101 protein-coding genes, 2 tRNA genes and 2 pseudogenes (1 of these 105 cut by a window edge) are annotated in these 115343 nt (G+C 64.2%); 47 read left to right on the top strand and 58 right to left on the bottom strand.

Translation table 11 applies throughout. The features are described from left to right. The 4 genes from C3Y92_RS00770 to C3Y92_RS00755 form a co-directional block, all read right to left on the bottom strand. Positions 1-884 carry the 5' portion of an EAL and HDOD domain-containing protein gene (locus tag C3Y92_RS00770; RefSeq protein WP_129348562.1) on the bottom strand. 364 nt of this gene lie to the left of the window's left edge, so only the first 884 of its 1248 coding nucleotides appear in the window; its start codon is at positions 882-884; the stop codon falls past the left edge of the window. A gap of 173 nt (positions 885-1057) precedes the next feature. Beyond that, a complete protein-coding gene (locus C3Y92_RS00765) occupies positions 1058-2212 on the bottom strand; it encodes an amidohydrolase family protein (protein WP_235669565.1) in 1155 nt (384 codons plus the stop codon). 2 nt (positions 2213-2214) lie between these two features. Further along, positions 2215-2724: a hypothetical protein gene (locus tag C3Y92_RS00760; RefSeq protein ID WP_012749810.1), complete on the bottom strand. Its 510-nt coding sequence runs from the start codon at positions 2722-2724 to the stop codon at positions 2215-2217. Between the two features lie 75 nt (positions 2725-2799). Beyond that, positions 2800-3894: a radical SAM protein gene (locus C3Y92_RS00755; RefSeq protein WP_129348560.1), complete on the bottom strand. Its 1095-nt coding sequence runs from the start codon at positions 3892-3894 to the stop codon at positions 2800-2802. Between the two features lie 113 nt (positions 3895-4007). On the opposite strand from C3Y92_RS00755, the gene C3Y92_RS00750 reads away from it, so the two are divergent. Then, entirely contained in the window at positions 4008-4430 is a 423-nt protein-coding gene (locus C3Y92_RS00750; RefSeq protein ID WP_129348558.1) for an HIT family protein, read from the top strand. Between the two features lie 80 nt (positions 4431-4510). Next, on the top strand, positions 4511-4813 hold the full coding sequence (locus C3Y92_RS00745) for an integration host factor subunit alpha (RefSeq protein ID WP_006920179.1): 303 nt from the start codon (positions 4511-4513) through the stop codon (positions 4811-4813). Between the two features lie 390 nt (positions 4814-5203). On the opposite strand, the gene C3Y92_RS00740 is transcribed toward C3Y92_RS00745, so the two are convergent. After that, on the bottom strand, positions 5204-5947 hold the full coding sequence (locus C3Y92_RS00740; RefSeq protein WP_129348556.1) for a septal ring lytic transglycosylase RlpA family protein: 744 nt from the start codon (positions 5945-5947) through the stop codon (positions 5204-5206). Between the two features lie 277 nt (positions 5948-6224). Here C3Y92_RS00740 and C3Y92_RS00735 point away from each other — a divergent pair, with 277 nt between their 5' ends. Next, positions 6225-8270, top strand: a complete 2046-nt coding sequence (locus tag C3Y92_RS00735) for a SpoIIE family protein phosphatase (RefSeq protein ID WP_129348554.1) — start codon at positions 6225-6227, stop codon at positions 8268-8270. Between the two features lie 61 nt (positions 8271-8331). On the opposite strand, the gene C3Y92_RS00730 is transcribed toward C3Y92_RS00735, so the two are convergent. Further along, positions 8332-8757 carry a 3D domain-containing protein gene (locus tag C3Y92_RS00730; protein ID WP_129348552.1) on the bottom strand — a complete coding sequence of 142 codons (426 nt, stop codon included), beginning with the start codon at positions 8755-8757 and terminating at the stop codon, positions 8332-8334. Between the two features lie 494 nt (positions 8758-9251). On the opposite strand from C3Y92_RS00730, the gene C3Y92_RS00725 reads away from it, so the two are divergent. From C3Y92_RS00725 to C3Y92_RS00715, 3 genes are all read left to right on the top strand, one after another. Further along, the gene (locus tag C3Y92_RS00725; RefSeq protein ID WP_129348550.1) at positions 9252-9704 is read left to right on the top strand and encodes a VOC family protein; all 453 of its coding nucleotides are present in this window, start codon (positions 9252-9254) and stop codon (positions 9702-9704) included. After that, the gene (gene hemL / locus C3Y92_RS00720; protein WP_129348548.1) at positions 9701-10966 is read left to right on the top strand and encodes a glutamate-1-semialdehyde 2,1-aminomutase; all 1266 of its coding nucleotides are present in this window, start codon (positions 9701-9703) and stop codon (positions 10964-10966) included. The genes C3Y92_RS00725 and hemL overlap by 4 nt, the downstream gene beginning before the upstream one ends. 142 nt (positions 10967-11108) lie before the next feature. Continuing rightward, entirely contained in the window at positions 11109-12476 is a 1368-nt protein-coding gene (locus C3Y92_RS00715) for an HlyD family type I secretion periplasmic adaptor subunit (protein WP_129348546.1), read from the top strand. Positions 12477-12486: 10 nt separating this feature from the next. On the opposite strand, the gene C3Y92_RS00710 is transcribed toward C3Y92_RS00715, so the two are convergent. Then, positions 12487-13176 (bottom strand): aspartate/glutamate racemase family protein, encoded by a 690-nt coding sequence (locus tag C3Y92_RS00710; RefSeq protein WP_129348544.1) that lies wholly within the window; start codon positions 13174-13176, stop codon positions 12487-12489. A 170-nt stretch (positions 13177-13346) separates the two neighbouring features. Here C3Y92_RS00710 and C3Y92_RS00705 point away from each other — a divergent pair, with 170 nt between their 5' ends. From C3Y92_RS00705 to murB, 4 genes are all read left to right on the top strand, one after another. Beyond that, entirely contained in the window at positions 13347-13652 is a 306-nt protein-coding gene (locus C3Y92_RS00705) for a hypothetical protein (RefSeq protein ID WP_006920870.1), read from the top strand. Positions 13653-13810: 158 nt separating this feature from the next. Continuing rightward, entirely contained in the window at positions 13811-14428 is a 618-nt protein-coding gene (locus C3Y92_RS00700) for a hypothetical protein (RefSeq protein WP_129348541.1), read from the top strand. Positions 14429-14505: 77 nt separating this feature from the next. After that, positions 14506-15096, top strand: a complete 591-nt coding sequence (locus C3Y92_RS00695; protein WP_129348539.1) for a cyclic nucleotide-binding domain-containing protein — start codon at positions 14506-14508, stop codon at positions 15094-15096. Between the two features lie 117 nt (positions 15097-15213). After that, positions 15214-16083, top strand: a complete 870-nt coding sequence (gene murB, locus C3Y92_RS00690) for a UDP-N-acetylmuramate dehydrogenase (protein WP_129348537.1) — start codon at positions 15214-15216, stop codon at positions 16081-16083. A 78-nt stretch (positions 16084-16161) separates the two neighbouring features. Here the strand turns inward: murB and gmhB are convergent, their stop codons facing one another. The 4 genes from gmhB to C3Y92_RS00670 all read right to left on the bottom strand — a co-directional run bounded on the left by gmhB (position 16162) and on the right by C3Y92_RS00670 (position 21962). Continuing rightward, positions 16162-16698 (bottom strand): HAD family hydrolase, encoded by a 537-nt coding sequence (gene gmhB, locus C3Y92_RS00685; protein WP_129348535.1) that lies wholly within the window; start codon positions 16696-16698, stop codon positions 16162-16164. Positions 16699-16786: 88 nt separating this feature from the next. Continuing rightward, entirely contained in the window at positions 16787-17989 is a 1203-nt protein-coding gene (lhgO, locus tag C3Y92_RS00680; protein ID WP_129348533.1) for an L-2-hydroxyglutarate oxidase, read from the bottom strand. Between the two features lie 27 nt (positions 17990-18016). Next, positions 18017-19333 carry a methylenetetrahydrofolate--tRNA-(uracil(54)-C(5))-methyltransferase (FADH(2)-oxidizing) TrmFO gene (gene trmFO / locus C3Y92_RS00675; RefSeq protein WP_129348531.1) on the bottom strand — a complete coding sequence of 439 codons (1317 nt, stop codon included), beginning with the start codon at positions 19331-19333 and terminating at the stop codon, positions 18017-18019. Between the two features lie 79 nt (positions 19334-19412). Beyond that, positions 19413-21962, bottom strand: coding sequence for an ABC transporter transmembrane domain-containing protein (locus C3Y92_RS00670; protein WP_129348529.1), 2550 nt, complete (start codon positions 21960-21962; stop codon positions 19413-19415). A gap of 160 nt (positions 21963-22122) precedes the next feature. Between C3Y92_RS00670 and wrbA the strand changes: the two genes are divergently transcribed. The 5 genes from wrbA (at position 22123) to C3Y92_RS00645 (ending at position 28643) form a co-directional block, all read left to right on the top strand. After that, positions 22123-22734, top strand: coding sequence for an NAD(P)H:quinone oxidoreductase (wrbA, locus tag C3Y92_RS00665; protein ID WP_129348527.1), 612 nt, complete (start codon positions 22123-22125; stop codon positions 22732-22734). Between the two features lie 148 nt (positions 22735-22882). After that, positions 22883-25024 carry a GGDEF domain-containing response regulator gene (locus C3Y92_RS00660; protein WP_129348525.1) on the top strand — a complete coding sequence of 714 codons (2142 nt, stop codon included), beginning with the start codon at positions 22883-22885 and terminating at the stop codon, positions 25022-25024. Positions 25025-25084: 60 nt separating this feature from the next. After that, positions 25085-25474, top strand: a complete 390-nt coding sequence (locus C3Y92_RS00655) for a CBS domain-containing protein (RefSeq protein ID WP_129348523.1) — start codon at positions 25085-25087, stop codon at positions 25472-25474. Between the two features lie 21 nt (positions 25475-25495). Next, positions 25496-25999, top strand: a complete 504-nt coding sequence (locus C3Y92_RS00650; RefSeq protein ID WP_129348521.1) for a hypothetical protein — start codon at positions 25496-25498, stop codon at positions 25997-25999. 229 nt (positions 26000-26228) lie between these two features. After that, positions 26229-28643, top strand: a complete 2415-nt coding sequence (locus C3Y92_RS00645; RefSeq protein WP_129348519.1) for an EAL domain-containing protein — start codon at positions 26229-26231, stop codon at positions 28641-28643. An 89-nt stretch (positions 28644-28732) separates the two neighbouring features. On the opposite strand, the gene C3Y92_RS00640 is transcribed toward C3Y92_RS00645, so the two are convergent. After that, positions 28733-31399: a valine--tRNA ligase gene (locus tag C3Y92_RS00640; protein WP_129348517.1), complete on the bottom strand. Its 2667-nt coding sequence runs from the start codon at positions 31397-31399 to the stop codon at positions 28733-28735. 233 nt (positions 31400-31632) lie between these two features. On the opposite strand from C3Y92_RS00640, the gene C3Y92_RS00635 reads away from it, so the two are divergent. Next, the gene (locus C3Y92_RS00635; RefSeq protein ID WP_129348515.1) at positions 31633-32886 is read left to right on the top strand and encodes a type 1 glutamine amidotransferase family protein; all 1254 of its coding nucleotides are present in this window, start codon (positions 31633-31635) and stop codon (positions 32884-32886) included. Between the two features lie 86 nt (positions 32887-32972). Here C3Y92_RS00635 and C3Y92_RS00630 read toward each other — a convergent pair whose 3' ends face one another. The 16 genes from C3Y92_RS00630 to C3Y92_RS00555 form a co-directional block, all read right to left on the bottom strand. Beyond that, positions 32973-33647, bottom strand: coding sequence for a Fic family protein (locus tag C3Y92_RS00630; RefSeq protein ID WP_129348513.1), 675 nt, complete (start codon positions 33645-33647; stop codon positions 32973-32975). A 99-nt stretch (positions 33648-33746) separates the two neighbouring features. Further along, positions 33747-34274, bottom strand: coding sequence for a cyclic nucleotide-binding domain-containing protein (locus tag C3Y92_RS00625; protein ID WP_129348510.1), 528 nt, complete (start codon positions 34272-34274; stop codon positions 33747-33749). Then, positions 34271-35467 (bottom strand): potassium channel protein, encoded by a 1197-nt coding sequence (locus C3Y92_RS00620; protein ID WP_129348508.1) that lies wholly within the window; start codon positions 35465-35467, stop codon positions 34271-34273. Before C3Y92_RS00620 ends, C3Y92_RS00625 begins: the two co-directional genes overlap by 4 nt. 63 nt (positions 35468-35530) lie before the next feature. After that, positions 35531-35857: an HdeA/HdeB family chaperone gene (locus C3Y92_RS00615; protein WP_129348506.1), complete on the bottom strand. Its 327-nt coding sequence runs from the start codon at positions 35855-35857 to the stop codon at positions 35531-35533. 240 nt (positions 35858-36097) lie between these two features. Further along, positions 36098-37429, bottom strand: a complete 1332-nt coding sequence (locus C3Y92_RS00610) for a sigma-54-dependent transcriptional regulator (protein WP_129348504.1) — start codon at positions 37427-37429, stop codon at positions 36098-36100. Then, a complete protein-coding gene (locus C3Y92_RS00605; protein WP_235669564.1) occupies positions 37422-38858 on the bottom strand; it encodes a two-component system sensor histidine kinase NtrB in 1437 nt (478 codons plus the stop codon). The genes C3Y92_RS00610 and C3Y92_RS00605 overlap by 8 nt, the downstream gene beginning before the upstream one ends. A gap of 21 nt (positions 38859-38879) precedes the next feature. Next, positions 38880-39722 carry a hypothetical protein gene (locus C3Y92_RS00600; RefSeq protein WP_129348502.1) on the bottom strand — a complete coding sequence of 281 codons (843 nt, stop codon included), beginning with the start codon at positions 39720-39722 and terminating at the stop codon, positions 38880-38882. 115 nt (positions 39723-39837) lie between these two features. Then, on the bottom strand, positions 39838-40329 hold the full coding sequence (locus C3Y92_RS00595; RefSeq protein ID WP_012749778.1) for a ferritin-like domain-containing protein: 492 nt from the start codon (positions 40327-40329) through the stop codon (positions 39838-39840). Positions 40330-40439: 110 nt separating this feature from the next. After that, positions 40440-41276, bottom strand: coding sequence for an FAD/NAD(P)-binding protein (locus tag C3Y92_RS00590; protein ID WP_012749777.1), 837 nt, complete (start codon positions 41274-41276; stop codon positions 40440-40442). 10 nt (positions 41277-41286) lie between these two features. Continuing rightward, entirely contained in the window at positions 41287-42333 is a 1047-nt protein-coding gene (locus C3Y92_RS00585) for a 4Fe-4S dicluster domain-containing protein (RefSeq protein ID WP_129348500.1), read from the bottom strand. Next, positions 42333-43304, bottom strand: coding sequence for a 4Fe-4S dicluster domain-containing protein (locus C3Y92_RS00580; RefSeq protein WP_012749775.1), 972 nt, complete (start codon positions 43302-43304; stop codon positions 42333-42335). The genes C3Y92_RS00585 and C3Y92_RS00580 overlap by 1 nt, the downstream gene beginning before the upstream one ends. Next, positions 43291-43776 (bottom strand): hydrogenase iron-sulfur subunit, encoded by a 486-nt coding sequence (locus tag C3Y92_RS00575; protein ID WP_006921948.1) that lies wholly within the window; start codon positions 43774-43776, stop codon positions 43291-43293. Before C3Y92_RS00575 ends, C3Y92_RS00580 begins: the two co-directional genes overlap by 14 nt. Then, positions 43764-45722, bottom strand: coding sequence for a CoB--CoM heterodisulfide reductase iron-sulfur subunit A family protein (locus tag C3Y92_RS00570; protein WP_129348498.1), 1959 nt, complete (start codon positions 45720-45722; stop codon positions 43764-43766). Before C3Y92_RS00570 ends, C3Y92_RS00575 begins: the two co-directional genes overlap by 13 nt. A 19-nt stretch (positions 45723-45741) precedes the next feature. Beyond that, on the bottom strand, positions 45742-46623 hold the full coding sequence (locus tag C3Y92_RS00565; RefSeq protein WP_129348496.1) for a CoB--CoM heterodisulfide reductase iron-sulfur subunit B family protein: 882 nt from the start codon (positions 46621-46623) through the stop codon (positions 45742-45744). Beyond that, a complete protein-coding gene (locus tag C3Y92_RS00560; RefSeq protein WP_129348494.1) occupies positions 46620-47180 on the bottom strand; it encodes a 4Fe-4S dicluster domain-containing protein in 561 nt (186 codons plus the stop codon). The genes C3Y92_RS00565 and C3Y92_RS00560 overlap by 4 nt, the downstream gene beginning before the upstream one ends. 466 nt (positions 47181-47646) lie before the next feature. Next, positions 47647-48828, bottom strand: coding sequence for an iron-containing alcohol dehydrogenase (locus C3Y92_RS00555; protein WP_129348492.1), 1182 nt, complete (start codon positions 48826-48828; stop codon positions 47647-47649). A 617-nt stretch (positions 48829-49445) separates the two neighbouring features. Here C3Y92_RS00555 and C3Y92_RS00550 point away from each other — a divergent pair. The 7 genes from C3Y92_RS00550 (at position 49446) to C3Y92_RS00520 (ending at position 55487) form a co-directional block, all read left to right on the top strand. Further along, positions 49446-49832, top strand: a complete 387-nt coding sequence (locus C3Y92_RS00550) for a putative zinc-binding protein (protein ID WP_129348490.1) — start codon at positions 49446-49448, stop codon at positions 49830-49832. Further along, complete coding sequence (locus C3Y92_RS00545) at positions 49829-50197, top strand: thioredoxin family protein (protein ID WP_129348488.1); 369 nt, start codon at positions 49829-49831, stop codon at positions 50195-50197. Before C3Y92_RS00550 ends, C3Y92_RS00545 begins: the two co-directional genes overlap by 4 nt. Positions 50198-50206: 9 nt before the next feature. Continuing rightward, positions 50207-50917: a cytochrome c biogenesis CcdA family protein gene (locus C3Y92_RS00540; RefSeq protein WP_129348486.1), complete on the top strand. Its 711-nt coding sequence runs from the start codon at positions 50207-50209 to the stop codon at positions 50915-50917. A 53-nt stretch (positions 50918-50970) separates the two neighbouring features. Next, positions 50971-52074, top strand: coding sequence for an ACR3 family arsenite efflux transporter (gene arsB / locus C3Y92_RS00535; protein WP_129348484.1), 1104 nt, complete (start codon positions 50971-50973; stop codon positions 52072-52074). 56 nt (positions 52075-52130) lie between these two features. After that, positions 52131-52583, top strand: a complete 453-nt coding sequence (locus tag C3Y92_RS00530) for an arsenate reductase ArsC (protein WP_129348482.1) — start codon at positions 52131-52133, stop codon at positions 52581-52583. A 114-nt stretch (positions 52584-52697) separates the two neighbouring features. Next, the gene (locus C3Y92_RS00525; RefSeq protein WP_129348480.1) at positions 52698-53123 is read left to right on the top strand and encodes an arsenate reductase ArsC; all 426 of its coding nucleotides are present in this window, start codon (positions 52698-52700) and stop codon (positions 53121-53123) included. Between the two features lie 324 nt (positions 53124-53447). Beyond that, positions 53448-55487 carry a methyl-accepting chemotaxis protein gene (locus C3Y92_RS00520; RefSeq protein ID WP_129348478.1) on the top strand — a complete coding sequence of 680 codons (2040 nt, stop codon included), beginning with the start codon at positions 53448-53450 and terminating at the stop codon, positions 55485-55487. Positions 55488-55581: 94 nt separating this feature from the next. On the opposite strand, the gene C3Y92_RS00515 is transcribed toward C3Y92_RS00520, so the two are convergent. Beyond that, the gene (locus C3Y92_RS00515) at positions 55582-56433 is read right to left on the bottom strand and encodes an XRE family transcriptional regulator (RefSeq protein WP_235669563.1); all 852 of its coding nucleotides are present in this window, start codon (positions 56431-56433) and stop codon (positions 55582-55584) included. A 107-nt stretch (positions 56434-56540) separates the two neighbouring features. On the opposite strand from C3Y92_RS00515, the gene C3Y92_RS00510 reads away from it, so the two are divergent. Beyond that, a complete protein-coding gene (locus tag C3Y92_RS00510; RefSeq protein WP_129348476.1) occupies positions 56541-56834 on the top strand; it encodes a Mor transcription activator family protein in 294 nt (97 codons plus the stop codon). 245 nt (positions 56835-57079) lie between these two features. On the opposite strand, the gene cls is transcribed toward C3Y92_RS00510, so the two are convergent. Next, positions 57080-58492, bottom strand: coding sequence for a cardiolipin synthase (gene cls / locus C3Y92_RS00505; RefSeq protein WP_129355734.1), 1413 nt, complete (start codon positions 58490-58492; stop codon positions 57080-57082). A 135-nt stretch (positions 58493-58627) separates the two neighbouring features. Here cls and C3Y92_RS00500 point away from each other — a divergent pair, with 135 nt between their 5' ends. The 4 genes from C3Y92_RS00500 (at position 58628) to hydF (ending at position 62368) form a co-directional block, all read left to right on the top strand. After that, positions 58628-59224 carry a PRC-barrel domain-containing protein gene (locus C3Y92_RS00500; RefSeq protein ID WP_129348474.1) on the top strand — a complete coding sequence of 199 codons (597 nt, stop codon included), beginning with the start codon at positions 58628-58630 and terminating at the stop codon, positions 59222-59224. A gap of 196 nt (positions 59225-59420) precedes the next feature. After that, positions 59421-60011, top strand: coding sequence for a hypothetical protein (locus tag C3Y92_RS00495; RefSeq protein WP_129355732.1), 591 nt, complete (start codon positions 59421-59423; stop codon positions 60009-60011). 151 nt (positions 60012-60162) lie between these two features. Beyond that, the gene (gene hydE, locus C3Y92_RS00490; protein WP_129348472.1) at positions 60163-61158 is read left to right on the top strand and encodes a [FeFe] hydrogenase H-cluster radical SAM maturase HydE; all 996 of its coding nucleotides are present in this window, start codon (positions 60163-60165) and stop codon (positions 61156-61158) included. Further along, on the top strand, positions 61151-62368 hold the full coding sequence (hydF, locus tag C3Y92_RS00485; protein WP_129348470.1) for a [FeFe] hydrogenase H-cluster maturation GTPase HydF: 1218 nt from the start codon (positions 61151-61153) through the stop codon (positions 62366-62368). The genes hydE and hydF overlap by 8 nt, the downstream gene beginning before the upstream one ends. A gap of 10 nt (positions 62369-62378) precedes the next feature. On the opposite strand, the gene C3Y92_RS00480 is transcribed toward hydF, so the two are convergent. Together C3Y92_RS00480 and C3Y92_RS00475 are read right to left on the bottom strand one after the other, a co-directional pair. After that, entirely contained in the window at positions 62379-64367 is a 1989-nt protein-coding gene (locus C3Y92_RS00480; RefSeq protein WP_129348468.1) for a sensor histidine kinase, read from the bottom strand. Positions 64368-64370: 3 nt separating this feature from the next. After that, positions 64371-65480, bottom strand: coding sequence for an ABC transporter substrate-binding protein (locus C3Y92_RS00475; RefSeq protein ID WP_129348466.1), 1110 nt, complete (start codon positions 65478-65480; stop codon positions 64371-64373). Positions 65481-65623: 143 nt separating this feature from the next. Here C3Y92_RS00475 and C3Y92_RS00470 point away from each other — a divergent pair, with 143 nt between their 5' ends. Both C3Y92_RS00470 and C3Y92_RS00465 read left to right on the top strand, forming a co-directional pair. After that, the gene (locus tag C3Y92_RS00470) at positions 65624-66817 is read left to right on the top strand and encodes a class I SAM-dependent rRNA methyltransferase (RefSeq protein ID WP_129348464.1); all 1194 of its coding nucleotides are present in this window, start codon (positions 65624-65626) and stop codon (positions 66815-66817) included. A 238-nt stretch (positions 66818-67055) separates the two neighbouring features. Further along, complete coding sequence (locus tag C3Y92_RS00465) at positions 67056-67976, top strand: IS1595 family transposase (protein WP_129348462.1); 921 nt, start codon at positions 67056-67058, stop codon at positions 67974-67976. Positions 67977-68049: 73 nt separating this feature from the next. Here C3Y92_RS00465 and cgtA read toward each other — a convergent pair whose 3' ends face one another. From cgtA to C3Y92_RS00450, 3 genes are all read right to left on the bottom strand, one after another. Next, complete coding sequence (gene cgtA, locus C3Y92_RS00460; RefSeq protein WP_129348460.1) at positions 68050-69246, bottom strand: Obg family GTPase CgtA; 1197 nt, start codon at positions 69244-69246, stop codon at positions 68050-68052. 157 nt (positions 69247-69403) lie between these two features. Then, positions 69404-70057, bottom strand: a complete 654-nt coding sequence (locus C3Y92_RS00455; RefSeq protein ID WP_129348458.1) for a potassium channel family protein — start codon at positions 70055-70057, stop codon at positions 69404-69406. Positions 70058-70104: 47 nt separating this feature from the next. After that, the gene (locus C3Y92_RS00450) at positions 70105-71478 is read right to left on the bottom strand and encodes a TrkH family potassium uptake protein (RefSeq protein ID WP_129348456.1); all 1374 of its coding nucleotides are present in this window, start codon (positions 71476-71478) and stop codon (positions 70105-70107) included. Positions 71479-71967: 489 nt separating this feature from the next. Here C3Y92_RS00450 and C3Y92_RS00445 point away from each other — a divergent pair. The 3 genes and pseudogenes from C3Y92_RS00445 (at position 71968) to C3Y92_RS00435 (ending at position 76340) form a co-directional block, all read left to right on the top strand. Beyond that, a pseudogene (locus C3Y92_RS00445) lies at positions 71968-72439 on the top strand (hypothetical protein). Between the two features lie 41 nt (positions 72440-72480). Continuing rightward, positions 72481-73446 (top strand): hypothetical protein, encoded by a 966-nt coding sequence (locus C3Y92_RS00440; protein WP_129348454.1) that lies wholly within the window; start codon positions 72481-72483, stop codon positions 73444-73446. Positions 73447-73523: 77 nt separating this feature from the next. Then, entirely contained in the window at positions 73524-76340 is a 2817-nt protein-coding gene (locus C3Y92_RS00435; protein ID WP_129348452.1) for a glycosyltransferase, read from the top strand. 297 nt (positions 76341-76637) lie between these two features. On the opposite strand, the gene C3Y92_RS00430 is transcribed toward C3Y92_RS00435, so the two are convergent. From C3Y92_RS00430 to C3Y92_RS00415, 4 genes and pseudogenes are all read right to left on the bottom strand, one after another. Continuing rightward, entirely contained in the window at positions 76638-77675 is a 1038-nt protein-coding gene (locus C3Y92_RS00430) for an agmatine deiminase family protein (RefSeq protein WP_129348450.1), read from the bottom strand. 277 nt (positions 77676-77952) lie between these two features. After that, positions 77953-79148 (bottom strand): annotated as a pseudogene (locus C3Y92_RS00425) (MFS transporter). Beyond that, positions 79145-81055, bottom strand: a complete 1911-nt coding sequence (asnB, locus tag C3Y92_RS00420; RefSeq protein WP_129348448.1) for an asparagine synthase (glutamine-hydrolyzing) — start codon at positions 81053-81055, stop codon at positions 79145-79147. Before asnB ends, C3Y92_RS00425 begins: the two are co-directional and overlap by 4 nt. Continuing rightward, complete coding sequence (locus C3Y92_RS00415; RefSeq protein ID WP_129348446.1) at positions 81056-82291, bottom strand: glycosyltransferase family 4 protein; 1236 nt, start codon at positions 82289-82291, stop codon at positions 81056-81058. Between the two features lie 225 nt (positions 82292-82516). On the opposite strand from C3Y92_RS00415, the gene C3Y92_RS00410 reads away from it, so the two are divergent. The 3 genes from C3Y92_RS00410 (at position 82517) to C3Y92_RS00400 (ending at position 84367) form a co-directional block, all read left to right on the top strand. Then, positions 82517-83479 (top strand): chemotaxis protein, encoded by a 963-nt coding sequence (locus C3Y92_RS00410; RefSeq protein WP_129348444.1) that lies wholly within the window; start codon positions 82517-82519, stop codon positions 83477-83479. A gap of 80 nt (positions 83480-83559) precedes the next feature. Then, entirely contained in the window at positions 83560-84264 is a 705-nt protein-coding gene (locus C3Y92_RS00405) for a PilZ domain-containing protein (RefSeq protein ID WP_129348442.1), read from the top strand. Positions 84265-84277: 13 nt separating this feature from the next. Beyond that, positions 84278-84367 (top strand) — tRNA-Ser (locus C3Y92_RS00400). Between the two features lie 25 nt (positions 84368-84392). Here the strand turns inward: C3Y92_RS00400 and C3Y92_RS00395 are convergent. Beyond that, positions 84393-84815, bottom strand: a complete 423-nt coding sequence (locus C3Y92_RS00395) for a type II toxin-antitoxin system death-on-curing family toxin (protein WP_129348440.1) — start codon at positions 84813-84815, stop codon at positions 84393-84395. Beyond that, positions 84812-85039: an AbrB/MazE/SpoVT family DNA-binding domain-containing protein gene (locus tag C3Y92_RS00390; protein WP_129348438.1), complete on the bottom strand. Its 228-nt coding sequence runs from the start codon at positions 85037-85039 to the stop codon at positions 84812-84814. Before C3Y92_RS00390 ends, C3Y92_RS00395 begins: the two co-directional genes overlap by 4 nt. 528 nt (positions 85040-85567) lie before the next feature. Between C3Y92_RS00390 and C3Y92_RS00385 the strand changes: the two genes are divergently transcribed. The 4 genes from C3Y92_RS00385 (at position 85568) to C3Y92_RS00370 (ending at position 90207) form a co-directional block, all read left to right on the top strand. Then, entirely contained in the window at positions 85568-86224 is a 657-nt protein-coding gene (locus tag C3Y92_RS00385) for a carbonic anhydrase (RefSeq protein WP_129348436.1), read from the top strand. A gap of 213 nt (positions 86225-86437) precedes the next feature. Next, a complete protein-coding gene (locus tag C3Y92_RS00380) occupies positions 86438-88669 on the top strand; it encodes a glycosyltransferase family 39 protein (protein WP_165352037.1) in 2232 nt (743 codons plus the stop codon). 52 nt (positions 88670-88721) lie between these two features. Beyond that, positions 88722-89546 carry a hypothetical protein gene (locus C3Y92_RS00375; protein WP_129348432.1) on the top strand — a complete coding sequence of 275 codons (825 nt, stop codon included), beginning with the start codon at positions 88722-88724 and terminating at the stop codon, positions 89544-89546. A gap of 127 nt (positions 89547-89673) precedes the next feature. Further along, positions 89674-90207, top strand: coding sequence for a hypothetical protein (locus C3Y92_RS00370; RefSeq protein ID WP_129348430.1), 534 nt, complete (start codon positions 89674-89676; stop codon positions 90205-90207). A 111-nt stretch (positions 90208-90318) separates the two neighbouring features. Here C3Y92_RS00370 and hisG read toward each other — a convergent pair whose 3' ends face one another. The 14 genes from hisG to C3Y92_RS00300 form a co-directional block, all read right to left on the bottom strand. Beyond that, complete coding sequence (hisG, locus tag C3Y92_RS00365; RefSeq protein ID WP_012749648.1) at positions 90319-91200, bottom strand: ATP phosphoribosyltransferase; 882 nt, start codon at positions 91198-91200, stop codon at positions 90319-90321. After that, positions 91200-91574, bottom strand: coding sequence for a phosphoribosyl-AMP cyclohydrolase (gene hisI, locus C3Y92_RS00360; RefSeq protein ID WP_012749649.1), 375 nt, complete (start codon positions 91572-91574; stop codon positions 91200-91202). The genes hisG and hisI overlap by 1 nt, the downstream gene beginning before the upstream one ends. Before the next feature lie 81 nt (positions 91575-91655). Next, positions 91656-92087, bottom strand: a complete 432-nt coding sequence (locus tag C3Y92_RS00355) for a PIN domain-containing protein (protein ID WP_129348428.1) — start codon at positions 92085-92087, stop codon at positions 91656-91658. Continuing rightward, complete coding sequence (locus tag C3Y92_RS00350) at positions 92084-92347, bottom strand: AbrB/MazE/SpoVT family DNA-binding domain-containing protein (protein ID WP_129348426.1); 264 nt, start codon at positions 92345-92347, stop codon at positions 92084-92086. Before C3Y92_RS00350 ends, C3Y92_RS00355 begins: the two co-directional genes overlap by 4 nt. Positions 92348-92507: 160 nt before the next feature. Next, entirely contained in the window at positions 92508-93563 is a 1056-nt protein-coding gene (gene rlmN, locus C3Y92_RS00345) for a 23S rRNA (adenine(2503)-C(2))-methyltransferase RlmN (RefSeq protein ID WP_129348424.1), read from the bottom strand. Between the two features lie 520 nt (positions 93564-94083). Beyond that, positions 94084-95406, bottom strand: coding sequence for an HD domain-containing protein (locus tag C3Y92_RS00340; protein WP_129348422.1), 1323 nt, complete (start codon positions 95404-95406; stop codon positions 94084-94086). A gap of 35 nt (positions 95407-95441) precedes the next feature. Then, complete coding sequence (gene pyrC / locus C3Y92_RS00335; protein ID WP_129348420.1) at positions 95442-96737, bottom strand: dihydroorotase; 1296 nt, start codon at positions 96735-96737, stop codon at positions 95442-95444. After that, entirely contained in the window at positions 96734-97675 is a 942-nt protein-coding gene (locus tag C3Y92_RS00330; protein WP_129348418.1) for an aspartate carbamoyltransferase catalytic subunit, read from the bottom strand. Before C3Y92_RS00330 ends, pyrC begins: the two co-directional genes overlap by 4 nt. 104 nt (positions 97676-97779) lie before the next feature. Continuing rightward, positions 97780-98586, bottom strand: coding sequence for a sirohydrochlorin cobaltochelatase (locus C3Y92_RS00325; protein ID WP_129348416.1), 807 nt, complete (start codon positions 98584-98586; stop codon positions 97780-97782). Beyond that, positions 98583-99455 (bottom strand): cell division protein FtsX, encoded by an 873-nt coding sequence (locus C3Y92_RS00320; RefSeq protein WP_129348414.1) that lies wholly within the window; start codon positions 99453-99455, stop codon positions 98583-98585. Before C3Y92_RS00320 ends, C3Y92_RS00325 begins: the two co-directional genes overlap by 4 nt. Beyond that, complete coding sequence (locus tag C3Y92_RS00315; RefSeq protein WP_129348412.1) at positions 99452-100147, bottom strand: cell division ATP-binding protein FtsE; 696 nt, start codon at positions 100145-100147, stop codon at positions 99452-99454. The genes C3Y92_RS00320 and C3Y92_RS00315 overlap by 4 nt, the downstream gene beginning before the upstream one ends. Then, complete coding sequence (locus C3Y92_RS00310; RefSeq protein ID WP_129348410.1) at positions 100144-101772, bottom strand: DNA repair protein RecN; 1629 nt, start codon at positions 101770-101772, stop codon at positions 100144-100146. The genes C3Y92_RS00315 and C3Y92_RS00310 overlap by 4 nt, the downstream gene beginning before the upstream one ends. Positions 101773-101783: 11 nt before the next feature. Next, positions 101784-102626: an ABC transporter permease gene (locus C3Y92_RS00305; RefSeq protein ID WP_129348408.1), complete on the bottom strand. Its 843-nt coding sequence runs from the start codon at positions 102624-102626 to the stop codon at positions 101784-101786. Beyond that, positions 102619-103617: an ABC transporter permease gene (locus C3Y92_RS00300; protein WP_012749662.1), complete on the bottom strand. Its 999-nt coding sequence runs from the start codon at positions 103615-103617 to the stop codon at positions 102619-102621. The genes C3Y92_RS00305 and C3Y92_RS00300 overlap by 8 nt, the downstream gene beginning before the upstream one ends. 157 nt (positions 103618-103774) lie before the next feature. Between C3Y92_RS00300 and C3Y92_RS00295 the strand changes: the two genes are divergently transcribed. The 3 genes from C3Y92_RS00295 to C3Y92_RS00285 all read left to right on the top strand — a co-directional run bounded on the left by C3Y92_RS00295 (position 103775) and on the right by C3Y92_RS00285 (position 108613). After that, positions 103775-103850 (top strand) — tRNA-Ala (locus tag C3Y92_RS00295). Positions 103851-104837: 987 nt separating this feature from the next. Further along, positions 104838-108002 (top strand): ATP-binding protein, encoded by a 3165-nt coding sequence (locus tag C3Y92_RS00290; protein ID WP_235669560.1) that lies wholly within the window; start codon positions 104838-104840, stop codon positions 108000-108002. 185 nt (positions 108003-108187) lie between these two features. Beyond that, positions 108188-108613, top strand: coding sequence for a hypothetical protein (locus C3Y92_RS00285; protein ID WP_129348406.1), 426 nt, complete (start codon positions 108188-108190; stop codon positions 108611-108613). A gap of 189 nt (positions 108614-108802) precedes the next feature. Here C3Y92_RS00285 and C3Y92_RS00280 read toward each other — a convergent pair whose 3' ends face one another. After that, positions 108803-109093, bottom strand: a complete 291-nt coding sequence (locus C3Y92_RS00280; protein WP_129348404.1) for an EF-hand domain-containing protein — start codon at positions 109091-109093, stop codon at positions 108803-108805. 442 nt (positions 109094-109535) lie between these two features. Between C3Y92_RS00280 and C3Y92_RS00275 the strand changes: the two genes are divergently transcribed. Further along, the gene (locus C3Y92_RS00275; RefSeq protein ID WP_165352036.1) at positions 109536-111056 is read left to right on the top strand and encodes an ATP-binding protein; all 1521 of its coding nucleotides are present in this window, start codon (positions 109536-109538) and stop codon (positions 111054-111056) included. A gap of 936 nt (positions 111057-111992) precedes the next feature. Next, positions 111993-112277, top strand: coding sequence for an RNA recognition motif domain-containing protein (locus C3Y92_RS00270; RefSeq protein WP_012749752.1), 285 nt, complete (start codon positions 111993-111995; stop codon positions 112275-112277). Positions 112278-112584: 307 nt separating this feature from the next. On the opposite strand, the gene C3Y92_RS00265 is transcribed toward C3Y92_RS00270, so the two are convergent. Beyond that, complete coding sequence (locus tag C3Y92_RS00265) at positions 112585-113079, bottom strand: hypothetical protein (RefSeq protein WP_129348400.1); 495 nt, start codon at positions 113077-113079, stop codon at positions 112585-112587. A 157-nt stretch (positions 113080-113236) separates the two neighbouring features. Further along, positions 113237-114022, bottom strand: a complete 786-nt coding sequence (gene cysQ, locus C3Y92_RS00260) for a 3'(2'),5'-bisphosphate nucleotidase CysQ (protein WP_129348398.1) — start codon at positions 114020-114022, stop codon at positions 113237-113239. Between the two features lie 123 nt (positions 114023-114145). Between cysQ and C3Y92_RS00255 the strand changes: the two genes are divergently transcribed. Next, complete coding sequence (locus C3Y92_RS00255) at positions 114146-114535, top strand: response regulator (RefSeq protein WP_043601371.1); 390 nt, start codon at positions 114146-114148, stop codon at positions 114533-114535. A 63-nt stretch (positions 114536-114598) separates the two neighbouring features. Further along, positions 114599-115243: a response regulator gene (locus C3Y92_RS00250; protein ID WP_129348396.1), complete on the top strand. Its 645-nt coding sequence runs from the start codon at positions 114599-114601 to the stop codon at positions 115241-115243. Positions 115244-115343: the final 100 nt, after the last annotated feature.

The raw sequence follows: 115343 nt of genomic DNA, 5'->3' as shown, positions 1-115343 counted from the left end.
AGCTCCCGGTCGCGGGCCGAGGCCCCAAGCGTGGCCAGCATGTTGACGGCCACCCAGCTGGACAGGGCGTTACGGCCCAGGCGCGTGACCGCGAAATCCACCGACTCGATGGGCTGGCCCCGGTAGAAACTGGCCGTGTTGACGTAGCGCAAAAGCTTGTAGGTCAGCGACACGTCCGAACCGATGATCTCGCGCACCCGGCGCACGTCGAGTTCGGGCTGGCTCACCTCGGCCAGCAGATTGAGCTTCACCGCCTGGTTGGGTTCGAGAATCTTGGCTGTGACGATCATGGGCCGGCTGTAGAAATAGCCCTGGGCCAGGGGCACGCCCCGGTTACGGCACCAGGCCACGTCGGCCTCGGTCTCCACCTTTTCGGCCAGCACGGTCTTGCCCAGGGCCAGACAGCGGTCCACCACGGCCCCAAGCCGGGCCGGATCGCCGGCCAGGGCCAGGAAATCCACCTTGATGTAGGTCGCGTAGGGCAAGAGCGGATCAAAGGCCGGGTCGCCCACGTAGTCGTCCAGGGCCAGCACGAAGCCGGCCTCATGGATGCCGCGCACCAGCTCCACAAAAGCCGCGTCGCAAGCCACATGCTCCAGGATCTCGATGACGAAGCGTCCCGGGTCCAGGAATTTATGGTGGCCGGATTCCAGGATTTCCTTGGAAAAGTTGATGAAGATCTTCTTTTGGGGGTCGATGTCCTGGGAGATGGCGTGGACGCCGTTGGCCAGCACGGCCAGGGTCGCCTCGGCGTCCGAGGGAAAGGCGGCCGCGTTGGAGCCGCCCACGGTGCGATAGAGCAGCTCATAGCCGAACACGTCGCCGTCGATGCGATAGATGGGGTGTCTGGCTACGGCGTAATTGGCGTCTGTATTGGAAGACATGCTGTTTGGAACGCGTCTGGCGTACTGCTGAAAAGTTGCTGATCAGGCGTTGTCCTGGCGGGGCAAAGCCTGGGCCTGAAAAAAATCCCTGCCTGCTGCCAAGGCAACAAGAAAAGGATCAGGCATCTTTTCTATACCTCGCCGGGGCAGGGCCTTCAAGCACGAAGGCGAAATCAGGCCAGTAGCGCGGCCAGATCGGCCGGCAGCTCGGCCCAGCCGCCGCTGCTTCCCGGGACCAGCCGGCCGAGATCGGCCCGGCCCAGCAGCCTGGCCGGGTTAATGGTCATGGCCTCAAGCACGGTCCGGCCCGGGAGGCCCGGATGGGCGGCCAAAAGCGCCCGGGCTTCGTTCCACAGGTCGAGGTCGTCGTTGGAAGCCAGGCTGTCCGTGCCAAGCGCGAGTCGCACGCCGGCCGCCGCCAGGGCCGGAGCGTCGGCGACGCCGACGCCGATGCGGGCGTTGCTGCGCGGACACAGGCAGGCCGTGGCCCCGGACCGGGCCAGGATGTCCGCATCGCCCGGGGCGAGGTGGACCACATGGACAGCCAGGGCGTCAGGCCCCAGCAGCCCCAGGGCCGCCGCCTCGGCCACGGGCGACCGGCCCGGGGCCTGCCAGTCCTTTGGCAGCAGCCGGCCGGCCAGCATGGCCGCGAATTCGCCCCGGCCGGTGGTGAAAAGCTCCATTTCGCCGGCATGTTCGGCCAGATGCAGGCCAAAGGGCGCGCCGTGCGCCCGGCAGGCGGCCCGCACCCGGCGCAGCAGCTCCGGGGCGGTGGAATACAGGGCATGGCCGCAGACGGTTGCCGTCACGCCGTCGCCGGCCGCTTCGACCAGCTGCGGCGGCAGGTCCAGGGAGAGGCCGGCCCGGCGGCCCAGGATCTCGCGGCACACGAGCCCGGACAGGCCGGCTTCCCGCAGGGCCCGGGCCACGGCCGGCCCGGCCCGGCCGGCCACGTCGATGACGGCGGCCGTGCCCGTCGCGGCCGCCTCGGCCACGGCGGCGGCCAGCACGTCCGGCGGCGCGGTGTCCCGGGCGGCGGCGAAAAGCCAGCCCGCCCAGGCGCAAAAGCCGGCCGGCGGCGGAGCCTGGCCGCGCAGATGGGAAAGTTCCAGATGGGCGTGAGCGTTGACGAGTCCCGGCACGAGAACGACGTCGCCGAGATCGTCCACGGGGCCGTGAAACCCGGCCAGCACCCGGCGGGCCGGGCCGACGTCCAGGATGCGCCGGCCGGCCAGGACCAGGGCGGGGTCATCCAGAGGCGCGGCCCCGGGAACCATGGTCAAGGCCCGGGCGGCCCGCACGGCGCGCAGAGTCGGAGGCGGGCGCAATATTAGCGTTGAAACACGACCAGGGAGGACTTGACGAAGGCCCGCAGCTTGTCCACCCGTTCGTTGAAGGCGGCCAGTTGCCGGGCGGCTGCGCCGGACTTGTTCTCCAGCGCGACATCGCCGCCGACGTAGGGCGTGTCCTTGATTTTCTGCAAGGCGTCCATGATGTTGTCCAGACGGTCGAAAAGGTAGTTCTTTTCGTCCTTGGTGAAACAGTAGGTCGTCTTATTGTAGATGTAGTAGAGGTCGCAGAGGTTGAGCGCCAGTCCCAGCGATTTCTCGATCCGGGCCTTGAGATCCTGATAGAAGACGAATTCGTCGGTATACGGACGTTTTTCGGTCAGCCCGTCCCGGTCTTCCTGTTCTTTGATCTGGATGGCCTGGACCACCGCCTCGTTGAAGTAGTTCATGAAGTAGTTGATGCTTTGGCGCATGTTGGGCGTTTCCGCCGCGGCCGGCGCGGCCAGGGCCAGACAGACGAGGCAGGCCAGGGGCGCAAAAAATCGCTTCATGGTTGTTCACCAGACGGTTTGAAGGTTGTCGGGGGGCGTGTCCCTTGTCCGGTTTGGCACGAGGGCGCGGCCAAGTCAAACAGCTTTCGCGGCAAGAAAAAAATCCTCGTCCCGGGTAAAGCGCACCAGCTCCCGGGGCAGCCCCAGTGCGGCGTAGGCCGGGGCCAGCTCGCCGGCGTGGCCAAAGAGCTGCCCGGCGAACCGGCGCGGCGCGCAAAGGCCGGCTGGCGCGCCGCCCAGGGCGGCCACTTCCTCCCGCACCAGGGCCAAAAGCGCCCTCCCCCTGGCCCGATCCCCCAGGGCCGGATGGCGCGGTCCGGCGATGATCGCCGCTTCCAGCTCCGGCTGCGGGGCCAGCCCCAGGCGGGCCACGGTCGCGCCGGCCCGCCACAAGGGAGGCAACGCCCGGGCCAGGGCATCGATGGTTTCTTCCAAGGCCCAGGGCGCGTACCGCCCCCCCTGGTAGAGGGCGGCCAGTTCCGTGCCCGCAACCACCAGACAGGGGTGGATGCGGACCAGGGACGGAGCCAGGGCGCAGGTTTCGGCCACGTCCCGGGCCAGGGCTGCCGGATCGTGGCCGGGCAGGCCGGGCAGGAGCTGCAGGCCCAGATCCAGGCCGGCTTGGCGAACGGCCCGGGCGGCCTGGCGCGAGGCCTTCGCGTCATGGCCCCGGCCCGAGGCGATAAGCACGGCGTCCTCAAAGGTCTGGGCCCCGATTTCGACCAGATCAAGCCCCAGGGAAGCCAGTTCGGCCAGAAGCCCGGGCGGGCAGGCGTCGGGCCGGGTGGAGCAGCGGATGCGCCCAATGAGTCCGGCCCGGCGAAACCGTAAGGCCGCTTCCAGAAAGCGCCTGGGCCAGGGTTCGGGCAGGGCCGTGAACACGCCACCGTAAAAAGCCAACTCATAGGGCCCGCGTCCGTCCCGGGCGGCCTGGGCAAGCCCCCCCTCCATGGCGGCCAGGGTTTCACCCAGGGAAACAGGCGGCGCGCCGGCCTGCACGGCCTGGGCGCAAAACACGCAACGTCCCGGACATCCTTGAAAACTGATGTAGACCGGCCACACCCGCGCATGCGCCCTTGGCGGCTCGGGATGCCGAAAAAACCGCCCCTGGGAGCTGGCCTCGGAAATGACATTTTGGCGAAGATGGCGAACGATATGCGTGGAGGCCATTATTTTTCTCCTAAGCCACTTGAAAAAATGCCTTTCCTTTTTTATAGATTGAACCAAGGCGATGGGCCGGCCCGTGGCCGGGCTGTTTCGCCTGGGCAGAGAGGGGATCATTCATGGATGCCGCCGACTGTATTTTTTGCAAAATCGTCAAGGGAGAGATCCCCTGCGCCAAGCTCTACGAAGACGAGCTGACGCTGGCTTTTCTCGACATCGCCCCGGTGGCCCCCGGCCATGCCCTGGTCATTCCCAAGGCCCATCACCCCGACCTGTTCGCGCTGCCGGCCGAACTGGGCGCGGCCCTGCTGGCCGCCCAGCAACGGGTGGGCCGGGCCGTCATGGCGGCCATGGGCGCAACCGGCCTCAATGTCCAGCAAAACAACGCCAAAAGCGCCGGCCAGATGGTGTTTCACGCCCACTATCATCTGATTCCGCGCCGGGAAGGCGACGGTCTGGCCTTATGGCCGGGCACGCCCTACCCCGACGCCGCCGCCGTGGCCGCCGTGGCCGAGGCGGTGCGCGCCGCCCTGGCCAAGTAGCGCCCGATTTCTCAACTTGTGCAATCCGCCGGCCGGGCCTGCCCGCCCGGCTCACCAAACGCAACGCGCCGGAGAACGTCATGAACGGGAAAACCCTCACCAAGGCCGACATCGTCGACTACATCTACGAAAAGACCGAGCGCAACCGGGCCGAGGTCAAGGTCCTGGTGGACCATCTCCTCGAACTCATGAAACAGTCCATCAAGCGGGACAACTCCCTGCTCGTCAGCGGCTTCGGCAAGTTCGAGTCCTACGACAAGAAGGCCCGCAAGGGACGCAATCCCCAGACCAACGCTTCCATCATGCTGCCGCCGCGCAAGGTGGTGGTGTTCCGCCTGTCCCGCAAGTTCCGGGCCGAGCTCAACCCCGACGAAGTGCTGTAGCCCCGGCCGGGGCCGGGCTGGCGACCGCTCCAGGCAGCCCGGAAATTTCGGTTGTCGGCCCGGGCGGCGGCCGCCCGGCCGGCGACCGACAATCCGTGGTCGACTTGGCGTCCGCCCCAGCGGTCCGTCATGGTCCGGCCTGAAGGCTTGCCCAATCCGCCCGACCTTTCTGCCTGGGCTTTTCCTCCATGGCGGCCAGCGACACATGCCGGCATGCGTCCGGCCCGAGCCGCGCCCATGCCGGAGATGCGGCGCGGCGACGCGCCTCCCATCGCACGAGGCATGGGCCACCGCGCAGGTGCCCGCAGCGGCACTGTCAACGCGCCGCCCGGCCGCGCTTCCGCACGGGGACTCCCGACGATACCGCCCGTCGTCGCCGCGACAACGGCGTTACTGCGCGATGATAAAAGCCCCGGCAAACCGCTCGCCCAGGCGCAGCCGCGCCTCGTCCGCCACCGCCGACGTCGGGAACGTCCCGGCGTGGACCAGATTGAGCGTCGCCCCATCGATCTCCCGGGTCTGGATGCGCGACCCGGCGTACCCGGCCGCCTGCAGCCGGGCATAGAGCCGTTCCGCGTTGCCCCGCAGGGCAAAAGCCCCCACTTGCACGTAAAACGGTCCCGGCAGCTCGCCGGCGGGGCCCGCCCCCGGCGCTTCGCCCTCCACCTCCACCCGCACCCTGGCCGTGCCCCGGGCATGGACCCCGAGTTCCCGCGCCCCGGCCTGGGACAAATCAATGATGCGCCCGGCCACGAACGGCCCCCGGTCGTTGACCCGAAGCGTCATGGAGCGGCCGTTCTCCAGATTGGTCACCCGCACCTTGGTGTGCATGGGCAACAGCTTGTGGGCGCAGGTGAGCTGGTATTGGTCGTAGACTTCGCCGTTGGAGGTGCGCTTGCCGTGAAAGCCCGGGCCGTACCACGAAGCAATGCCTTCCTCGCGGTAGCCCTTGGCCGAACGTAGCGGCACATAGGTGACGCCTTTTATGGTATACGGCCGCAGGGTGGCCGGTTCGCGGCCGGTGGGGCCGGGAACCGGAGCCTTGGACGCGCAGCCGGCCAGGAAAAGCGCCGCGGCCAGGGCGGCCAGAAGCCGAAAAGCCGCAGGCCCGGCACGTCGGAAGAGGCGCAACATGCCCCCAAGGTAGCCGGCGCGCCCGCCCCTGGCAACCATGGAGGAAGCGGAGGAGGCCTCCGGCGGCTGGGGGCCTGAGGCCCCCAGCCCCCCCTCCTGGAGAACGGGTTTAGGGGGTTGGGGCTGCTTCCGGTGAACTGGTCGGTCGTGCATAAGCGGAGGCAGGACAAGGCGGCAGCGCGCAGGGCTTTGAAGGATGTCGCCGGGGGCGCGTCCCCGGCGACTAGCCCTTGCGGCCTGGCCGCCGGTTTCGTAGGGTGGCCTAACGGGAGAGCGTATGCGCCTTCGCTGGAAATTCTTCTTGGTTCTGCTCGGGTTCGCCCTGGTCCCCATGCTGGTGCTCACCCACGCCAATCGGCGACATGTGGAGCGCCTGGGCCGGGCCATTGCCGCCGAGGGCAACGCCGTCATCAGCGAGGTGGTCAAAAATGAGCTGCGCCAGACCGCCGAAGACTTCTCCCTGGTCATCCGCCGCTCCAAAAGCGCCCTGGACTTCAGCCTGTCCATGACCGTCGCCGAGACCGAACGGCTGCTTTTCGCCCCGCCGTTGCCCCGTCAGGACCAGGGCGGGCACGAGACGCCGTCCGTGGGCTTCCATGTCCCCATGGGCGTACGCCCGGACACCGTTGCCCTGTCCCGGTTGGCCGGCCTGGCCCCCACGGCCGGCCTGCTGCGCCATGAACTCGACAACACCGTGCTTTTTGTAGCCGTCTCACTGGAAGACGGAAGCTCCGTCACCTTTCCCGCCCGGGAAGGCCTGCCACCCGACTACGACCCGCGCCAGCGCCCCTGGTACAAGGCGGCCAAGGCCGCCTTCGACCCCAAACGCCCAACCGCCCGCGAGGTGGTCTGGAACGATCCGGCCGTGGACCCGGCCACCGGCCGCCTGACGCTGACGCTGTCTCGGGCGGTCGTGGGGCCGGGCGGGCGATTTGTCGGCGTGGCCAGCCTGGACGTGCCTCTGGAGCGGGTGCTCCAGGAACAGGAGATCGCCTCCCAGTGGTCCCAGGCCATGCACGCCTATCTGGCCGCGCCGGTCCGCGATCCGGCCACGGGCAGGCGCGTCCTGTACGTCTGGGCCCGCCGGGATGACGGCGCCACGGCCCGGGACTGGAAAAGCGCCGTCAATTTCGAGCCCCTGACCTCGTCCGACGCCGCCGGCTTTGACGCCCTGCTGGCCGCCATGGAGCGTAACGCCTCGGGCACGGCCGAACTGCCCCTTGACGGCGTGCCGTCCTTTTGGGCCTACGCCCGCCTCATGCGCGGGGCTTCCCTGGTCATCGTGGTGCCAACCTCCATGCTTGATCCCATGGCCGAACAGAGCCGCCAGGAGATCCTCGCGGCCACGGACCAGATCGTGCGCCTGTCCGGCGCGGTCATGGCCGCCGCGCTTTTGGCCGTGGCCCTGGCCGCCTTTTTCAGCACCAAAGCCTTTGTCCGGCCCATGGTGCGCATGATCGAGGCCTGGAAGCGCCTGGGCGTGGGCGATTTTACCGTGCGCCTGGACGAGCGATTGAGTGACGAGCGCCAAGCCCTTGTTGACGCCTTCAACGAGACCGTGCCGGTCCTGGCCGACCATGTGCGGCTCCAGCGCTCCCTGGAGCTGGCCCAGGAGGTGCAACAAAACCTTCTGCCGGCCGCACCGCCGGACATTGACGGGCTGGACGTGGCCGGGGTGTCGATTTCCTGCGACGAGACCGGCGGGGATTACTTCGACTACCGTGTGGTGTCGCGCGGCGGCGCGGTCTGCCTGGACACGGCCGTGGGCGACGTCACCGGCCATGGGGTGCCCTCGGCCCTGCTCATGGCCACGGCCCGGGCGCTTTTGCTGGCCACCGAAGACTCCGAAACGCCGGCCGGCCGGGTGCGCCGGGCCAACAGGCTCCTGTGCCGCGACGTGGCCGATTCCGGCCGGTTCATGACGCTACTCGCCATGGAAATCCGGCCCGGGGAAGGCATCGCCCGCTACGTGCGGGCCGGCCACGACCCGGCCCTGTGCTACGATCCGGCCCGGGGCGTCTTCGAGGAATGGCCGGGCACGGGCATCCCTCTGGGCATCGACCCGGACTACGCCTACGCCGAATACGTCATGCCCTTTGCCGCGCCCGGGGCGGTGCTGGTCCTTGGCACCGACGGCATCTGGGAAGCGCGAAACGAGGCCGGCGACATGTACGGCAAGGCCCGGTTCCGGGAGGTGGTGGCTGGCGCTTCGAGGCTGTCCGCCGCCGGTATCGTGGCCGCCGTGCTGGATGATCTGGTGGAATTTCGCGGCTCCCGCCGCCAGGAAGACGACGTGACGCTGGTGGTGGTCAAGCGGCTGTAGCGTCGCGCGGCGGCGGGAAATCCGCTGTCTTTGGCGGGGCCGGCTACAGCCCCCGTTCCCTTCAGGCCTCGGCCTCGGGCCGGCCTTCCAGCAGGGTTACCACAATGGCCCGGCGCTTGCCGATCTTTTCCGCTGCCTTCCTGTCCGGCACGGCCACGTCAATGGTGCGGCGGTGGCGCTGGTGCATGGTGTCTTCGATGGTAAAAACGCCCAGGCCCTCGATGTGGACCTTGTCGCCGAAATTCCAACCGGATTTGAGCAGATCCCGGGACACGGCCACGATGCCGGGCCGGATGCGGGTGCCGATGGCGGTGCCGGATTTTTTGCCTTTGCCGCCGTTTTCCCGAGGATCGGGGGTGTAGGCGGTGACCGTGGCGGCGATGCGCTGTTTGTTGGAAAGGTTGCTGATGGAAATGTTTTTGTGGGTTGAGGCCTGCGCCGCTACGACGCTGACAAGCAAAGCAAAAACGACTGCAAAAACTCTCATGGATGCACGTCCTCCATGTAGTGTTTCGCGCTGCTTCCGGTGTGGGCAAAGACACCGGGCAGGCGTCCCGGGTGCATGATCCAGATGGCGGCGGACATGGATCAGGGGGAAGTTGGCGCTGTGAAGAATCCTCTCGGAGATGAAGCGAGCCGCGAGGATGATGCGGAGTGATTCTTTGGCCGTTGTGAGGGGCGCTTCCTAGTGAAGCCCGGGCGGGATGTCAACCCGAAACCGGCGGTTTCGGCCTGTCTGAAATTTATTTTATACTTTGATTTTTATCGTGATATATCAGTATCTTATCGCTTCATTTTAGCGTTTCCAATCCCTCTTCTGCTGGTTTTTTTTCATACCGCGCCAGTCGGCGATTGTTCAAAAAAATCAATGATTACAGCCTGTGGACAAAGACGGCCTGCCCTCTTGCGTCCGGGGCGGCGCAAGGCTACCTTGCGGGACGCGCCGAAGGTCGTTTCGAGCGGCGCGGCCAAGGAAAATCCATGACCATCACCCGCCTCGCCCCCGTGCTCATGGTCGACGACGTCGCCCGCACCGTCGCCTTTTACCGCGACGTCCTGGGCTTTGCCTTCCTGGCCGGCGTCATCGAGGCCGGCCGGGAGACCGTCGTCGATTGGCCGCCCCCCGGACCGCTGGTCTTCGCTATGATCGAAAGCGGCCAGGCCCGGCTCATGTTCGAGACGCGATCCTCCATGGCCGCCGATCTGCCGCGCTTCGCCGAAGCCAAACGCGGCGGCTCGCTGATCCTCTATCTCGAATGCGACGACCTCGACGCGCTTTACGAGCGCTTAAGCGAACACGCTCCATTTCTTAAAGCGCCCCATGCCACCTTTTACGGAACCCGCGAGTGCAGCATCGAGGACCCCAACGGTTACGTCCTCACCTTTGCCCAGCGCCTCGAAAAACCATCGCCAACCCCGGAGACTGCCCCATGACCCTGTCCGCCGACCTGTTCGCCAAGGCCCAGACGCTCATCCCCGGCGGCGTCAACAGCCCCGTGCGCGCCTGCCGCAGCGTGGGCTGCGATCCGCTGTTCATCGCTTCCGCCGCCGGCTCCAAGATGACCACCGTCGAAGGCCGGGAGATGCTCGACTACGTCATGTCCTGGGGTCCCATGCTCCTTGGCCATAAAGACCCCGACGTCACCGCCGCCATCCGAGCCGCCGTGGAAGCCGGCGTCAGCTACGGCGCGCCCTGCCCCGGCGAGGTCGCCCTGGCCGAGGCCGTGGTGGACGCCGTGCCCGGCATCGACATGGTGCGCATGGTCAACTCCGGCACCGAAGCCACCATGAGCGCCGTGCGCCTGGCCCGGGGCTACACCGGCAAATCCATGATCGTGAAGTTCGAGGGCTGCTACCACGGCCACTCCGACGCCTTCCTGGCCGCCGCCGGTTCGGGACTGGCCACCTTTTGCATCCCCGGCACCCCGGGCGTGCCCGCCGACACCGTGCGCCACACCCTGCTCGCCCCCTACAACGATCTGGACGCGGTCAAGGCCCTCTTCGAGACCCGGCCCGACATCGCCGCCGTCATCGTCGAACCCGTGGCCGGCAACATGGGGCTGGTGCTGCCCAAGCCCGGCTTCCTGGAAGGCCTGCGCGAACTGACCGCCGCCCACGGCGCGCTGCTCATTTTCGACGAAGTCATCACCGGCTTCCGCCTGGCCTACGGCGGCGCCCAGAGCGTGTTCGGCATCGACCCGGACCTCACCTGCCTGGGCAAGATCATCGGCGGCGGCCTGCCTGTTGGGGCTTACGGCGGCAAGCGCCACATCATGGAGCGCATCGCCCCCTGCGGCGACGTCTACCAGGCCGGCACCCTGTCCGGTAATCCCCTGGCCATGGCCGCCGGTCTGGCTACGCTCACCAAGCTCAAGGCATCCGATTACGACGCCCTGGCCCAGCGCACCAAGGCCCTGGCCGAGGAAATGGCCGCCATCCTGCGGGACAAGGGCGCGCCCGTGACGCTCACCCGCGTCGCGTCGCTTTTTACGCTCTTTTTCTGCGACGGCCCGGTCACCAACTTCGACGAGGCCAAAAAAGGCGACGCCGCGCGCTACGCCAGCTTCTATAACCAGATGCGCGAAGCCGGCGTCATCCTGGCCCCCTCGGCCTATGAATGCGCCTTCACCTCCTTCGCCCACTCCGAGGACGACTACGCCCGCACCCTCGACGCCGTGCGCGGCGTGAAGTTTTAAAAGCGGGGCGCTGCCCCGCGCCCCGCCAGGAGAGGCGCTGCCTCTCCTGGACCTCTCCGCCGGGGGGCTTAGCCCCCCGGACCCCCAAGTTGGGGGGCCGGTATGGGATTGAGCGCCCGAATGGGCGGCAGGCAGGTGCGCGGTGTTTCCCAAAAAACGAGACGAAAACGCGACGCCGGCCGGCCCGCCGCCGGCCCGGTTCGCCGCTTTTCAGCCCGACGCCCTGGAGATCGCGGCCACGCCCACGCCCGTGCGCTATCGGCTGACCCTCTATCTGCTCCTGGCCTTCTGTCTGGCCGCCCTGGCCTTTGCCTGCCTGGCCGAGGTGGACCGCATCGTCGTGGCTCCAGGCAAGCTCGTCTCGGCCCGCAAGAATCTCACTGTCGCGCCGCTGGAAACCGCCACCGTGCGCGAGGTCTACGTCTCGGCCGGCCAGCCGGTCACGCGCGGCGACGCGCTCATTGCCCTGGACCCGGCCTTTGCCGAGGCCGGGCTGGCCGAGCGCGACAAGGACCGGGCGGCGCTGGCCGCCAAGGTCTGGCGGCTGCGCTGCGAGGTTTCGGACCAGTGCGCCCAGCCGGCCGACGCGCCGTTGGTCGCGCCGCCGGCCGAGCTGGCCCTGGAGCGCGATGTCCTTACTGCCCGCCGTCGGGAATTCGCGGCCAAGGTCGATGCCCTGACCCAGCGCCAGCGGGAGCTGTCCGCCAAGCTCGCCACCAATGCCGCCGAAGCCGCCAAGCACAAGAAGCAGATCGCCCTGGCCAAGGACCTGGAGCGCATGTACGGCGACATCTACAACCAGGGGGCCAGCTCCAAGGTCGAGTACATGAAGGCCCAAAGCAGCCGCATCGAGGCCGAGGGGCAGCTGGCCAGGCTGCAAAACGAAGCCGGCGAACTGCGCGAGTCCCTGGCCCGGGCCGAGGCCGAAAAACGCGATTTCGTGGAGAACTGGAAAGCCGGCGCGGCCAAGGAGCTGGCCGACGCCTCGCGCGAGCTGTCCGGAGCCGAGGAGCGCCAAAAAAAGGCCGAGCGGCTGCGCGATCTGGTCGTGTTGCGCGCCCCGGAGTCCGGCACGGTGCTGGACGTGGCCGCCAAGTCGGCCGGGGCCGTGGCCCAGGCCGGGGAGACGCTGCTCACCATCGTGCCGGCCGGCGAGGAGCTGGTGGTGGAGGCCGAGGCGGCGGCCCAGGACATTGGACTCTTGCGCCCCGGCGACCCGGTGCGCGTCAAGTTAGAGGCCTTCCCCTACCAGCGCCACGGCGTGGCCGAGGCCATGCTCGCCACCATCAGCCCCGACGCCCTGGAGAAAACCACGCCCGAAGGCCAGCGTCTGTTCTACCGGGTGCGCGCGACGCTCGGCGCGGTGCGCCTGACCGCCGTCCCCCCGGACTTCCGCCTCATCCCCGGCCTGAGCCTCACCGCCGAAATCCGGGTGGGCAGCCGCCGCGTCATCACCTACCTGCTCTATCCGTTGCTCAAGACCTTTGACGAAAGCCTGCGCGAACCCTGACGCGCGGCCGTCAGGCCGAAAGCGCCCAGTCCGTGCCGTAGCGGCTATGCACCAGGGTGCTGCTTAAAAGCGGCAACGGCCCCGTCGGCAGCAGGATGGGCAGCTCGGTGCAGCACAACAGCGCGCACTGCGCGCCCCGGGCCTTGAGGCCATCCAGAATGGCGCTGAACTTCGTCCGGTCCTCGTCGGTGTAGACGTTGCGGCACATGCGCTCGAAAATGGCGGCGTTGATGTACTCCCGGTCGGGCTGGTCCGGGGTCAGCACCGTGACGCCGCCTTTCTCCCGGATGCGGTCGCGGTAAAAGGCCTCTTCCATGAGCGGCCGCGCCCCGAGCAGGGCCACGGCGGCGTAGCCGGCATCCTTGACCGCCGCGGCCACGGCGTCGCCGATGTGCAGGATGGGCACGCCAATCGCCTGGGCCACGGCGTCGTGGTAGCGATGGATGAGGTTGGAGCACAGCATGACGCCGTCCGCCCCGGCCCGTTCCAATTGCCGGGCCGCGCCGGCCAGGATGGCCTCGGCCCCGGGCCGGTCGTCGGCGCGCATGGCCTGTTCGAGTTCGGCGAAGTCGATGCTGGCCAGCACCAGCCTGGCCGAGTGCAGCCCGCCCAGGCGCGCGGCGACCTCCTCGTTGAGATAGCGGTAATATTCCACCGTCGAGGTCCAGCTCGTGCCGCCCAGCAGTCCAAGGGTCTTCATGGGGATTCCTCCGGAGACAAGGTTGCCCATGGTTTCGGGAAATCCGTGGCCCGGGTCAATGGACAGATTTTTGAACTGTGTCGGCGCGAAAACAGCACAGATGGTTCTTCCGCTTGGCGGCCGATGGCGGTAGGATGGCCGCAACCATACCGGATCACGGAGCAAATCCCATGAGCGAGGAAGTGTTCGCCGACGGCATATTAGGCGTCGGCTTTGGCAAAGGGGCCGTGCGCATCGATTTCTTCGCCCTGTCCGCTGAGACCACGGACGCCAAGGGCCAGCCGGCCAAGGAGCGCCGCCAGCGCATCGTCATGACCACCGAGGGCTTCGTTGAAGCCTACGCCATGCTGTCGGGCGTCATGGAAAAGTTGCAGGCCCAAGGCCTGGTGCGACGCCAAGGCCCGGGCGCGGCCGCCCCGGACAAAGCCGGCAAGGACCAGACGCCGGCCTCCGGCAGTCCCAGCCCGAATTTCTGAAATCGCTTCTGGCGACGCAACAGCGGCCGCCGGCCTGCCGATCAGACGTTGCATCCCTGCGCCTGGAGTTTGCGTCTGTTGAACGGGAACGTCTCGGGAGACGCGGCGCGTCTTGCCTGACGCGGCCTTGTGCGGTAGGCCAATGCGACAGGTGATATATGACCCACGAAACACCGTTGGATGATCTCATCGCCCGGGCCAAGGCTCGTGGCGCGGCCGCCCGGGGGATTTTGGACGAGCTTGGGCTTGTCGCGGCCTGGAGCCGCTACGGCCGTCCGGTACTGGTCGGGGCCGTGGCCAACAACCTGGGCCTGGACCCGGACATCGACCTGGAAGTGTATTGTCCGACGCTGTCGCCGGACCATGGTTTCGCGGTGCTGGCCCAGGCCGCCAGCAACCCGGCCGTCAAGGAAACCCTGTTCCAGAACCATCTGGACGGCCCGGACGGAGCCTATTACTGGCGTATCCGCTACGCCGCTTCCGACGGCGAAATCTGGAAAATCGACATGTGGTCCGCCGCCGTCGACTACGCCCTGCCTCGCGGCGAACATTTGGTTGGCCCGCTGGGTCGGGCGCTGACCCCGGAAATCCGCCGGGCCATCCTGGAACTCAAGGCTTGGCGCGCCCAGGCCGGCTTCGACTGCCTGTCCATCGACCTGTACCGGGCGGTGGTTTCAGGCGGCGTACGCGACGCCCAGGGGCTTATGGACTGGAAAGCGGCCAACGAAACCGGGCAGCTCAGCGATTGGCGGCCGCAACCAGGGTCTGCCGGCTAGGATTTTTCTGGACCACCGCCCGCGCCGCGCCTTATGCAGGACGGCAGGGACACGAAGCGCGGAGGGCAAACGGCGGCATGGAAGAACGCGAAATCACCATCTCCGAACGGGTGCTGGGTCTGGTGCGCCGGATGCCCGCCTTCGCCGACCTGTCCGACGGCCAGATCATTGCCCTTTTCGCCGATAAGGGGCTGCGCTACCGCGAGTACCGTCCCGGCGAGACCATCATTCGCGAGGGCGACCACGACAGCTGGGTCTACTACCTCATCTCGGGCCAGGCCCGGGTGCTGGCCCAGGAGGCGCAGGTTGCCCGGTTGGCCGATTACGGCGACATCTTCGGCGAGATGGGGCCGCTGCGGGGCCGTCCGCGCAACGCCTCGGTGGTGGCCGACTCGCCCGTGTCCTGCCTGGCCATTGATCTGTCCATCCTCGACCGACTGCCCCCGGACGAACGCCGGGCGGCCAGCCGGCTTTTCGAGGAGCTCATCACCGACGTGGTCCACGACCGTCTGTCCCGGGCCAACCTCGACGCCGCCGCCCTGCGCCGCGATCTGGCCATGGCCGCCTCGGCCCTGGCCGGCGTCAACGCCAGGGTGCGCGACCTGGAACGCCGCATCCTGGAACTGACCCGGGAAAACCAGGAACTGCGCCGCCAGTGCGGCCAGTAGCGGCCTGCTCCATGGTCCGGCCAGCCGGTCGCCAGTCCGCGCCCGGCCAGGGACGGAAAGCGCCTTGGCCCCGGTGCGGCGCAGTCCGTCAGACGGCAGCAGGAGAATGAGCCGGCCATGAGCGTTGTCCGCTTCAGCCCGGCCTGGCTCACCGAAGACAATTCCTACCGTGTGGCGGCCTGGGCCGAAGCCTGCTGTTTTCCCGAAACAGCAGACGATCTGGTTGCGGCTTTGCGGCAGTCCGTTGGAGTCCGGGTCGTGCTCCTCGGCCATGGCTGCAACGTCATACTCTCCCGGAATCATTACGACAGTTCCTTGCATTTTATCGCCACGTCGCGCCTGGAGCCGGCCCTTGCGGTTGCCGGAGAGCGCTTGCGGGCCGGGGCCGGGGCGCGGCTTCGCGACGTTTGTCGGCTGGCGGCCCGCTGCGGCCTGTCCGGGCTGGAGCGGCTGTGGGACATCCCCGGCAGCGTCGGCGGCGCGGCCCACATGAACGCCGGCGCCTATGGCGCGTCCTTCTATGACGTGGTGGAGTCGGTGGACGTCTATGCCCCGGGCACGGGGCAACGCGCGGTCCTGTCCCGGGAGCAGTGCCGGCCGGCCTACCGGATGACGGCCTTTCAGGGCACGGACACGGTGATCCTGGGCGTGGGCCTCAAACTGACGCCGGCCGATCCGGCCGCCGTTCTGGCCGAGATGGGGCGCATCGGGAAGCTGCGCCGCTCCAGGCTGCCCTACGACTTTCCCAGCGCCGGCAGCGTGTTTCGCCGCCCCGACGGCGGGCCGCCGGTGGGGCAGATCATGGAAGAGGCGGGACTCAAGGGCTTTCGGATCGGCGGCGCGCAAATATCCCCGCGCCACGCCGGCATCATCGTCAACGCCGGCGGCGCGACCGGAGCCGACATCCTGGCCGTCATCGAGGTCATGCGGCGCGCGGCCTGGCAGCGCTACGGCGTGGAGCTGGTTTTGGAGCAGGTGGTGGTGTGACACGGCGGCCGGCGCGCCCGCACAGTCGCTACTGATGGCCTTTGGCCAGCCGGGCTGGGGCTTTCTCCCCAGGCGGCGTCAACTCTCGCCGGCCGGCGGCCCGGCTGCCGCCATGGCTTCCCGGACCAGACGCAGCAGGCTGCCGCCCTGGTACAGACAGCCCCGAATGCCGGCCCGCCGGGCGGCTTCGAGGTCGGACGGCTTGTCGCCAATAAGCAGGCTGCGCCCCCGGTCCACGCTCCAGTCGTCCATGGCCGCCAGGAGCATCCCCGGCTGGGGCTTGCGGCAGGAGCACTCCACCGCCAGTTCGGCTTTGCAGCCGTCCACATGGTGCGGGCAGTAGTAATAGGCGTCGATATGCGCCCCGTGGCGGCCCAGCTCGCCCTGCATCCACCGGTGCAGGCGGGCGACGTCCTCGGGGCCGTAATAGCCCCGGGCGATGCCGGACTGGTTGGTGACGACAAAGGCCAGCCAGCCGGCGTCGTTGACGTGGCGGACGGCTTCCACGGCCTCGTCGGTCCAGACAAAGGCCTCGGGCGTGTGCACGTAGCCGGCGTCGTGATTGAGCACGCCGTCACGGTCAAAAAAGACAGCCGGCCGGATTATTATCGTCATGGTGATCCGTCCTGCCGCCTGTGCGGCCGTTTGGCCCGCCCGGCTCGTGTCGTGGAGGCGACGCGTGGAGGCGGCCGGCAAATAACTGCTACAGCGCGCCGCTGCGGTCAATGATCATCCGGGCAAAGGCGAAGCTGCCGGTGAAGGCCGGGGAAATGGCGTTGAGCACGTGCAGGGAGTTCCTGTCGCCTTCCAGGATGTAGTCCATTTCCAGGCGCTTGGCGGCGACGCTTACGAGCTGGGGCCGGATGCCCGCCTTGGCTGTGGGCACGAGATCGTCCAGTTCCAGCCCGGGAAAGAGGCGCTTGGCGCACTGGTGAAAAAAGCGTTTGGAATACTTGCGTATCTCCGTGTGGGCCAGGAGCCGGAAGTTGTTCTGACCGGCCAAATAGAGCCGGGCCAGGCGGCCGAGAATGGTCGTGGCCTCGCCCCATTTCGCGCCGGAGACCAACCCGTAGTTCTCACGGCCCAGGGCCGGGATGGCCGTTGGCCCCACATAGACCTCGCCGCTTAAGCCCCGCGTGAAATGCACGCCCAGAAACGGCATGGCCGGGTCGGGCACGGGGTAGATGTTGCCGCGCACCAAATGGTTTTTTTGGGGCGAGAGCTTCCAGTAAATGCCCTTGAAGGGGACGAGCGCGTATTGCCGGCCAAAGTTGCAAGCCTTGGCCAGCACGTCGGCGTAGGCCCCGCAGCAGTTGAAAAGAAACCCGCCCCGGATGGGGCCGCTGGTGGTTTGCAGCGCCCCGTCGGCGGCCGGGCCGAGGACGCGGCGCTGGAAGAAAAACCGCGCCCCGCGCTCGGCCAGCAAGCGGCGCAGGGTCTCCAGCACGGCCTTGGCGTCGATGACCGAGGTGTCCGGGCAGTGGATGGCGGCCACGGCGTGGGGCGGCGCGGCCGGCTCCAGTTCGAGCAAGGTTTGGTTGTCGATGCGCTCGGCCCGTATGGCGTTGTCGGCGGCGTTTTGGAGCAGCCGGTCCACGGCCGGCAGCTGGTCCGGCTCGGTGGCCACCAGCACCTTGCCGGTATTTCGCCAGGGGATGCCGTGGGCATCGGCAAAGTCCTTCATGGCCCTGCCGCCGACGGCGCAGACCTGGGCCTTTAAGGTGTCGCTGCCGTAGTACAGGCCGCAGTGCAGCACACCGCTGTTGCGGCCGCTGGCATGGCGTCCCGGGGCGTCTTCCTTTTCCACCACGGCCACCCGGGCGGAAGGCGCGCGGTTCAGGATTTCGTAGGCCGTGGTCAGGCCGACGATGCCGGCCCCGGCGATGATGAAGTCGAAGTGTTGCATAGCGGATTCCCGCGTTGCTGGGGCCGGTTACGGGCGTGAGGCCGTCCACTCCCCCCAGGCTTTGCGGGCCCGCTCGGGGTAGGCCATCTTGCGGTTGGCCTTTTTCATTTTCTCTTCCAGGGGCGGGGTCAGCCCGAAATTGACGTTGCTGGGCTGGAATTTCTTGGCTGGGGTGCGCAGGTGGCCCAGCAGCGCCCCCAGGGACGTGACCACCGGCGGCGGCGGCAGTTCCTCCCCGCGCGCCAGCCTCGCCCCGAGCTGAGTGCCCAGCCACAGGCCGCAGGCCGCCGACTCCACATAGCCCTCCACCCCGGTGATCTGGCCGGCCAAGTAGACGCCCGGCCGGGCGACAAGCTCCAGCCGCTCGCTTAACACCTTGGGCGCGTTGACAAAGGTGTTGCGGTGGATGCTGCCCAGGCGCGTGAACTCGGCGGCGTGCAGGGCCGGGATCATGCGAAACACCCGCTCCTGTTCGCCGTAGACCAGCTTGGTCTGGAACCCCACCAGATTCATGGTGGAGCGGGCCACGTTTTCCGGGCGCAGCTGCACCACGGCATAGGGCCAGCGGCCGGTGCGCGGATCGGTGAGGCCCACGGGCTTCATGGGGCCAAAGGTCAGGGTGCGCTCGCCGCGCTCGGCCATGGCCTCGATGGGCAGGCAGCCCTCGAAATGGATTTCCTTCTCGAATTCGCGGCTGGGGACCTTGCGGGCGGTCAAAAGGGCGTTCCAGAAAGCCAGGTATTCGTCTTTATCCATGGGGCAGTTGAGGTAGTCACCTTCGCCATCCTGCCAGCGCGAGGCCCAGAAGGCCTTGTCCATGTCCACGGATTCGGTGGTCACGATGGGGGCAATGGCGTCGTAGAAATAGAGCCCCTCGCCGCCGATGGTCTCAAGCAGGCTGGCAGCCATCCGGTCCGAGGCCAGGGGGCCGGCCGCCACCACGATGGCCTCGAAACCGGCCAGGGCCGGGTCGGAAAGGCCCATGATCTCGCGGCGCACAAGCGTCACCAGCGGCTCGGCCTCGATGCGGGCGGTCATGTTTTCGCTGAAGCGGTCGCGGTCCACGGCCAGGGCCTTGCCGGCCGGCACGGCGGTTTCCCGGGCGGCGGCGATGACCGCGCTGCCCAGCTCGGCCATCTCGACCTTGAGCAGGCCCACGGCCGTCACCGGCTCGTCGGAGCGCAGGGAGTTGGAGCACACGAGTTCGGCCAGCCCGGGGATCAGGTGGGCCGGAGAATACAGCGCCGGCTTGCACTCGAAAATCGTCGAAGCGACGCCGGCCCGGGCCAGGGCCAAGGCGCATTCGCACCCGGCCAACCCCCCGCCAATAATACCAATAGCCATGACTATATTACTCCCTTCTTAACATATGGGGGGTCCGGGGGCCTCAGGCCCCCGGCCGCCGGAGGCATCTTCCTCCCCGTCAACGTACCTGCGGCGTCCCGCCGCCCGCCGCCACATGCCGATTCTGGCTGTTCCAGAGGTCGCGGTAGACGGCGCAGCGTTTGAGCAGTTCGGCGTGGGGCGCGAAATCCACGGCCCGGCCGGCGTCGAGGACGAGGATGGCGTCGGCACCGGCCAGCATGGACAGGCGGTGGCTGATGACGATGGTGGTGCGCTGCCGGCCGATGCGGGCCATGTTGTCCTGGACGATGGCTTCGGACTCGGCGTCCAGGGCGCTGGTGGCCTCGTCGAGGATGAGGATGCGCGGATTGGCCAGAAGCGCCCGGGCGATGGCCAGACGCTGGCGCTGGCCGCCGGACAGGTTGGAGCCGTTTTCCTCAAGGGGCGTGTCGTAGCCGCGCGGCAGCCGCCGGATGAATTCCTCGGCACCGGCCAGTCTGGCCGCCCAGACGACTTCCTCCAGGGCGGCCGTGGGCCGGGCCATGGCGATGTTGTCGCGCACCGTGCCGGTAAAAAGGAAGCTTTCCTGCAGGACCACGCCGATCTGGCGGCGCACGTGGGCGAGGTCCAGTTCGCGCAGGTCGTGGCCGTCCAGGCGCAGGCTTCCGTCCGTGGGCAGGTACAGTCCCTGGAGCAGCCGGGCCAGGGTCGATTTGCCCGAGCCGCTGCGCCCGGCCACGCCGATCATGGCTCCGGCGGCGAACCGGGCCGACACGCCGGACAGGGCGGCCGGCGCCTCGGCGGCTTGGCCGTAGCGGAAGGTGACGTGATCCAGGACCACCTCGCCAACCAGCGTCGGGCGCAGGCCTTCGCCCGAGCCGGCCCGCTCGGGCGGCTCGTTCATGATGGCGGCCAGCATGTCCACGGCCAAGGCCTTTTCCTGATATTCCTGGAGCAGCGAAACGAACTGCACAAGCGGCTGGGTGACGCGGCCGGCCAGCATCTGGAAGGCAATAAGCGCCCCCACGGACAGGCTGCCGTCGAAGACCAGCGACACGCCGATCCAGGGGATGCACAGGATCATGACCTTTTCCAGGAACCCGACCCCGGCCGTGGCCGCGTTGCCGATCTTGCCCACGCCAAAGCGCATGGCCACGGCCCGGGCGGCGGCGTCTTCCCAGCCGCGCCGCCGGGCCGGCTCCAGGGACAGGGCCTTGACCGTCTCCATGCCCCGGATGGTCTCGACCAGATAGGACTGGCGCTCGCCCTCGGCGGCGTAGAGGGCGGCCAGACGTTTGCGGAAAAAGGGTATGATGACGGCCAAAAGCAGCCCGAGGGCGAGGCTCAGGGCCAGCACCAGGAAGGTGAGCGGCACGCTGTAGAGGAAAAGGACCGGGATGAAGACCACCAGGGCCGCGCCGTCCAACAGCGTGAAAAAGAGCTTGCCGCTGAGAAATTCGCGAATCTTGTCGGCCTGCTGCATGTGCTGGATGAGCACGCCCACCCGGCTGTGGCCGAAAAACCGCAGGGGCAGGGCGGTCAGGCGGGCAAAGGTGCGGGCGGCCACCCGCACGTCGATGCGGGCGGCGGCGTGGAGCAGCACGATGCCGCGCAGATAGGAAAAGCCGGCCTCGAAGGCCAGGGCGGCCAGCATCCCGAAGCTTAAGACCTGCAGGGTGGCCAGCCCCTTGTGGGTGAGCACCTTGTCGATGACGATCTGGAAATAGATCGGCATGGCCAGGGCCAGGGCGTAGAGCATGAAGGCGGCAATGGCCGCGTCGGTGAATTCCTTGCGGCAGCGCAGGATTTCCGGGACGAACCAGGCCAGGCCAAAGGGCTGGTTTTCATCGGTGAGGCGGCGCTGGCGTTTGAGCAGCAGCGTTTGCCCGTCCCAACGCTGGGCCAGATCGGCCACGGGCAGGGGGTCGCGGCTGGGCGGCAACCTAGTCGGGTCCACCACGTCCAGGACATCCCGGCCGTCTACCTGGCGGCAGCCGGCGGCGACCAGGGCCGCGCCGCCCTGCAGAAAAAGGATCACCGGGTAGGCCCCGGCCAGAAGCGGCAGCTCGGCCGGGGCCAGGCGGCGCAGCTCGGCTTTCAGGCCCGAGGCGGCGGCCAGGGCGCAAAGCTCGGTTGGCGTGGGTTCGGCGGCGGCGAAACCGTGCTGGGCGGCCAGGGTTTCATGGGCCAGGGGCAGGCCGTGGTGGCGGCCTACAAGGGCCAGGGCGCGCAGCCCGGCCCGGGCCAGGGTCGGGATGGCGACGACGGTGACGCCGCCGTGGCTTTTCTCGAAACTTTCGCAGTCAACTTCGAAGGAGCCTGGGGTCTGGGCCAAGGGGTCGGCCACGCGCGCGACGAGGCCCTCTGGCGTGTCGCGCACGCCCAGCACCACCACGCTGTTGCCGTTGGAAAGCACGCACAGGAGCGGAAACCGGCCCAGGGCGGCCATGGCCGGGACGTCCAAGTGCTCGACGCGGGCGGTAAGCCCAGCGCCGGAAGCCAGGGCGAGCAAGGCGTCGAGGTCCGGTTCGGCCTGGCCGAGACCGAGGCGGTCGGCGGCGGCGGCCGGGTCGAAGGGCAGGCCGTAGGCGTCGGCCACGGCCTTGAGGCAGGTCAGCGCTGTCTGCATGGACTCTCGTTGCCCTGAGGCGGCTGGCGATCGGTTTGAATCGGCATCCGGTTTAGGGCAAATGCCGACTGGCGGCAACAAGGCCGCCGCGCCCTTGCCCTTTCCCCTTGGCGAGCGTAGACAATGGCTATCATCAACCCTTCCAGGGAGCACAAGTCGTATGAACGTGCTGATTGTCTACTACTCGCTCTATGGGCATGTGGCGGCCATGGCCCAGGCCGTGGCCGAAGGCGTGCATCAGGTTCCGGGCATGACCGCGACCCTGCGCCGGGTTCCCGAGACCCTTTCCGAGGAGGTCATCGGGAAAATGGGCGCGACCGAGGCCCAAAAGGCCCTGTCCCATGTGCCGGCCTGTACGCTGGAGGAGCTGGAGGACGCCGACGCCATCGTCTTTGGCACGCCCACCCGCTTTGGCAACATGTGCGGCCAGATGCGCCAGTTCCTGGACGCCACCGGCCAGATCTGGATGCGCGGGGGCCTGGTCGGCAAGCCTGGCGGCGTTTTTTGCTCCACGGCCACCCAGCACGGCGGCCAGGAGACGACGCTGATGTCGTTTATCCAGACCCTGCTCCACCAGGGCATGATCGTGGTCGGCCTGCCGTATTCCTTCGCTGGCCAGATGCGCCTGGACGAGGTGACGGGCGGTTCGCCGTACGGCGCGACCACCATCGCCGGCGGCGACGGCTCGCGCATGCCCAGCGAAAACGAACTTGACGCGGCCCGTTTCCAGGGGCGGCACATCGCCGACGTGACTCGCCGGCTGCGCGCTTAGGGCCACGCCCGAACAAGCCGCGCCCCCGTCGTGTCGTGAAAAAAGGCACGAGCTTCTTTTTTGACGCCTTCGCAGACCTTTACACGGCCGATAAAAAGCGTCACAGAGGGTTATGGCCTCTGCAAACTCGTGCCTTTCCGGAGACGACGTGAGCGCCTCGCACCAAAAAATCGCCTGCCGCGGCGAGGCCCCGGTGGAAAACGGCCTGAACGGCCGTCCGCCCCGCCTGCTCATCGTCGAAGACGAGCGCGTGGTGGCCCTGGACCTCAAAAACATCCTGCGCCGCCTGGGCTACACCCTGGCCGGGGTCACGGCTTCCGGGGTCGAGGCTGTGGAACTGTGCGAGTCGCTTGGCCCGGATCTCGTGCTCATGGACATCTTTCTCAGCGGGGAAATGGACGGCGTCCAGGCCGCCTGCGTCATCCAGACCGAGTGCGGCATCCCCGTCATTTATCTCACTTCCCATACCGACCAGGTGACTTTGCAACGGGCCAAGCGCACCGCGCCTTACGGCTACGTGCTCAAGCCCGTGGACGAAAACTGGCTGCGCACGGCCGTGGAAGTGGCGCTTTTCAAGCACCACACCGAGCAGGAACTGCGGCGCAGCGAAAAGCGCTACCGTGAGCTTTTCAGCGCCATGTTAAATGCCTTTTTGCTGCTGCGCCATTGTCCCGGGAGCAGCCAGGGCCAGGACGATTTCGAGATCCTCGGGGCCAACCCGGCCTTTGAGCGGGCCACCTCGCTTGTCTGCGACGAGATCGTCGGCCAGACCCTGCGCCAGACCCTGCCCGGCATCGAACCCTTCTGGATCGACACCCTGGCCGCCGTGGCCGCCACCGGCCGGCCGGTGCGCTTCGAGAACTACCTGTCCGACCTCAACATGTATTTCCTGGCCCAGGCCTACAGCCCCCAACCCGGACAGGTGGCCGTGGCCCTGGAAGACGTCACCGAACACAAGCGTGGCGAGGAACGGCTGCGCTACCGCACCTTCCACGATGCCTTAACCGGCCTGCCCAACCGGGCGCTGTGCCTGGACCGCATCGCCCGGGCCATTGAACGGGCCAAGCGCCGCTCCAACTATATTTACGCCCTGCTCTTTCTGGACCTCGACCGGTTCAAGCTCGTCAACGACAGCCTGGGCCATCTGGCCGGCGACGGGCTGCTGCGCCGGGTGGCCGACCGGCTGCGCCGGGAAGTGCGCCAGCTCGACACCGTGGCCCGGGTGGGCGGGGACGAGTTTGTGGTCTTGCTCGAGGAAATCGCCTCGCCGGGCGACGCCCTGCGCATCGTCAAGGCCGTGCGTGAACGTTTGCGCGTGCCCTTTGTGGTGGAAGGCCGGCAGATCTACGTCACGGCCAGCCTGGGCGTGGTGCTCGGGCCGGCCGACTACGAACGTCCCGAGGAGCTGCTGCAAAACGCGGCCATTGCCATGAACGCGGCCCGGTCGGCCGGCTGCGGCCGGGTGCGGGTGTTCGAGTGGTCCATGCGCGAGCGGGCCGAGCGGGTCATGGATCTGGAGACCAACCTGCGCGAAGGCTTGGCGCGCGACGAATTCGTGCTGCACTACCAGCCCATCCTGGACCTGGCCACCAAACGTCTTCGCGGGGTGGAGGCCCTGGTGCGCTGGCGTCGGCCGGACGGGGAGCTTGTCGCGCCTGGGGAGTTCATTCCGGCCGCCGAGCAAAGCGGGCTGATTATTCCCCTGGGCGCGGCGGTCCTGACCGAGGCCTGCCGGGCGTTGGCCCGCTGGCGGGCCGGCAGCCTGGGAGACCAGCCGTTTTTCATGGCCGTCAACCTCTCGGCCCGGCAGTTCACCCAGCCCGATCTGGTCAAGCAGGTGGTCACGGCGTTGCGCCGGGAGGGCATGGACCCGGCCGACCTCAAGCTCGAAATCACCGAAAGCGTGCTCATGGAGCACCCGGAATCGGCCATGCTCAAACTCCGGGGGCTGCGGGAACTGGGCGTGTCCATCGGCATCGACGACTTCGGCACCGGTTATTCGTCCCTGTCCTACCTCCAGCGCTTTCCCATCGACACCCTCAAGGTGGACCGGGCCTTTGTCTCGGGCATGGAAGAGCAGGGCAACCGGGTCATTGTGCGCTCGGTGGTGAGCCTGGCCCACAACCTGGGCTACGACGTGGTGGCCGAGGGCATTGAGACGGCGGCCCAGCTGGACGACCTGTCGCAACTTAGCTGCGACATGGGCCAGGGGTTTCTTTTTGCCCGGCCCATGGAGGAGCCGGGCCTCGTGGCGCTGCTTGGCCGGCAGGCCCCGCCCGCCTTGACTTGACGGGACGATTGGGCAAGGATTTGACAATGGCGCGGCTTTCGCGCCGACAGGAGACACGGCATGTTCGTAGCCGACCTCATGACCAGCCAGTTGCGCTGCCTCAAGGAAACCGACAGCCTGGCCGACGCCGTGGCGGCCATGCAGGAACTGTTTGTCCGCCATATCCCGGTGCTGGACGCCGACGGCCGTCTGGCCGGGCTGGTCACCCAGCGCGACGTGCTGGCCCTGGAGCATAGGAAAGATCCGGGCGCGCCGCTGCGCGACATCATGCGCACCGACGTCGCCACCGTGACCCCGGACACGCCGCTGCGCACGGCGGCCGAGACCATGATTTTCCATAAGTACGGCTGCCTGCCCGTGGTCGCCGCGGGCAATCTCGTCGGCATCATCACGGAAACCGATTTTTTGAAGCTCGCCATTTTTCCCATCGCGCCCCGGCGCGAGGAATAGGCGACCACAAGGACACCGCCCATGTTCCTGCCCCGCGCCCTGGTCCTGTGTCTGGCCCTGACCGTTTTCGCCGCCGCTCCGGCCCGGGGGGCCGGCCAGTCCCTCAGCCTTGGGGCGTACAAGGAGTTGCGCAACGACTACGTCAAGGTCACGGACATCAAGGAACGGGAGCGCACCGAGGAACGCTACATGGACGCCGGCGGCAAGGTGACCCTGCAAAAGGTTCCCTACAAGGAAGTGCTGGTCACGGCCGAACTGTCCCAGAAGCCGCCCAGCAACATGGACACCATGTTCGGCGGCGAGTCCAACCAGCCGTTTTTGCGCATCTGCATGACTCCCTTCGACAGCGCCGGCAAGGCCCTGGACGATACCTGCCAGGCCTTTAAGTTTCAAAGCTTTGTGCGCGGCAATATCGGCACCACCACGTTCCGTCTGGAGCCGGGAACCGCCCGCTACGAATTTCGCATGGTCCAGCCCCAGGGCGACAAGGGCTCGGCCATCAAGCTCTGGGTACCCACGAAGTAGTCCTTCTTCGTTGTATTCCGCCAGTTGCGTTCCGTGGAAAGACGATGGTATTTTCCACGAAAACCGTATTGATTTTATTCCGAAAAGAAATTCGCGGCGCAACGCCCGTTGCGTCACATGACTGCAACGGCAATGGTTGCGTATCGTAACCGCCTTGCGTATCGTCCAACCACTGGAAATAGCGGTGGACGAAGTCGGTCGCGCCCGCGCGTCCGGCCAAGGGGGCCTCATGACGCAACCCCGCATCCTCATCGTTGACAAGGACCAGGCCTCGGCCAACGCCCTGGCCCGCCTGCTTGGCGAGCACGGCTACGAGGCCGTTGGCCCGGCGGCTTCCTGCCGCGAGGCCCTGGAGACCGTGGACCGGCTTCGGCCGGACATCGCCGTGCTGGAGCTGCTGTTGACCGGCGCTTGCGACGGCCTGGACGCGGCCGAGCTGTTGCGCGAAGGCCATGGCATCCCGGTCATCCTGCTGGCTCCGGGCGGTGAACCCGGCCTCGCCGCGCGCCTCAAGAAGTCCCCGCCGTGCTGCTGCCTGCCCCTGCCCATCGACAGCCAGGCGCTCATCGTGGCCATTGAGAGCAGTCTGGCCCGAAAGCGGGCCGAAGAGGCGCTGCACCAAAGCGAAGCGCGCTCCCGGGTAATTTTCGCCGCCTCCCCTACGCCCCTTTGCCTGGTGGACGGCCGCAATCTCATCGCCGACGTCAATCCGGCCGCCACCCGCCTGTTCGGTCACTGCGCCGAGGCCTTGCGGGGCCAGCCGGCCCAGGATTTTTTCGCCGCCCGCGACGCGGCCGCGCTGCTTTCCGTCATCGACGCCGCGGCCAACGGCGAGGCCGGCCATGTGCGCTTAAGCGGCCTGCGGCCTGAAGGCGGAGTGTTCCCGGCGGCCGTGGCCGCCTCGCCCCTGCCCGAGGCGGCCGGGGTCGGCCAGGTGCTCCTTGAAGTGCGGCCCTGCCAGATCCAGGGGGCGCGGCCCGACGTGCCGGAAATCGATCTGGGCCTTTCGGCCGAGGGCTTTTGCGTCATCGACGCCGAGGACCGGCTGCGGTTTTTAAACGCCAGCGCCGCCCGCATGTTCGGGTTGCCGGGGCTGCCCGAACCGGGCACGCCGCTGTCGGACGCGCTGCCTCAGGAGCTGGCCGCCTCCTTGGTCCGGGACGCCTCCCGGGTCATCGCCTGGAACGAGCCGGTGAAAAAGGAAACCACCTTCACCATCGGCGGTCAGGACAAGACCCTGCTCGTGTCGCTTTTTCCCATGGGCCTGGACGAATCCCGGCGGCTGGCCGGCGGCATCGTCACGGACATCACCGACCGCAAGCAGCTCGAAAGCCAGCTGGCCCACATGGCCTTCCACGATCCCCTGACGGGCCTGCCCAACCGCAGCCTGTGCCTGGACCGCATCCGCCAGGCCCTGGAGCGCTCGAAACGGCGCGACAACTACCAGTACGCCGTCATTTTCCTCGACCTCGACCGCTTCAAGATCGTCAACGACAGTCTGGGCCACCATGTGGGCGACCGGCTGCTGGAAAGCGTGGCCCGGCGGCTTCGCGACTGCGTGCGCAGCCTGGACACCGTGGCCCGGCTTGGCGGCGACGAGTTCGTGGTGGTCCTGGAAGAGACCGGCTCGTACCGGGAGGTGGTGCGCATCGTCAAACGCATCCGCGACGCCATGAGCGAGGTGTTCCCGCTGTCCGACCACGACGTCCACGTCTCGGCCTCCATGGGCATCGTGGTCAGCCCGGCCATCTACGAAAAGCCCGAGGAGCTGCTGCGAAACGCCAACATCGCCCTGCACCGGGCCAAGGACGAGGGGCGAAACCGCTTCAAGGTCTTCAACACCCGGATGCTCGAAGACGCCATCCGGCTCATGGACCTGGAAAGCGATCTGCGCACGGCGCTTAAGCGCGGCGAGTTCTATCTCGACTACCAGCCCATCCTGGCCCTGCGCGACCGGCGGGTGACGGGGTTCGAGGCCTTGGTACGCTGGCGGCGGCCGGGCAAGGGCATCGCGCCGCCTGGGGAATTTATCCCGGTATGCGAGGACACGGGGCTCATCGTGCCCCTTGGGCTGTGGGTCTTGACCGAAGCCTGCCGCACCATGGCCTCCTGGCAGGACCGTTTTCCCGAGACGGCCGGCATGTCCATGAGCGTGAACCTCTCGGCCAAGCAGCTGTCCCAGCCGAGCCTGGTCGAGGATGTGGAGCGCATCCTGCGCGACACGGGCATGGACCCCAGGGCGCTCAAGCTCGAAATCACCGAAACGGTGATCATGGACAACCCGGAAGTGTCCATCCTGCGCCTAAAGCGCCTCAAGGCCCTGGGCGTACGCCTCTCCGTCGACGATTTCGGCACGGGCTATTCGTCCCTGTCCTATTTGCAGCGCTTCCCCATCGACACCCTGAAGGTGGACCGGGCCTTTGTCAGCGACCTGGACACCAGCGAAAACCGCAAGATCGTGGGCGCGGTGGTGGCCTTGGCCCACAGCCTGGGCCTGGACGTGGTGGCCGAGGGCGTGGAGCTGGAGACCCAGTCCGATGTGCTGACGGGCTTTGCCTGCGAGGCCGGCCAGGGGTTTTTGTTTTCGCGGCCGGTGTGCCGGGAAGACGTGGAACGGATGTTCGGCAAGGGGGAGGGGGGGTAGGCGGCGCGACAGCGCCAACACAACAATCAGGCGGGCGGCCCCTCTCGGAGCCGCCCGCCTTTGTCTTTCAACGCTAGTCCGCCGCCGGCCTATTCGGCCATGAGCTTGCGGATGCGGTCCTTGAGTTCCCGCAGCCGGGCCAGCTTTTCGCTCAGCGCGTCCTGCTTCTCCCGCTCCTTGGCCACCACCTCGGCCGGGGCGCGGGACACGAAGTCCTCGTTGCCGAGCTTTTTTTCCACCACGGTCAGTTCCTTGACCGTCTTCACTTCTTCCTTGGACAGGCGCAGGAACTCCACGTCGAAGTCCACCGCGCCAGAGAGCGGCACGAAAAGGGCGCACGAGCCGCAGGCGGCCGAAGCCGAGGCCTTGGGCGCGGCCACGTCCGGGCCGGCCTCGAAGCGTTCGAGCTTAGCCAAAAAGCTGATCATGGCCGCGTTGGCCGTCAGCGAGGCGGCCTGGGCGGCGTCCTCGGCATGGACCAGGGCGGTCAGTTTCACACCCGGGTTGATGTTGAGCTCGGCCCGGATGTTGCGCACCCCGACGACCACGGCCCGCAGCAGCTCCATGGACGCCTCGGCCTCGTCGCTGATGAGTTCGGTGCGCAGCGGCGGATAGGGAACCTTGGCCAGGTTGGGTTCGGCCATGCCCGGCAGCTTGCTCCAGATCTCCTGGGTGACGAATGGCACGATGGGATGCATAAGGGTGAGCGTCTCGGACAACACGGTTAAAAGCACGCGCTTGGCCGCGCCCTTCTTGAACTCGTCCTCGCCGCCCAGGTCCACCTTGGCCATTTCCAGGTACCAGTCGCAGAATTCGCGCCAGAAAAAGCCGTACAGCTCCTGGGCCGCCTCGTTGAACTGGTAGCCCTCGATAGCCCGGGACACCGTGCCCTTGAGGCGCTCCAGGCGCGAGAGGATCATGGCGTGGCACAACCCGGCCTTGGCCGCCTGGGACAGCTCCATCTCCGGCGCGCCGTCGGCCACGTGCATGAGCGCAAACCGGGCCGCGTTCCACAGCTTGTTGATGAAGTGGCGGTAGCCTTCGATGCGCTCCTCGGCCAGCTTGATGTCGCGGCCCATGGCGGCGAAGGCGGCCAGGGTGAAGCGCAGGGCGTCGGTGCCGTAGCGTTCCATCATGGCCAGGGGATCGATGCCGTTGCCCAGCGACTTGCTCATCTTGCGGCCCTCGGCGTCGCGCACCAGGGCGTGGATGTAGACGTGCCTGAACGGCACCTCGTCCATGAAGTGCAGGCCCATCATCATCATGCGGGCCACCCAGAAAAAGAGGATGTCGAAAGCGGTGCTGAGCACCGAGGTGGGATAGAACGTGGCCAGTTCTTTGGTCTGGTCCGGCCAGCCCATGGTGGTAAACGGCCACAGGGCCGAGGAAAACCAGGTGTCCAGGACGTCGGGGTCTTGGGTGAGGCGCGAGCCGCCGCAGGCCGGGCAGGACGTCGGCGTCTCGCGGGAAACAATAAGTTCGCCGCAGGAATCGCAGGTCCAGGCCGGGATGCGATGTCCCCACCAGATCTGGCGCGACACGCACCAGTCGCGGATGTTGTCGAGCCAGTCGTAATAGGTCTTGGTCCACTGGTCGGGCAGGATGACGGTGCGGCCGTCTTCCACGGCCTTGCGGGCCACCTTGGCCAGGGGGGCGGTTTTGACGAACCACTGCTTGGACACGAAGGGCTCGATGACCGTGCGGCAACGGTAGCATTCGCCCACGTTGTGCTCGTAGTCGCGGATGTCGTCGAGCAGCGTCAGTTCCTTCAAATCCTCGACCACGGCCTTGCGGGCGGCCAGCCGGTCCAGGCCCCGGTACTTCTCGGGGGCGTTTTCGTTGATGCGCCCGGCCGCGTCCTGGACGGCGATGACCTCCAGGTCGTGTTTGCGGCCAAGCTCAAAGTCGTTCATGTCGTGGGCCGGGGTGACCTTGAGGCAGCCCGTGCCGAATTCGCGCTCGACGTAGGCGTCGGCGATGATCGGGATACGCCGGCCCACCAGGGGCAGGATGGCGAACTTGCCGACCACGTCCTTGTAGCGCTCGTCCTCGGGATGCACGGCCACGGCGGTGTCGCCAAGGAGCGTCTCGGGGCGGGTGGTGGCCACGGTGACGAACGTATCCGTGCCTTCCACGGGATAGCGGATGTGGTAGAGCTTGCCGATGTGCGGGGCGTACTCCACTTCCAGATCGGCCAGGGCGGTGTGGCAGCGTGGGCACCAGTTGATGATGTAATCGCCCTGGTAAATGAGCCCGTCTTCGTAAAGGCGCACGAAGACTTCGCGCACGGCCTTGGACAGGCCCTCGTCCATGGTGAAGCGTTCCCGGCTCCAGTCCACGGACGCGCCCAGACGGCTTATCTGGTTGAGGATCTTGCCGCCGTACTCCTCGCGCCATTTCCAGACGCGCTCAATGAACGCCTCGCGGCCGAGCTCCTCGCGAGAGGTTCCGGCGGCGGCGAGCGACCGTTCCACCACGTTTTGCGTGGCGATGCCGGCATGGTCCGTGCCCGGCACCCACAGCACCTTGCGGCCGAGCTGGCGGTGATAGCGGCACAGAATGTCCTGGATGGTGATGTTGAGGGCATGGCCCATGTGCAGGGCGCCGGTGACGTTGGGCGGCGGGATGACGATGGAATAGGGTTCGCCCGGGCCGTCGGGGTCCGGGGTGAAGGTCTTTTCGTCCTGCCAGTAGGCGATCCATTTCGCCTCGACGTCGGCCGGCTCATATCCCTTGGAAAGGGCCTCGCTGGTCATATGCGCTCCTTGAAATAGCTGCGGCGCAATGCGCCGCCAAGCGGCCCTGGATACAAAAGTTCGGCCGCAATGTCACGAGCCGGCGGCAGGGCCGGCCGGCCGGAGCGCGCACCGCTCCCGGCCAAGCCGTCGCACCTTGGCGGCATGGCTGACGATAGGCCCCAATACTGCGCCCCCCCTTGAAATACAAGGCGCTTCTTGCCGGCGGCCGGTCGAGGTTGTAGGACAGGGCCATGACCGCGCCATTCGCTGTGTTGTGGGACCATGCCCATGTGTGGGGGCTGCTTTTGTGCCGGGGGCTGGCCGCCCTGGGCGCGCCGTGCCGCCCCGTGACCTGCGCCGCGGTGGCCGGCGGCGCACTGGCCGCCCATCCGCCCAAGGCGCTACTGGTGCCGGGCGGATTCTCCCGGCCCAAGTTCGCGGCCCTGGGGCCGGCCGGACAGCGGGCCGTGCGCGACTATGTGGCCGGCGGGGGCAATTATTTCGGCGTGTGCGGCGGCTGCGGCCTGGCCCTTTCCCATGACGCCGGCCTGGGCCTTTGCGATTGGACGCGCCGGCCCTTCGCCGACCGGCTGGAGCATCTGGCCAGCGGCCATGTGCGCCTTCGCGGCGACGCCGCCTCGCCCTATCTGCCGGCGGAGCTGCCCGAGGATTTCCAGGCCCCGGTCTGGTGGCCGGCCGGCTTCGTGCCGCCGCCGGGCGCGGGCGGCGGGGACGGCACGGCGGTGGTGGCCGCCTATGCCGGTCCGGGCGAGGATTTCATGCTGGCCGACATCGCCCTGGGGGCCATGCCCGGGGCGTTGCTCGGGGCCTGTCAGGCGCGTTTCGGCCTGACGCTTGCCCCGGCCTTTCTGGACGGCGGGGCCTGCGTCATCGCCGGGGCCTATGGCCGGGGGCGCTACGTGCTGTCCCATGCCCATCTGGAGACGCCGGATTCGCCCCAGGCCAACGCCTGGCTGGCTCATCTGCTGGGGCTTTTCGATCCGGGCGGGGAAATCGCCGGGCGGCTGGTGCCGGCCTGGCATCCGGCTAAGGAGACGCGGCGCTTTGACGACGCCCATCTGGAGGCGGCCCGGCGCGACATCGAATCGGTGATCGCGGCCGGTATCGAGGCGCGGCTGCTCATGCGCCGCAGCGACTGGCTGCTGGGCTGGCGGCCGGGGATGCCGGGGTTTTCGCTGTCCAACCTCTCGGCCCTGCTGGCCGGGGCCTCGGCCCTGCCGCCGACGGAGGCGGCCGTGGCCTACTGGCGGCAGGCCGGGCCGGATTTCGCCCAGCGGGCGGCGGCCTTTGCCCGGCGCTTGGAGGTCTTTTTTCCGGCCCAGCGGCTGGAGATCACCTTGTCCCTGGTGGAGCGCCAGGCCGGGGCCGATCCGGGTCTGGCGGCCGAGCGGCGGGAGCTGTTCGGGGCCTCGCCCGGCGGCGGCGGCTTGTGCGGCGAGCTGGCCGCGACCCTCGACGCCCTGCTGCTGCGCCTACTCTCCTGATCCGCCGCTCCCCCTTTGCTCCTTCCCCCATTTCGGGGGTCCGGGGGGCGGTCGGCCGCCGGAGACCCTCTTTCTCTCCTCAACGCTCACCTATGGAAACCAGGATACTGGGCCGCGTACTGTTCTTCGAAAAAACGGCGCATGGGCCTTTCGTTACCCGTAGCATAATACTCCAACACCATGATATTGTAGTCCAGGACGTGCTTAGACGGGACGCTGAAAGGCAAAAGGCCGTTTGTCAGGAACAAGCCGTTCATCATGAGAAAACCGGTTCGCTTGTTGCCGTCGTAAAAGTACTGATTACGCGCCATGTCCAGGGCCGCGACGCCGCCTTGTTCGAAGGGATCTTCCAGGGCGCTGATTCTTTCGCACAAGGCCTGGAAACGGGCGTCAAGGGTTTCGTGGTCCGGGGGCAGGTAGTCAGCCCCTTTGATCCATACTTGCCCTTGGCGAAACCTCCCGATTTCCAGGGCCTCGTCCTTGGCGACGATGGCCTGGAGCGCGCAGGCCGTGGCCTTGGAAAACACAAAGCTGTTTGTTTCCACCAAGACAATGAGCTGCTTCCAGGCCAGGGCCTGTTGCTTGAGCTTGTCTTCGTCTTCGATCTTATGGCCGCCGACCGTAATGCCCTGCAGGTAGGTCTGCACTTCCGGCAGGGTGAACGGCATGCCTTCCAGGGTTTGGAAGTCATAGACCAGCCCGGCCAGATTTTTCTTGGCGATGAAGAGGGCTTTTTCGATTTTTGTGCGATCCGTAGGCATGGTTCCTCACTGCTGCGCCGCCCCCCTTGGACCTTCCCCCCTTTTGGGTGTCCGGGGCCTCAGGCCCCGGCCGCCGGAGGCTTCTTGCTCTTCCCTGCTCTATCTTCTCTCCGCCCCCCGCCGGCTTAAGACCAGGGCCAGGGCGGTGGTGAGCTTGACCACTTCGACGTTGTTTTTGCGCACAAGCCCGGCCAGGCGTTTGGCCAGGGCGGCGAGCACCTTGACGCCCAGGGCCGGATGGGCCTGGAGGCATGCAAAAAAGGCGTCGCGGTCGATGCGCAAAAAGCGGCAGTCGGTGAGGCAGGTGACGGTGGCCGAACGGATGTCGCGATCCAGCAGCGCCATTTCCCCGAAAAAGGGGCTTTGGGCGTCGGAGAGCTCCACCAGGGTTTTCTCGGCGGCAGCGCCGTCCAGGCCCGGGGCGACGATGCCCTTAAGCAGCATGGCCTTGGTGACGCGCACCCGGCCGGAGGTGAGCAAAAACATCTCGTCTCCGGGCTGTCCTTCGACGATGACCGCCTGGCCGGCGGCCAGGGACAAGGGCGTGAACGCGGGCACGAGCCGGTCGCGTTCGTCGTCGGCGAGGTCGGCGAACAGGGCGGCTTTTTTCAGGGCCTCGCCGTTCACGGCTGTTCTCCGTCGCCGGCCGGAGCATGGGCCTTGGCCGGCGGGGCCTGGGTTTCCAGGAGTATCAGGCCGTCGAAATCGGCCAGATCCAGGCCGTCGCCGGGATTGACGGCCACGGCCGGCCCCTGGCGGCCCAGGCGGCCTTCCTGGCCGTAGGCGGCAAACATTTCCAGGATGAACTGGTCCAGGGCCGAGTCGGCGTCCAGGAGTTCCTTGATGGTGATGTCGCGGCGCAGGCGGAAGACGGCCACGGGCAGGCCGTCGCCGGCGGCCAGGGCCTGGCCGACCAGGGCCGACCAGCGCAGGGCTTTTTCGTCGTGGCTCATGGCCCGGGCGCGCATGGCCCGATGGCCGGACGTGCCGAGCAGGCGTTCGAGAAAATGCCACAGAGCCGGGTGCTCGCCCATGGTTTCCAGGGCGCGTTCGGTGAGGTCGCCGCGCACCAGGGTCACGTCCACGCCGGCCCGGGCCAGATGCTTGCGGTTGGTTTCGAGCAGGGCCTCGGCGTAGAGCTGGACCTTGGGGGCCAGGCTCCGAAAGGTCAGCGCGGTGAGCAGCGTTTGCTGGTCGGCCTCTTCCGGCGACAGCCCGTCCTGGGACAGGATGTAGGCGGCCCGGGCGGCGGCCGGGGCGGCCCGGGCCACGACGCTCTCCTGGGCCGGGTTGCCCCGGCAAAAAGTCAGGCGTTCCTCCAGGCCCAGGTCGGCGGCCAGTTCGGCAAAAGCTTCGGGGGTGAGCTGGGCGACCAGAGCCACGGCCGGGCCGCGCGTGGGCGGCGCAGCGGCGGCCAGGGCTTTGATCAGCCCCGGAGCATGGGCGTTGCAGCCCAGCACGATGCTGTGTCCGGCGGTTTTCACGGGCAGTAACCCCAGGCGTTTGCGGTTGCGGCGCTCAATAAGGGCCGAGGCCAGGTTGCCGGTCAGGGCGGCCATGATGCCGATGCCCGCGCCCATGATGCCCATGCCGATGAGCCGGCCCGGCACGGTGGCGGGCACGATGTCGCCGTAACCCACGGTGGACAGGGTGGTCATGGCCCACCACAGGGCATCGAACAGGGTCCGGCCGGGGATGTCGCGCAGTTCGACGAAATAAAACCCCAGACTGGCCAACAGCAGAATAGCGGCCACCAGGGCCGTGGCCGTGGCCAGGGTGGAGGCGAACAGATGGCGCAGGAAGGCGGTGGGGGCGTTCACGGGCGGTGGGCCGTCACGGCGAGGGGCCTTGGCCCCCGCGCCGTGTTTGCGAGCCGTTGCGGATCAGTTAATGCCGATGTCCTTGGCCACATCCAGAACCTTCTTGCCGGGTTTTTTGGCGCAGGCTTCCATGAGAGAACCGGAGAACGCTTCGAGATTCTTCCAATTGAGCACGGCGTCTCCGGACACGCCGCTCAAGTAGCCGTCGATCCACATGAGGATGATGCCGGCCGATTCCTCGTCGCCGGCGGCGATCTCGGCGATGAATTCCTTGCAGGTGACGGCCCCGAAGTCGATATTCTGGGGTTGTTGCTGTTTCTTGGCCAAGGCCGGGGTCGCGGCCGCCAGACACAGGGCCAAGGCAAGGACGCAGGCGGGAATGGTGCGCATGGAGCCTCCGATGGTTGGGATAACAGCATGGGCGCGCCAAACGGGCCGGGCCGATGCCGCCTGGACGGCGACCAGCCTAGCGCAAGTGCCGCCGCCCCGCCAGAGGCAACGGCGTTTGCGCCCATGCGCCATTGCCGACCGCCTGGGCGCGCCGACCGACAGAGAACCCCCTTAACCCTTTTCCCCATGTGGGGGGTCCGGGGGCCTCAGGCCCCCGGCCGCCGGAGGCAAAAAAACGACCTAGAAGAGATTATACTGCCGAATCTTGCGATAGAGGGTCTTGCGGCAGATGCCCAGGGCCTCGGCTGCCAGGGACCGGTTGTTGTCGTAGAAGTTGAGCACCTTGGCGATGTGCTCCTTCTCTTTGGCCTCAAGGGTGAGGATCTCTTCCTCGGCCCGGGCCGGCTCCAGGAACTCGCGCGGCAGGGCGTGTTCGGTGATGAGGCTGTTTTCCGACAGGATGATGGAGCGCTCCATGACGTTGCGCAGTTCGCGCACGTTGCCCGGCCAGTCGTAGCTGGTCAGACACTTCATGGCCCGGTCGGAGATGCGGAACGGGGCCTGGCCGGCGGTGAGGCGGGAGAGGAAAAATTCCACCAGAAGCGGGATGTCCTCGCGGCGCTCGCGCAGGGACGGCATCTCGATGTTGAAGACGTTGATGCGGTGAAACAGCGCTTCGTGGAAGCGGCCCTCGGCCACTTCCTTGACCAGCTCCCGGTTGGTGGCGAACACCAGCCGGATGTCCACCCGGCGTTCTTCCTTTTCGCCCACCCGGCGGTAAGTCTTGTTTTCCAGCACGCGCAGCAGCGCCGCCTGGACCTCAATGGGCAGCTCGCCGATCTCGTCGAGAAACAGCGTCCCCTTGTTGGCAAAGGCCATGAAGCCTTCGCTGTTCTCCACCGCGCCGGTAAACGAGCCGCGCAGGTGTCCAAAGAGTTCGCTTCGGGCCAACTCCTTTTGCAGTGTGGCGCAGTTCTTGATGAAAAAGGGCTTGTCGGGGCGCTTGGACAGGGTCTGGATGAGGTGGGCGGCCACCTCCTTGCCGGCCCCGGATTCGCCGGTAATCAGCACCGGCACTTCGGTGGGGGCGACTTTCTCGATGAGGTAGCGCACCTGCTTGATGGCCGGAGAATTGCCGACCAGCTGCACCGGCGGGGTCTGGCCCTGGAAGTGGCGCAGCCGGCGGTTTTCGCGGCGCAGATAGGTGCGCTGGTAGGCGCGTTCGATGAGCAGTTCCAGCTCGGCTAGGTTGAAGGGCTTGGTGACGTAGTCAAAGGCCCCGAGCTTCATGGCCTCCACGGCGGTGTCGATGGCCCCGTGGCCGGTGATGAGGATGGTTTCGAGATCCTCCTGGCGCTGGCGCAGCTCGACCATGAGGTCGAGGCCGTTGGCGTCGGGCAGGCGGATGTCGAGGACGGCCACCTCGTATTCGTTCTTGGCCAGGAGTTCCCGGGCTTCCCGGGCCGAGGCGGCCACATGGACGGCCCGGGCCGGGGTGGTCAGTTCCTTGAGCAGGAGCTTGCCGATGGAAGGTTCGTCGTCGACCACAAGGACGCTGTAGGCGCTATTCACTGGGATGCCCGCTGTCGAGGGGAAGTTTCACGGTAAAGTGCGTGCCGATGCCCACTTCGCTGGCCACCTCGATGACCCCGTGGTGTTCGCGCACGATGCTGTAGCAAGTGGAAAGTCCGATGCCCAGGCCTTGGCCCACGGGCTTGGTGGTGAAAAATGGATTGAAAAGCTTGTCCATGTTGTCCGGCGGGATGCCCCGACCGGTGTCCTCCACCGAGAGGTTCACGGTGTTGTCGTTCTCGGGATGGGTGGTGACGGTGATCTCGCCTTCGCCCTCGATGGCGTCCATGGAATTGACCAGGATGTTGAGAAGCACCTGCTTGAGCTGGGCCTCGTCGCCGGCCACCGTGGGCAAACCCTGGTGCAGGTTGACGGTGAGGCGCAGGCCGGCGGCGGCCCGGTCCTCCAGCCGGCTGCGCAGGATGCTCAACGTGTCGGTGACGACTTCGTTTAAGCACACCGGCGAGAAGGCCAGGGTGTGGGGCCGGGAAAAGGACAGCATGGAGCGCACGATGTCGCGGCAGCGGCGGCATTCCATGAGGATGGTTTCGGTGTATTCGGCCACGTCGACGTAGAGGTCGTCGTCCACGGCCGCGCGGATGGCCGGCAGCCGGCGGCGGATGCCCTCGGCCAGGCCGTAGACGGCGGTGAGGGGATTGTTGATCTCATGGGCCACGCCGGCGGCCAACATGCCGATGGTGGCCATTTTTTCGGCCTGATAATACTTGGCCTGGTATTCGTTTTCCAGGGTGACGTCGCGCTTGAAGATGAGGATGCGCGATTCCGGGCTGTCGGGATTGTGGATGGGCGAGGCCACCATCTCAAAGCGGCGGCTGAGGCCGTGGATCTTGAACGTGCCCATGCACCGGCACACGGCGTTGGAGCGAAAGGAGCGATGGGCCGGGCATTCCGGGCAGGGCGAGGCCGAGGCCCGGAACAGCTTGTAGCAGTGCTGGCCCTCGGGGCGCGGCACGTCGAAAAGTTCGTGGAAGACGTGGTTGACGGAGATGATGCGCAGGTCCTTGGTGAGCACCATCATGACGTCGGTGATGCCGTCGAGGATGGCGGCGATCTCCTGGCGGCGCAGCTCCGATTCCTGGTGGGCGTCCTGGAGTTCTTCGACCTTCTGGCGCAGCTCCTGATAGAACCCGAGCTTGCTGTGCTCAATGCCGATGAGGTCTTCCAGGCTTGGCGGATGGGGCAGGACGTCGGCGGCCAGGGGTTCCATGGAGCGTCTGGGCAGGGGGGTGCGCAAGCGCGATGGCGTCATGAAGGATTCCCGCCCGTCGCGGAGCACGTCCAGGGTCAGCCGCCGCAGCGGCAAGGTGCGCGCCGGACCGGGCACAAGCCGGTCCAATCGTAGACGCTGGGGAGCCTTTTGCGATGCGTCCCAGGATTTTTCATCCTCACCGGCGGCCGCGGACATCATGCCGTTCCATGGGGTCTGGCGTTACGACAGCAGCAGACAGGCCGGCTCCTCGCCCCTGGCGGCGGGCCGGGAGACGATGAGCCGGTCGGGACCGGCGGACTCTATGGCGGCAATGGCCCCAAGGCCCAGAAAATCCTGCAGCGCGGCCACGGCCCGGACCCGGAAGGCGGCCATGGGCTGGCGCGACAACCCGGACAAGCGGCGAAGGGCGGTGAAATCCAGCCGCAGGGCGGCCGGGCCGTAGGACAGGAAACCGGCCAGCCAGCGGGCAAAGCCGTCAGCCAGGGGGGCACGGGCGGCGAGGAGGCGCTCCATGCGTTCCGGGTCGCCGCAGGCGGCCAGCATGCGCGGGCCGACGTCCACGGCGCACAGCCCGGCCCGGCGGTCGCACAGGACGGCGTCGAGCAGGCGCAGCTGCAGGGCGTAGCCGCCGCCGGCTTCTTCCACGTTGAGGCGGCAGGCGGCCAGACGCCACAGCGAGCGTTCCAGGCGGCGGACGTCGAAACGCCGGGCCTTGGGCCGGATCAGCCGGGCCAGATCGCGCAGGGGAAAACGGGCCGAACCGCGCATGGGGCTGCGCAGGGCCAGCAGCAGGCAGCCGAGAAAGGCGTCGAGGTCGTCCTGGTCCAGGGCCTCGCCGGAGACAACGATGGCCGCGCCGGGCCAGCAGGCGGCCACCGGGACGTTATGCCGGGACTGGCGGGGCGAACCCGTGCGGGCGGCGAACAGATCGGAAGCGAGCACAAGGCCAAGCAATCGGGCGGACAGTCCCTGCTCCAGGGCTTCGGCGGCCCGGGTGCCAGGGGCGCTGTCCAGGGGGCTGGCCAGAGGCATGGCGTCAAAGCCGAACACATCGTGGTACATGATCGTCCTCCCCCCGGCTGGCGTTTGGGCCGGCGACGCGGCAATCACCTGCCGCCGGCCCCAAACGCGCGGTTTCGGGACGCCCGGCCCAAGCCGGCCGTCCCGTCTCGGACGGTTAGGCGCTGCGGCGAAGGGTGGCCAGCATCTTGGTCAACTGGCGCAGGTGGCCGCGCTCTTCGTCCAGACACTGCTTGACGATGCCGGACTCAGCCGGCGGCAGCAGGTCCATCATCTCGCGGAAGTAGAGGATGGTGTCTTTTTCGAAGCGGGCGGCCAGCTCAATGGCGGCAATGGCGTCGGAAGCGTTGGCCAGATCCTTTTCGGGGGCTCCGCCGCAGAAAAGCGCGTGGGAGTCGAGCAGGGCCTGGACATAGTCCATGTACTCTTCCTCATCGCTGCCGGCCGGCACCTCGATCTTGGCGATGCGCCCGGCCATGGCCTCGAAAATGGCCTGATGGCGGGCTTCCTCGCCGGCAAAGAACTCCAGGAAGCTTTTGACGTCGGGATTCGTGGCGGCAGCCGCCGCCTTGCTGTAAACGTTGCGGCCCCGGCGCTCGATCTCGATGGCCGTGCCGACAATGTCGCTGGCGCTGAAAAAACGAGCCATGTCGCGTCTCCTTTTGAAGAGGCCTCCGGCGGCCGGGGGGGGATCATCCCCCCCGGTCCCCCCGGAATGGGAGCGTGTCGGCTCCCGTCTTTGTCTTCGTGCGTGGACTCTTACAGTTCGTTGGGGAGCTGTTTGAGCTGGGCGTAGGTGTACACCGGGCCGTCCACGCAGACGTAGCTGGTGCCGATGTTGCAACGGCCGCAGATGCCGATGCCGCACTTCATGCGCTTTTCCAGCGTGGTCACGATCTGTTCATCGGCAAAGCCCAGCTTTTTGAGAGCTTCCAGGGTGAACTTGATCATGATGGGCGGGCCGCAGGTGATGGCCACGCAGTTGTCGGCCGCCGGGGCCATTTCCAGCAGTACGTTGGGGATAAGGCCCACCTTGTGCTGCCAGCCCTCGGCCTCGCGGTCGATGGTCAGCGTGGTTTCGATGTCGCTGCGTCCGGTCCACTCGGGCAGTTCGGCGGAAAAGGCCATGTCCAGGGGCGAACGCGCGCCGTAGAGCAGGCGGATCTTGCCGAAGTCGGCCCGGTTGTCGAGCATGTAGAGGAACAGCGTGCGCAGCGGGGCCATGCCGATGCCGCCGCCGACGAACACGATGTCCTTGCCCTTCATGTCGGCCACGGGGAAGGAATTCCCCAGGGGCGCGCGCACGCCGATCTTGTCGCCGGCCGTGAGCGTATGCAGCTTGGCCGTCACTTCGCCGGCCCGCATGACCGAGAACTGGAGGTAGTCCATGCGGGTGGGGGGCGAGTTGATGACGAAGGTCGATTCGCCGATGCCCGGGGCGGACAGCTGGCCCACCTGCCCCGGCTCGAAGGTGAAGGCCTTCATCTTGGCTTCGTCGTCGAAACGCACCCGGAAGGTCATGATGTTGTGGGTCTCCTGGACGGTCTCCAGGATGGTGGCCACTTCCGGCAGATAGGGATTGAATGGATCGGTCATGGGTAAACCTCTAGCCCTTGGCCTTGGCCACGGCGTTTTGCACGATCTCGCGGATGTCCACCGAGACCGGGCAGCTTTTCACGCAGCGCCCGCAGCCGCAGCAGGCGATAAGCCCGTCGTGCAGGGTCGGGTAGTAGCTGAACTTGTGGCCGACGCGGTTTTTGAGGCGATGGGCCTTGGTCGGACGCGGGTTGTGGCCCGAGGCTTCCAGGGTGAACTGGAAGTGCATGCAGGCGTCCCAGGAGCGCATCCGCCGGCCGGCCGTGCCCGTGCCTTCGTCGGTGATGGAGAAGCAGTAGCAGGTGGGGCACAGGTAGGTGCAGGCCCCGCAGCTCACGCACTTGTCGGACTGGTCGCGCCAGAACTCCATGTCGTCGAAGAGCGCCAAAAGCGCCGCCGGCGAGGAGGCGATGTCCGGGGCTTCGCCCAGGGCGTCGCGGCTGGCCTTTTTCACGGCCTCGGCCTCGGCGGCCTTGGCCGCGCCGTCGGCCAGGGCCGGGTTGTCCAGGAACTTCGCGCCCTTCTCGCTTACGGCCTCGACGGTGTAGCCGCCTTCGACCGGGGTTAAGAGCACATCCGAGCCGGCCGCGTCGGCCGGGCCGGAGCCGACCCAGTGGCAAAAGCAGGTGTTCTCCACCGTGGCGCAGGCCATGGTCACGAACACCGTGGCTTCACGGGCGGCGATGTAATACGGGTCCGGGAACTTCTTGCCCATGTAGACGCGGTCGAAGATGAGAAATCCGCGCGCGCCGCAGGGCTTGGAGCCGAAGACCACCGTGGGCTGGGCTTCGGTCTTGGGATCAAGTTTGAGGGTCGGGGCGTGGTCCTCGCCTTCCTTGCCGTAGGCGTAGCTGAAAAGCTCCTGGCTGGCCGGGAAGACCGCGCCCTTGGGCGGGGCCGTGGCGTCGGAACCGAAGACCGGAGCGCGGGCCGGGTCGTATTGCCGGAACACCACGCTGCCGCCTTCCTCGACGGGGACGAGCACCCGGCTTTGGGCGGCCAGGGCCTTGAGCCACTCGGGGAGTTTCTCCCGGGGGATGTATTTGACGGCGGCCATTACCAGCTTCGCTCCTTGATGTTGTCTTCCTCGAGCTTAAACTGCAAAAGCGGCGGGATCGCGGCAACGTCAACACCGGCCTGGTAGTTGAACAGGTCGTGGATGGTGCGGTTGAGGTGCTTCTTGAGCGCCAGAACCGGGATATCCATGGGGCAGGCCCGCTGGCATTCGCCGCATTCCGTGCACCGGCCGGCCAGGTGCATGGCGTGGACCACCTGGAACATCAGCTTTTCCGTCACCGAGTCTTCCTGGCTCAGCCAGTGAGGCTCGCGGCTCTGGGCGATGCAGTGGTCGCGGCACACGCACATGGGGCAGGCGTTGCGGCAGGCGTAGCAGCGGATGCAGCGGTCCATGTGGTAGCGCCAGAAAGCCATGCGCTCGGGCACGCTCATGGCGTCCAGGGCGGCCAGGTCGGCGTCGGCGGCCGGCGCGGCCTGGACCTGGGGAGCCGGGTCGCCCACAAAGGCGTCGGCCAGCACGGCGTTGGGGAACTGGCAGCGCAGGCACTTGTCGGCGGCCACCTCGGCCATGGGCATGGACACGGCCTTGCCGGCGGCGGTGACGGTGACGGTCTTGCCGTCCACGGCCACCTTTTCGGCGTTGCCGGCGTTTAATCCGGCGGCAGCCAGCTTGGCCCGCACCTTGGCGATGTCCACCACGCCGTCGCAGCCGGCGGAGAAGATCACGACGTTGTCGCGGTCAATGAGTTTTTCCTGGAGCAGTTCGACCACCGAGCGGGAGTCGCAGCCCTTGACCACCACGCCGACCTTCTTGCCGGCAAAGCTCGGCAGGTAGACGGCCGGATTGTGGACGTTGAGCGCCCCCCACTCCAGCTTGTCCACGTCGGCCTCGCCGCGGATGAACAGCGGCGTGTTGTGCAGGGCGTCGTAGCCTTTCTGCCAACCGATGACGCATTCAAGGCCGGGCAAAGCCTCCTTGATGCGGGTTTTAAGAGCGTCAAGCCGCGACACGGTTGCCTCCTTGGATGGCCGAAGCGACCTTGGCCAACAGTTCCGGGGACACGTTCTCGTGGCGCGTCGCCGGTCCCAGGGCGTGAATCTGTTCGGTAAAGACCGTCACCACCTTCTGCCAGCGCTGGCCTTCCGAGGCCGAGACCCAGGTGTAGTCGAACCGGGCCGGGTCGATGCCCAGGATAGGCAGGAAGCGCTTGAGGACTTCCAGACGCCGGCGGGCGTAGAAGTTGCCCTCGGCGTAGTGGCAGTCGCGCGGGTGGCAGCCGGAGACGAGGACGCCGTCGGCGCCGTTAATGAGCGTTTTGGCGATGAACAGGGGATCAATGCGCCCGGAGCAGGGCACGCGGATGATCCGCAGGTCCGTGGGCTGATTGAACCGCCCAACGCCTGCCGTGTCCGCGCCGCCGTAGGAGCACCAGTTGCACAGGAATCCGACGATCCGCAGTTCCTTGCCGGTCAGGACTGGCATAAGGCGTTGACCTCCGCGAGGATTTGGTTGTCCGTGAAGTGCGACAGCTGGATGGCCCCCTGGGGGCAGGTGGAGGTGCAGATGCCGCAGCCCTGGCAGACGGTCTCGATGACCTCGGCCTTTTTCTGGCCCCGGAATTCGACTTCCTTGATGGCCTTGAACGGGCAGGTCATGATGCACTTGCCGCAGCCCACGCAGCGCTTGATGTCCACGCGGCTGATCTGCGGATCGCTTTCCAGCATGTCCTTGGAGAACAGGGCCAAAACCTTGGCGGCGGCGGCGCTGCCCTGGCCCACGGACTGGGGAATGTCCTTGGGACCCTGGCAGGAACCGGCCAGATAGACGCCGGCGGTGTTGGTCTCCACGGGCTTGAGCTTGGGATGGCTTTCCATGAAAAAGCCGTACTTGTCGTAGGAGATGCGCAGCTTCTCGGCCAGCTGGGGCGCGCCCTTGGCGGCTTCGGCGCCGGCGGCCAGGACGACCAGGTCGGCTTCGATCTCGACCTGGGTGCCGGCCAGGGTGTCGGCCCCGCGCACGATCATCTTGTCGCCCTTGGGGTAGACCATGGCCACGCGGCCCCGGATGTAGCGCGCGCCATACTCTTCCATGGCCCGGCGGGTGAACTCGTCGTACATTTTGCCGGGAGAGCGGATGTCCATGTAGAAGACGTAGGACTGGGAATCCGGGATATGGTCCTTGGTCAGGATGGTCTGCTTGGCCGTGTACATGCAGCAGAAGCCCGAGCAGTACGGCCGGTCCAGGGACTTGTCGCGCGAACCCACGCACTGGATGAAGACGACGTTTTTGGGTTCCTTGCCGTCCGAGGGCCGCTTGATGTGGCCGCCGGTGGGGCCGGAGGCCGACAGCAGGCGTTCGTACTGCAGGCCGGTGATGACGTCGGGGTAGCGCCCGCCGCCGTACTCGGTCACCTTGGAGATGTCGAAGAGGTCGTAGCCGGTGGCGGCCACGATGGCGCCGACGTCCTCGGTGACGATCTCATCGGTCATGTCGTAGCGGATGGCCTTGGTCGGGCAGACCTTGGCGCACACGCCGCACTTGCCCTTGACGAACTGGCGGCAGGTGGTGGGGTCGATGACCGCTTTTTTCGGGATGGCCTGGGGAAAGGGAATGTTGATGGAGGTGCAGGGACCGATCTTTTCGTTGAAGGCGTCCGGGTTTTTCTTGCTCGGACACTTCTCCATGCAGGCCCCGCAGCCGGTGCACAGTTCCCAATCGACGTAGGTGGCGCGTTTTTTGACCTGCACCTGGAAGTTGCCCACGTAGCCGCCGATGGAATCGACTTCGGCGTAGGCGTGGAGCGTGATGTTGGGGTGCTGGGCCACGTCGACCATCTTGGGGCCCAGGATGCAGCTCGAACAGTCGACCGTGGGGAAGGTCTTGTCGAGCTTGGCCATCTTGCCGCCGATGGAGGATTCGCGCTCGACCAGCACGACCTCAAGGCCGCCGTCGGCGCAGTCCAGGGCCGCCTGGATGCCGGCCACGCCGCCGCCGATGACCATGACGCGCTTGTTGACCGAGAACTTGCTGGGGATCAGCGGCGCGTCGCGGCGCAGCTTTTCCACGGCGATGCGCACCAGATCCACGGACTTGTTGGTATTGGCCTCGCGGTCCCGGCCGATCCAGGAGACGTGCTCGCGGATGTTGGCCATTTCGAACATGAAGCGGTTAAGCCCCGCCCGTTCGACGGCCTTGCGGAAGGTGGGCTCGTGCATGCGCGGGGTGCAGGAAGCCACCACCACGCCGGTAAGGTTTTTGTCTTTGATGGCCTGGATGATGCCGTCCTGGCCGGGTTCCGAGCAGGCGTACATGGTGTCCGTGGCGTAGACGACCTCGGGAAAATCCAGGGACGCCTTGGCCACGGTCGCGGTGTCCACCGTGCCTTCGATGTTGCTGCCGCAGTGGCAGACGAAAACGCCGATTCGCATTGCCTATGCTCCCTCGCTGTTAGTCCGCGACCGCAAGGGCCTTGGAAAGGACGGGCCTGGGGTCCACGCAGAGCTTGCCAAACCCGATGTCCTCGTCCGCGATGTTCAGGGCCACGGCCATGAGCTGGGTGAAGTAAGGGACCGGCATCCGGTAGTTGGTGCCGCCGGCGCGGTTGATCTGGCCCTGGCGCAGATCCAGGTTCATCTGGCACAAGGGGCAGGCCACGGCGACCATGTCCGCGCCGACGCTTTGGGCGACGTCCAGGAGCTTGCCGGAGAGTTTGGCCACCACGTCGGGCCGGGGGATGCCGTAGGAGGCCCCGCAGCACTCGACCTTGAGCGGAAAGGGCACGACCTCGGCCCCCATGGCCGCCAGGATGTTGTCCATGGCCATGGGGTTTTCGCAGTCGTCAAAGGCCATGAGCTCGGGCGGCCGGTTCATGATGCAGCCGTAGTAGCAGGCCACCTTGAGGCCTTTAAGCGGCGTGCGGACGGCCGATTTCACGGCGTCCAGCCCGACCATCTCGGTGAGGGCCTGGAGCACGGACACGGCATTGACGCCGCCGGCGTAGGGGTCGTCCAGGAGCTTGTCGACCTTGGCCTTAAAGGGCGCGGCCTCGCAGCGGTGGTTGGCCGTGCGCAGGTTGGTCAGGCAGCTCGGGCAGGGCGTGGCCGCGGCCTTAAGCCCCATGTCGGACACGAGCTGCAGGTTGCGGGCGGCCAGGGCGGCGGAGAGCACATGGTCCTTGGTGTGGGCCGGAGACGAGCCGCAACAGCTCCAGTCCGGGATGTCCACCAGGGACAGTCCCAGGGCGGCGCACACCGCCCGGGTGGAGGTGTCGTACTCTTTGGACGTGCCCAGGCCCGAACAGCCCGGGTAGTAGGCGATGGCTTCGCTCATGAGTTGGACTCCCTCTCGAAACGCTCGAAAATCCGGGCCACGTGCTCCTTGCCCTGAATGTCGTGGGGCGTGAAGCCGAGCTTGCCCTTGGGCAGGATCTTGGGGCCGAGGTCCATGTCGGTCCAGAACCGGCCGGTCTTGGCGACGTAGTTGATGAGCAGCCCGAGTTCGAAAACCCGGCCGTGGGCGCGCACGGAATCCAGGAAGCTGTCCCAGAACGTCTTGACCTGCGGCACGGCGGCCAGGCCCTCGCGGCGGGCCATGTGGCGCAGCACGTCCATGACGCAGGCGACGTCGATCATGTTGGGGCAGCGGGTGGTGCAGGATTCGCAGGTGGCGCACAGCCAGATGGACTTGCTGGAAAGCACGGTCTTTTTCTGGCCGGCCTGGACGAGGCGCATGATCTGGCTGACGGGGATGTCGTAGGCAAAGGTGTACGGACAGCCGGCCGTGCAGTTCCCGCACTGGTAGCACAGGCTGACGTTCTGACCGGACTCCTCCTCCACCCTGTGAACGAAATCCTCGTCATAATCGCGGGTGAGATTGATGATGTTCATTCGATCCTATCCGGTTGACGTGAAAGGTGACGACACTATCGCTAGCGGAGCGCCCAGACGCCCAGACCCCCCCGGCGGGCACGACGACCGCAGTCCGGGGTGGATAGCACGGCGGTCAGGTGTTTGCCACCCCGGACCGGGCGTCGAGCCTGGAGGAAAAAACCGATTGTAGTCGCGTGGTTATGCCAAAGCTCCAGATTTTTGGCATAGTGACCTTGTGCCGTTTTGGTACAAAGTCGGAAAATTTCGGCCGTCATGGGCCGCATTTTCGGTCCGTTCGGACGCATTTTCGGCCTGAGAATGCGTCCGCAAGAAGGCATGGCCGGGTCGCTGCCACGGCCGTGGGCCATGCCGGATTGCCGTTATCATCGTTTGCCGCGTGACGTGCCGCCCGGGAAAATCCCCGGGGCCGCTCGTCAAGAGGGGGGCCCGAAGGCCCCCCTTTCGCATCCCGCGTTCCTGATTGTTACAGGGCGGCGGTGTAGATGTCGGTCACGTCCTTGTCGGTCGGGCAGCGGGGGTTGGTGAACCCGCAGGCGTCCTTCTGGGCGTTGCCGGTCATGGTCGGGATGTCGGAGGCCTTGACGTCCTTGCCGTACTTCTTGCCAAGCTCGATGAGGCCGGCCGGGATGCCGACGTCGGCGGACAGCTGACGGATGGCCTTGAGCGCCAGTTCGGCGGCGTCGCGGGTGGACAGGCCGGCGGTGTTTTCGCCCATGATCTCGGCCATGGCGGCGAACTTCTCGGCCTTGGCGATCAGGTTGAACTTCTCGACGTGGGGCAGCAGGATGGCGTTGCATTCGCCGTGCGGCAGGTCATAGAAGCCGCCCAGCTGGTGGGCCATGGCGTGGACATGACCCAGGGAGGCGTTGTTGAACGCCATGCCGGCCAGGTACTGGGCAAAGCACATGCCTTCGCGGGCTTCGATGTCCTGTCCGTTGGCCACGGCCTTGCGCAGGTACTTGAAGATCAGCTTGAAGGCTTCGACGGCGCAGGCGTCGGTCATCGGGTTGGCGATGGTGGACACGTAGGCTTCCACGGCGTGGGTGAGCGCGTCCATGCCGGTGGCGGCGGTCAGCGCCGGGGGCATGCCGACCATGAGGACCGGGTCGTCGATGGCGATGTGCGGGGTGACGCGCCAGTCAACGATGGCCATCTTCACGTGGCGGGACAGGTCGGTGATGATGCAGAAGCGGGTCATCTCCGAAGCGGTGCCGGCCGTGGTGTTGACGGCCAGGTAGGGCATGAAGGACTTGGAGGATTTGTCCACGCCTTCGAAGTCATGGATCTTGCCGCCGTTGGAGACGCAAAGGCCAATGCCCTTGCCGCAGTCGTGGGAGGAGCCGCCGCCCAGGGTGATGAGGCTGTCGCAGCCTTCCTTCTTGTAGACTTCCACGCCCTTGTGGACGTTTTCGTCGGTGGGGTTGGGGATGGTCTCGTCGTACACATGGTACTTCATCCCGGCGGCGTCGAGGAGATCGGTGATCTGCTTGCAGATGCCGACCTTGACCACGCCCTTATCGGTGACGATCAGCGGTTTCGATCCGCCCAGAGCCTTGATCTTTTCGGGGATCTGTTTGGAAGCGCCGATGCCGATGAGGGTCACGCTGGGAATGAAGAAACCGTAAACTTGCTCGCGAACAGCCATGGTGCCAACCTCACTGTGGTTAAGGTTATGGTTTTGCGAACGGACCCCAAACCTGATTTCCGTTTGGCGTATGCGTAAACGTTGCCCCTTCTAAAGCAATTCCCGGGCCAACTTCGCCGTCCATGTATTTCAAGCAGTTAAAACGTCAGACCTTTTTACCCCGGGGGCAGTCTGGCCGCAGAAAGTCCCATGTCGCCCGCCCGCATTGGCCCCTGTGTCGCTGAAGCAGACGGAAATCAATTAAAAACAGCATGTTGCCCACAGCTGGACAAGTTGCCCCATGCTTCGGGCCGTGTTGGGTAAAAAGGGGACACCTGCTTGTCATGGGGCGAGTTGTCCCAAGAGCGGGCATCGCGGGTACATAAATGCCGCGTAATTCTGGTCGCTTGGAAAATGCGCCCTATTTTTGGGCGGGCAGGACAAAAGGAAACGCCCGCCAGCAGGCCAGCGAACAGAAGAACACGCGACGCGATGGACAGCGTGCCTGGCGGGAGGAGCTGGCCGAACCTCGCCAAGGCTAAAGGGACAGCGGAGAAGACTTGACCGCGACTCCTCATGTTGGCTATTTTGCCAAAAAGCAAACTTAAGCGGCCAATGGCCGCCAGAGGGGAGATCTCATGCAGCCTGCGTCATCCTGCGCCTGCGGCGCAAAACCGCGTTTCGTGTTTGCCTGTTCCGGGGCAGCCGACGTCGGGGCCGTGGCCGACCTGGCCGCCCGCCGGCTTTCCGCCGACGGCACGGCGGCCATGTTCTGCCTGGCCGGTATTGGCGGGCGCGTGCCCGGCATCCTCAAATCCGTGGAGACGGCCTCGGCCATCGCGGCCATTGACGGCTGCCCGCTGGACTGCGCCAAAAAGACCCTGGAGCAGGCCGGCTTCACCGGATTCGGCCATGTGCGGCTGACCGACCTGGGCCTGGAGAAGGGTCATACCCCGGCCACGGACGAGCATGTCGCCCAGGCCGCCCGGGCCGCCGCCGCCCTGTTTGCCGGGGAGAGGCCGTGAGGCGCCCTCTGGCCGCCCTGCTGCTGGGTCTGGCGCTTTGGCCGGCCGTTCCGGCCCGGTCCGGGGAAGTCCCGGCCGTGCCGGCCCCGGGCATGGTCACCATGGTCGATCTCGGGGCCAAGGCCTGCGTGCCCTGCAAGATGATGCAGCCCGTGCTGGCCTCGGTGGAAGCCAGGTACGCAGGCCGGGCGGCCATCATCTTCATTGATGTCTGGGAAAACCGCGACGAGCCGCGCAAGTACGGGCTACGGGTCATCCCCACCCAGATTTTCTACGACAAGACGGGCAAGGAAGTGTCGCGCCACGAGGGATTTCTCGACGAAAAGCCCATGGCCGACATCCTGGACCGTCTTCTGGCCGAGTAGGGAGCCGGCGTGCTGGACCAGACGTTGTTGGCGGTCCACGGCTGGATGGCCGGCCAGGATGTCCTGGCCGGGCTGGGGGCTTTTGCCTGGGGCCTGGCCAGCGTGCTTTTAAGTCCCTGCCATCTGGCCTCCATTCCGCTTATCGTGGGCTATGTGGCCGGCCAGGGGCGGCTGGTGGAGGGGCGGGCCGCCGTGGGCTACGCCGCCTTGTTCTCTCTGGGGCTTTTTGGCTCCATCGCCGCCGTGGGCGCGGCCTGCGCGCTCCTTGGGCGGATGCTCGGGGATGTGGGCGGCTGGCTTCCGGCAGCGGTCGGCGCGCTGCTGGTCATCGTGTCCCTGGACATGCTCGGGCTGCTGCCGGCCCGCAGCGGCGGCGGCGGGCTGGCCCGGCTGCGCCTGCGCGGCCTGTCCGGGGCGTTCCTGCTCGGCCTGGCCTACGGCGTCCTGTCCGGGGCCTGCACATTCGGCTTTTTGGCCCCGGTGCTGGGCGTGGTCACGCTGTCGGGCGAGGTGGGTTGGGGCCTGGCCCTGACGGCCCTATTCGCCCTGGGGCACTGCCTGCCCATCCTGGCGGCCGGTTCCTTTGCCGGGGCGACCGGCCGCTGGCTGGAACGAGCCGGCCGGGGCCGTTCCCTGGCCCTGTTGCGGCGCGGGGCCGGGGCGCTGGTGGGCTTGGCCGGCCTGTATTTTCTGCTTTCGCCGCTTTTGGCGGGGCCTTGAGCCTTGCGCTCGGGAGTATTGCAGAGCATATAAGCAGGAAAAGCGAGGACGCCATGGAACGGGAAAACGCCATTGCCGGTCGGTTGTCGTTTCTGGACCGCTATCTGACGCTGTGGATTTTTCTGGCCATGTTCCTCGGCGTGGGCCTGGGCTGGCTGGCCCCGGGGGTGCGCCAGGTGGTGGGCTTATTTCAGGTCGGGACCACCAACATCCCCATCGCCCTGGGCCTTATCTTGATGATGTACCCGCCCCTGGCCCGGGTGCGCTATGAGGAAATGGGGCGGGTGTTCAAGGACTTCCGGGTGCTGGGTCTGTCCCTGGCCCAGAACTGGGTCATTGGCCCGATCTTCATGTTCCTGCTGGCCGTGGTCTTTTTGCCTGACAAGCCCGACTACATGGCCGGGCTGATCCTCATCGGCCTGGCCCGATGCATCGCCATGGTCATCGTCTGGAACGATCTGGCTGGCGGCGACCGGGAGTATTGCGCCGGGCTGGTGGCGTTTAATGCCGTGTTCCAGGTGCTGTTTTTTTCGGTCTATGCCTGGTTTTTTCTGAGCGTGCTGCCGCCGCTGCTGGGGCTTTCCGGGAGCGCGGTGACCGTGGGCATGGGCCAGATCGCCGAGAGCGTGTTTATTTACCTGGGCATCCCCTTCATCGCCGGGGTGATTTCCCGGTTCGCCGGGCTGCGGCTACGAGGCCGGGAGTGGTACGAGACGCGCTTTGTGCCGCGCATCGCGCCCATGACGCTGGTGGCCCTACTGTTCACCATTCTGGTCATGTTTTCGCTCAAGGGCGAGTTCATTGTGGCCCTGCCCCTGGACGTGGTCCGGGTGGCCGTGCCGCTGTGCCTGTATTTCGTGGCCATGTTCCTGGCCTCGTTCTGGCTGTCCTGGCGGGCCGGGGCCAACTACGAGCAATCGGCCACCTTGTCGTTCACCGCCTCCTCCAACAATTTCGAGCTGGCCATTGCCGTGGCCGTGGCGGTTTTCGGGCTGGATTCGGGCCAGGCGTTCGCGGCGGTCATCGGGCCGCTGGTGGAGGTGCCGGCGCTTATCGCCCTGGTCGGCGTGGCCCTGCGGCTGCGGCGGCGCTGGTTTCCCCATGCCGTGGCCACGCCTGCCGGGGTGTGCCATGTGGCGTGCCCGCCGCGTCCGTAACGGAAATGCCACGGCGACGGGCTATGCCGGGGCATTCGGTTGACAAGGAGGATTTCATGCGTGTGCTTTTCATCTGCGTGCACAACAGCGCCCGCAGCCAGATGGCGGAGGCTTTTTTGCGGCAAATGGCCGGCGACGGCGTGACTGTGGAAAGCGCCGGCCTTGACCCCACGGTGATCAACCCGCTGGTGGTCGCCGTCATGGCTGAAGAGGGCCTTGACCTGTCCGACAAAAAGACCCGCAAGGTCTTTGATCTGTTCCGCGACGGCAAGCTTTACGACGCCGTCATCACCGTGTGCGAGGAGTCCCTGGAAGGCCAGTGCCCGGTGTTTCCGGGCGTGGCCCGGCGGCTGCATCTGCCTTTCCCGGACCCGGCCGCCGTCACCGGGACCGAGGAAGAGCGCCTAGAGGCGGTGCGGGGCATCCGCGACGCCATCAAGGAGCGCATGGCCGTCCTGGCCCGGGAGCTGGCCGACGAGGCCGGCCGCCCCTTGGGCGACCGGGCCTAGCCGAGCGTCTTTCACGCGCGCCGGCCGAAACATCGGCTGCGCCAGCAACCCTATAAACCCTTTTCCCATTGCAGGGGTCCGGGGGGATCATCCCCCCGGCCGCCGGAGGCATCTTTGAAAAATATCCTCTTCCTGTGCACCGGCAATTCCTGTCGCAGCCAGATGGCCGAGGGCTTTGCCCGGGCGCTGCGCGGCGACGTGCTGGCCGCCTATTCGGCCGGAGTGGAGAAACACGGCATGAATCCCCGGGCCGTGGCCGTCATGGCCGAGGCCGGGGTGGACATTTCGGGACAGTCCTCCAAGCTTGTGTCCGAGCTGCCCGACGTGGCCTTTGACTACGTGGTGACGTTGTGCGGTTCGGCCCATGACCTGTGCCCGTTTTTTCCGGGGCCGGTCAAAAAGGTCCATGTCGGTTTTGAGGACCCCCCGGCCTTGGCCGCCGGCGCGGCCAGCGAGGAGGAGGCGCTTGGCCATTACCGCCGGGTGCGCGACGCCATCCGGGAGTTCGTGGCCGGGCTGCCGGAAAGCCTTGACAAATAGTTGTCGCTAAAAATGCTACAGGCTATATAGTATAGACAGGATAGATGGCACGGCAGGCTGTTGCGATGTGGCTGCCGGACCATAACGCCACGTCGCCGTGGAGCCGTGAGGTCGGCGGCTCCTCTGGCGCGCTAGTGCCGATGGGGCCGATTTGACCCTGTAGAGCCCGGCCTGGTCGCCGGGCTTTGTTGTGTGCGGGCATGGTCGTTTGCATCGCAACAACGCTTGCGAAGCGTGGACATCTTTGTGTCGGCATGGCATATAGGGAAGACTGGGCTGTTGCGTTCCCCGCAGCCCCGAACCCCTGCCGCAGGAGGGAACGCCATGCGCCTGTCGCTTCGCGCCAAATTCTTTACGCCCACCCTTCTTATTGTCGTCATCGGCATGGCCGCTCTGGTTCTGGTCAATGATCGCGCCGTCAAAACAGCCTTCACCCAGGTCGAGGGCCAGGCCATGGCCCTGCTCGGCCAGTCCCTGACCAAGGATGTGACCGGCAGACTGGCGGCCAACCTCAAGCTGTTGTCGAGCTTCGCCAAGACTCCGGCCTTGATCCGGGCCGCCCAGGGACAGGGCGCCGAGGCGGCTTCCGAGGTGTTGTCGAACTTTGTCAAGGGGTTGGACGGCGTGGACTACGCCAACGTCTTCGACGCCTCGGGCCTGTGCCTGGCGTCCACCAACCCGGCGGCCGTGGGCAAGGTCAACGTGGCCGACCGCGACTACTTCGCCGCCGTCATGAACGCGGGCAAGACCGACGTGGTGTCCAAGGCCCTGGTCAGCCGCACCACGGGCAAGGCCGCCGTGGTCCTGGCCCAGCCCATCCGCGACGCCGCCGGCAAGCTCGTCGGCCTGGTCAACGCCGGCATGGACCTGGAGTCGCTGACCGCCGACCTGACGTCGCTTAAGGTCGGGGAGACGGGCTACGCCTTCATCCTGGACGCCCAGGGCATGGCCCTGGCCCATCCGGACAAGAAGCAACTTATGAAGGACGACCTGGGCCGATCCGAGGCCGGCAAGCGGGTCCTTGGCGTGGCTGGCAGCGCCGTGCTCGAATACGAGGACGCCTCGGGCCGGCATCTCGTGGCCGTAACCCGGGACGCCAGGACCGGCTGGTTCGTGGCCGTGGAAGCGCCGGTGGCCGAATTCGGGGCCTACGCCGACGCGGCCACCCGGCAAAACGCCATTATCGCGCTCATTGTCACTGCGGCCATCCTGGCGGCCATCCTGCTGCTCTTGCGCGTGACCGTGCTTGGCAAGCTGCGCCAGTGCGTGGATTTCGCCGCCGCCGTGGCCCAGGGCGATCGGGACCGGCGCATCGCCATCACGTCCGGCGACGAACTGCAGACCCTGGGCGAAGCCTTGAGTTCCATGGGGGCCAGCATCAAGGCCAATCTGGCCGAGGCCCAAGCCAAGAGCCGGGAGGCCGAGGCCCAGGCCGCCCAGGTGGCCAAAGCCCTGGAAGACGTCAAGACCGCCCAGGCCAAGGCGGAAGAAGCCAAGACCCAGGGATTGCTTCTGGCCGCCGACCAGCTCCAGGGCGTCATGGAGGCCCTGGACGGCGTGGCGGCGGAGCTTTCCCGAGAGATTTCCGCCGTGGCCGCTTCGGTGGAGGAGCAGGAACGGCGCACGGCCGAGACGGCCACGGCCATGGAAGAAATGAACGCCACCGTGCTCGAGGTGGCCAAAAACGCGGCCGAGGCCTCGACCAAGGCCGACGCCGCCCGGTCTCAGGCCATGGACGGCCGGGCCGTGGTGGAACGGTCCATCGCCGCCATCGGCCGGGTGGACGCGGCCTCGCGCCAGGTCAAGGCCGGCATGGACGAACTCGGGGCCAAGGCGCAAGCCATCGGGGCCATCATGAACGTCATCTCCGACATCGCCGACCAGACCAATCTGCTGGCGCTCAACGCCGCCATCGAGGCGGCCAGGGCCGGAGACGCCGGCCGGGGCTTCGCCGTGGTGGCCGACGAGGTGCGCAAGCTGGCCGAAAAGACCATGACCGCCACCAAGGAAGTGGGAGCGTCCATCGGGGCCATCCAGGCCGGCGCCCGGGACAGCATGGCCAAGGTGGACGAGTCGACCGCCGCCGTGGCCCACGCCACGGAGCTGACCAGCGAATCCGAGGCGGCCCTGGCCCGCATCGTGGCCCTGGTGGACGAGACGTCCTCCCAGGTCCAGGGCATCGCCACGGCGGCCGAGGAGCAGTCGGCCACCAGCGAAGAGATCAGCCGGGCCGAGGAGGCGGTCAGCCGCCTGTCCTCGGAGATCGCCCAGGGCATGCGCGAGTCGGCCGGGGTGGTGTCGAGCGTGGGCCAGCAGGTGGAAGCCCTGGAGCAGCTCGTGGCCACGTTCCGCAGCAACAGCTAGGGTCGTGGCCCTCGCCCTCCCTTGAAACGACAAGGCCCCGCCGCCGCGGGGCCTTTATTTTTGGAATAATATTCCTAAAATGCCGGGCCAGGCATCAGTCCAATTCCCGGGCGGTCCAGACGCAACGGCCGATGATCTCGAAGTCGTCGGCGTCGGACACGAGCAGCACGTTGGCGTCGGCGTCCGAGGCGATGCCGAGGCGGCCCCCGGCGTCTACCAGGCGCTTGATGTACATCTGGCCGTTGTAGCGCAGGTAGTAGACTTTGTTTTTGACGAACTGGCGGCGTCCCTCGTCAATGAGCACCACCGAGCCGTCGGCGATGGTGGGTTCCATGCTGTCGCCAAAAGCCCGGATGACGGTCATGTACTCGGGGTTGCCCTTGGAGCGGATCCAGTCGGTGCGGAAGCTTAGATAGCTCAGGGTGCGGTCGCCGGTTTCGGTGGACCCCCCGCCCATGGAGGCCGTGGCCTCGCGCAGGGGCACCTCGGTGTAGGCCGACTGGCGGTCCTCCCGGGCGTGCAGGTCACGCAGCATGGCGCGCAGCGTCTCGCCGCCGCGCCCCGCCGCCTCGCTCCCGCCGTAGGCCGGCTCGCGCACCTGGCAGCGTCGGCTCACCCCCTCCTCGGCCAGGTAGGGAGCGGCGTCCAGGCGTTGGCGTCCAAAGGCCAGCATATCTTCGTAGGACAACCCGAAAAAGGCGGCCAGCCGCCGCCGCAGGGCCGGCTTGGGGGCCTGCTTGCCGGCCAGGATCTTGCTCACGTAGCCCTGACTGGCCCCGGCGAAGGCGGCCAGCTCGCCCTGGCTGGCTTCCTGGGCGGCGGCCAGCTCCACCAGCGCCTTCCAGAAAAAATGATCCTCCTCGGTCCGAAACCCGGACTCCGGGGAGGCGGCGGCAGGACAGGCGTCGCGCATCATGGCCGGATTGTGCCCCAGTCGGGGAGGCAATGTCCATTCCTTTTTTGGAATATTATTCTTGACTAATATTCCTAATAGGAATAATTTTGACTTCAGGCAAGGTCGCAGTTCCACCCAAAGACCATGGAGACGGTTGCATGCGTGAAGCCGAGTTGGAGGCCACATTGGCGCAAAGCCTGGGAGCCGAGGCGGCCCGGGCCGCCCTGGACGCCCTGATCGCCGCCTGGGGCGGTTGTCGGCTGGACATTCCCAACGGGACCGCGTCCCGCAAACGCCGGCGTGACGCCGAGATCCGGCGACGGCACCGCGACGGCGCGGACCTTTTCGCCCTGCGCGACCAGTACGGACTGTCCGACCGCCATTTGCGGCGCATCCTGTACCCGGCCCCCGCGCCCGAACGTTGCCTGCGGGCAGGAGGGGGGGTGTCCTGACCTCGCCCTCCTGAAATCCCTGGCGTCATGGGATGCTGCCTGCTTTCCGCCCACCCGGCCGGCTCGTCCGGAGAGGCGGGAAAGCCTGCGGGAACGGTCCCGCCCAAGCCGCCGGCTCCGGGAGCCGGCGGCTTGTATTGTGCGCGGTGGGCGAGCTTGCATGAGGCGGGACAGGGCTTTTGACGGCCTGTCCGCGACGGCCGAGGCTGTTTCCAAAGAGCCGGGCGCGGGCCGGCCCCGGCCGGTCACAGGATGGGCGAGAACAGGCGGCTGACCATGACGCCGGTTTTGAAAACCACCGAGCGGTCGACGTAGTCGTCGGCCGTGGCCCGCAGGCAGTGCTGGAAATCTTCCAGCAGCATGGCTTCCACGTCGGCGATGAAGCCCTTGTGGGCTACGGCCAGGGTCAGTTCGAAATTGAGGCGAAACGACCGGTTGTCGCAGTTGGCCGTGCCCACGCTGGCCATGACGTCGTCCACCAGGATGACCTTCTGGTGCAAAAAGCCGTTCTGGTAGCGGTAGAACTTGACGCCCAGGGTTTCGAGATCGGCCAGATAGGAAAACGAGGCCAGGTAAACCATGTGGTGGTCGGCCTTGTGGGGCAGCATCACCCGCACGTCCACGCCGCGCAGCACGGCCAGCTGCAGGGCCGAGATGATCTCACGGTCGGGCACGAAATAGGGCGAGACGATCCACAGGCGTTTTTGGGCGGCGGAAATGGCCTGAAAGAAAAAGAGGTCGCAGGATTCGATGTCGTCGGCCGGACCGGTGGGCAAGACCAGCACCGGCATGTCGCCGCCCGGAGCCGGGGCCAGCTCCCAGCGCAGGGCCGGGGTCTGCCTCGTGGCCCAGTACCAGTCCTCCAGGAAAGACAGCTGCACCAAGGCCACAGCCGGGCCGTCCAGGCGCACGTGGGTGTCGCGCCAGTGGCCCAGGCGCGGGCTTTTGCCCAGGTATTCATCCCCCACGTTGTGGCCGCCGACAAAGGCCGCCACGCCGTCGGTGACCACGATCTTGCGGTGGTTGCGAAAATTGAGCTGGAGCCGGTTGCGCCAGCCCAGGGTGGTGTTAAAGGGCGAGGCCTGGACGCCGGCGTTTTTGAGTTCGTCCAGATACGCGGCGCTTAAGGAATGGCTGCCGATCTCGTCATACAGGAGATAGACGGCCAGCCCCGCCCGGGCCTTGGCAATGAGCCGTTTTTGCAGTTCTCGGCCGATGTCGTCGTCGCGGATGATGAAAAACTGCACCAGGACATAGTGTTCGGCCGCCTCGATGGCGGCGAAGATGGCCTCGAAGGTGGCCTGGCCGTCAATAAGGAGTCTCACGTGGTTGCCGGCGGTAAAGGGCAGCTCGGCCAGGCGCTCCAGCACCGGAAACAGCCCGGGCAGACCCGGGGCATGGGGATCGGGGAAGGCCTGCACGGCGTGGAGCTTGGGGGCCATGGCGTCCACGGCCTTGTCGCCGGTCCGGCGCGAGGCGACATAGCCCTGAAAACGGTTGCGTCCGAAAATCCAGTAGAGCGGCACGGCCAGATACGGAAAGGTGATCATGGCCATGACCCAGGCCATGGCTCCCTGGGACGAGCGGGCCGTGAAAAGCGCCCGGGCGGCGGACGCCGCGCCGATCAAGTGGCAACTTAAGAGGATGAGAAACAGCACCGGACCTCCCCGGCCGGCGGTCCTTGGGAACACGTCCTCGCGTCCCGGGCTTGACCGGCCTTTGCCTCTTTCTATACGCAGCCAAGAGTCCCGGCAAGAAAGGCCGGCATCCCCACAGCCCAAACGGAGAACTCCATGTCCGAACATGCCTTCGACGTGTCCCTTAACGCCCCGGTTTTCGCCGAAGACGCCAAGGTCGGGCGCGTGGCCAACGTCGTGGTCGATCCCGCCCACGGCCGGGCCACGTTTCTCGTGGTGCGCGAAGACGCCCTGCCCAACACCCTGCGCCTGGTCTCCGAAAAGCACCTCGCCGCCGCCGGCCCGGACGGCGTGCGCCTGTCCTGCCCGCCGGCCAAGTTCGCGGCCATGCGGGAATACGTGCTGACCGAGTACTATTCGCCCGAATACTTCCTCCACATGGCCGAAAAAGAGCATTGCAAGCTGCCCATGGCCCCGTCGAGCTGGACCGTGGAACGTCCGGCCACCCCGGCCGGTTCCGTGGCCCTGGCCGGCCACGAGGCCGTCGAGGCCACCGACGGCAAGGTCGGCAAGCTCGACGGCGTGCACCTGGAAGCCCATACCGGCCGCGTCATCTACCTCATCTTACGCCAGGGACACCTCTGGGGCGCGCGCGAGGTGGCCATCCCGGCCGGGCTGGTGGCCGGCTACGCGGACGGCGTCATCACGCTGTCCGTGGACAAGGCGGCCATCGCCGCGTTGCCGGCGCTGTAAGCAAGGGCATCAGGCGGAAGCGGCCTTGCGTTCTCCCTGGGTGTTTGCCAGGAAGAGCCAGGGCGCGGCAAATCCGCGGCCCTTCCCCCCGGCCTTGTGCCGCAGCCGGGAGAAGCCGGCGTTTTTTTCCTGAATCCAAACGGTTGCTTCTGCGGCAGGGGCTTGCCTGCCGCCGCATGGATTCGCAGAGGTGGAGATGGAACGGGAAAAGCCCTGGGCGGCGACGGGACTGGAAGAGGTCGGGCTGGCCGGGCGCGTGGCCCGGTCGGATCGGCTGTTTTTCCACGCCGCGCTCTATGCCAATTTCGCCCGGGACCGGGCCATGGCCGAAGCCCTGGAGACGGCGCTATGCCGGCCCGGGTTCGAGCGCCTGGAAGTGGTGTCCCTGGACCCCGTGGCCCGGCCGCCCTACTGGGACGAATTCCGACTGGTCCTGCGCCAGGACATGACCGCCGCCGCCATGCAGCGGGAATTTTCCGTGTCCGCCGCCTTCCTCGACGCCCTGGCCTCGCGTCATCCCCACACGGTGCGGCTCTACGTGACCACCGCCCTGCCCCTGGCCCCGATCCTGCTTTTGGACGACGTGGTGATCGCCGGCCACTACGCTCATTCTCCGGCGCCCGCGCCGCTGGGGCATTGGCTGGTGATCCCGGCCGACGTGGCGGGCCTTATGGAACTGGCCGAGGAAGGAGCGCGGCCCGAATCCCTGGACCCGGCCGACGTCGGGGCCTACCGGCTGATCGGCGACTGCCTGGCCGCCCGCCTGGCCTCGCGACGGCTGGCCTAGCAACGGACCCACGAAAAGCGAATAAGGCGTTTCTCAGGCAACTCGCTCCAACAAGAAATTATCTTAAAAAATACTCTCGTATTTTTCAGGGGATGCGGGCCTAGCGGCACACCCCTACAACAATACGCGCGTATTGTAGAAGTGACGCCGTATGCAACAGGCTGAAATCGCCAAGCTGCTGGCCGGGGCCGACGATCCAGGACTTTTTTCCGCCGCCGCCGCCCTGACCAGGGAAAATTTCGGCGACGAGGTCTATCTGCGCGGGGTGGTGGAATTTTCCAACCACTGCCGCAACAACTGCCGCTACTGCGGCCTGCGCGTCGCCAACACGGCCGTGCACCGCTACCGCCTGTCCGTCGAGGACGTCATCGCCTGCGCCGGCCTGGCCCGGGAGCTGTCCATCGGCACCATCGTCATCCAGTCCGGCGACGATTTCCACTACACCCGCCACGACATCGCCCGCATCGTGGTCGAAGCCAAGGCCCGGGCCGACGTGGCCGTCACCTTGTCCCTGGGCGACCGGGCCGATGACGAGTTGCTGTTCTGGCGCGAGCATGGGGCCGACCGGTATCTGCTCAAGGTGGAGACTTTCGACGAAGCGCTGTATGCCCAAAGCCGGCCGGGCCTGACCCTGGCCGACCGGCTGGCGCGTCTGGAAACCCTGCGCCGGGCCGGCTACGAGGTCGGCTCGGGCGTCATCACCGACCTGCCCGGCATGACGCCGGAGATTCTCGCCAACGATCTGGTCCGGCTGGCCGAACTGGACCTGGACATGATCGCCGTGGGGCCTTTCGTGCCCCATCCGGCCACGCCCTACGGCGACGCCCCGGCCGGTTCGATCCTCGCCGCCTTTCGGGCCATGGCCGTGCTGCGCCTGCTTTCCCCCCTGGCCAACATCCCCTCGACCTCGGCCTTAAATGCCCTGCGCGACGGCGCGCGGGAGCAGGGGCTGACCCTTGGGGCCAACGTCGTCATGCCCTCGCTGACCCCGGAAACCGTCAGCCCGGATTACGCCATCTATCCCGGCAAGAACGCCTTTCGCGCCGACGCCCGCTCCCGGGTCGAGGCGGCGCGGGAGGCCATCCGCCGGGTGGGCAGGATGCCCTCCACCGCCGTGGGCGGTTCCAAAAGGAGACGCCATGTCTGAAACCGCCGCTGAAAAAGCCCCGCGCGGGGTGCGTCTGGTCATCACCTTTGTCGGGCGAAGAAACGCCGGCAAGTCGTCGCTCATTAACGCCGTCACCGGCCAGGACGTGGCCATCGTGTCCGATTTCGCCGGCACCACCACCGATCCCGTGGCCAAGCCCTACGAGCTGTTGCCGCTGGGGCCGGTGACGCTCTACGACACGGCGGGGCTGGACGACGAGGGCGAGCTTGGGGCGCTGCGCATCGCGGCCACGCGCAAGGTCTTGTGGCGCACGGACATCGCCGTGGCGGTGGTGGACGCGGCCGAAGGCCTGGGCGACCCTGAGCGCAAAATTATCGAAGACGTGCGGCGGCTGGAGATTCCGTTCCTGGTGGTTTTCAACAAGACCGACCTGGCCGCGCCGTCGCCGGCCGATCTGCAGTGGTGCCGCGAGCAGGGCATCGCGGTGGTTAGGGCCAGCGCCGCCGACGGAACCGGGGCCACCGCCGTCAAGGAGGCCATCATGGCCCTGGCCCCGGCTGAGAGTCTGCGCGAGCCGGTCTTGTGCGGCGATCTCTTCGCCCCGGGCGAGACGGTGGTCTGTGTTGTGCCCATCGATCTGGCCGCGCCCAAGGGCCGGCTGATCCTGCCTCAGGTGCAGGTGCTGCGCGAGGTCCTCGATGGCGACGGTATCGCCGTCACGGTCAAGGACCGGGAGCTGGAGGCGGCGCTGGCCAACCTGCGCCAGCCGCCGGCCGTGGTCATCACCGACTCCCAGGTGATCCTCAAGGTGTCGGGGGATGTGCCCGATGACGTGCCGCTGACCACCTTTTCCACGCTTTTTGCCCGCTACAAGGGCGATTTGACCACCCTGGCCGCCGGGGCGGCGGCCATCGACAACCTGCGCGACGGCGACGTGGTGCTCATGGCCGAGGCCTGCTCCCATCATGTCCAGTCCGACGACATCGGCCGGGTGAAGATTCCGCGCTGGATCTCCCAGTACACCGGCCGCGACCTGACCTTTGAAATGCACGCCGGGCACGACTTCCCGGACGATCTGGAGCGTTACGCCCTGGTGGTGCATTGCGGCTCGTGCATGTTCGGACGCATGGAGATGCTGCGGCGCATCCGCGAATGCACGCGACGGGGCGTGCCGGTAACCAACTACGGCGTGGCCATCTCCAAGGTGCAGGGCGTGCTGGACCGGGTGCTGGCGCCGGTCATGCGGTAGCCACCCACCCCTACACCGGAAACGTCAAGGTAAACGTCGCGCCGCCCTGGTTCTCGGCCACAAGCGCGCCGTGCAACTGCCGGGTCAGGTTGATCACGAGCTGCATCCCGAGCGTCTGGCAGGCCTCCACGGCAAACCCTTCGGGCAAGCCCCGCCCGCCGTCCGCCACCATGACCCGGAAGCCCTCCGGCGTCCGGGACAGACACACCCGCACCTCGCCGGCCTCGCCCGGGCCGTAGGCGTGTTTGATGGCGTTGGTGAGCAGTTCGTTGAGCAACAGCCCCAGCGGCGCGGCCTTCTCAATGGACAGGTGCGACGGCTCCAGACACAGCAAAAACCGCACCCCGCCCCGGCCGCCGATGGACGATTCCAGCTGATGCGTCAGCCGCGACACGTAGTCGGACAGTTCAATGCGGCCGAAATCGCCGGTACGGTACAGCCCCTCGTGGACCAGGGCCATGGAAGTCACCCTGGCCCGGCTCTCCAGAAGCGCCTCCCGGGCCTCGGCATTGTCCGTGACCTCGGCTTGCAGGAAAAACAAGCTGGAAATGACCTGCAGGTTGTTTTTCACCCGGTGGTGCACTTCCCGCAGCAGCAGTTCCTTATCTTCCAAGGATTGGCGCAGGGCCTCGCCGGCCCGGCAGCGGTCGGTGACGTCCTCGCCCACGCACAGGAAATATTCCGGTTCCCCGGCCTCGTCGCGCACCAGATTGACGGTCAGGGCGCAGCGAAGGGCCTGCCGGTTCGGCCGCAGCAACGCCGCCTCCCGGGCAAAAGTCGCCGCGCCGCCGGCCAGGGCCGTGGCCATGCCCGCCCGTAGCGCCTCCCGGTCCTCGCCGTCGGCCAGTCCGTCCAGGGAGCCGGCCAGCAGTTCCGCCCGGCCGCGCCCGGCCAGCCCGCACAGCCGGTCGTTGACCCGAAGCCAAGCCCCATCCGGCGCGGCATGGCCCATGCCCACCGCCGCCTGCTCGAAGGACGACCGGAAAAGCCGCTCGTTTTTGACCAACGCCTTGGCCATCTCGTCAAAGGCCCCTTCAAAGACGGAAAGTTCGGCAAAAGGGGCCGATCCCTCGGTCCCGTCGACGCTTTTGGGCAGGCTGGCCGCGAACCGGGCCAAAGGCTCCTCCACCCGCTCCCGCAACTCCTTGCGCAAAAGCCCGTACGTCAACACGAAGGCCCCGGCCATGAACACGAAAAGCAGTCCCGTGGGATACAACGCCGGGGCCACCAGTTCCCAGACCGGCACGGCAAGCAGCACCAGCCAATCACCGGGTTCCGCCTTCCCGGCCGTGCCCAGCCACAGCCGCCCGCCCTGGGCATAGACCACCCGCCGTTGCCCGGCCTTGGCCGCCAGGAACAGCGGCGAATCGCCGATGTTGGCCTGTTCGGCCACCAGCCGCGATTCCGGGTGAACGATGAGGTTGCCGTAGGCGTCGCAGGCCATGACCCGGGCGTCCGGCATCCCGGCCATGGACGGCAGCTGCTGGGCCAACCCGCCCAGGTCGAGTTCGCCGGCCAAGATGGTTCCCTTGGGACCGCGCACCCCGAGATAGACGCACAACCGGCCGTCCATGGGCGAGGGCAGCGGCCGCGACAGCATGAGCCGTTCGCCGCGCAGCCGGTCGAACTGGAGCGGGAAATCCGCCCCGGCCTGCCCCGCCGGGGCGGTCTGGGCCACCATCCCGGCGGCGTCGATCCAGAGCAGCCGGCGCATGGAGGGCGAAAAAAGCAGCAACTCCCCAAGGGCCTCGCCGCTGGCCGCGCCCTGGGTGTCCGGCAAGCGGCGGGCAAAAACTTCAAGAGAGCCGTAAGCGTTGTCCAGATAGGCCGAGACAAAGGCGGCCAGGGTCCTGGCCAGCCGGACATTGTCGCGCTCCATGGCCCGCCATTGCAGACCCGCCGTGGCCGTGGCCAGAAGCGCCAGCAAAGCCAGCCCCGGCGCGACCAGCCGCACAAACAGGCTGCGGCCAACGACCCGGCTTAGAGGCGAAGTCCGCACGGTTCAGTCTCCCTCAAGGGCCGAAAACCGCCCGTCTCGGATGGTGACCAGAAAGGTCTGGCGGTGCACGTCGCCGTAGGCGTCAAAGGCGAAGGGCCCCATGAGGCCTTCCTGCTGGCCCAAGGCCAGCAAAGCCTCGGGCAAGCCCGCCGTGCGGCCGCCAGTGCGGCCCAGGGCGGCGGCAAGAACCTCCACGGCCTCGTAGGCGGACACGGCGGCGAAGTTGGCCGGCCAGCCGAAGCGTTCCTGGTAGCGGCGCATGAAGTCCTGGAACCGCGGCCGAGGGTTGTCCTCGGTGTAGCTGGCCGCGAACACAATGCCGTCCACGCTACGCCCGCCCATGGTCAATATCTCCCGGGTGTAGGGCCAGGCGGGGCACAGGATGGGCAGCCGCGCGCCGGCCGCGTCCATGGCCCTGGCCAGGGCGGCCACATCCTTGGCCGAGGCGGCGGCCACCACGGCCCCGACGCCGTTTTGCGTCGCGGCGTCCAGCAGGGCCGCCCAGTCGATGCCCTCTCGGGAGGAATACATCCGGCGGCAGGCCACCTGCCCGCCGGCCTCGGCGTAGGCCTGGTCGAAGGCGTCCAGGAAGCTTTGGACGTACGGGAGGTTGTCCGTATCGCCAAGGAGGCATGCCGGTCCGCGCCCATGCCGCGCGGCGTAGCGGGCCAACGTCTGGGCTGTGGCCAGATTGTCGGGCAGCACGCGGAAAAACAGATCTGTTTTTCCCGAAAGTTCGGGAGCGGTCGTGGTCGGCGAGAGCATGACCACGCCGGCGGCGGCGGCCTGGGGCAAGGCGGCCAGGGTCTGGGCGCTGGTCATGTGGCCCACGATGGCCGCAACCCCGGCCTTGATGAGCTGGGCATCGGCTTCCACGGCGCTTTCCGGCGTGGCCCCGTCGTCGCAGGCCACAAGCGCAAGCGGCCGGCCGGCGACGCCGCCCCGGGCGTTTACGTCCTCCACGGCCAGGGTCGCGCCGTTGCGGCCCTGCACCCCGAGATCGGCCCGGCCGCCGGTGAGGGGTCCGCTGTAGCCGATGAGGATGGGTTCGTCCCGGCCGCAGCCCCAGGCCAGCAGGGCGCAGCATAAGGTCAAACAGGCGACAAGACGCATCGACTACCCCGCTCCGACCGCCAAGGGCCGGCAAAGCAAAAAGGAGCATTATCTTTACGACACCCGGTCCGCTGCCGCAATGGCCTTGTGCCACGCCATCGACACGCCTTGCCACGGCCGCCGCCCTTCCGTACTTTGGCGACATGCAACGCAAGCCCCTTACCCTGCGCAACAACGAGGAACGCCGCCTGCGGGCCGGACACCTGTGGGTGTTCAGCAACGAGGTGGATACGAAAAAAACCCCGCTGACCGCCTTCGCCCCGGGCGAGGAAGCCGTCGTGACGGCCTCGCGCGGCCGGCCCCTGGGTGTGGCCACGGTCAACCCCGGCTCGCTCATCTGCGCCCGGCTCGTCGACCGCGACCCGGAAGCCGTCCTTGACGCCGACTTTTTCCGCGCCCGGCTGCGCGAAGCCCTGGCCCTGCGCCAGCGGCTCTACCCCACGCCCCATTACCGGCTGCTTTTCTCCGAAGGCGACCATCTGCCCGGGCTGGTCCTGGACCGCTTCGGCGACGTGGTTGTCGGCCAGTGCAACACCGCCGGCATGGACGCGCGCAAAGCCCTGATCCTGGAGGCGCTGCTGGCCGAACTCTCGCCCCGGACCGTCATCTGGCGCAACGACAGCGCCTCGCGCGATCTCGAAGGCCTGCCCCGGACCGTGGAAGTCGCCCACGGCGAGGCTCCCGAGCACCTCGACGTCGAGGAGGACGGGGCGCGCTTCGCCGTGCCGGCCCTGGGCGGCCAGAAGACCGGCTGGTTCTACGACATGCGCGAGAACCGCTCCAAACTGTGCCGGCTGGTTGCCGGGCGCACGGTGCTCGACCTTTTCGCCTACGCCGGAGCCTTTGGCGTGCGGGCCGCCCTGGCCGGCGCGGCCAAGGTGGTCTGCCTGGATTCGTCGGAAACGGCTTGTTCCATGGCCGCCGAGAACGCCGCCCGAAACGGCGTGGCCGACCGGGTGACGGTGGTGCGGGCCGACGCGGCCGATTATCTCGAAGCCGCCGACGCCGAAGGCCGGACCTTCGACGTCGTCAGCCTGGACCCGCCGGCCCTGGTCAAACGCAAAAAAGACCTGGAAGCGGGACTCAAGGCCTACGAACGCTTCAACCGGCTGGCCATGGACGTGGTGGCCGACGGCGGCCTGCTCATGACCTGCTCCTGCTCCCAGCACGTGGACGCCTACGAACTGCGCCGGGCCGCCCTGCGCGCCGCCGCCGGCCGCAACTTGCGGGCCCAGATCCTCGACCAGGGCCGCCAAGGACCGGACCACCCCGGCCACCCGGCCATGGCCGAGACAGAGTACTTGAAGTCGTTTTTGCTGCGGCTGGTGCGGCCGTAGGAGGAGGGGGAAGAGGAGCGAAGAGGCCTCCGGCGGCTGGGGGCCGAGGCCCCCAGACCCCCCGAAATGGGAAGGCCCCGGCGTCGCTATGCGACGCCGGGGCCTTGGCCTTTATCGGAGACGGCTAGTGTCGCGCCCCTTAAAAAATACAATAGTATTTTTTAAGAAACGTGGCTATTGCCTTCACTCAGCAATTATGACATAATTAGTGTGAAATCAGCTGATTGTGGAGGTTTTTATGCCCAAGCCCTACAGCCAGATGGACCTCATTTCTTTCCAGAAACAGTTCTCCACGGAAGAGGCTTGCCGGGAGCGACTCTTCACCTTGCGTTGGCCGGAAGGCTTTCGATGCCCAAAGTGTGGCTGTCAAGAGTCGTATCGCATAGAAAATCGCACGCTGTTTCAATGTGTTGAGTGTAGGCATCAAACGTCGCTCACTGCTGGAACAATTATGCACCGGACCAGGACACCGCTGGTCAAATGGTTCTGGGCAATTTTCCTCGTCAGCACTGATAAACGCGGCCTCTCGGCTCTGGCCCTGTCGCGAAAGATCGATATCGGCCTCAAGTGTGCATGGACCATGCTGCATAAGATTCGCAAAGCGATGGAAACCCGCGACGCCGGTTACCAATTGGCTGGACTCATCCAGGTCGATGATGCCTTTTTCAAAGGCGGAGTTAGCAAAGGTGGCGACAAGCGCGGGCGAGGTACTGACAAGGTTCCCGTAATCGTCATGGCCGCCGTGAAAGACGAAGCCATCACCTTCGCAAAAATGGAAGTTGTCGAAGACGTCGAAAGCGACTCAATCAAGTCTGTCCTGGGGGTGCATGTTGCTCCTGGTCAAACGGTTCGCTCCGATGGGTTTCCAGCCTACAACGTCGTCAAGGACATCGGACTGACCCATGACAAGCAGATCGTCTACCCCAAGCACGGCGCTCCTCGGTATGACGTTTTGAAGTGGGTCAACATTCTAGTATCCAACGCAAAAGCTTTCATACTGGGCACATATCACGGGGTTCAGAAGAAACATCTTCAACGTTATCTTGACGAATTCTGCTATCGTTTCAATCGTCGTTTCTGGCCAGGCCAAGCTTTTGATCGCCTGCTGCTGGCCTGCTCACGGTCAGGCCCCATAACCTATGCTGAGTTGAGGGGATAGCCACGTTAAGAAAAATAAATGGTTTTATCTCGTTGACGACAAAACACCATATGCGCTTTTCGCGGACGCGACACTAGATCTCTTCGGGGCCGCCCGAGGCGTCGGGCCAGACGTCTTCCTCGGCTTCCGGCGTTTCCGGGGCGGCGGCCTCCCACAGCGCCTCGACCACCGCCTCCACGCCTTCCCCGGTCAGGGCCGACATGAAAAAGAGCTTCTCGCCGGCCGCCTTGGCCGCTGCCTGACGCTCGGCCAATTCCTCGGGGGTGAGCAGATCGATCTTGTTGACCACCCGGATCTGCGGCCGCTCGGCCAGGGCCGGGTCGAACTTGCGCAGCTCCTCGTCCACCACGCCAAACGCCTCGAACACGCCCTCGGCCGAGGCGTCCTCGGCGGAAACGACGTGCAACAGCACCCGGGTGCGCTCGACATGGCGCAAAAACCGGTGCCCCAGGCCCTGCCCCAGGTGCGCGCCTTCGATAAGTCCCGGAATGTCGGCCAAAACCAGCCGGCGGCAGGCGTCGTCGTGCTCGATGACCCCGAGGTTGGGGGTCAGCGTGGTGAAGGGATAGGGCGCGATCTTCGGCCGCGCCCGGGACACGGCGGCGATGAAGGTGGACTTGCCGGCGTTGGGCAGGCCGATGATGCCGACGTCGGCCAGGACCTTGAGCACCAGCTTGATGCGCCGCTCCTCGCCGGGTTCGCCGGGCTGGGCGAACCGGGGCGTGCGCATGGTGGAGGAGGCGAAATGCAGGTTGCCCTTGCCGCCGCGTCCGCCCCGGCAGGCGATGAAAGTCTGGCCGGGCTCGGTCATGTCCACCAGGAATTTGGGCTCGTCATCCGGGGCTTCCGACTCAATGGCCGGGGCCTCGTCCTCGTCGTCGTCCACGGCGATGTCCATGGCCTGTTCGGGAACCCAGGTCTGGACCGGCTCCTCGGGTTCATCGTCAAAGGAATCCGGCGCGGGCAGGGGCGGCAGCTCGAAGAGCTGGGTGCCCACGGGCACGTCGATATAGAGGTCCTCGGCGGCCTTGCCGCATTTCTGCCGGCCCATGCCGCCCTGGCCGTTTTTGGCCTCGTAAATGCGCCTCAGGCGCAGGTCGTACAGGGTCAGCAAGTCCGGGTTGGCCCGAAACACCACGTCGCCGCCCTCGCCGCCGTCGCCGCCGTCCGGGCCGCCCCGGGGAATGAACTTCTCGCGGCGAAACGACACCGCGCCGCGACCGCCCTTGCCCGAGCGGACCACAATCCAGGCTTCGTCGACAAAACGCATGGGACCTCCAGGATGCCGGCGCGGTGTGCCGCCGGTCCGTGAATGGACCAACGTCGCGCCGCGATATGCCGTGCCGCCAGGGGCGGCGTTTATTGCGGGGGGAGGCGGCCTTTAAACAATGCCGCGACCTTTGGCAAGCCGGCGCTCCGGCCGGCCTTCAGGGACGCAGCCGGGTCAGGCGGTCCTCGCGGCCAACGATGACGAGCTTGTCGCCCTGGCGCAGTTCCTCGTCGGCCCGGGGGATAAACGAATAATGGTCCTCGCCGACCCGTTTGCGGGCGATGACCTGGACCTGATGCTTGTTGGTGAGATCAAGCTGGCGCAGGGTCCGGCCGGCCCAGTCGTCGATGCCGATCTCCTTGAGCGCCACGTCCTTGTCCATGGGCAGATACTCGATAAGCCCGGGGCTGGCGAGCTGATGGGCCATGTTCTTGGCGGCAAAGCGCTCGGGAATAAACACGTTGTCCACGCCGATTTTGTGCAGCAGCTTTTCGTGGTCCGTGGAAATGGCCTTGACCCACACCTGGGGCACGCCGAGTTCCTTGAGGTAGAGCGAAATAAGGATGCTCGCCTCCATGGAATGCCCAACCGACACCACCACATGGGACATCTCGTCCACGTGGATCTGCTCCAGGGCTTTTTTATCCCGGGCGTCGAGCTGGTAGACCTGGGTAAAGACGTTCTGGGCGTTTTTGACCTTGTCCTCGTCGCCGTCGACGCCAAGCACCTCGCGCCCCAGCTCCACTAGGCACCGGCCCAGATGAAACCCGAACTTGCCCAGTCCGATGATGCAGATCCGTTCCTCGGCCATGCGCTCCCTCCACCCGGCCGGCGCGCCGCGCCCGGCCGGAAAAACCGTTATCCGATCATCATGCCCTGTTCGGGCCACCGGTAGCGCCGGGGCTCCTCGAAACCCTGGAGCACCGACAGGAAGAGAATCGGCCCCAGCCGGCCCACGAACATGAGCATGATGATGACCAGCTTGCCGGCCGGCGTCAGGCTGGCGGTGATGCCCGTGGTCAGGCCCACCGTGCCGAAGGCCGACACCACTTCGAACAGGATTTCCAGAAACCGGCCGCCAGCTTCCACATGGGGCGCCACCGCGCCCTCGGTGAAGCACATGAGCAGCACCGAGGCCAGGACCAGCACCAGGGCGAAAATGGTGAGGGTCACGGCCCGGTCCACGGTGCCGTCATCCACGGCGTAGCGCCCCACCACCGACTGCTTGCGGCCAAACATCTTGGCCCGGCCAAAGGCCACCAGCACCCGGAAGGTGGTGGTCTTGATGCCGCCGGCGCAGGAGCCCGGCGAACCGCCGATGAACATGAGCAAAATCATGATGACCAGGGAGGCGTCGGCCATGCGGCCGATGTCGATGGTATTAAATCCGGCCGTGCGGCAGGTGACGGACTGGAACAGCGCGGCCATGGCCTTGTCGAGGAGCGACAACTCGCCGTAGCGGCCGCCCAGGAACTCGCCGCAGGCGATCATGGCCGCGCCGGCAAAGATCAGAAAGGCCGACACGCCGAAGATGGTGCGGGCCTGCCAGGACAGGGCCAGGGGTCGCCGGCCAGGGGCGGTCACCAGGATGACGAGCCGGTCCTTGACCACCCGGTAGCCTTCGATGAGCACGGCAAATCCCAGGCCGCCGCTGACGATGAGCCACATGATGACGCAGTTGACCCCGGGATTACCGGCATAAGCCACGAGATTGTCGGGCCTTAGCCCAAAGCCGGCGTTGCAAAAGGCCGAGATGGAATGAAACACGGCGGAAAAGGGGCCAAAACCCGCGGGATCGAAGGCATAGAGGGCAATGGCCCCCACGGCCTCGATAAAAGCCGTGACCGCCGCCATGCGCACCAGGAAGCGGCCCAGGTGAAAGGAGGCGTCATGGAGCAGGCTCTGGCCCACGGCGATGTGGTCGGCCAGGGACACCCGGCGTCGCCAGAGATAGAAGATGAGCGTGGAAAAGGTCATGATGCCCAGGCCGCCAAGCTGAATAAGGGCCAGGATGACGGTCTGGCCGAAGCGGCTGTAGGCCGTGCCGGTGTCCACCACAGTCAGCCCGGTGACGCAGGCGGCGGAGGTGGCGGTGAAAAGCGCGTCGAGAAAGGAGACCGGCTCCCCGACGCAGCTTATGGGCTGGCACAACAGCCCGGCCCCGAGGAAAATGGCCGCGGCAAAGAAATGGATGGGCAGGGCCAGCGGGGTGAAGATCTTTTTCAGCCACATGGGCGTGTAGGTAGCCTATGCGCCGGGGATTCTCCAGGGGGTGGACAGGGGTCCGATGAAAAAGGGCCGCCAGGTCTGAGTTGAGACGTTGAGGAGAAACTCCCGCTCGACCTTGGCCCGTCCGAGATACCTCGCGCGGTGAACTCGACAAATATCTGCTTGAGACGGCCGGACTCGATCTCAAGACCATTGAGGCGGTGCGCACCAGAGCTGGTCTTATCTCACACAGAAGTCTGCTCGCCGGCTTTACTGGAACTCTCCGACGGCGCGCATCGACTCGGCGTATGGGCGACCTTCCTGGGACGAGATTGGCCGCCAATAGCAGCAGGGGAATCCCATTGGACGCTCCCTCCTGCCACCCAAACGGTAGATTAATTCCGAATAAGTCCGTCTTTGTTCGGACACAGCTTCAACAGCTGTTGCATTTTGGCGTCTTTAATGGTATCTTTTATTTGAGTTCTAAGGGCGTATTTTTAATGAGAGGTGATAATCTCCCGTAAGCCGTACCCGACGGACGTCAGTGACGATGTGTGGTATTTCATCGCCCCTTATCTTCTTTTGCTACCTGAAGATGCTGGACAGCGCAGACATGCGCTGCGCGAGGTGCTTAATCCGCTTCACTGGATCGTACGGGCGGGAGCGTTCGGGCGGGTGTGGCCAAACGATTTTGTCGATCAGGGCTACACTGGAGAAAAGCCTGCTGGCCTGGCGGCGGATGGCGGAATGGAGTTTTCTTTGCCAAGCTTCCGGAGGCTTAGCGAGGCGTTGTTCTCTTGCCCAATGGGTGGCCGAACGAAATTTCGCTTGTTTTACCCGCTTCAGGCACCTTGGCCGCGATGACGAACGCCTCCCCGAGACAGTGGCAGGACTCCATTTTATCGCTTTTGCCTGCCTCATGCTCCAGAAAATCGTGCCACTCATTTTGAGCAGTTCACGACACGCTCTAATATTGTTAATATAAAACGGCTAAAGCTTTTTAATATTTTACCTAGAGGTGGTTTGATGTCTAGCTTGATGGCAACAGCTCCTAAAAATTTGATAATACATGCTGGTTTTCATAAAACGGGTTCTTCGACTCTTCAGGTTTTTTTTACGAAAGCTTCACAAGGTGAAATTGATACAAATTTTAAATTTTACTACCCTAGCACAGGATTGACTCAAGGATGGATGTTTGCCCATCATGATCTAATTGCTTTATTGCATGAAAACCCTTCAAGCACCATCGACAACTTGAAGTCTGAACTGATGGAAAGATCAGAGGATTACGGTGTAATATCTTGTGAAGATTTTTGCTTAACCAGGAATATTCAATGTTTGAAGATGATAGTTGAGGCATTTCCAGAATCAAGAATCAAAATATTATTTTTGGTGAGAGGGCATGATCGATGGGTTGAGTCTATGTACGCAGAAGACATCAAACGTGGAAGAACGAGCGAAGATATCTGGGATTATTATAAACGGAAAATGAAAAATTTCTCATTTCTAAAACAAATTAATAGAATTAAAAGTATTTTACCCAACACAGTAGACATTTCTGTTTTGAATTTTACTCCCGCTACATTTATTCAAGATGTTTCTTTTGAAATTTTTGGGACGACATTGTTGGCTGAATTGAAAATTTGGGAAAATGCCAGTCTCAGCGTTCCAATGACATACGCTCTACGAGAAGCCTATAAGTCACAATCTTACAATGAAGAAAATTTACTTACCTATATTGACAGAGCCTTTCGCATCGATAAGCTTTTGAAAACACCGAAGACTTACGGATATCTGACATATGAGCAACGGGTTACAATTTTTGAAGATCATTATGAAGAAAGCTTAGAATTATCACGGCAATATTTTTCAATCAATCGACCATTTTGGTTGCCAGACAACAAATTGATTTATTTTTCAACTAACGCTCACAATGGCGTTAATGATATTTTTTTAAGATTTTTGGAACGTTGTCCCGTTAAGTTGGTCTAGGCATCGTTTTCCAAAATTATAGTTAATAGCTGATAATATATTTAATGCAAACTATATAGCAGTTGGGAGTAAGTCCTGTGCCGGATAGGTTGTTAAAAAAGCCATTGAATAATGGTCCCTCTGTCGAGAGTGTCTTAAATTCTCAAAATTCAAAATACGTTATCTACTTTGATTGGATATTGGATGGTCGAGCTGGGGGGCCTCCGGGTTATTTGTATAATTTAAAGATGGGATTGGAGAAAATCGAACAAAGTCAAAAGGTTTATTTTGCTGTAAGATCTAATGATTGCACGTGTAGTGGTCATAATGACCTGATAAACAAATTTTCCAACAACTTTTTTTTGTCTAAAACAACTGCAAAAAGCCTTTCTGAAAACTATAAATCACTAACTTCGCAAAAATATGAGTCAATGTGTACATTTTTATCTCGTCATGACTATATGTGTTTAACGCCGAGTTTTCTGCAGATGATTGAGCCTCAGCGACGCCACATTATTCATGTTCACACTTCCATTGATGCTGTCAAAGTTCATAATTCCTTGGTTCGTCATGGCGCAAGGCATACTATTAAGATAGTATTAACTTCTCATTGCCCAGAAATGCCTGCCAAGGAAGCTTCAGAAATTGCTTATTCTGAAGGACTACCAAGGAACTTGGCAGAAAGTTATTACTTTACTCACCTTGAAGTTGATATGCTAGCATTCAGAGTATCTGACGTGATTGTTTTCCCTTGTGTTGATTCTTTGGAGCCATATTATGCCTCGTCGCCTTATAAGGAAATATTTCGGCATAAGGACATTCGCTTTATGCTTACAGGAGTTCCAGAATTAACCGTATCGAACAGTTACAATGTGTTGAATGAACAGTGGGGTGCGGCCAATAAATTTATAATTTGCTTTGCCGGAAGACATAACTCAATAAAAGGTTATGACCGACTTATCGATTTTGGTGTCAAGCTGTTAGACAAAAATGATGATATTTTTATATATGTACTTGGTCGAAAAGGCCCTATCGCTTCTCCGGAGCATGACCGTTGGGTCGAGGTTGGCTGGACAGACAATCCAGGCCATTTCATCAGTGCAGCCGATGTCTTTGTTTTGCCAAACCTTCAAACATATTTTGATTTGATATTGTTAGAAGCTTTATCTGTTGGTGCAATTGTAGTAACTTCTAACACTGGTGGAAATAAGTTTTTTGCCAATAATTTTCCAGGAATATTTTTATGTGATTCCAATTCAGAATTTGAATCGATAATTTTGAAAATTAAAGCCATGTCGAAAAATGAACGAGAGCATCTTAGCAAAGAGAATCGGGAGTTATATAAAAAATTTTTTACAGTGGAAAATTTTGCGCGCTCTTATATCGATCTCCTCGAATCCATTGACTATGACTATAAACTATCGGCTCCTCATAAATATTTAGATATAAACATTCCAAGAAATAAGCCAGAAATCTCCGTAATCGTCCCCGTTTTTAATGCCGAATGCTATTTAGAGGAATGTCTCAATTCGATAGCCAATCAAACATTTGAAAATTTTGAGGTCATTGTTGTTAACGATGGGTCTATTGATAATTCCATGTCAATAATTCAAAATTTTTTAGATAAGGATTCACGATTTAAATGTGTAAGTATTACTAATTCTGGTCTCTCCGTCGCCAGAAACGAAGGGTTAAAAATTGCTTCAGGTACTTACATATCTTTTGTTGATAGTGACGATTACATTCACAAAGATATGTTGCGATTGATGCATACTTCTTGTTTAAAAAATAAAACCAAACTTGCCGTTTGTTCTGTAAATAATTTAAACCGCGAAGGAGATATTTTCAGCTGCACATCTTTCCTACAAGATGATTGCGTGTATCCGTTTTGGCATGATGATGTTATTGATATTAATTTACAGACCGTCACCTCTCTTTATCCAAGTGCTTGGAATAAACTCTATCATTCAAGCTTATTTCAAAATATTTGTTTTGATGCTGGATTATATTATGAAGACCACCCAGTTTTTTATAAAATATTTTTAAGTCAACCCACTTTTTCATATGTGAATTATCCATTGTATATTCATCGTGATTCTGGTCCTGGGCGCATAACGATGGATGGATCGAGAAAAATATTAGATATATTTGTAGTTTTCGATACTATATATAGCATTTTTCTCTCTAAATTTTTACTTGATGCTGCACGACCATTTTTAGGCAAGATTTTAACCCGCTTAGTATGGGAGCGAACCTTTACCACTCCTTCGCCATCTGTAAAACTTCAGCTCTTTCGCAATGCTGTTATGCGTTTCAACACTCTTCGTCTGACTTGTTGCGACGCTCAAAACTATGTTGATCCAGGTATCGATCGTAGTTTTGTTGAAGATATTTTTAAGACGGTCAATACTCATGGAGGATTAGATAACTATGACATTTCTTCAGATTTTATAAAAGAATATGTCGTAGTTAAAGATGTAAGCAAAAGCACTCATAGATCTCATTTCGACATTGTTCACTTAGACCTAAACCAAAATTATATCTTAATTCATCCTATACTTGAATCTATTACTATTTGTGAAATTACTGGTCTAGGCACATTTGGATCTGTAAATATAAAAATGACTGTTTGCACTGAGAATGCCTTGGCTGGAACTTTAGAGTTTATAGCTTTTGTATCACCATTCATCATTAAAGATCCAGACAAATATTTACTTAGGAATAAACATGATTCTTCTCTTGGGCATAGCGATTGGCTGACGCTTGAAGCCATGAAGCCCATTGAGTTGACAATTCCTATTACACATTCGTGTCCTTCTATGGCTATATACCTGTGTAGCCGCATACCTAAAGGAGGAAGCATGGATTATGCTTGGTTAAGAGTTAGAAATTTGGTGGTAGAATTAATCGATTGAATTTTCTAATCCCTTTTACAGTTTACAAACAATCCACGCCGGCGAAAAGCAGGGCCAGATTATTTCAGGGGATGCACCCGAAAAGTCCAAAATGGGTGGGGGCGACCCCTTGAAAAAAAATCAAGCGACCGGTGAATAGTTTGGTAATCCACCCCTGTTTAGGCGGTCTGAAAAGTAGGGCTATGCAGCCGTCTCAATTTCTGCTTCGTGGTGCACGCACGCGTTTGAACACCACAACCGGGAAGGACCGGCGTGCGGCAACGCCGGCCCCGGTGTCGAAGCCCGGCGCCCCGGGCCTTAGGCCGCCGGCTCCTCGTGGCTCAGGCAGTGGATGGTCCCCAGACCCCAGACGAGGTCCACGGCGGATATGCCCACCACTTCCCGGCCCGGGAACAGCTCGGCCAGGATGCCTAGCGCCAGCCGGTCGCGTGCGTCGTTGAAGGTCGGGACCAGCACCACTCGGTCGGCAATGAGGAAATTGGCGTAGCTGGCCGGCAACCGCTGGCCCCTAAACACCACCGGCCGGGGCATGGGCAGATCGACCACCGTCAGCGCCCCGCCGTCGGCCAGGCGCAGCCCCTGCAGCCGCTCCCGGTTCTCGTTTAAGGCGGCGTAGTTGGCGTCGGCCGGGTCGTCCTCGCGGCAAAGGACCACGGTGTCGGGCGTGACGAACCGGCACAGGTCGTCCACATGGCCGTGGGTGTCGTCGCCGGCAATGCCCTGGCCGAGCCAGATGACGTTTTTCGCGCCCAGATATTCCCGGAACACGGCCTCGTAATCGGCCCGGCCAAAACCCGGATTGCGGACCTGCACGGCCGGATCGAGCAGGCACTCCTCGGTGGTCAGCACGTCACCCCGGCCGTTGCCGTCCATGCCGCCGCCCTCCAGCACCACCCTGCGCCCGTCGTGCAAAGCCGGGATCACCGTCATCCCCAACTCCCGGCACACTGACGGCCCCACCTGATCGTCCAGGGTATGGTCCGGATACTTGGCCCAGCCCGTGAACCCGAAGTCCACGGCCGCGATCTTCCCGCCCCGGCGCACGAAAAACGGCATGAAATCCCGGGTCCAGCCCCGGTCCATGGGGCGCTCGAACCACTCCACAAGCGTCAAATCCGCGCCAACGGCCCCAAGCACCCGCCCGGCCGCCGCGCGCTGTTTGGCGTCGCGCACCAGCAGCCGCACCCGCTCGCCAGCCCCGGTCAGCTTGCGGATCATCTCGCCATACACCCAGGCAATGGGCGAAAACTTGCCCGGCCAGTCGGACGCGTTGCCCGGCCAGGCCAGCCACACCGCCCGATGCGCCTCGAACTCGGCCGGCCACATGGTCGTCATGGGAGCTCCTTTGGAAAACGAGAGAATCTGGGGGAGGAAACCCCTTTTTGAATAAAGGGGTTTCCTCCCCCAGACCCCCTCCTTCCCCAAAAACTTTCAAAGGGGAAAGGCTACGCCGCCGCGCCCCTTAGACAGACAATAGCCGGACTTGCAGCATCGCCAGCCGCCGGTCCCCCCTTACCCCTTTCCCCGTTGCGGGGGTCCGGGGGGATCATCCCCCCGGTGGGTCCAGGGCAAAGCCCTGGCCGCCGGAGGCACGCATTTCACTCACACGGCGCTAGGCCGTTTTGGCGGGGGTGCGGATGAGCTGGGTGAAGACCAGCGACACCACGCCCAGCCCCACGCCGATGAAAAAGGGAATCTTGTAGTCCACCATCCACAGGATGCCGCCCAGGACCGGCACCACCACGGCGGCGATGTGATTGATGGTGAACCCCATGGCCATGCCCGAGGCCATGTCCTCGGGGCGGCGATCTTCTGATAGTAGGTGCGCACGCCCACGTTGAAATTAAACAGCAGATAGTCCAGCACGAACATCGTGCCGGCGATGATGTGGGAATTGGTGTAGGCGTAGACGAGGAAGACCACGATCATGCCGGCGTATTCGATGGACAGCAGCTGGCGCTCGCCGAACCGGTTGATGGCCCGGCCGATCATGGGATTTAAGAAGTAGTTGATGGCGTTGTTGATGACGAACAGGATGGTGATGGACTGGATGGAATAGTCGAATTTCTTGACCAGCAGATAGACGGCGAAGACGATGAATATCTGGCGGCGCGAGCCTTCCAGGAAGGTGAGCAGGTAATACAGCCAGTACTTGCGCCGCAGGTACATCTTCTTTTTCTGGGGCGCGACGTCGGTCTCGCAGGGTTTTTTGCAGAGCCCCCACAGGCCGACCATGGCCACCAGCGCGCCGATGACGGCGAACATGCCCTTGTAGCCCATGGCGTCGGCCATGAAATAGATGAGGATGCCCACGGCGATGTTGGCCAGCGCGCCCACGGCCCGGATGCGCGAGAGCACCACCGGGGCCTCGAAGGTGTTGAAATGCTGCAGCGTCAGCGATTGGTTGAGCGGCTCGTAGTAGTGGAATCCCGTGGACATGATGAGCGTGGTGGCGGTCAGGCCCCAAAAGCTCGGGAAATAGCCGGTGGCGGCCAGCCCCACGCCCAGGATCAGGATGGACAGGGAGGCGGCGCGCTGTTCGCTTAAAACCAGCAGCACGTAGATGACGAGCATGGAGAGAAAGCCCGGCACCTCGCGGATGGACTGGACAAAGCCCACGGCGTCGGCCCCAAGGTGGGCGGACTCCACGGCGAAGTTGTTGATAAGCGTCTGCCAGGCCTGGATGCCGGCCGTGGAAGCGATGGTGGAGACGAGCAAAAACAGCAGAATGTCGTGGCGGCCCGATTCGCGCAGGGCGGACCGGGTCAGGCCGTATTCCGGCCGGGCCGGATCGAGGTGTGCTTTCACGGGATGATGGTGGGCTTGTGCTTGGCAAGCCAGAGTTGCAGGACCAGCAGCGTCCAGAGCTTTTTGCGGTGGTCGGCGGCCTTGGTGGCGTGCTCGGTGACGAGCCGTCCGACTTCGACCGGATTGAAGATGCCCTGGTCGCGCAGATGGCGCTGGCCGAGCAGTTCGTCCACCTGCGGGCGCAACTGGCCGCGCAGCCAGTCGGCCACGGGGATGAGAAAGCCGCGCTTGCCCCGGCCCAGGATGTCCTTGGGGAGCAAGTCGGCCACGGCCTTCTTGAGCAGGTATTTGCGCTTGGCTCCGCGCAGCTTGTAGCGCGAGGGCAGGCGGCAAACGAATTCGGCGAGGTCGCGGTCCAGGAACGGCGCCCGGGCTTCCAGGGAGTGCATCATGGAGCAGCGGTCCACTTTCACCAGGATATAGTCGAGCATGTACTGCCGGGCAAAGACGTAACCCACCCGGGCCAGGGGATCGTCGGCCGGGAAGCCCTCGAAAAGCTCCTTGGTGGGGGCGAAAAGCCGCTCGGGAGCAAGCATCCCGGGCCTGGCCTCGCGCCAGAGATGGGCCTGGGACTCGGCCGAGAAGGCCGACAGCCAGGTCTGCACCCGCAGCCACTGGGGCGCGGTGGCTCCGGCCAGGAAGGTGTCGGCCACAAAGCGCGGATTGATGTAGCCCGACGAGTGGGGCAGCATTTTGGCCAAGGGCTCGATCAGGCGCTTGCGCACAAAGGGCGGCAAGCGGTCGTAGCCGGCGGCCAGATGGAAGGCCGGGAAGTATTCGTAGCCGTAGAACAGCTCGTCCGGACCGTCGCCGCCCAGGGCCACGGTGACGTTTTCCCGGGTGACCTGGGACAGCAGATAGGTCGGCACGATGGACGGGTCGGCCATGGGTTCGTCGAAGCGCGAGACGATCTCGGGCAATAGTGACCCGCAGGCGTCGGCCGAAAGGATGCGCTCGTGGTGGTCGGTGGCGAAGCGGCCGGCCACCATGCGGGCGTAGCGCGACTCGTCGTAGGAGGCTTCGCTGAAGCCGATGCTAAACGTCTTGACCCGGCTGACCATGCCGGCGGTCAGGGCGGCCACGGCCGAGGAATCGACGCCGCCCGAGAGAAAGACGCCCAAGGGCACGTCGGCCACCAGCCGGCGCTTGACGGATTGGGCCAGAAGCAGACGCAGCTTTTCGCAGAGTTCCTCTTCGGATTCCTTGGGCTCGGGGCCGGGCAGGGGCATGTCCCAGTAGGGGGCGGTAGTGAGCTGTCCGTCGCGCCACAGCAGATAATGCCCCGGGCGCAGCTTGAAGACGTCCTTGTAGATCGTCTCCGGGGTGGGGATGTATTCGTAGGCGGCAAAGCGCATGAGCGCGCCGATGGGCGTTTCCAGGCGCAAAAAAGGGAGCTTGGCCAGGGCGGTCAGCTCGGAGGCGAAGGCGAAGACGCCGTTTTGGATGGTGTAAGCCAGGGGCTTTTTGCCGAAGCGGTCCCGGGCGGCAAAAAGCGTACGGCTGTCGCGGTCCCACAGGGCAAAGGCGAACATGCCTTCCAGGGCGTCGAGGCCGGCCGGGCCGTCCAGGAGCCAGGCGGCCAGGATGACCTCGGTGTCGGAATTGGTGCGGAAGCGAAAGCCGCGCATGGCGTAGCGGGCCTTGAGCTCGCGGTAGTTGTAGATCTCGCCGTTAAACGTGACCACGGCCCGGCCATCGGGGTCTTCCATGGGCTGGGAGCCGGCGGCCAGGTCGATGATGGACAGCCGGCGATGGCCCAGGGCAGCCGGGCCGTCGATGAGCAGGCCCTCGCCGTCCGGGCCGCGATGGGCCATGGCCCCGGTCATGGCGGACAGCAGCGCCCGGCGCTCCTCGGCCGGGGGCGGGGTTCCTCCCGCCGGCCAGACGAAACCGGCGATGCCGCACATCTAGAAGCGCCTCCGGGGGAGGCTCCCAAAAAAGTCGAGGATGGCGCGGGTGTTGGTCTCGGGATCGAACATGGCGGCCACGCGTTTCTTGCCCTCCTCGGCCATGGCCAGGGCGGCCTGCCGGTCAGCGGCCAGGGCCATGACGGCGTTGGCGATGGCTTCGGGGTCGCGCTGGGCCACCAGCCGGCCGGTGACGCCGTCTTCCACCACCTCGGGGATGCCGCAGACGTCGGTGGCCACCACGGGGATGCGGTGGGCCAGGGCTTCCATGATGACGTTGGGGATGCCGTCGCGGTCGCCCGAGGGGTGGACCACGCTTGGCATGATAAAGACATCGGTTGCGGCGTAGAGTTCGCTCATGCGGTCGTGGCTGACGAAACCCGGCAAAAACACCCGGGCGCGCAGGCCGTGGATGCGGATGCGCCGGCGAATGAGCGCCGTGGGCAGGGGCAGGCCGGCCCCGACCAGGGTGAGCTGGAAAGGGAATCCCCGCCGGGCCAGCAGGGCGCAGGCGTCGATGAGGACGTCAAAGCCCTTGGTGCGGCAAAAACGGCCCACGGCCAGGAGCCGGTAGGGCGGCTCCAGGTGCACCGGGGAGACGTCGCGGCCGGTGAGCGTCAGGCTGTTGTAGATCTGGCGGATCTTGGCGGCGGCGTCCGGGGCCGTGGCGTGCAAGTGGGCGATGTTGGCCTTGTTGTTGGTGTGGATGGCCGCGGCGGCGCGCATCTTTTCGGCCAGGGCCCCGTCGGGCGGATAGATGTCGCCGGCCCGGGCGGAAAAGGAAAAGGGGATGCCGGACAGGCGCGAGGCCACCCAGGCGGCCGTGGCCGGGCCGTTGGCCCAGCCGGCGTGGATGTGCTCGATGCCGTCGGCCAGGAATTTGCGGGCCAGGGAAAAGCCGGCGCACATGGCGAAGACGTTTTCGCCGGCCACCTCCAGGCAGCTCCAGCGCCGCCAGGGGATGGTGGCCAGGATGCAGGCCGTTTCGACGGGTCGCCGCACGGCCCACCAGGCCATGTCGGCCAGGATGCGCGGGATGGCCCGGGCGCCCAGGCGGGCGACCGTCGGGGCCACGGCGGCCATCTGGGGGGACAGATGCTTTCGGGCCTCGCCGTAAAGGGCGTGGACGCAAAAGGGCATACCGGCCGCCTTGGCGTTTTCCACCTCCCGGAAAATGAACGTTTCCGAGGGCAGGGGATACCAAAGCAGGATGTAGGCAGTCTTGGGAAGGCTCAAATGTTTGCTCGCCGGATGATCGCTTGGCGTTGGGTGACGCAGGCGACTTGTAGTCCAGGCGGGGCGTGCCTGTAAAGGCGCGCTCCCGCGCCGGCAAAAGCTTGCGCCCGCTGTCTCGAACGGCTAAGGGACTACATGGGGCCTGCCGCAACCGGCGGCCTTGGGAAACGGGCGGCGGCAATAACCACGAAGGCCTTGCAGGGCTGACGGCAGGCGAGGACGGCCATGGCGCAGACCAATATTTTGCTTGAGGCGGGGACCAATGAACTCGAAATCATCGAGTTTTACATTGATGAGGCCACCGAACCCGGGGCCAAACCGTACCGGGCCTATTACGGCGTCAACGTGGCCAAGGTGCTGGAGATCATCCGGCTGCCCAAAGTGACGGGGATGCCGCAAACGCCGCATCCGTGCGTGATTGGCACCTTTAATCTGCGCTCCCGGGTCATTCCGCTCATTGACCTGTCCATGTGGCTGGGCAAGCCCATGGCTCGCGACGAGAACACCAAGGTCATCGTCTCGGAATTCAACAAGGTCATAAACGCCTTCATGGTCTCGGGCGTCACCCGCATCCACCGCCTGAGCTGGTCCGAGGTGGAGCCCCCGTCGGGCTACGTGGCCCAGTTCGCGGCCAACAATTTCACCGGCGTGGTGAAGTTCCCGGACCACATCGTGCTTATCCTCGACATGGAACAGATCATCTGGGACTTAAACCCCGCCCTGGCCATGAAGACGGATCGCCAGCGCGCGGAGGCGGCCATTCCCGAACCGGAGCGTTCGGCCTACAAGACGTTGGTGGTGGACGACTCCAACTCCATCCGCCGGCTCATCGCCACCTATCTGGAGAAGGACGGCTTCGAGGTCATCCAGGACGTCAACGGCCAAAACGCCTGGGACCGTCTGGCGCAATGGCGCGAGGCCGCGACCAAGGGCGGCCAGCCGCTGACCGACAACGTCAATCTTGTCGTGACCGACATCGAAATGCCGTCAATGGACGGCCATACCCTGTGCAAGAAGATCAAGGACGACCCGATGCTCAAGCAGCTGCCGGTGGTGCTTTTTTCGTCGCTGATTAACGACCAGCTCTACCACAAGGGGCTTTCGGTGGGGGCCGACGACCAGGTCACCAAGCCCGAGGTCGGCACCCTGGCCGAGCGCGCCCGCAAGCTCATCGAAGCCAGCCGGTAACGTTGCCGGGAGCGATGACTGCAGCGGCAAGGCCCGCCTGGTTTTGACCGGACAGGATGTTTCAAGGACGGTCGCCATCCATGCATATGCTGCTTGTGGCCCGCCGGGGCCAGGCCCGGGATCGCATCGTGGCCGAACTGACGCGCCTGGGCGCGGCCTGCGACGTGGCGCAGACGCCCCAGGAGCTGCTTGGCGCGGCCCGCCGCCGCCGGTATAACGGCGTGCTGTTCGACGTGCCAACGCTGGTGCGGGAAAAGCACTTCGACAAGCGCGTGCTGCAACGTCTGGCCGAGATCTACCCCTCGGCGCGCCTCAAATACGATCCGGCCACGGACACGGTCTATGCCCTGGGGGCCGACGCCGGGCCGCCGTCGCGGGACGGGCTGTCCGTATTTACGGCCGCCTGCCGCGATTTTCTGCCGCGCAGCCTGCGGCGCGGCGAGCGGGTGGAGGCCAATCTGCCGGCCGTGTTGTGGCGCGCGCCGCCGGACGGCGGCGACGGCGGCGAAAAGACCTGCACCATCAATGTTTCCTATCTCGGTTGTTTTTTGTTCACCACGGCGTCCTGGGAGATCGGCCAGGAGGCCTGGGTGGTGTTTCCGGATGTGACCGACGTGCCGGTGCGCACCCGGGTGGCCTGGCACGAGGCCTGGGCGCTGCGGCGCACGGTGCCTGGGGTGGGGCTGGCTTTTCTGGAGATGCCCGAGGCGCTTTTCACGGAACTGGGGCATCTGGGCTGCGAAGCCGATGAGATGGATATTGCCTGTCCGGGCAAAGCGCTTTAAAGAGGCTGTCTGCGGAGGGATGGCCGAGCGGTTTAAGGCGGTGGTCTTGAAAACCATTGGCGGGGAAACCCGTCCGGGGGTTCAAATCCCTCTCCCTCCGCCAAATCAGTGTCCAACACAGTCCAGTTTCATCCAAAAGGTGCCGAGACCGCCTCACGAGGCTGGTCCGCAAACTCTTTTCCTCGCGCCCGCAACCATCCAGCCAGGGCATCCCGGTCAAGCGACCCCTTGCCGAGCTGCTCGAACACCATGACGCGCTCCGGTCCCGGGGCATCAATGCGAACCCCATGAAGCCGCAGGAAGAGCATGCACGCGACATAGGCCGTGCGTTTGTTGCCGTCCACGAAGGGATGATTCCTGGCGATGCCATGGGCGTAGGTTGCGGCCAGATCGAAAACATCAGGCTCCCCGTAGGCCGCGAGCTGCGCCGGTCTGGCCAGGGCGCTTTCCAGCAACCCCATTTCCCGGACCCCGGCCGAGCCGCCATGTTCGGCAAGCTGCTGGTCGTGGACGGCCAGGACCACGGCGGCAGCAATCCATCGCCATGTCATCGGTTGGACAACTCGCGCAACACGTCCCGATCCTCGCGCATGATGTCTTCCGCCGCCGCCATCTGCTCGGCAAAGGACGCGTCCATGGGCGTTATCCGGTAGCCGTCTTCGGCATCCGTCAGATACACGGTATCGCCTTCCACGACCTTGAGCCGCGCCACCGCTTCCTTCGGCAGCACCAGCCCGAGGGAGTTCCCCACCTTTCTGATCTTGAGCGCCTGCATAGGGCCACCTCCATGTTGACACTGACGTTATAACAATCGTGCAGGACATGGGCAAGAGGCCATCCGAAGCCGTCGCTTTGGGCGGGGCGGGGCGCGTTTTTAGCCTGGCGTCCCTTGCTGTTTGTGCCAGGCTTTCCAGTGCTCGATGCGCTTGCCGATATCTTCCCCGATCTCCTTGACTTCCTGGGGCGCTTGCACTTCCAGGCCGAGGTGTTGCGCTTCAAGCGCATAGGGGGAACTGGGCCGCTGTCAATCTCCCAACAAAAAAGGTGGCAACAAATTTGATGGCAGAAATGGTCTCGGATACGCGGTGTCCGCGCCCCGGCTGGACGGACCGGCGGCGACGATGATAGGCAGCAACAGCGCAGGCGGAAAAGGAACCGGACGATTCCCCGGCCTGCCGCACGATTCCCGAGTGCGCTTTGTCGTTGAGAATCGGGATGTTACCGCTTCGATAAGAAGTCGCCTCCCGCCAGTTTTTCACCATGTGGGCACGCCTGTCCAAGGCCCCCTCGGAGTTCCTGCCCTATGAAGGACATTCCTCGCTTCCTGGCTGGATTTAAAAACTTCCAGCGCACCTATTTCTGCGACGGCAGCACCTTTTTTGCCGACCTCAAGCGCGGCCAGACCCCCAAGGTCCTGGTCATCGCCTGCTCCGACTCCCGCGTGGACCCGGCCATCCTCACCGGCTGCGAACCCGGCGACATGTTCGTGGTGCGAAACGTGGCCAACCTCGTGCCGCCCTACGAAAAAACTCCGGGCAACCACGGCGTCAGCGCCGCCGTGGAATACGCCGTGCGCGTGCTTGGCGTGGAGCACGTCATCGTGCTGGGCCATTCCTGCTGCGGCGGCATCCAGGCGCTCATGCACCCCCAGAAGGAAAAGCTTGGCGAATTCATCGCCCCTTGGGTCAAGATCGCCGAACCGGCCCTGCGCGAGGTCAACGAGAAGCTGGCCGACAAGGACTTCCACCTGCGCCAGCAGGCCTGCGAAAAGGCCGCCGTCCTTATTTCCCTGGAAAATCTGCTGACCTTCCCCTGGGTGTTCGAACGCGTCATGCGCGGCGAAATGCATATGCATGGCTGGTATTTCGACCTGGAGCGCGGCGAACTCTTAAGCTACCTGCCTGAAACCGGCAGTTTCGAACCCCTGGTGGCGCGCTGCGAGACCAAACCCGCGCCATGAGTCGCCGGACACACAACTTTATGCAAAACGTGTTGAAAGCAAAGCCTTATGATATCCCATCGCCCGAAAGCCCACATTTCCGAAATTGAAGATGTGGGCCTAACAGCCCTGTTCCGCGACCGCTCAGCCTGTATCGCCCTGTGCTTTTTTGCCGCAGTCGCTCTGTACAACCTGGGTGTCCCCTCCCTGTGGATGGACGAGATTCTCGTCCCCATGACAGCTGCCCATTCCCTGGAATTTATCATCAACCAGTCGACTTACGTCGAAGTGCATCCGCCTCTTTTTTATTTCACAGTAAAGCTTTTTGAGTTTATCGGCAAAGACGACTTTACCGTACGGTTTTTTTCTGTTTTTTGCGGCCTTGTTACCTGCATCGCCGGTTATGCCGCCGCCAGGCTGGTCCTGCCCCTACCCCAGGCTCGGACCGCCCTGGTCTTGCTCATGGTCAACACCCAGTTTCTGTTTCTGATCCGCACCGTCCGCCCTTACGCCTGCATGGTAGCCCTTTTTGCTCTGATCTTTTTCCTCTATCTGCGCTTAAGCCGTGAGGACCAATTTCGCCCTGGCCTGACCGCCCTGCTTGGCTTGCTCCTCGGGTTATCCTTTTCCCTGGTCTACACCTCGCTTTTCATCATCGTCGCCGTGGTCGGCTGCCTGGGCCTGTTGGGCCTGCTCGCGCGCAGAGCCGTCCCGGTATGGCGGGCGGTCCTGCTCGGCCTTGCGGTCAGCCTTTTCGTGGCCAGTTTCTACGCCCTGTTCATCGCCAAATCCTCTGTCAGCCAAGCCTATCTCAATGCAAGCATGGATTATGCCGGCATAACGTCAATTTACTGTAACGCCCTTCTCGACAATGTCTTTTACTTCAACAACCTTCCCCTTCGTCTGAGCCTAGCCGCCCTGGCCCTGCATGGGCTGTGGCTGCTGCGCGGCAATCAGCCGTTTTTCTTCCTGACCCTGGCTCTGCTGGCCGTGCCCTACGTTCAACTTGTCGTCACCCACACCGCGCTCAATTTTTGGGGCCGCCATATCGCCTTTCTCATGTTCCCCTTGGCTATGGCCCAGGCCTGTTCCGCCACAGCCCTGCTGTCGCGGTTCGGCCGCCCTGCCCCGGCCCTGGCCGCCGTCGCCCTGGGTCTGGCCGTCCTGATCGGCTATCACCACAAGTTCTATGCCGTGGACAGCTACGACGTGGACATCATCGGTGACAATTACAAACTCGTCGCCCAGCGTCTGGCCGACACGGCCACGCCCGGCCAAGTCCTTAATTTCACGGGTGACTATCTGGAAAAATGCACCGGCTGGTACCTTGATCGCTACATCGCTCCAACGGCCCGGCTCAACGCTCCCGGGGCCGACGCGCCGGTGTCTAGCGTCATCGTCGGCAAGGAATACACCTACGTCGGCGGCAACAAGGAGGGCTTCATCAAGCGTTTCGGTCCCTTTGACGCCGAGGAACAATTCCGTTCCGTCACCATTTTCCGCCGCGCCGTGGCCAAGGCCGGCCCCACGGACATGGCGGCAACACCTTTTTTCCGAGCGTTTGCCTTCGACTATACTCGCTTTTATGCCGAGGCCGCCGCTTTGGCCGACTGCAGTCTCGCCTCCTCGGCCAGAGGCTTTTCCATGATCGCCACCCGGCCTGACACGCCAGCGGTCTGCGATTATGCCTTCACCAATTCCGGCGGCAACACCCACTTTGGCGTCGTCCTCGACTACCGCAGCGCCGGCTGGGGCAATGTCGTCGCGGTGGACGTGCGTTTCGACGACGCCCCGTTCGTCCAGGTGTTCGCCACCGGCGGCATGGACTCCAGACGGCAGGCCATCATCCACTTCGAGCATGATGCTCCTTTTACCACCATGACCGTGCGTCTGCGTCTGGTGTGCCACGACAGCCTGCCGTCCTCGCCCGGATCGGGCTTGCGGACGGTCGGCCTGGAAGGTTTCACGGTCATCGCCGCCAAGGACGCCTCCACGGTGAACAATATTCTCGGTCCGGCCGCCTATAACGCTTATCTTTTGGAGAACTACGAGAGCGAACGATTCCCCGCCGCGAGCGGCATCGAACAGCACCTGGCCTACGATGCAAACGTCATCCAGTGTGCCAGGCCCGACGACGTGGAGGATCCCCGGGCGGCCATGTGCTCCCTGCGTCCCGGGCAGGCCGCTGGAGACATCGATATTCGGTACACGGCCCCCCACAACGACGCCGTATTCCTGCCCCGTATTTCCGGCGAGGATTCGCTTCTGACAGCCCAGTTCATCATGCCCGACGGCTTGCCCGTGGGATTTTTCACCATGCGCGGCAACTCCAACAGCCGCTGGACTCCGGCAGCCGCCCAATACAAATTGCCGCTGCCAAAGCTCGACGGCGCTATACGGGTTCACCTGGAAGGCAAGGCCCAACTCTGGACCGTGGACGGCAAAGCCCTTTTTCGGGCTCGCTGACAACCTTTTCCAGCCAGCCCCAGCGTGCTGCCAGGGCTTACGTGAGCCGGCCATGAAACGCGCCATCGCCACCCTGGTCGTGGGCGAAGCCTGCCGCAAGCGCTTCGCCGCCCACGCCGCCCAAGGCGTTCGAGCCTACGCCAAGGCCCACGGCCTGGCCCTGGTCGTTCTCGACAAGCGCATCGACGATTCGCCGCGCGGCCGCGCCCGCAGCCCGGCCTGGCAGAAATGCCTGCTTTTTGACGTCCCCAAGCTGCGGGCCTGCGATCAAGTGCTGTGGCTCGACGCCGACATCGCCGTGGCTCCCGGCGCGCCAGACGTCTTTGACGGCGTGCCGCCCGGAACCCTGGGGGCGGTGGAGCAGTTTGCCAGCCCCACGCCGGCCGACTACGCCGCCGCCCAGGCCGCCACGCGCCGCCGTCTCGCGGCCATTGGGGCAAGTCTGGCCGACGACGACACGCCCCAGGCCTTCTACCGCCACTACGGCTTCGAGGACGGCCCGGATACCGTGGTTCAGACCGGGGTCATGGTCCTTACTCCCGAAGCCCACGGTCCGGCCATGGCCGCCGCCTACGCCGAGGACCGCCGGCCCGACAGCCGGTCCATGCTCTACGAAATGCGCCCTCTGTCCTATCATCTGCTGCAAAACGGCCCGGTCGCCTGGCTTGACCCCCGGTTCAACGCCCTCTGGGCCACGAGCCTGGCCAACCATTACCCCTTTCTCATGGACCCGGCCTTTCTGGCCGCCTGCCGCGACCGGCCCGACATCCTGGCCCGGCTCAAGGCCGGCTGCGTCGCTGCGGCTCTTGCCCGCGCCCACTTCCTGCATTTTGCCGGCGCGGCCGAGGACATGGCGTTTTTGTCAAAAAAAACGTGATGATGCCTCCGGCGGCCGGGGGCCTGAGGCCCCCGGACCCCCCAAATGGGTAAAGGGAGGGGAGGCGGGCCTTGCTCTGCGGCGGCGGCAGCGGTAGGGGAGCGCCATGCGCTTGCCGGAGGAACCCATGAAGTTGTCTGTCCTTGTCGTCATCCTGTGCTGTCTGGCTCTGCCCGCGCCGTCGCGCGCCGGGGTGGTCCTTGAGGGCGACGCCTGCCGCCAGGTGTTCGACAACCCCAAGGCCGAGCAGATCGCCTGCCAAACCGGTTTCCGCCTCGATCCGGCCACGCGCTCGCGCCTGGAGAGCAATTCCTTCGGCTTCGTCTCCGATCTGGCCTGCTCCGCCGTCATCACGGCCAAGCGCTCGGAAGTCGTAGCCCGGCTCCACGCCAAGGGCGACGTGGCCCTGCCGCCCCAGGAAGTGCGCTGCAATCTCGTCTCCGGCGGCGACCCGGTGCCGGTGCGTTTCCACCTCGCGCCGGTGGTGCGCATCGACGCGGCCGGCAAGGCCGTGGACGCCCGCCTGGGCATCCGTGACCTCACCGGCATCCCTGAACCCCTGGCCACGGCCGTGGCCGAATTCCTCAACAGCGACCCCGGCCTGCGGCGCAGCATCGTGGCCGCCGCCAACGAGATTTTGCCCAATCTGCCGAGGAAATAAGGGGCTGCGTCAGGGGGCGGGGAAATGGCGACCCCCTGCGGACGCCACAAACGCCAAACGGCCGCGAGCTTTCGCCCGCGGCCGTTTTTCTTGATCGCTCTGGCTCGAAAGCTAGATGACCTTATTGAGCGCGTATTCGATGATGCCCTCGGCTCCCAGGTCGTGGAGCTTGGGGATCAGGTCGCGCACGATGCCTTCGGTGACCACGATTTCCACCGACAGCCAATCCTTGTTGTAGAGATTGGCCACGGTGGGAGCGGTGAGGCTGGGCAGAAGGGCCATGATGGCCGGCATCTTCTCCTCGGGCACGTTCATCTTGAGGCCGACCAGGCCCTCGGCCCGCAGCGCGCCTTGCAGCATCATGTTGAGGATCTCGATCTTGCGGCGTTTGAACGGGTCTTCCCAGGCCTTCTTGTTGGCAATGAGCTGGGTGTTGGTGGACAGCAGATCGGAGATGATGCGCAGCCCATGGGCTTTTATCGTGGTGCCGGTCTCGGTCACTTCCACTATGGCGTCGGCCAGGCCTTCGACCACCTTGGCTTCGGTGGCGCCCCAGGAGAATTCCACTTCCACCGGGATGCCCGCGCCGGAGAAATACTGCTTGGTGAAGTTGCACAGCTCGGTGGCGATCTTCTTGCCGGCCAGATCCTCGGGGCGCTTGTAGGGCGAATCGGCGGCCACGGCCAGCACCCAGCGGGCCGGGCGGTTGCTCACCTTGGAATAGACAAGGTCGGCCACGACCACCACGTCGGACTCGTTTTCCAGAATCCAGTCCTTGCCGGTCAGGCCGCAGTCCAGGGTGCCGGACTCGACGTAACGCGACATTTCCTGGGCGCGGCACATGGAGCAGGTGATCTCGGGATCGTTGATCTCCGGGAAGTAGTTGCGGTGGTGCATCCGGATCTTCCAGCCGGATTTTTCAAAAAGCGCGATGGTGGCGTCCTGGAGGGAGCCTTTGGGAATGCCGAGTTTGAGCATGTTGTCGCCGGCCATTATTTGTAGACCTCCTTGGGGTCGAAGACTTTCGGGGAACAGGTGCGTTCGCCGTCGCTGGTGATTTCGGTGAAGAAGCAGGACTTGTACCCTTCGTGGCAGGCCGCGCCGCCGATCTGCTCGACGAGCACCAGGATGGTGTCGGCGTCGCAGTCGAGGCGCACGCTATGGACCTTTTGCACATGGCCGGAGGTGCCGCCCTTATGCCAGATTTTCTGGCGGCTGCGGCTGAAGTAATGGACTTCGCCGGTGGCCAGGGTTTTGTCGTAGGCTTCCTCGTTCATGTAGGCGAGCATGAGCACCTCGCCGCTGCACGCTTCCTGGGCGATGGCGGGGACAAGGCCGCCGCACTTCGCGAAATCGGGTCGTTTCATCGAAATATTCCTTCGCTCTATGGAGTGCCGGTTGGCCGGCGGAAAACCGAAATGCCCAACAATCCTGGCGCCTCAAGGGCGTCAGGGTTCGATAAACGTCTGGCCCGGTCGCAAAAGCGGTTCAAAATGCTTTCGATTGAAGGAAAGCACGAGGTCCACTCCGCTTTTTTCGGCCGCAATCACGTGCAAGGCATCGTAGACGCTGCCGCCGCACCGGCCCTTGTCGGCAACCCTGTCCAGGGCTTCCAGATAATCGCGTCCGTCAAGGGACACAACCGTTCCCGCCCGGACAATGCTTTCCCGAAGCAACGTCATGGCCGCAACGGGAGAAATTCTGGGACGTGAGGGGTACGTTGTCAGGCAAGCATAGGTTTCAGCCAAGCCATGCGCCGCAACAACCATTTCGCATTCGGACCGCCGGCTTTTCAAATACCAGGGAAACGCTCTGGGATGCATGGGATGGCTCTTCACCAGGGCGGCGACAAGCACCGAGGTGTCGAAAAATGCCTTCATCGTTTTGAAAGACCAGCGATGTCCCGAACGCGGTCGCTTCGCACCCGCTCAACCAGATCATCTACCGCACCGATGGTTTCGCCGCCAAAAAGCAGTACGCCATCTTCTTCGACAAGCCCGTTGTCGCCGTCAGCGCCGCGAATGACAATGGTGCAGTCCCGTTCTTCGACGATCAGGCGCGCTCCGGGGGCAAGCCCCAAGTCATTGAGCACATCCTGGGGAATGACCACGCGCCCTTGTTCGTCCAGCGTCGTTTCCATAGGGCCTCCCGCCGTTCGCTTTTTACGCGAAAAAGGAGTGTTAGCTTACCCAAACGTCAACCGGGTGACAAGCGCTCCGTCGCCGGCCGAATTTTATGCGCCCCCAACTCCCCTATCGCAGGGGTCCGGGGGGATCATCCCCCCGGCCGCCGGAGGCCTCTTATCCTGTCTTTCCCTCACCCTCACCGTCGCACTCCGCCCGCAACTGCCCGCAGGCCGCCGCGATATCCGCGCCTTTGCTCTTGCGCAGCGTCGCCGTCAGCCCCTTGCTCTTCAAAATATCCTGAAACGCCAACACCCTGGCTTCGTCCGGCGGCGCATACGGCAACCCCGGCGTGGCGTTGAACACGATCAGATTCACCTTGGCCTTCACCCGCGAGAGCAGCCGCACCAGCTCCCGGGCGTCGGCGTCGGCGTCATTGACCCCCGCCAGCAACAAATACTCGAACGTCAGCCGCTCCCGAGGCTTGAGCGGATACTGCGCCAGCAAATCCATGAGCTTGTCCAATTCCAACCTGGCCGCCCCGGGCATGATCCGCTCCCGCTGGGCCTGGGTCGGCGCATGCAGCGAAATTGCCAGCGAACACAAGCCCGTGCGCCCCAAATCCAACAAATGCCGGGCCACGCCAGCCGTGGACACCGTGATGCGCCGGCCCGAAAAATCCAAACCCTGGGGATGATGGAGCGCCTCCAAGGTCTGCAGCAAATTGTCGTAATTGAGCAGCGGCTCGCCCATGCCCATGAACACCAGATTGCGCAGCCCCAGCTCCACGCCCTTGTCCGCCAGATGCTGCCGGCCCACCAACACCTGCCCCAGCATCTCCCCAGGCGTCATGTTGCGCCGAAACCCCAACATCCCGGTGGCGCAAAAACCGCAGCCCATGGCGCAACCCACCTGCGTCGACAAACAGGCCGTGTAATGGTCCTTCTCCGGGATCAACACGCACTCCACCCGCTCGCCGTCCCCCAGCGCCAACAAAAACTTCACCGTGCCGTCACGGCTCTCCCGCACCATTTCCACCACCGGCCACCGAATTGCCGCCACCTCCTCCAGCCGGGCGCGCAACGCCTTGGACACGTCCGTCATCCCCGCGATCTCGCGGCACCGCTTCTGCCACAGCCACTGCCAGACCTGCCTGGCCCGGTACGGCGGCTCGCCCAGGCTGACAATGAGGGACTCCAGTTCGTGAAACGTCAGGTCGATGAGATTGGTCATGGCGGTTGGTCTGCTGGTTGCGGGGTTGTGGTTGTTGGTTGGTGTCGGCGGTTGACGGTTGATGGGTTGCGTGTGTGGTGTGGCTAGGGGGATGACCGGAAGAGGGAAGATCGGGGCTCCGCCCCAAGCCCCGCCGGGGCCTCAGGCCCCCGGACCCCCGTCATGGGTCGATGGACGGGGGCGCGGACGGTCGGCCGGACGAAGCGAGGCAGAGGTCGGCTGCGGATGCCCGTCGTTGGGGCCGGAATCGTCCGGGGCGACGCGTGGCCGCTTGCGCGGCCCGCGCCGCCCCGGAGCGATTCCGGCCCCAAGGTGCGCCAGCGGCGAAGCGCCGCATTAAAAGGCAAAAGCCGGAAAGGCAATCCTGGGAAGAGATATGCCGGGCTTCGGAATCATTTTTTGGGAGGGCGATTTTCCCGGCGGGCTTCCCGCCGGGAAAATCGCCCTCCCAGGAAAGGGGCCGGGGGGCTTAGCCCCCCGGCGGGGCTCGGGGCAGCGCCCCGATTCTCTTCGCTCTCTGCTAATGCAGTCCTTGCTTGTCCCAGTAGGCGCGCACGAAGCGTTCGGCGTCTTCGCGGCTGGCGACGTCGCCGCTGATCTGGGCCTTGAGCAGCGCGTCGCGGATGAGTCCCACGGCCGGTCCGGGCTTGAGGGAGAGCAGTTGCATGATCTGCGCGCCATTGAGCAGCGGTTCGAGCATTTCCTCGGGCGTTTCGGTACGCTCGAGCATTTTCATGTTGTGGTTGAATTCCTTGTAGGTGCCGCCCACGGACTTGATGTCGGCCCGGGCCATTTCGATCAGGCGCGGGTACTGGTCCAGGGCGCGGAAGCGGCGGATGCCCCGGTCGGTGAGCATGAAGTGGAAGTGCATGTGGCCGCGCACGAGGTTGCACACGAGGTCGGTCTCGTCCGGCGGGAAGCCCAGCCGCGAGAGGATTTTGCGGGTGACCTTGGCCCCGACCTGGTGGTGCTGGTAGAAGTGGAGGTCGCCGCCGGCGTACTGGGCGGTGTGGAGCTTGCCCACATCGTGGAACAGGCAGGCCAGGGTGCCGTACCAGTCGTAGGGCAGTTCCTCGGGGTAGTGGCGCATGACGGCCAGGGTTTGTTCGAAGAGCGTGTATTCGACGCCGTCGTCGGAGGTGATCTTGATGCGCGCCAGCGTCGCCACTTCGGGCAAAAACCAGTGCAGGATCATGGTGTCGTAGAGGCGCTCCACGAAGTCGGCCATGTTTTCGGCCTCGACCTTGCGCCATTCGTCCATGATGTCTTTGACCGACACGTAGTCCATGATGCGGCGCGAGGCCCGCAGGATGGCCATAAAGGTGTTGGGTTCCACCGGGATGTTGTAGTTGGCGGAAAACCGCAGCGCCCGCACGGCTCGCAGGTAATTCTGGCGGATGGCTTCGTCGGGGATGCCGTTTAAGCGCACTTCGCCGCTGGAGAGGTCGGCGAAGCCGTCGTGGTCCTCGACCTGATGCGGCACGTAGGGGCAGGCCTGATGGGGCGGCAGCAGCCCCTTGGCGGTCAGCCGGGCGATGAGCCGGCTGGTGAGCCGGGCCACGGACTCCTCGGGGTGGGAGGCGTCGGCGGTGTCGGCCGGGTAGAGGTAGAGCGTGGTGTCGCCGCTTTGGAGGCGGGCAAAGGCCCCGTCCTCGGCGCAGGCTTCGGACTGGGGGAAGAGCTTCTGGATTTCGGCCAGGGGGGCGTCGGTGGCCACGTCGAGTTCCGGCGCGGCGGCATCCAGGGCTTTTTCCTGCAAAACGGCGTTGATGACGTAGGCGTCGTAGCCGTTTCGCATGATGGTTTTGCAGATGGCGGTGGCGTCCTTGAAGGGTTGCGCCATGGGAAGACCTCCGGGTGCGGCGATTGATGCGTGTCTCAGGCTCCGGCGCGGGCGAGTTCGTAGACCACGTGGCCGTTCACGGCGGTCAGGGTCACGCGGCCGGTGAGGGACTGGCCCAGAAGCGGCGTGTTCTTGCCCTTGGAGCGCAGGGTTTCGGGGGTGACGACCCAGGATTGTTCCGGGTCGAAGAGGCAGAAATCGGCCGGATCGCCCGGGGCGAAGCGGCAGTGGGGGAGCTTGAAGATTTCGGCCGGCCGCCAGGCGAAGCGCTGGGCGATATCTTCGGCGGTCAGCTGTCCCAGCCGCACCAGTTCCCACAGGCTGCCCAGGGCCGTGTCCAGGCCGGTGATGCCGTTTTTGGCGTCCTCGAAGGGGGTTTCCTTTTCGTGGGCGGCGTGGGGGGCGTGGTCGGTGGCCAGGATGTCGATGACGCCTTCGCGCAGGGCCTGAATCAGCGCCAGGCGGTCGTCGTCGGTGCGAAGCGGCGGATTGACCTTGGCCATGGTGTCGTAGCCGAAAAGCGCCGCGTCGGTCATGGTCAGGTAGTGCGGGCAGGTTTCGGCCGTGACCGGCGCGCCCCGGCGCTTGGCGTCGGCGATGAGTTCCACGGCCCGGCGGCAGCTGACGTGGGCCAGGTGCACCGGTGCGTTTAAGTATTCGGCCAAAAGAATGTCCCGGGCGACCTGCAGGGCCTCGGCCACGTCGGGCTGGCCGCGAAGGCCCAGGCGGGCGCTCATGACGCCTTCGTTGGCCCCGGCCCCCTTGGCCATGTACGGGTCCTCGCAGTGGTCGATGACCGGGGCGAGGTCGGCGGCGTATTCCAGGGCGTGGCGGAAAAGCTCGGTGTCGGCCACGGGTTCGCCGTCATTGGAAAAGGCCACGCAGCCGGCGGCCAGCAGCTCTTCCATGGGCGCGAGCTGTTTGCCGGCAAGGCCCATGGTGAGCGCGCCGACCGGGAACAGGCGCGGGCCGTGGGGCCAGGCATCGCTGGCCCGGCGCAGCATGAGGCGCGTGACCGATTCGTTGTCGTTGACCGGATCGGTGTTGGCCATGCACAGGATGTTGGAAAATCCGCCTCCGGCGGCGGCGGCCAGGCCCGAGGCGATGTCTTCCTTCCATTCCTGGCCGGGTTCGCGCAGATGGGTGTGGGCGTCGGTCATGGCCGGCAGGAGCAGCTGCCCCTTGGCCTCGATGACCCGGGCTTCGGGGAAGCGGGCGGCCGGGTCGTGGGGCACAAGTTCCAGCACCTGCCCGGCGGCGCAGACCAGGGTCCAGCGGCCGTCGCGGCCGGGGACGGCGGCGTCGGCGACGACGAGATCCGGCGGCGTCATGCGGTTTCCCCTTTTTCCTTGCGGGTGATGTGGAGATACAAAATCGCCATGCGCACGGCCACGCCCGAGGCCACCTGGTCCAGGATAAGCGAATTGCCGGCGTCGGCCAGGTCCGAGGCGATTTCCACGCCCCGGTTGATGGGGCCGGGGTGGAGCACCTTGACGTCCGGGGCGGCGTTTTTCAGCCGCGCCTTGGTCAGGCAAAAGCGGCGGGCGTATTCGCGCAGATCGGGCAAAAGCCCGGCTTCCTGGCGTTCGAGCTGCAGGCGCAGGCACATAACGGCGTCGGCGTTTTCCAGGGCCGGTTCCAGCTCGTGAAAGACCTTGGCTCCCAGGGCCCGGGCGTCCTTGGGGAGCAGGGTGCGCGGGGCGCACAGGCGCACGGTGACGCCGAGCATGGTGAGCAGGCGAATATTGGACCGGGCGACCCGGGAATGGGCCACGTCGCCAAGGATGGTCACGGTCTTGCCGACAAGATCGTCGCCCCAGACTTCGCGCAGAGTGAACAGATCAAGCAGGGCCTGGGTAGGATGGGCGTGCCAGCCGTCGCCGGCGTTGATGACGGCGCAGGACACCCGCCGGGCCACGAAATCGGCCGCGCCGGAGCTGGCGTGGCGCATGACGATGGCGTCGGGGTTCATGGCCTGGAGCGTGAGCACGGTATCCTTGAGGGTCTCGCCCTTTTGCAAGGAACTGCCAGACTTGGCCAGGCCGAAGGTGTCGGCCGAGAGGCGTTTGCCGGCGATGTCGAAGGACGTCTTGGTGCGGGTGCTGGGCTCGGCGAAAAACAGCACGACGCTTTTGCCTTTGAGGGTGGGCACTTTCTTGACGGGTCGGGCGTTTATTTCCCGGAAGGAGGCGGCGGTGCGCATGACCACGTCCACGTCTTCCCGGGAGAGTTGCGAGACGTCGAGAAGATCCTTGTGGGGCCAGTTCATGGGGCATCCTCGGGGCGAATTTTGGCCGCGCGCCCAGGCGCGTAAGCCCAACGATATTTTCACAAGCCCCGGGCGGCGTCAATGCGGGGCTTGCACGCGCGCGGTCAGGATAAACGGGCCATGGCCCGGTCGAGATGCTCGCGCCAGATGGCGGCGAAGGCTTCGATCTCCAACAATCCGGCCAGCCGCGCCCGGCAGGTGACGCCGGCCGCTTCCAGCCGGCCGCGCCAGGAATCGGGCTGCACGCCGGCCAGATCGGAACAGGCGTGGGCTCCGGCCACGGTGAAAAAGGGCAGCAGCAGCGCCTTGGTCACGCCTTTGGCGGCCAGGGCGGCGACGATGGTGTCCAGCTCCAGGCTGGCCGCGCCTTTCTCCCGGGGCATGGCCCCGAAGAAGAGCAGCGGATCGCGCTGGGTCAGGCGTTCGCGCAGGGCTTCGTAAAATCCGGCTCCGGGGGGCGGCGCGCCGTGGCCCATGAGCACGGCCGCCTCGCCGGGCTGGCGACCGGCGGCGAGCGCCTCGTCGATGGCGGCGGCCGCCTGGTCCACGTCGGCCAGATCGGCCAGAAGCGGCGCGCCCACCGACACCGACGTGCGGCCGGCGTCGTCGGCGAGCCAACGGCCCAGGCCGGCCAACAGTTCGTGGTATTCCCCGCCCGGCACCACATGCAGCGACTGTACCGCCACCCGGGCGCAGCCGGCGGCGGTCAGCTCGCCAAGCACGTCAAGGACCTGCCTCGCTCCGCCGAACGCGGCGGCGTTGCCGTGCTTGCGCCCCACGGTGCGGGCCACGGCCACCACCGCTCCGGGATGGGCGGCGGCAACAGACTCCCGGAACGCGTCCAAGGCGGCCATGGCCCCGGGATGCCGGGAGCCGTGGGCGGCCAGGATGATGCCACACGGTTCGGTCACGGGCGCGACTCCATGGCGGCGGCCAGGCCGGCCAGGGCGGAGACGGCCGTAGGCGCGGCAATAAGCGAAACCCACAACCAGCCCGGCGGCGCGGCCAGGGACAGCCACAAGGGCGCGGCCGCCAGCTGGCCGGCCACGGCCGACCAGAGAAAGGCCAGGGCCGTGGCGGCCAGCCCCGCGCCCACAAAGCCCATGGCCGCCGCGCCGGCCACCAGGGGCAGGGCGATGACCGACTCGGCCGCGCCGACCAGACGCATGATCTCGAATTCCTCGCGCCGGCGCAGCAGGGTCAGGCGCACGGTGTTGCCGACCACAAGGCCGACCAGCAGCGCCAGGATGGCCCCCAGCGGGAGTACGGCCTGGGCGCCGAGCAGCCCCAGGGAGCGGGCGGCGTCGATGGCGGCCGGGTTGTAGCGCACCTCGGCCACGCCATCCACGGCGGTCAGGCGCTCCAGGGTCTGCCTGGCGAACGCGTCGTCGTGCTCGGGCGGGGCAAAGCCCAGCAGCAAGGTGTAGGGCAGGGGGTTGGCCGCCCCGGGCAGGAGCGGTTCGGCCGCGCCGCCCAGGCTGCCGCGCATGACGGCCATGGCCGCCTCGGGGGAAAACGCCTTGGCTTCGATGACCCCAGGCAGGGCGCGCATCCAGTCCATCTGCCGGGCGGTGAGCGCCGCGTCGGCTCCCGGCTTCCAGTAGACCTGAAAGCGCAGCACGCCTTGGCCCTTGGCCAAGGCCCCGTCCAGGCCGACCTGGGCCAGGGCGAGCAGGCCGCACAAGAACACCGTGGCGAACACGCCCAGGATGACGCTTAATGACGTGGACGGCCGGCGAAACAGATCGGCCAGGCCGGCGAGGATGAGGCGCGCCGTCATGAGGCTGCCTCCGGGGCGGCGGCCTGGGCGGCGTCTGTTCCGGTGTCAGGCGCGGCGCGCTCCAGGCGGATGATCCGGGCGTCGGGGGCGGCGGCCACCAGGGCCTGGTTGTGGGTGGCCATGAGGATGGCCGTGCCGTGGGCGCTGAACTGGCGCAGGATGTCCAGCAGGCGAAGCGACAGGTCCCAGTCGAGGTTGCCGGTGGGTTCGTCAGCCAGCATGAGCCGGGGGCCGGCCACCACGGCCCGGGCGATGGCCACCCGCTGCTGTTCGCCGCCGGCCAGCTCGGCGCAGGGCCGGTTGGCCAGCTCCGTCAGGCGCAGGGCGGTCAGGGCCGAGCGCACCCGGCGCTCGATGCGCCCGGCCGGCGTTCCCCGCACCACCAGGGGCAGGGCCACGTTATCGGCCACGCTGCGCTCGGGCAGGATCTTGAAATCCTGAAACACCATGGCCACGTCGCGGCGCAGCTGATGCAGTTTGGAGGGGCGCAGCCCGGCCAGATCGTGGCCGGCGGCCACGGCCCGGCCTTCCTGCAAGGGCAGCGAGCCGTGCAGGATGCGCAGCAAGGTGGACTTGCCCGCCCCGGACGGGCCGGTCAGAAAAGCAAAGCCGCCCTTATCCAGGGAAAAGGTCAGATCGCGCAACACCTCGCGCCGGCCAAAGCAGTGGCGCAGCCCCGCAACTTCGATCATGCCGGCGTGTCCCCGTTTTCCAAAAGCCGCCGGGCCATTTCCACGCCGGCTTCGCCGCCGCCGGCCATGCGGGCCAGTTCGGCGGCCACGCCGTCGGCGTCCAGGCGCAGGCAGCGGGTGATGGTCTGGCCGTCCTCCACGGATTTTTGTACCTGGAAATGCCGGTCGGCCAGACTGGCCAGCTGGGGCCAGTGGCTGATGAGCAGAATCTGCGAAGTGGCGGCCAGCTTTTTGATGTGGCTGCCGACGCTTGTGAGCGTCAGCCCGCCGATGCCGGCGTCGATTTCGTCAAAAATGAGCGTGGGTCCGCCCGGCTCGGCGGAAAGCGACATCAGCGCCAGCAGGAAGCGCGAGAGTTCGCCGCCCGAGGCGATCTTGTCCAGCGGCTGGGGCGGCTGGCCGGGGTTGGGCCGCCACAGCACGCGCGCCCGGTCTTCAGTCAGCGCCTCGCCGTCGCAGGCCACAGGCGTGTAGGCGACAACCGGCGTGAAATCGAAAATGACCCGCACGTCCTTGGAGAAGCCCAAACCGCGCAGGATGTCTTCCAGGGCGGCGGACAGCCGGGCGGCGGCCTCGCGCCGGGCCGCGCCCAGGGCGGCCAGGGCTTGGGCCAGGGCGGCCATGCCGGCGGCCTCGTCCCGGGCCAGCTGCTTGCGTTTCAGGCCGCAGTCGTCGAGAAAATCGAGGTTTTCCTTGATGTCGCGGCCCAGGTCCACGATCTCGGCCAGGGAGCGCTTGAGCTTTCGCCGCAGCGTGGCCAGCTCGAACAGGCGTTTTTCGATGCCCTCGCCGTCGTCCTCGGCCGCCTTGGCCGGCCGGCGGCGCAGGCGCACGGCCAGATCCTTGAGGTGGTGGCGGAAAGCGGCCACGGCCTCGGCGTCGGTAGAAAATTCCTCGTGGATTTCCCCGGCGTGGAGCAGTTCTCGGTGCAGGTCGGCCAGGGCGTCCAGAACCGGCGGCTGGCGTTCGATGCACTCCAGGGCGCGGCCAAGAGCCTGGGCGGCCTTGCGCGATTCGGCCAGGGCGGCCTTGCGGGCCACCAGCTCGTCCTCCTCGCCGGGCAGGGGGTTCACCTTGGCGATCTCGGCGTGCTGGAATTCCAGGAACTGGCGTTTTTCTTCCAGCCCGGCCGCCTTGGCGTCGAGATCGCGGATGGCGGCGGCCACCTCGCCCAGTTCCCGGGCCAAGCGGTTCTTTTCGGTCAAAAGCGCCGGATCGGGCAGGAAACCGTCGAGGAGGGCGGCCTGGAAGGCGGGCTGGAGCAGACGCCCTTGGCCGTGCTGGGAGACGTGGAGCAACAGCTTGGGGCGAAGCGCGGCCAGGGTCTCGCGGGAAGCCAGACTGTCGCCCACGTAGACGCGGCTGCGGCCGGTCTCGGCCACAAGTTCCCGGCGCAGGATCAGTTCCTCGTCGCCCAGGACAAACAGCGCCTCGACCACGGCCTTGTCCCGGCCGGCCCGGACGAGGTCGGTGTGCATCTTCTCGCCGGTGAGGAAATTGACGGCCGAGATGATGAAGCTTTTGCCGGCTCCGGTCTCGCCGGACAGGACGTTGAGGCCCGGGCCGAATTCCAGCTCCAGGTCGTCGATGAGCGCCAGGTTCTTGATGCGAAGGACTTCGATCATGGTGGTATGGCCTATTGCCGCAGCCTCGGGTCCAGGATGTCGCGCAGGCTTTCGCCGATGAGGTTGTAGCCGAGCACGGTGACCAGAATGGCCAGCCCCGGGAAAATGGACAGCCAGGGGGCCACTTCCAGCACTTCCTTGCCTTCCATGAGCATGTTGCCCCAGCTCGGGGTCGGCGGCAGCACGCCCAGGCCCAAAAAGCTCAACGACGATTCGGTGAGGATGGCCCCGGCCACGCCGAGCGTGGCCGAAACCAGCACCGGCGCGGCGGCGTTGGGCAGGATGTGGTAGAAAAGGATGCCCGGCGCGCCCATGCCCGACACCCGGGCGGCCAGGACGAAATCACGCGTCCGCAGGGCCAAGGTCTCGGCCCGCACCAGCCGGGTGACGCCCATCCAGGAGGTCAGGCCAATGACGATCATGATGTTGGTCAGCGACGGCGAGAGAAAGGCGATAACGGCCAGGATGAGGAAAAACGAGGGAAAGCACAGCATGACGTCCACGCCGCGCATGATGGCCTCGTCAATCAGGCCGCCGAAATAGCCCGAGCACAGGCCGAGAAACAGGCCGATGGCCACGGAGATGCCCACGGCCACGAAGCCCACCCACAGCGACACCCGGCCGCCGTAGAGCAGGCGCGACAACACGTCGCGCCCAAGGGCGTCGGTGCCCAGCAGATGCGCGCCGCCGGGGGGCCGCAGGATGGCGTCCACGTCCAAGGCCAAGGGATCGTAGGGGGCCAGCCAGGGGGCCAGCAGCGCGGCCACGGAGACCGCGCCGACGATGCAAAGCCCCACGGCCAGCAGGCCGTTGGCCGGGAGAAGCCGCCGCAAGGTCCGGGCCGAGTTAAGCATCGCCTTTCCCTCCCAGGCGGATGCGCGGATCGGCCAGGGCGTAGCCGGCGTCGGCCAGCAAATTGCCGGCCAGGGTTAGCACCGCGCCCAGGACCAGATTGCCCATAATGAGCGGATAATCCCGGGCCATGACCGACTGGTAGAAGAGCTGTCCCAGGCCCGGCAGGGCGAAGATGGACTCGATGATGACCGAGCCGCCGATAAGCCCGGGCACGGACAGGCCCAGGATGGTGATGACCGGCAGCAGGGCGTTTCGCAGGGCGTGCTTGTAGATGACGGTGAATTCCGACAGCCCCTTGGCCCGGGCCGTCAGGATGTAGTCCTGGCGCAGCACCTCGAGCATGGCCGAGCGCATGAAGCGCGACATGCCGGCCAGCGACCCGAAGGTATAGATGAAAATGGGCAGTGCCAGATGCCGGGCCAGATCCACGATTTTGTCCCAGGGTCCCAGGCGGGCGTAGTCCATGGAGGTCAGGCCCGAGATGGGCAGCCAGCCGAGGTGGATGCCGAAATAGAGCATTAGCAGCAAGGCCAGCCAGAAGCCGGGCATGGCGAAGCCGATGAAGACGAAGACCGTGGCGGCGCGGTCGAACAGGCCCCCCTGATGCCGGGCCGAGGCCACGCCGATGGGGATGGCTACGGCGAGTGTGAGGATCAGGGAGGCGACGTTCATGGAAATAGTCAGCGGCAGGCGTTCCTTGATGCGGTCCCAGACCGGACGCCGGTCGCCGGAGAGCGAGTTGCCGAAGTCGAGGCGGGCGAGTTTGCCGAGCCAGTCGAGGTATTGGACATGCAGCGGCCGGTCGAGGCCGTAGAGCGCCTGGAGCCGGGCGCGGGTTTCGGCGGTGGCGAGCGGGTTGAGGGTGGTCTCCATGTCGGTGGGCGAACCTGGGGCGAGGTGAATGACGGCGAAGCTCACGCAGGTGATGCCGAGGAACACGACGGCGACCCAGAGTGTTTTGAGCAGGAGACGTTTGGCCAATGCGAGCACGGTTAGGGGCACTCCTTGGGGGCATGTCGGCAGTCGCCGGCCCAGGAGGTATGTACGAGAAACGGGGCTTGTTGGAAAGGGCGGTCAAAAAAAGTGGCGCGGGCCGAAATTTTCGATTGACTTTTTTCGGGACCCGCGTAGAAACGGACCTCGCTGCGGGGCTGTAGCTCAGTTGGGAGAGCGCTTGAATGGCATTCAAGAGGTCGTGGGTTCGATTCCCTCCAGCTCCACCAAGAAGAATGCCAAGGGGTTACCGAGAAATCGGTGACCCCTTTTTCTTTGGCCCGGTGCCAACTCACCGCCAACGCTCCCGTTGGCTCTGACAGCCCAGGCCCTGGCCGGCTGACTCATCTCCTTCCCCACCCCGGGGACGACCTCTTGAAAATTTTCAACAGGTTACCTGGAAAAAATTCCAGCAGTCCCCGGAATTTCTTGTCTCGAATTGGACGTTTGGACTTTCCCGATGCGTTGGCGGCGGAAAATGATCGGCGCGGTGCCCGGCGGCAAGAACGCACCTACGCGTCGCGGGGGCACGTCAGCATGACGACATCGTGCTGTTTTCGCGGAATATTCCCACAGGCATTGCCCTCGGGATGGACATTTGGACTTTTCGGGTGCGTCCTCTGAAAATTTTCTGGCCCCGTTTCCTGCTGGCGGTAACTTTGGCTGACCCTGCCCGAGAACGTGCCGCAGCAACTGGCCTATGAAGGCACAGGGGCTGGGATTTTACTGGGGCCGGTTGGTCTTCCTGGTCCTGCCCCGTGTCGCCCACTGGACCAACTGTCATCCTATGCGCCGGCGATTTGCAGATAAGCTTATGAATTTATGCAACTTGTTGACTGGTGACAAAGGTGACATTGCAAAAGCAAACTTTCCAGGCGGTGAAGCTAGACTGCTTTGGACTTTTGGACATGTATGGTGCACTGATGGGAGTAGTCAGGAGGACAAGGGATTGGCAGGGCCAGGGTTGCTTACCCTTTTCTACTTGGATGAATGCTAACACGAAGCTTGACGCGGGGACAGTCGGAGACAGTCACAGGAGCTGGGGAATTACCCAGGCGGTTAATCTGCTGGGGCCTCCCAGGAGCTTCGGACTTTCTTAAAAGTGGGGAAGCTTTCTTGGTTGAGCTCGATATCTGAATCCATAAAGCGAGTGCTTTTACTAAGGGCAGGGCACGGGAGACTCTTGAGCGTGTTTTCATATCAATGAGGTGGTATTCGTGCTTGCAAATTCAAGATTCAGCATACGCAAAAAGCTTGGCGCATTGGTGCTGCTTGTCCTGATTCCGGATATGGTTGTCATCTTATATAGCGGACTATCTAATGAGCAACGTGCTATTGAACGGGCGTTAAACCAGGCCAAATATGTCGCTGGCAACTTGGCTTCTCGCCAAGTGCTTATGAGTGCGAGTACCCATGAATACCTCAAGGCCATTGCCGCGCTCGCGTCCGTGCAGGAATTGGATGGGCCAACAAGTACAAAGATATTGAGAAGTATCACCAATAAGAGCAGCGTTTATAACAATATCATCTTGACTAACCTCCAGGGCGCAGTCGTGGCGTCCACGCAAGACTGGGTGCCAGGAAGGAATTTGGCTGATCAGCGCGCATTCAAGCGTGCATTAGCCACTCGCGACTTTGCTTATGGAGGATACACAAAAAGCATTGCGACTGGCCGCCATGTGCTTACGTGTGCACTCCCTGTCTACGATGCTGCCAATAAAATGGTAGGAATTCTCAACGCTGGTGTTCGATTAGATCAGTATGATGATGTTGTCAAAGACATTGATCTCCCCACATACTCGACAATTTACATGGCAGATGAAGATGGAATCCGACTCTATAACCGCCATTTCCCAAATCCTAAAAGTGATATTTACCCTGTAGGGGAAGCAATACGGGCCAACGTATGGCAGGACATAGTTGCACGAGCACCGGGAGTTCCCTTCACGAATATCGGTGCTGACGGACGCCGGAGGATCTATGCCGTTCAAAAACTGTCCCGGGTGGACGGTGAAGCCCCATACTTCTATGTTGGCGTCAGCATCCTTGAGGAGGAAATCGTTTCGGAACCAAAGCGAGAACTCCGCAAGAACCTACTTTTGTTAGCTGCTGCTGGCCTTATGTCCCTCCTGGTCGCATATTATGCCGGGACCGTGGGAATTGTCCGTCGCATCGAGGTGTTGGGCAAAGTGGCCAATGCTTATGCCTCCGGTCTGTACTCAGAACGGACAGGGAATGTCGGCGGAAACGATGAGATTAGCCAGCTGGCCAAGGACATCAACCAGATTGGCACCAAAGCTGAAATACATTTTACGGAAATCAAGCAGGCTGAGGATGCGCTGCGTAAGAGTGAGGAGCACCTCCGTATTGTTTCAGACAACGCAAACGATTGGGAGTACTGGCGCGGCCCCGATGGGAAGCTCAAATGGGTCTCGCCTTCGTGCAAAGACATTACTGGATACTCCCCAGAAGAGTTCATGGGAGATAACCCTCTGGATGACCGCCAAATTGTCCATCCAGATGACTTGAAACTCTGGGAAGAGCACCTTGATCTGGTGCTTGACAACTTTGAGCACCATCATTTGGAATTGGACTTCCGAATACTCAAACGCTCCGGCGAAGTCGTTTGGATCAGCCACAGTTGTAAGCCTGTATTCAGCAATGACGGAGTATTTCTGGGGCGTAGGGTCTGCAATCGCGATATTACTGAACGAAAAGCCATCGAGCAGTCTCTGACATTTCTGGCAACCTATGGCAACGCTCGTTCTGGCAAAGACTTCTTCGAAGATCTCGCGGAGTACTTGGCTGAAAACCTGAAAATGGATTTCGTCTGCATAGATCGGCTTGAAGGTGATGGGCTTAACGCACGGACTCTGGCTGTATATTTCGATGGGCATTTTGAAGACAATATCACCTACGCGTTGAAAGACACTCCTTGTGGGGATGTGGTTGAAAAACAGGCATGCTGTTTTCCCCGCGATGTGCGCAGTCTTTTTCCTGATGATCCGGTTCTACAGGACATGGCAGCCGAGAGTTACGTTGGCATTACTTTGTGGGATTCGGCTGGACAACCGAACGGGCTTATTGCTGCCATAGGGCGTCACCCTTTGAAGGATACTCGTCTGGCTGAATCCATTTTGAAATTAGCTGGAGTGCGAGCAGGCCGGGAGCTTGAGCGTCTTCAGGCTGAAGAGGCTCTTCAGTTGGCAAAGAATGCCGCCGAGACAGCTAGCCACGCCAAGAGCGAGTTTCTTGCTAACATGAGCCATGAAATACGCACTCCACTAAACGGAGTGCTCGGGATGCTCCAGTTGCTTGAGTCTACTGGGCCGAATGATGAGCAAAAAGAGTATCTTTTGGGAGCGATTAGGTCCACAAAACGACTGACGCGATTGCTTTCGGATATTCTTGACATCTCAAGGATCGAAGCAGGTAGGATGGAAATAGTTGAGACAGAATTCAACATCAAGAAAACGCGGGATTCTATCCGAGACCTTTTTGAGATGGAGGCCCGGGAGAAAGGTCTTTGCTTGGAGTTTGGACGCGATGAGGATCTGCCCCTGGTCTTGATCGGGGACGAGGTTCGGCTTCGACAAATCCTGTTCAATCTTGTCGGCAACGCTATTAAATTTACCGATAAGGGTGCAGTTCGGATCGATGCATCGTTGTTGTCAAAGCCGGGCGATTCTTTCGTGCGTGTTTTGATCACAGTCAGTGATACGGGAATAGGTATTTCAGAAGAAAGTCTTAAGTCAATTTTTGAGCCTTTTGTTCAAGCTGAAGGCTCATACACTAGGCGCTTCCAAGGGGCTGGCCTTGGGCTTTCTATCGTTCGTCGCTTGGTAAAGCTCCTGGGTGGAAACATGTCGATTGATAGTTCACTAGGTGAGGGAACGATCGTCTATCTCTCACTGCCGTTCAAGGTTCCACAGGTGGGTGAGCAGAAAACCGTAGAGCATGCCGTGAATAACCACCACTCCCCTGAACACAGTCCTTCGCGCATACTCCTTGCTGAGGACGATTCGTTAAGCTCGCTTACCTGCAAACGGATGCTCGAGAAATCCGGCTACGCAGTCACTGTCGCCAAGGATGGTGAGGAAGCGTTAAAGCGGTTGAATGCAGAAGACTTCAACCTAATACTCATGGACGTCCAAATGCCCGTCATGGACGGCGTTGAAGCTACAAAGGCAATCAGAGGGGCAAGCAATCTTGGAGCGAAGTCAAGCATCCCAATCGTTGCTATGACTGCATATGCAATGTCTGGTGATCGAGATAAATTTCTAGAAGCGGGAATGGACGAATATATTTCGAAGCCTGTGGATAGGTTGGCGCTGATTGAAGTGATTGAACGGGTTCTCGGCATGAAGAAAAAAGTTCAATGATGCATCGGCAGACCAATTGATGCGGAGATTTGGGCGCGAGGCGCTTTCTTCATGAGCGAGCGGTGACACAGGGTCTAGCGGAATGACAGCCGGAGTGAGTCACGGGGGCTGGGCTTTTTACCCTGTCCCGTTGAGGTACTTTCTTTCATTTATGGTCGAAACATGTAACGCTTGGAGGTCGAGACATGAAGTGTACCGCTCTTGTTGCCACAGTGCTTTCTTTGCTGCTCTCCTCGTCGTTTGCATTGGCCGAGGACAAAATCCCTTCGTTGGTTGGGAAATGGGATGTAGAGACGAAAGGAGGCGTGATGCTGAATTCCGATAAAGAGTCAAGCATTACGCACTGGACTCCTGGTCAAAATGTTCTGAACGGGCAGCTTGAAATCATCAGTCAGGATGACCGTTTTGTTAAAGGGACATATACATCGCAGCGCGGATCTGAAAAAATCATCGGGATGATCTCTTCCGATGGAAAATTTATGTACTCAGTAGACGTAGATGGATTTGTTGATTGGCGAATTGTTGGCAAAGATAAGCTTGAAGGTGTATATCGCCATGCCAAGCCCTCTGACAGTGTTGTGGCTATTGGGATAGCCAAAAGACAAAAGTAAGTCTTCCAATAGACTTGACCGTTGCTTCTGTGGATTCGATTGCCTCCGGCGTCACCAAGAAGCATGCCAAGGGGTTGCCGTGAAATCGGTAACCCCTTTTTCTTTGCCTAAGCGCCAACGCGAGGCTGTGGGGTTATGGCCTGTACATACCCCGCAATCAGCCCCTAGCCAGGAAACTCACTGGTTTGGTTATTGCTTTTTGTCAGAGTGATTTTCATCCTTATGACCGTAGCCGTGAGCTTTCTTGAACGCATGCCATTCGTCGTGGTCTATTCCGCCAGATTTGTCGACGTCAATGATGACAAATGCGGCTGCGGGGTCGCCGTTCGCTTTGAAAAATTCAACGAACTCTTCTTTTACGACTACTTTATCGCCGTTATTGTCGATATCTCCAAAGTGTCCATCATATTTGTCGCCAGCAAAGGCCATGGTTGCAATTGAAAGTACGCCGAGGAAAGTTAACACGGCAAGTTTCTTCATAGTTCCTCCGGAAAAGTTTGTCCTACATAATACGATTAATTTTGATTGCGTCAACCTAGGTGGACAATTTCTTCACTTGCCTGTTGTGCATCAAAGTTTCGGCAACATCCTGTTGAACAAACGATATCCGGCACGCGCGGTTGATGCCACAGGCGGCATCGAAGACTGACCCTGCCCGAGAAAGTGCTGCAGGAACTGGCCTATTGAGGCATAGGGGCTGTGAATTTACCCGTCCCGCTTGGTTTCCTGGGCCAACCCCATCCTCTCCCCCTGTCGCTGTCATTGACCGCCCCCTTCCTGAGCCGTTCCCCTGGTCCTGGGGCCTTTGTCCCCCGGCTCCGTCCCCGCTAAAGTGTGGACCTCCTTGACTGATCGAGGTATTTTTCAGTCGTTGGGCTATCAGCATAAATGCTGAGTTTTGGACCGATACTCGGAGTTAACCTTGCGATTGCATGATCCCATATGCCTGCATCTGCCCGCTCGCGAACGATGGGTTGGAGTGGCTGTGGCTGCGGCTGGCGAGTATGCTTCACTCCTTGGATTCAGCAAGGAACGTGTCCGGGACATCAGTCTGGCCCTGGATGAGGCAGTCATGAATGCCCTAGCCTTCGGATACGGCGGTCAGAACGACGAACTAACCGTCATCATGTCCGAAACAGGCCACGGCCTGCGTCTTACGGTGCGTTCCAAAGGATTGCCTTTGGATGAAAGCCGGCTGCCCCAATACGACCCGAGCCGTCTTGGCGAAGGCGACACGACTGGCCTTGGTACACATCTCATTCGCAGGCTCGTCGACCAAGTATTCTTTTCGGTAAAGGAAGACGGCGAGCGCGAAGTTTCCATGGTTGCGCTCCTCCCGCTTGATCTGCCTGTGGCGAGGGAGAAGTCCGAAGGGGATGCACCCGAATGGCCAGCGGCAAATCAATCGCTCCCACCCCAAGTCCTGCGTCGCGCGGCGCCTCATGACGCCGATGCTATCGCCCGTCTCGCCTTGAGATCCCACGGCACCGTCCTTTTCGACGAGCGGATTTATTACCCGGCCAGCGTGCGGGAAATGCTTGAGACAGGCGAGATGATCTCTGTCGTTTCCGAGGTCGAGGGCGTCGGGATTACTGGTCACGGGGCGCTGCTGCACCTGGAAGCGGGAGTTAGGGAACTGACCTTCGGTTTCGTGGACGCACGTCACCAAGGCAAGGGCTGCTCCTGGGGGCTTGCTGATTGCCTGATGCGGATCGCCGCCGAACGTGGGGTGCGCGTCGTGCTGGCATCAGCGGTTACAAGTCATGTTCGTTCCCAACGTTCGGCGCTCCACGCAGGACTGCGGGAGTCTGCCCTGCTTGCTGCCGCAGGCCCGGCGGCCAGCGTCTGGAGCGAGGGCAGCGCCGACAAGGCAGACGTTGTTCCAGGTCGTATCGCCGATCTCGTGTTTGTCCGCTGCCTCGGCGAACCCGACCCGTCTCCGGTCTACCTTCCCGTCCGCCACAAGCGGATGATCGAAAGCATCTTTGCCAACATTGGCCTGAGCCATCTCCCTGATTCGGGTGCATCGCATGGGACTGCGCTGCCAAGTACACCAACGATTTTAGAATTTGAATCCGATTTTAAGGAAGGATGGACATTTATCACTATATCTGAGCCAGGGCGAGATGCGTTGGCTCAAATAGAGTCACACCTTAAAACATCACGCACCCGGGTCACCCCGCTGACTGTCCTTCTATTGCCCCTAGATAACGGCCACACGCCAGAATTAAGCGAGGCTGCCGAAAAGTTAGGGTTTTTCTTCGCAGGCATTGGTCCAAGCCAAGAAGGCCGCATGAACTTGGCACTGCAGTTTCTTTGCGGCGTTGAGCCGGACTTCCAGTCAATCCAATTGCATACTGCTTTTGCGCGTGAACTTTTGGATTACGTGCGCTCCTGTGCCGCTCAGAATGAGCTAGGTCTCGGAGATGTTGGAGCCTCCTGACGGCCGTTGGTCCTGCCCCATCCACTCCCCCGACCGCCGGCCCGGACACCCCCTGGAAAGGCGCGGTAGGCCCCTTCCTGGGCCGTTCCCTTGGGACTGGCCCCTTTGCCCCCCGGGCCATCCCCGCTCCAGGGTGGGCCCCCAGGGGGGAATGCCCGATTTTTCTTTGGGTTGGGCCATCGTCAGAGGAATGCGCACAAATTTCTTAACGAATTTGCTCCGCTTTTTCCCGCCGGTCTGAATTCACTGCGGGTATTTTGAAGCAACCTCGAAAAAAGCACTAGACAGCGGTTGGTCCCGGGCCTATATGTTAGTCGTGTCCCTAGTGAAGGTTGTGAGCAACCCTAACGGAGGCGATGCCATTGGGTGAATCAATTGTCGGAGAGTTTTCCTCGCAGTAGAGCACTTGAAGGCCAGTAAAAAATGAAATCTGGCAAGCTCCATGTGTGGCAAACACGAGCTCTACGTTCCTAGTCGAGGCGCAATCGTCAACCCATAAGTCTTTTTTGCAACATACCCTTACTGGCCCCGGCTTGTGCAGTCGGGGCCTTTCTTTTTCCATTGTGGTGCCTGAAGGAATGCTCGACATCGGTCCTGGATGGACTTTCGGACTTTTCGGGGAGATTGCCGCGGCTCGGCCAAAATATTCCCGACACCCGTCATCGATTCGCAAAATACAACGTAACATACCGCGCTACTTTACTCTTTATTGCCGGCGGCAAGCTTATGCAACGCCAGAAAACGGCTCCGGCAAGAGCATGGAACACTAAAATAATTATAAAATTATTTTCAGGCCAATCTCTTTACATCTGCCGCGAAAGGTGTATCTGTTCTGTGGCCAGTCTATTTAAACGAGCATGGATTTTTTGGATCTTGGGCGTTCTGATGTACAGCTCCACTCGATACGAAAAGAAATGCTAAAAACAGGAGCAACCCATGTCCAAGAAACTCTATGTCGGCAACTTGTCTTTCAATTCCACCGAAGACGACATCCGCACCCAGTTCTCCAACTACGGCGAAGTCATCAGCGTCAATCTCATCACCGATCGTGAAACCGGCCGTCTGCGCGGTTTCGGTTTCGTCGAGATGGACGACGAAGGTGCCCGTGCGGCCATCGCCGGCATGGATGGTCAGGACTTCGGCGGCCGCAATCTGAAGGTCAACGAAGCCGAGGACAAGCCCCGCTCCGGCGGCGGCAACCGCGGCGGCAGCCGCTGGTAGTCCCCGCGGACTCCACTCGCACCTCTCGATAATGACCAAGGGCCAGGAGCATGTTCCTGGCCCTTTTTGCGTGGCGCGGAGGAGGGGGCTTGCGGATTGGCCGCGCGGTCGGAAGGCGTGGCAACGAAGGCCACGGGGTAAATCGGGCCGGTGGTTGCGCTGCCTGGTCACTGGGGAAAACGCTCTATTCGCCGCCCGTGCGCTCCCCAGGGGCGCGCGCACGCGTTTTTTGTTGCTGCGGCCAGGACTGGGCAGGGTGAAAACAGGCGGCGGCGGGAGGGCGTCCTGGCAGCGGCGAACCGGCGCGTCAATGGGCGTCTGGCGTATACTGCTCCGGGGCGGTGTAGAGCAGATAACAGTGCCGAAACATCAGGCCGGTGTTCCAGACAATGAACACGGCGCTGACGCCAAAAAGCAGATATTCGATATGGTCGGTGTCAATGATGGCATTGGGCATCTTGACGCAGGCCACGCACATTTCCATGAAAAGTCCCAACAACAGATAAAAAAGTCCGTAGGCGTGGCAGATGTCGTCGATATAAGCCTGCTTTTCAGTGTAAAATTTCGGATAGAGCTTGAAAATGGGCATGAGGGAATGACGTTCCTCAATGGCGACGCCGTAAGCGATGAGGATGACGCCCAGGGATTCCGAGACGTTTTCGAGGTCGGGGATGTTGTCTAAGGCGTTGAGCAACATGGGAGCCATTATCCAAAGCGAGAAAATGCTCAGCGCCAAAATAAGGACATTGAAAAGCAGAATGCCGTTTCTCCCGGTGAGGAAGAGAAGAGCTTTGTCGCGCATCGGGAGATCCTCAAGACGAAACGTCGTTGTGTGAAAAGCCTGCCCTTGATCCTGGGCAAAGAAAGCCGCCCATGGCGTTTACTTCAGGCGCGCCGGCAGCGGCTTCGCCTTGTTGCGGTCCTATCCTTGGGCCTTTTGCCTTGGCAAGGGGAAAACCTCACCCCAGCCTCGGGTCGGCCGGGTCCAGGCTGTGGGCCAAAAACGGGCCATTGAGGAATTCCGGCTTGTTGTAGGCAAACGGCGACCCGTCCAGGGCCGTCATGACGCCGCCGGCCCCCAGCACTAGGGCGTGGCCGGCGGCCACGTCCCACTCCGACGTCGGCCCCAGGCGCGGGTAGACATGGCAGTCCCCTTGGGCCAGGGCGCAAAATTTCAGCGCGCTGCCCCGGCTCACGGTGCGCACTTCGCCAAAGCGGGCCAGCCAGTCGGCCAGCCCGGGCGAGGGATGGGACCGGCTGGCCATGGCGATGATGGTCTCCCCAGGCACGGGCCGGCGCACCCGCAACACCTGCTCCGTGCCGTCGCTCTCCCGGCGCAGGGACGGGATACCCGGCCCGCCGGCATAGAGCCGGTCGGCCACGGGCGCGGCGATGACGCCGTAGACCGGCCGGCCGTCTTCCACCAAGGCCAGACAGACGCAAAAATCCTCCCGCCCGGCCGCGAACTCCTTGGTGCCGTCCAGGGGGTCCACGATGAAACACCGTTTATACCGCCGCCGCTCCTCATAGGGCGCGTTGGCGGTTTCCTCGCAGATAACGGGCAGTCCCGGAAAGATATGGGCCAGCCCGGCCGTCAAAATCTCCCCGGCCCGTTTGTCGGCCTGGGTCACGGGCGTACCGTCGGCCTTGGTTTCGATGTCCAGGCCGCCGGCGCGGCATTCCAGGATGGCCTGGCCGGCCAGCCGGGCCAGACCCATGAGGGCTTCGCGATCCAGTCCATGCATAATGGTGCTCCTCCCGGGCTGGTACCGGCCAGTGCAGGCCGTGTCAAAACCGGCGTTGTTGCTTTTCCCATGCCGCGCGGCTATGAAACGGGCGTTGTCGCATGTCCGATGGGAGGGATGCTTGTGAGCGAGGCGGTACGGGTTCTGCTCGTGGATGACGAGGAAAGCTACGTGGAAACCCTGCGCAAGCGTCTGATGCGCCGGGGGCTTGAAGTGAACATGGCCCACAGCGGCGAACAGGCCCTGGAGGCGCTGCAAGGCTTCCCGGCCGACGTGGTGCTGCTGGACGTCAAAATGCCCGGCATGGACGGCATGGAAACCTTGTCACGCATCAAGGCGGCCCATCCGGCGGTGGAGGTCATCATGCTCACCGGCCACGCCAACGTGGACGTGGCCATACGCGGCATGGAGCAGGGGGCTTTCGACTACCTCATGAAGCCCGCTGAAATGGACGATCTGTATTACAAGATCCAGGACGCCCACAAGAAAAAGCAGCTCGCCGACGCCAAGTAGCGGCGACGCGGCCCTTGAAAAATACGCCCGTATTTTTCCAGAAAAATCACGAGGAGGGCGGCCATGGAGGAGTCGGCCAAGCCACAGCGCACGGTGCTCATCGTCGAGGATGACCCGCTTTCGGCCCGGGTGGCCGAAAAAATTCTCGGCCGGCTGGGCTACGGCATCCTCGGGATGGCCCGCACCGGCGAGGAAGCCCTGGACGCGGCCCGGCAAGCCGCCCCGGACGTGGTGCTCATGGACATCAACCTGGCCGGAGCCATGGACGGCGTGGAAGCGGCCGGAGCGCTCATCGCCGAATTCGGCGTGCCGGTCATTTTCCTCACCGCCGCCGTGGACCGCGACATCATGGAACGCGTGGCCGGGGCCGGAGCCGCCGGCTACATCCAAAAACCCGCCAAACTCCTCGACCTCAAGGCCAACCTCGAAATGGCCATCACCCGGCGCGGCCGGGAACGCCCCTGCCCCACCGACGCGGCCGTGACCCTGTACAAATCCCTGCTGGCCGGCGTCCTGGCCGCGTGCTCCCGCCGCCTGGCCGCCGTGGACCGCTCCGGCCGGATACTCCTGGCCCATCCCGACGACCACCTCGCCGGCATGGCCTTCACCGAAGCCTTCCCCGACGAAACGCCCCTGCCAGGCCCCGCCGATACCCCCCTCACCGACTCCACCGGCCAGACGTTAGGCTGGCTGCGACTGTTGGGGTGATGAGAAGAGAATAGCAGTAAAGATGCCGGCGGCTGGGGGCCTGAGGCCCCCAGACCCCCCAGCTGGGGAAAGGGGGGGAGGGGGCTTTGCCGTTGGGTGG

The sequence above is a fragment of the Solidesulfovibrio carbinolicus genome, from assembly GCF_004135975.1.
GTDB classification, from domain to species: Bacteria; Desulfobacterota; Desulfovibrionia; order Desulfovibrionales; family Desulfovibrionaceae; genus Solidesulfovibrio; species Solidesulfovibrio carbinolicus.
The sequence above is the reverse complement of the archived record's forward strand: the minus strand, read 5'-3'. Positions and strand labels throughout refer to the sequence as shown.

Coding starts and splice junctions, on each gene's coding strand:
- C3Y92_RS00760 (WP_012749810.1), bottom strand. CDS start 2,724: ATGAAGCGATTTTTTGCGCCCCTGGCCTGCCTCGTCTGTCTGGCCCTG.
- C3Y92_RS00755 (WP_129348560.1), bottom strand. CDS start 3,894: ATGGCCTCCACGCATATCGTTCGCCATCTTCGCCAAAATGTCATTTCC.
- C3Y92_RS00750 (WP_129348558.1), top strand. CDS start 4,008: ATGGATGCCGCCGACTGTATTTTTTGCAAAATCGTCAAGGGAGAGATC.
- C3Y92_RS00745 (WP_006920179.1), top strand. CDS start 4,511: ATGAACGGGAAAACCCTCACCAAGGCCGACATCGTCGACTACATCTAC.
- C3Y92_RS00740 (WP_129348556.1), bottom strand. CDS start 5,947: ATGTTGCGCCTCTTCCGACGTGCCGGGCCTGCGGCTTTTCGGCTTCTG.
- C3Y92_RS00735 (WP_129348554.1), top strand. CDS start 6,225: ATGCGCCTTCGCTGGAAATTCTTCTTGGTTCTGCTCGGGTTCGCCCTG.
- C3Y92_RS00730 (WP_129348552.1), bottom strand. CDS start 8,757: ATGAGAGTTTTTGCAGTCGTTTTTGCTTTGCTTGTCAGCGTCGTAGCG.
- C3Y92_RS00725 (WP_129348550.1), top strand. CDS start 9,252: ATGACCATCACCCGCCTCGCCCCCGTGCTCATGGTCGACGACGTCGCC.
- hemL (WP_129348548.1), top strand. CDS start 9,701: ATGACCCTGTCCGCCGACCTGTTCGCCAAGGCCCAGACGCTCATCCCC.
- C3Y92_RS00710 (WP_129348544.1), bottom strand. CDS start 13,176: ATGAAGACCCTTGGACTGCTGGGCGGCACGAGCTGGACCTCGACGGTG.
- C3Y92_RS00705 (WP_006920870.1), top strand. CDS start 13,347: ATGAGCGAGGAAGTGTTCGCCGACGGCATATTAGGCGTCGGCTTTGGC.
- C3Y92_RS00700 (WP_129348541.1), top strand. CDS start 13,811: ATGACCCACGAAACACCGTTGGATGATCTCATCGCCCGGGCCAAGGCT.
- C3Y92_RS00695 (WP_129348539.1), top strand. CDS start 14,506: ATGGAAGAACGCGAAATCACCATCTCCGAACGGGTGCTGGGTCTGGTG.
- murB (WP_129348537.1), top strand. CDS start 15,214: ATGAGCGTTGTCCGCTTCAGCCCGGCCTGGCTCACCGAAGACAATTCC.
- gmhB (WP_129348535.1), bottom strand. CDS start 16,698: ATGACGATAATAATCCGGCCGGCTGTCTTTTTTGACCGTGACGGCGTG.
- lhgO (WP_129348533.1), bottom strand. CDS start 17,989: ATGCAACACTTCGACTTCATCATCGCCGGGGCCGGCATCGTCGGCCTG.
- trmFO (WP_129348531.1), bottom strand. CDS start 19,333: ATGGCTATTGGTATTATTGGCGGGGGGTTGGCCGGGTGCGAATGCGCC.
- C3Y92_RS00670 (WP_129348529.1), bottom strand. CDS start 21,962: ATGCAGACAGCGCTGACCTGCCTCAAGGCCGTGGCCGACGCCTACGGC.
- wrbA (WP_129348527.1), top strand. CDS start 22,123: ATGAACGTGCTGATTGTCTACTACTCGCTCTATGGGCATGTGGCGGCC.
- C3Y92_RS00655 (WP_129348523.1), top strand. CDS start 25,085: ATGTTCGTAGCCGACCTCATGACCAGCCAGTTGCGCTGCCTCAAGGAA.
- C3Y92_RS00650 (WP_129348521.1), top strand. CDS start 25,496: ATGTTCCTGCCCCGCGCCCTGGTCCTGTGTCTGGCCCTGACCGTTTTC.
- C3Y92_RS00645 (WP_129348519.1), top strand. CDS start 26,229: ATGACGCAACCCCGCATCCTCATCGTTGACAAGGACCAGGCCTCGGCC.
- C3Y92_RS00640 (WP_129348517.1), bottom strand. CDS start 31,399: ATGACCAGCGAGGCCCTTTCCAAGGGATATGAGCCGGCCGACGTCGAG.
- C3Y92_RS00635 (WP_129348515.1), top strand. CDS start 31,633: ATGACCGCGCCATTCGCTGTGTTGTGGGACCATGCCCATGTGTGGGGG.
- C3Y92_RS00630 (WP_129348513.1), bottom strand. CDS start 33,647: ATGCCTACGGATCGCACAAAAATCGAAAAAGCCCTCTTCATCGCCAAG.
- C3Y92_RS00615 (WP_129348506.1), bottom strand. CDS start 35,857: ATGCGCACCATTCCCGCCTGCGTCCTTGCCTTGGCCCTGTGTCTGGCG.
- C3Y92_RS00605 (WP_235669564.1), bottom strand. CDS start 38,858: ATGATGTCCGCGGCCGCCGGTGAGGATGAAAAATCCTGGGACGCATCG.
- C3Y92_RS00600 (WP_129348502.1), bottom strand. CDS start 39,722: ATGTACCACGATGTGTTCGGCTTTGACGCCATGCCTCTGGCCAGCCCC.
- C3Y92_RS00595 (WP_012749778.1), bottom strand. CDS start 40,329: ATGGCTCGTTTTTTCAGCGCCAGCGACATTGTCGGCACGGCCATCGAG.
- C3Y92_RS00590 (WP_012749777.1), bottom strand. CDS start 41,276: ATGACCGATCCATTCAATCCCTATCTGCCGGAAGTGGCCACCATCCTG.
- C3Y92_RS00585 (WP_129348500.1), bottom strand. CDS start 42,333: ATGGCCGCCGTCAAATACATCCCCCGGGAGAAACTCCCCGAGTGGCTC.
- C3Y92_RS00575 (WP_006921948.1), bottom strand. CDS start 43,776: ATGCCAGTCCTGACCGGCAAGGAACTGCGGATCGTCGGATTCCTGTGC.
- C3Y92_RS00570 (WP_129348498.1), bottom strand. CDS start 45,722: ATGCGAATCGGCGTTTTCGTCTGCCACTGCGGCAGCAACATCGAAGGC.
- C3Y92_RS00565 (WP_129348496.1), bottom strand. CDS start 46,623: ATGAGCGAAGCCATCGCCTACTACCCGGGCTGTTCGGGCCTGGGCACG.
- C3Y92_RS00560 (WP_129348494.1), bottom strand. CDS start 47,180: ATGAACATCATCAATCTCACCCGCGATTATGACGAGGATTTCGTTCAC.
- C3Y92_RS00555 (WP_129348492.1), bottom strand. CDS start 48,828: ATGGCTGTTCGCGAGCAAGTTTACGGTTTCTTCATTCCCAGCGTGACC.
- C3Y92_RS00550 (WP_129348490.1), top strand. CDS start 49,446: ATGCAGCCTGCGTCATCCTGCGCCTGCGGCGCAAAACCGCGTTTCGTG.
- arsB (WP_129348484.1), top strand. CDS start 50,971: ATGGAACGGGAAAACGCCATTGCCGGTCGGTTGTCGTTTCTGGACCGC.
- C3Y92_RS00530 (WP_129348482.1), top strand. CDS start 52,131: ATGCGTGTGCTTTTCATCTGCGTGCACAACAGCGCCCGCAGCCAGATG.
- C3Y92_RS00520 (WP_129348478.1), top strand. CDS start 53,448: ATGCGCCTGTCGCTTCGCGCCAAATTCTTTACGCCCACCCTTCTTATT.
- C3Y92_RS00510 (WP_129348476.1), top strand. CDS start 56,541: ATGCGTGAAGCCGAGTTGGAGGCCACATTGGCGCAAAGCCTGGGAGCC.
- C3Y92_RS00500 (WP_129348474.1), top strand. CDS start 58,628: ATGTCCGAACATGCCTTCGACGTGTCCCTTAACGCCCCGGTTTTCGCC.
- C3Y92_RS00495 (WP_129355732.1), top strand. CDS start 59,421: ATGGAACGGGAAAAGCCCTGGGCGGCGACGGGACTGGAAGAGGTCGGG.
- hydE (WP_129348472.1), top strand. CDS start 60,163: ATGCAACAGGCTGAAATCGCCAAGCTGCTGGCCGGGGCCGACGATCCA.
- hydF (WP_129348470.1), top strand. CDS start 61,151: ATGTCTGAAACCGCCGCTGAAAAAGCCCCGCGCGGGGTGCGTCTGGTC.
- C3Y92_RS00475 (WP_129348466.1), bottom strand. CDS start 65,480: ATGCGTCTTGTCGCCTGTTTGACCTTATGCTGCGCCCTGCTGGCCTGG.
- C3Y92_RS00470 (WP_129348464.1), top strand. CDS start 65,624: ATGCAACGCAAGCCCCTTACCCTGCGCAACAACGAGGAACGCCGCCTG.
- C3Y92_RS00465 (WP_129348462.1), top strand. CDS start 67,056: ATGCCCAAGCCCTACAGCCAGATGGACCTCATTTCTTTCCAGAAACAG.
- cgtA (WP_129348460.1), bottom strand. CDS start 69,246: ATGCGTTTTGTCGACGAAGCCTGGATTGTGGTCCGCTCGGGCAAGGGC.
- C3Y92_RS00455 (WP_129348458.1), bottom strand. CDS start 70,057: ATGGCCGAGGAACGGATCTGCATCATCGGACTGGGCAAGTTCGGGTTT.
- C3Y92_RS00450 (WP_129348456.1), bottom strand. CDS start 71,478: ATGTGGCTGAAAAAGATCTTCACCCCGCTGGCCCTGCCCATCCATTTC.
- C3Y92_RS00440 (WP_129348454.1), top strand. CDS start 72,481: ATGTCTAGCTTGATGGCAACAGCTCCTAAAAATTTGATAATACATGCT.
- C3Y92_RS00430 (WP_129348450.1), bottom strand. CDS start 77,675: ATGACGACCATGTGGCCGGCCGAGTTCGAGGCGCATCGGGCGGTGTGG.
- asnB (WP_129348448.1), bottom strand. CDS start 81,055: ATGTGCGGCATCGCCGGTTTCGTCTGGCCGGCGGGAGGAACCCCGCCC.
- C3Y92_RS00410 (WP_129348444.1), top strand. CDS start 82,517: ATGGCGCAGACCAATATTTTGCTTGAGGCGGGGACCAATGAACTCGAA.
- C3Y92_RS00405 (WP_129348442.1), top strand. CDS start 83,560: ATGCATATGCTGCTTGTGGCCCGCCGGGGCCAGGCCCGGGATCGCATC.
- C3Y92_RS00395 (WP_129348440.1), bottom strand. CDS start 84,815: ATGACATGGCGATGGATTGCTGCCGCCGTGGTCCTGGCCGTCCACGAC.
- C3Y92_RS00390 (WP_129348438.1), bottom strand. CDS start 85,039: ATGCAGGCGCTCAAGATCAGAAAGGTGGGGAACTCCCTCGGGCTGGTG.
- C3Y92_RS00385 (WP_129348436.1), top strand. CDS start 85,568: ATGAAGGACATTCCTCGCTTCCTGGCTGGATTTAAAAACTTCCAGCGC.
- C3Y92_RS00380 (WP_165352037.1), top strand. CDS start 86,438: ATGACAGCTGCCCATTCCCTGGAATTTATCATCAACCAGTCGACTTAC.
- C3Y92_RS00375 (WP_129348432.1), top strand. CDS start 88,722: ATGAAACGCGCCATCGCCACCCTGGTCGTGGGCGAAGCCTGCCGCAAG.
- C3Y92_RS00370 (WP_129348430.1), top strand. CDS start 89,674: ATGAAGTTGTCTGTCCTTGTCGTCATCCTGTGCTGTCTGGCTCTGCCC.
- hisG (WP_012749648.1), bottom strand. CDS start 91,200: ATGGCCGGCGACAACATGCTCAAACTCGGCATTCCCAAAGGCTCCCTC.
- hisI (WP_012749649.1), bottom strand. CDS start 91,574: ATGAAACGACCCGATTTCGCGAAGTGCGGCGGCCTTGTCCCCGCCATC.
- C3Y92_RS00355 (WP_129348428.1), bottom strand. CDS start 92,087: ATGAAGGCATTTTTCGACACCTCGGTGCTTGTCGCCGCCCTGGTGAAG.
- C3Y92_RS00350 (WP_129348426.1), bottom strand. CDS start 92,347: ATGGAAACGACGCTGGACGAACAAGGGCGCGTGGTCATTCCCCAGGAT.
- rlmN (WP_129348424.1), bottom strand. CDS start 93,563: ATGACCAATCTCATCGACCTGACGTTTCACGAACTGGAGTCCCTCATT.
- C3Y92_RS00340 (WP_129348422.1), bottom strand. CDS start 95,406: ATGGCGCAACCCTTCAAGGACGCCACCGCCATCTGCAAAACCATCATG.
- pyrC (WP_129348420.1), bottom strand. CDS start 96,737: ATGACGCCGCCGGATCTCGTCGTCGCCGACGCCGCCGTCCCCGGCCGC.
- C3Y92_RS00330 (WP_129348418.1), bottom strand. CDS start 97,675: ATGAACTGGCCCCACAAGGATCTTCTCGACGTCTCGCAACTCTCCCGG.
- C3Y92_RS00320 (WP_129348414.1), bottom strand. CDS start 99,455: ATGACGGCGCGCCTCATCCTCGCCGGCCTGGCCGATCTGTTTCGCCGG.
- C3Y92_RS00315 (WP_129348412.1), bottom strand. CDS start 100,147: ATGATCGAAGTTGCGGGGCTGCGCCACTGCTTTGGCCGGCGCGAGGTG.
- C3Y92_RS00310 (WP_129348410.1), bottom strand. CDS start 101,772: ATGATCGAAGTCCTTCGCATCAAGAACCTGGCGCTCATCGACGACCTG.
- C3Y92_RS00305 (WP_129348408.1), bottom strand. CDS start 102,626: ATGCTTAACTCGGCCCGGACCTTGCGGCGGCTTCTCCCGGCCAACGGC.
- C3Y92_RS00285 (WP_129348406.1), top strand. CDS start 108,188: ATGAAGTGTACCGCTCTTGTTGCCACAGTGCTTTCTTTGCTGCTCTCC.
- C3Y92_RS00280 (WP_129348404.1), bottom strand. CDS start 109,093: ATGAAGAAACTTGCCGTGTTAACTTTCCTCGGCGTACTTTCAATTGCA.
- C3Y92_RS00270 (WP_012749752.1), top strand. CDS start 111,993: ATGTCCAAGAAACTCTATGTCGGCAACTTGTCTTTCAATTCCACCGAA.
- C3Y92_RS00265 (WP_129348400.1), bottom strand. CDS start 113,079: ATGCGCGACAAAGCTCTTCTCTTCCTCACCGGGAGAAACGGCATTCTG.
- cysQ (WP_129348398.1), bottom strand. CDS start 114,022: ATGCATGGACTGGATCGCGAAGCCCTCATGGGTCTGGCCCGGCTGGCC.
- C3Y92_RS00250 (WP_129348396.1), top strand. CDS start 114,599: ATGGAGGAGTCGGCCAAGCCACAGCGCACGGTGCTCATCGTCGAGGAT.